101 protein-coding genes, 1 tRNA gene and 3 pseudogenes (2 of these 105 cut by a window edge) are annotated in these 115,343 nt (G+C 39.3%); 57 read left to right on the forward strand and 48 right to left on the reverse strand.

All coding sequences use genetic code 11. The features are described from left to right. Positions 1 to 235 carry the 5' portion of a shikimate kinase gene (locus NPX99_RS00875; RefSeq protein ID WP_269029877.1) on the reverse strand. 407 nt of this gene lie to the left of the window's left edge, so the window shows 235 of its 642 coding nt (coding positions 1–235); the start codon lies at positions 233 to 235; the stop codon falls past the left edge of the window. 259 nt (positions 236 to 494) lie between these two features. Between NPX99_RS00875 and NPX99_RS00880 the strand changes: the two genes are divergently transcribed. The 3 genes from NPX99_RS00880 (at position 495) to NPX99_RS00890 (ending at position 3,251) form a co-directional block, all read left to right on the forward strand. Further along, a complete protein-coding gene (locus tag NPX99_RS00880) occupies positions 495 to 1,430 on the forward strand; it encodes a site-specific tyrosine recombinase XerD (protein WP_269029878.1) in 936 nt (311 codons plus the stop codon). Between the two features lie 77 nt (positions 1,431 to 1,507). Next, positions 1,508 to 2,464 (forward strand): acetyl-CoA carboxylase carboxyltransferase subunit alpha, encoded by a 957-nt coding sequence (locus NPX99_RS00885; RefSeq protein WP_269029879.1) that lies wholly within the window; start codon positions 1,508 to 1,510, stop codon positions 2,462 to 2,464. Between the two features lie 37 nt (positions 2,465 to 2,501). After that, positions 2,502 to 3,251, forward strand: a complete 750-nt coding sequence (locus NPX99_RS00890) for a L,D-transpeptidase family protein (protein ID WP_269029880.1) — start codon at positions 2,502 to 2,504, stop codon at positions 3,249 to 3,251. A gap of 156 nt (positions 3,252 to 3,407) precedes the next feature. Here NPX99_RS00890 and NPX99_RS00895 read toward each other — a convergent pair whose 3' ends face one another. The 3 genes from NPX99_RS00895 to NPX99_RS00905 all read right to left on the reverse strand — a co-directional run bounded on the left by NPX99_RS00895 (position 3,408) and on the right by NPX99_RS00905 (position 6,489). Further along, positions 3,408 to 4,469 carry a CobW family GTP-binding protein gene (locus tag NPX99_RS00895; protein ID WP_269029881.1) on the reverse strand — a complete coding sequence of 354 codons (1,062 nt, stop codon included), beginning with the start codon at positions 4,467 to 4,469 and terminating at the stop codon, positions 3,408 to 3,410. A 9-nt stretch (positions 4,470 to 4,478) separates the two neighbouring features. Further along, positions 4,479 to 5,582, reverse strand: coding sequence for a D-alanyl-D-alanine carboxypeptidase family protein (locus NPX99_RS00900; RefSeq protein ID WP_269029882.1), 1,104 nt, complete (start codon positions 5,580 to 5,582; stop codon positions 4,479 to 4,481). Between the two features lie 97 nt (positions 5,583 to 5,679). Continuing rightward, entirely contained in the window at positions 5,680 to 6,489 is an 810-nt protein-coding gene (locus NPX99_RS00905) for a lysophospholipid acyltransferase family protein (protein WP_269029883.1), read from the reverse strand. Between the two features lie 130 nt (positions 6,490 to 6,619). Between NPX99_RS00905 and thiD the strand changes: the two genes are divergently transcribed. After that, on the forward strand, positions 6,620 to 7,483 hold the full coding sequence (gene thiD, locus NPX99_RS00910; RefSeq protein ID WP_269029884.1) for a bifunctional hydroxymethylpyrimidine kinase/phosphomethylpyrimidine kinase: 864 nt from the start codon (positions 6,620 to 6,622) through the stop codon (positions 7,481 to 7,483). Positions 7,484 to 7,975: 492 nt separating this feature from the next. On the opposite strand, the gene NPX99_RS00915 is transcribed toward thiD, so the two are convergent. Next, positions 7,976 to 8,050, reverse strand: a tRNA-Gly gene (locus NPX99_RS00915). A gap of 192 nt (positions 8,051 to 8,242) precedes the next feature. On the opposite strand from NPX99_RS00915, the gene NPX99_RS00920 reads away from it, so the two are divergent. From NPX99_RS00920 to NPX99_RS00950, 7 genes are all read left to right on the forward strand, one after another. Next, entirely contained in the window at positions 8,243 to 9,220 is a 978-nt protein-coding gene (locus NPX99_RS00920) for an ABC transporter substrate-binding protein (protein WP_269029885.1), read from the forward strand. A 63-nt stretch (positions 9,221 to 9,283) separates the two neighbouring features. Continuing rightward, on the forward strand, positions 9,284 to 10,180 hold the full coding sequence (locus NPX99_RS00925) for an ABC transporter permease (RefSeq protein WP_269029886.1): 897 nt from the start codon (positions 9,284 to 9,286) through the stop codon (positions 10,178 to 10,180). After that, positions 10,173 to 10,967: an ABC transporter ATP-binding protein gene (locus NPX99_RS00930; RefSeq protein ID WP_269029887.1), complete on the forward strand. Its 795-nt coding sequence runs from the start codon at positions 10,173 to 10,175 to the stop codon at positions 10,965 to 10,967. The genes NPX99_RS00925 and NPX99_RS00930 overlap by 8 nt, the downstream gene beginning before the upstream one ends. Positions 10,968 to 10,971: 4 nt before the next feature. After that, a complete protein-coding gene (gene holA, locus NPX99_RS00935; RefSeq protein WP_269029888.1) occupies positions 10,972 to 12,012 on the forward strand; it encodes a DNA polymerase III subunit delta in 1,041 nt (346 codons plus the stop codon). A gap of 342 nt (positions 12,013 to 12,354) precedes the next feature. Next, on the forward strand, positions 12,355 to 13,287 hold the full coding sequence (locus tag NPX99_RS00940) for a prephenate/arogenate dehydrogenase family protein (protein WP_269029889.1): 933 nt from the start codon (positions 12,355 to 12,357) through the stop codon (positions 13,285 to 13,287). A gap of 249 nt (positions 13,288 to 13,536) precedes the next feature. After that, a complete protein-coding gene (locus tag NPX99_RS00945) occupies positions 13,537 to 14,391 on the forward strand; it encodes a YihY/virulence factor BrkB family protein (protein ID WP_269029890.1) in 855 nt (284 codons plus the stop codon). A 13-nt stretch (positions 14,392 to 14,404) separates the two neighbouring features. After that, positions 14,405 to 14,899 carry a YaiI/YqxD family protein gene (locus tag NPX99_RS00950; RefSeq protein ID WP_269029891.1) on the forward strand — a complete coding sequence of 165 codons (495 nt, stop codon included), beginning with the start codon at positions 14,405 to 14,407 and terminating at the stop codon, positions 14,897 to 14,899. Position 14,900: 1 nt separating this feature from the next. Here NPX99_RS00950 and NPX99_RS00955 read toward each other — a convergent pair whose 3' ends face one another. Next, complete coding sequence (locus NPX99_RS00955) at positions 14,901 to 15,566, reverse strand: TlpA disulfide reductase family protein (protein ID WP_269029892.1); 666 nt, start codon at positions 15,564 to 15,566, stop codon at positions 14,901 to 14,903. Between the two features lie 33 nt (positions 15,567 to 15,599). Here NPX99_RS00955 and argH point away from each other — a divergent pair, with 33 nt between their 5' ends. The 5 genes from argH to NPX99_RS00980 all read left to right on the forward strand — a co-directional run bounded on the left by argH (position 15,600) and on the right by NPX99_RS00980 (position 22,234). Further along, a complete protein-coding gene (argH, locus tag NPX99_RS00960) occupies positions 15,600 to 17,000 on the forward strand; it encodes an argininosuccinate lyase (protein ID WP_269029893.1) in 1,401 nt (466 codons plus the stop codon). A 59-nt stretch (positions 17,001 to 17,059) separates the two neighbouring features. Continuing rightward, positions 17,060 to 17,239, forward strand: coding sequence for an LPS translocon maturation chaperone LptM (lptM, locus tag NPX99_RS00965; protein WP_269029894.1), 180 nt, complete (start codon positions 17,060 to 17,062; stop codon positions 17,237 to 17,239). A gap of 8 nt (positions 17,240 to 17,247) precedes the next feature. Next, positions 17,248 to 18,522, forward strand: a complete 1,275-nt coding sequence (gene lysA, locus NPX99_RS00970) for a diaminopimelate decarboxylase (protein WP_269029895.1) — start codon at positions 17,248 to 17,250, stop codon at positions 18,520 to 18,522. 390 nt (positions 18,523 to 18,912) lie between these two features. Next, a complete protein-coding gene (locus NPX99_RS00975) occupies positions 18,913 to 21,342 on the forward strand; it encodes a TIGR02302 family protein (protein ID WP_269029896.1) in 2,430 nt (809 codons plus the stop codon). Between the two features lie 97 nt (positions 21,343 to 21,439). Beyond that, on the forward strand, positions 21,440 to 22,234 hold the full coding sequence (locus tag NPX99_RS00980; protein WP_269029897.1) for a class I SAM-dependent methyltransferase: 795 nt from the start codon (positions 21,440 to 21,442) through the stop codon (positions 22,232 to 22,234). Between the two features lie 313 nt (positions 22,235 to 22,547). Here the strand turns inward: NPX99_RS00980 and NPX99_RS00985 are convergent, their stop codons facing one another. The 3 genes from NPX99_RS00985 to tsaD all read right to left on the reverse strand — a co-directional run bounded on the left by NPX99_RS00985 (position 22,548) and on the right by tsaD (position 25,342). Further along, positions 22,548 to 23,231 (reverse strand): response regulator transcription factor, encoded by a 684-nt coding sequence (locus tag NPX99_RS00985; protein WP_269029898.1) that lies wholly within the window; start codon positions 23,229 to 23,231, stop codon positions 22,548 to 22,550. 321 nt (positions 23,232 to 23,552) lie between these two features. Beyond that, positions 23,553 to 24,014, reverse strand: coding sequence for an EVE domain-containing protein (locus tag NPX99_RS00990; RefSeq protein ID WP_269029899.1), 462 nt, complete (start codon positions 24,012 to 24,014; stop codon positions 23,553 to 23,555). 233 nt (positions 24,015 to 24,247) lie between these two features. After that, a complete protein-coding gene (tsaD, locus tag NPX99_RS00995; protein WP_269029900.1) occupies positions 24,248 to 25,342 on the reverse strand; it encodes a tRNA (adenosine(37)-N6)-threonylcarbamoyltransferase complex transferase subunit TsaD in 1,095 nt (364 codons plus the stop codon). Positions 25,343 to 25,725: 383 nt separating this feature from the next. Here tsaD and NPX99_RS01000 point away from each other — a divergent pair, with 383 nt between their 5' ends. The 4 genes from NPX99_RS01000 (at position 25,726) to NPX99_RS01015 (ending at position 30,523) form a co-directional block, all read left to right on the forward strand. After that, positions 25,726 to 26,907 carry a COG4223 family protein gene (locus tag NPX99_RS01000; RefSeq protein ID WP_269029901.1) on the forward strand — a complete coding sequence of 394 codons (1,182 nt, stop codon included), beginning with the start codon at positions 25,726 to 25,728 and terminating at the stop codon, positions 26,905 to 26,907. An 11-nt stretch (positions 26,908 to 26,918) separates the two neighbouring features. Further along, the gene (locus NPX99_RS01005; RefSeq protein WP_269029902.1) at positions 26,919 to 28,478 is read left to right on the forward strand and encodes a heme biosynthesis protein HemY; all 1,560 of its coding nucleotides are present in this window, start codon (positions 26,919 to 26,921) and stop codon (positions 28,476 to 28,478) included. A gap of 95 nt (positions 28,479 to 28,573) precedes the next feature. Then, positions 28,574 to 29,314 carry a glutamine amidotransferase gene (locus NPX99_RS01010; RefSeq protein ID WP_269029903.1) on the forward strand — a complete coding sequence of 247 codons (741 nt, stop codon included), beginning with the start codon at positions 28,574 to 28,576 and terminating at the stop codon, positions 29,312 to 29,314. A 153-nt stretch (positions 29,315 to 29,467) separates the two neighbouring features. Then, positions 29,468 to 30,523: a DUF2125 domain-containing protein gene (locus tag NPX99_RS01015; RefSeq protein ID WP_269030024.1), complete on the forward strand. Its 1,056-nt coding sequence runs from the start codon at positions 29,468 to 29,470 to the stop codon at positions 30,521 to 30,523. Between the two features lie 181 nt (positions 30,524 to 30,704). Here the strand turns inward: NPX99_RS01015 and NPX99_RS01020 are convergent, their stop codons facing one another. After that, positions 30,705 to 35,393, reverse strand: a complete 4,689-nt coding sequence (locus NPX99_RS01020) for an NAD-glutamate dehydrogenase (RefSeq protein ID WP_269029904.1) — start codon at positions 35,391 to 35,393, stop codon at positions 30,705 to 30,707. 265 nt (positions 35,394 to 35,658) lie between these two features. Here NPX99_RS01020 and NPX99_RS01025 point away from each other — a divergent pair, with 265 nt between their 5' ends. From NPX99_RS01025 to rpsP, 4 genes are all read left to right on the forward strand, one after another. Continuing rightward, positions 35,659 to 36,303, forward strand: a complete 645-nt coding sequence (locus NPX99_RS01025; protein WP_269029905.1) for a carbonic anhydrase — start codon at positions 35,659 to 35,661, stop codon at positions 36,301 to 36,303. Between the two features lie 268 nt (positions 36,304 to 36,571). Continuing rightward, positions 36,572 to 38,140, forward strand: a complete 1,569-nt coding sequence (gene ffh / locus NPX99_RS01030) for a signal recognition particle protein (RefSeq protein ID WP_269029906.1) — start codon at positions 36,572 to 36,574, stop codon at positions 38,138 to 38,140. Between the two features lie 24 nt (positions 38,141 to 38,164). Further along, positions 38,165 to 38,473 carry a chorismate mutase gene (locus NPX99_RS01035; protein WP_269029907.1) on the forward strand — a complete coding sequence of 103 codons (309 nt, stop codon included), beginning with the start codon at positions 38,165 to 38,167 and terminating at the stop codon, positions 38,471 to 38,473. 33 nt (positions 38,474 to 38,506) lie between these two features. Continuing rightward, the gene (gene rpsP / locus NPX99_RS01040; RefSeq protein ID WP_269029908.1) at positions 38,507 to 38,872 is read left to right on the forward strand and encodes a 30S ribosomal protein S16; all 366 of its coding nucleotides are present in this window, start codon (positions 38,507 to 38,509) and stop codon (positions 38,870 to 38,872) included. Between the two features lie 110 nt (positions 38,873 to 38,982). Here the strand turns inward: rpsP and NPX99_RS01045 are convergent, their stop codons facing one another. Beyond that, on the reverse strand, positions 38,983 to 39,198 hold the full coding sequence (locus tag NPX99_RS01045) for a DUF1674 domain-containing protein (protein WP_269029909.1): 216 nt from the start codon (positions 39,196 to 39,198) through the stop codon (positions 38,983 to 38,985). An 81-nt stretch (positions 39,199 to 39,279) separates the two neighbouring features. Here NPX99_RS01045 and htpX point away from each other — a divergent pair, with 81 nt between their 5' ends. The 5 genes from htpX (at position 39,280) to NPX99_RS01070 (ending at position 45,566) form a co-directional block, all read left to right on the forward strand. Further along, on the forward strand, positions 39,280 to 40,320 hold the full coding sequence (gene htpX, locus NPX99_RS01050; protein ID WP_269029910.1) for a zinc metalloprotease HtpX: 1,041 nt from the start codon (positions 39,280 to 39,282) through the stop codon (positions 40,318 to 40,320). Positions 40,321 to 40,361: 41 nt separating this feature from the next. Continuing rightward, a complete protein-coding gene (locus tag NPX99_RS01055; RefSeq protein WP_269029911.1) occupies positions 40,362 to 41,729 on the forward strand; it encodes an RsmB/NOP family class I SAM-dependent RNA methyltransferase in 1,368 nt (455 codons plus the stop codon). 64 nt (positions 41,730 to 41,793) lie between these two features. Beyond that, positions 41,794 to 43,491 carry a heparinase II/III family protein gene (locus NPX99_RS01060; RefSeq protein ID WP_269029912.1) on the forward strand — a complete coding sequence of 566 codons (1,698 nt, stop codon included), beginning with the start codon at positions 41,794 to 41,796 and terminating at the stop codon, positions 43,489 to 43,491. A gap of 164 nt (positions 43,492 to 43,655) precedes the next feature. Next, positions 43,656 to 45,272 carry a bifunctional phosphoribosylaminoimidazolecarboxamide formyltransferase/IMP cyclohydrolase gene (purH, locus tag NPX99_RS01065; protein WP_269029913.1) on the forward strand — a complete coding sequence of 539 codons (1,617 nt, stop codon included), beginning with the start codon at positions 43,656 to 43,658 and terminating at the stop codon, positions 45,270 to 45,272. Between the two features lie 141 nt (positions 45,273 to 45,413). Continuing rightward, positions 45,414 to 45,566: a DUF1127 domain-containing protein gene (locus tag NPX99_RS01070; protein WP_269029914.1), complete on the forward strand. Its 153-nt coding sequence runs from the start codon at positions 45,414 to 45,416 to the stop codon at positions 45,564 to 45,566. An 809-nt stretch (positions 45,567 to 46,375) separates the two neighbouring features. Here NPX99_RS01070 and NPX99_RS01075 read toward each other — a convergent pair. Then, positions 46,376 to 47,161: an SURF1 family protein gene (locus tag NPX99_RS01075; protein ID WP_269029915.1), complete on the reverse strand. Its 786-nt coding sequence runs from the start codon at positions 47,159 to 47,161 to the stop codon at positions 46,376 to 46,378. A 269-nt stretch (positions 47,162 to 47,430) separates the two neighbouring features. Between NPX99_RS01075 and rpmB the strand changes: the two genes are divergently transcribed. Both rpmB and NPX99_RS01085 read left to right on the forward strand, forming a co-directional pair. Further along, positions 47,431 to 47,736, forward strand: coding sequence for a 50S ribosomal protein L28 (gene rpmB / locus NPX99_RS01080; RefSeq protein WP_269029916.1), 306 nt, complete (start codon positions 47,431 to 47,433; stop codon positions 47,734 to 47,736). A gap of 123 nt (positions 47,737 to 47,859) precedes the next feature. Further along, positions 47,860 to 48,522 carry a VUT family protein gene (locus NPX99_RS01085; RefSeq protein ID WP_269029917.1) on the forward strand — a complete coding sequence of 221 codons (663 nt, stop codon included), beginning with the start codon at positions 47,860 to 47,862 and terminating at the stop codon, positions 48,520 to 48,522. Between the two features lie 156 nt (positions 48,523 to 48,678). On the opposite strand, the gene cobT is transcribed toward NPX99_RS01085, so the two are convergent. From cobT to NPX99_RS01100, 3 genes are all read right to left on the reverse strand, one after another. Beyond that, positions 48,679 to 50,568: a cobaltochelatase subunit CobT gene (cobT, locus tag NPX99_RS01090; protein ID WP_269029918.1), complete on the reverse strand. Its 1,890-nt coding sequence runs from the start codon at positions 50,566 to 50,568 to the stop codon at positions 48,679 to 48,681. 14 nt (positions 50,569 to 50,582) lie between these two features. Then, positions 50,583 to 51,569, reverse strand: coding sequence for a cobaltochelatase subunit CobS (gene cobS, locus NPX99_RS01095; protein ID WP_269029919.1), 987 nt, complete (start codon positions 51,567 to 51,569; stop codon positions 50,583 to 50,585). Between the two features lie 437 nt (positions 51,570 to 52,006). After that, positions 52,007 to 52,627 carry a J domain-containing protein gene (locus NPX99_RS01100; protein ID WP_269029920.1) on the reverse strand — a complete coding sequence of 207 codons (621 nt, stop codon included), beginning with the start codon at positions 52,625 to 52,627 and terminating at the stop codon, positions 52,007 to 52,009. 122 nt (positions 52,628 to 52,749) lie between these two features. Between NPX99_RS01100 and NPX99_RS01105 the strand changes: the two genes are divergently transcribed. Then, on the forward strand, positions 52,750 to 53,028 hold the full coding sequence (locus tag NPX99_RS01105; protein ID WP_269029921.1) for a BolA family protein: 279 nt from the start codon (positions 52,750 to 52,752) through the stop codon (positions 53,026 to 53,028). 14 nt (positions 53,029 to 53,042) lie between these two features. Here NPX99_RS01105 and NPX99_RS01110 read toward each other — a convergent pair whose 3' ends face one another. Together NPX99_RS01110 and NPX99_RS01115 are read right to left on the reverse strand one after the other, a co-directional pair. Beyond that, the gene (locus NPX99_RS01110) at positions 53,043 to 54,020 is read right to left on the reverse strand and encodes a tyrosine recombinase XerC (protein ID WP_269029922.1); all 978 of its coding nucleotides are present in this window, start codon (positions 54,018 to 54,020) and stop codon (positions 53,043 to 53,045) included. Positions 54,021 to 54,022: 2 nt separating this feature from the next. Next, positions 54,023 to 54,844: a SapC family protein gene (locus NPX99_RS01115; RefSeq protein WP_269029923.1), complete on the reverse strand. Its 822-nt coding sequence runs from the start codon at positions 54,842 to 54,844 to the stop codon at positions 54,023 to 54,025. Between the two features lie 124 nt (positions 54,845 to 54,968). On the opposite strand from NPX99_RS01115, the gene rimM reads away from it, so the two are divergent. From rimM to NPX99_RS01150, 7 genes are all read left to right on the forward strand, one after another. Next, the gene (gene rimM, locus NPX99_RS01120; RefSeq protein ID WP_269029924.1) at positions 54,969 to 55,538 is read left to right on the forward strand and encodes a ribosome maturation factor RimM; all 570 of its coding nucleotides are present in this window, start codon (positions 54,969 to 54,971) and stop codon (positions 55,536 to 55,538) included. A 247-nt stretch (positions 55,539 to 55,785) separates the two neighbouring features. Then, positions 55,786 to 56,484 (forward strand): tRNA (guanosine(37)-N1)-methyltransferase TrmD, encoded by a 699-nt coding sequence (gene trmD / locus NPX99_RS01125; RefSeq protein WP_269029925.1) that lies wholly within the window; start codon positions 55,786 to 55,788, stop codon positions 56,482 to 56,484. A gap of 210 nt (positions 56,485 to 56,694) precedes the next feature. Then, entirely contained in the window at positions 56,695 to 57,135 is a 441-nt protein-coding gene (gene rplS, locus NPX99_RS01130; RefSeq protein WP_269029926.1) for a 50S ribosomal protein L19, read from the forward strand. Between the two features lie 510 nt (positions 57,136 to 57,645). Then, positions 57,646 to 58,047: a succinate dehydrogenase, cytochrome b556 subunit gene (sdhC, locus tag NPX99_RS01135; RefSeq protein ID WP_269029927.1), complete on the forward strand. Its 402-nt coding sequence runs from the start codon at positions 57,646 to 57,648 to the stop codon at positions 58,045 to 58,047. Between the two features lie 18 nt (positions 58,048 to 58,065). Continuing rightward, entirely contained in the window at positions 58,066 to 58,452 is a 387-nt protein-coding gene (gene sdhD / locus NPX99_RS01140) for a succinate dehydrogenase, hydrophobic membrane anchor protein (RefSeq protein WP_269029928.1), read from the forward strand. Positions 58,453 to 58,456: 4 nt separating this feature from the next. Continuing rightward, positions 58,457 to 60,301, forward strand: a complete 1,845-nt coding sequence (sdhA, locus tag NPX99_RS01145; RefSeq protein WP_269029929.1) for a succinate dehydrogenase flavoprotein subunit — start codon at positions 58,457 to 58,459, stop codon at positions 60,299 to 60,301. Between the two features lie 14 nt (positions 60,302 to 60,315). After that, positions 60,316 to 61,095: a succinate dehydrogenase iron-sulfur subunit gene (locus tag NPX99_RS01150; protein ID WP_269029930.1), complete on the forward strand. Its 780-nt coding sequence runs from the start codon at positions 60,316 to 60,318 to the stop codon at positions 61,093 to 61,095. Positions 61,096 to 61,824: 729 nt separating this feature from the next. On the opposite strand, the gene virB11 is transcribed toward NPX99_RS01150, so the two are convergent. The 21 genes and pseudogenes from virB11 to NPX99_RS01255 all read right to left on the reverse strand — a co-directional run bounded on the left by virB11 (position 61,825) and on the right by NPX99_RS01255 (position 77,061). Further along, positions 61,825 to 62,889, reverse strand: coding sequence for a P-type DNA transfer ATPase VirB11 (gene virB11, locus NPX99_RS01155; protein WP_269030025.1), 1,065 nt, complete (start codon positions 62,887 to 62,889; stop codon positions 61,825 to 61,827). Next, positions 62,861 to 64,021 (reverse strand): type IV secretion system protein VirB10, encoded by a 1,161-nt coding sequence (gene virB10, locus NPX99_RS01160; RefSeq protein ID WP_269030026.1) that lies wholly within the window; start codon positions 64,019 to 64,021, stop codon positions 62,861 to 62,863. Before virB10 ends, virB11 begins: the two co-directional genes overlap by 29 nt. After that, on the reverse strand, positions 64,021 to 64,827 hold the full coding sequence (virB9, locus tag NPX99_RS01165) for a P-type conjugative transfer protein VirB9 (RefSeq protein WP_269029931.1): 807 nt from the start codon (positions 64,825 to 64,827) through the stop codon (positions 64,021 to 64,023). The genes virB10 and virB9 overlap by 1 nt, the downstream gene beginning before the upstream one ends. Before the next feature lie 13 nt (positions 64,828 to 64,840). Next, positions 64,841 to 65,539 carry a virB8 family protein gene (locus NPX99_RS01170; protein ID WP_269029932.1) on the reverse strand — a complete coding sequence of 233 codons (699 nt, stop codon included), beginning with the start codon at positions 65,537 to 65,539 and terminating at the stop codon, positions 64,841 to 64,843. Continuing rightward, on the reverse strand, positions 65,536 to 65,679 hold the full coding sequence (locus tag NPX99_RS01175) for a TrwH protein (protein WP_269029933.1): 144 nt from the start codon (positions 65,677 to 65,679) through the stop codon (positions 65,536 to 65,538). Before NPX99_RS01175 ends, NPX99_RS01170 begins: the two co-directional genes overlap by 4 nt. A 213-nt stretch (positions 65,680 to 65,892) precedes the next feature. After that, positions 65,893 to 66,750 carry a type IV secretion system protein gene (locus tag NPX99_RS01180; RefSeq protein WP_269029934.1) on the reverse strand — a complete coding sequence of 286 codons (858 nt, stop codon included), beginning with the start codon at positions 66,748 to 66,750 and terminating at the stop codon, positions 65,893 to 65,895. A gap of 245 nt (positions 66,751 to 66,995) precedes the next feature. Continuing rightward, positions 66,996 to 67,718 carry a type IV secretion system protein gene (locus tag NPX99_RS01185; RefSeq protein ID WP_269029935.1) on the reverse strand — a complete coding sequence of 241 codons (723 nt, stop codon included), beginning with the start codon at positions 67,716 to 67,718 and terminating at the stop codon, positions 66,996 to 66,998. A gap of 45 nt (positions 67,719 to 67,763) precedes the next feature. After that, positions 67,764 to 67,883, reverse strand: a pseudogene (locus NPX99_RS01190) (TrwG protein); the annotation flags it as partial. Then, positions 67,880 to 68,023, reverse strand: coding sequence for a TrwH protein (locus NPX99_RS01195; protein ID WP_269029936.1), 144 nt, complete (start codon positions 68,021 to 68,023; stop codon positions 67,880 to 67,882). The gene NPX99_RS01195 and the pseudogene NPX99_RS01190, both read right to left, overlap by 4 nt. A 210-nt stretch (positions 68,024 to 68,233) precedes the next feature. Beyond that, positions 68,234 to 69,091 carry a type IV secretion system protein gene (locus tag NPX99_RS01200; RefSeq protein WP_269029934.1) on the reverse strand — a complete coding sequence of 286 codons (858 nt, stop codon included), beginning with the start codon at positions 69,089 to 69,091 and terminating at the stop codon, positions 68,234 to 68,236. Between the two features lie 245 nt (positions 69,092 to 69,336). Further along, positions 69,337 to 70,167 (reverse strand): type IV secretion system protein, encoded by an 831-nt coding sequence (locus NPX99_RS01205; RefSeq protein ID WP_269029937.1) that lies wholly within the window; start codon positions 70,165 to 70,167, stop codon positions 69,337 to 69,339. 468 nt (positions 70,168 to 70,635) lie between these two features. Continuing rightward, positions 70,636 to 71,397, reverse strand: a complete 762-nt coding sequence (locus NPX99_RS01210; protein WP_269029938.1) for a type IV secretion system protein — start codon at positions 71,395 to 71,397, stop codon at positions 70,636 to 70,638. Beyond that, a complete protein-coding gene (locus NPX99_RS01215) occupies positions 71,394 to 73,865 on the reverse strand; it encodes a VirB4 family type IV secretion/conjugal transfer ATPase (RefSeq protein WP_269029939.1) in 2,472 nt (823 codons plus the stop codon). The genes NPX99_RS01210 and NPX99_RS01215 overlap by 4 nt, the downstream gene beginning before the upstream one ends. A gap of 2 nt (positions 73,866 to 73,867) precedes the next feature. Further along, positions 73,868 to 74,176 carry a type IV secretion system protein VirB3 gene (locus NPX99_RS01220; RefSeq protein WP_269029940.1) on the reverse strand — a complete coding sequence of 103 codons (309 nt, stop codon included), beginning with the start codon at positions 74,174 to 74,176 and terminating at the stop codon, positions 73,868 to 73,870. A 12-nt stretch (positions 74,177 to 74,188) separates the two neighbouring features. Beyond that, positions 74,189 to 74,500, reverse strand: coding sequence for a conjugal transfer protein (locus NPX99_RS01225; RefSeq protein ID WP_269030027.1), 312 nt, complete (start codon positions 74,498 to 74,500; stop codon positions 74,189 to 74,191). Between the two features lie 129 nt (positions 74,501 to 74,629). Further along, complete coding sequence (trwL, locus tag NPX99_RS01230) at positions 74,630 to 74,938, reverse strand: VirB2 family type IV secretion system major pilin TrwL (protein WP_269029941.1); 309 nt, start codon at positions 74,936 to 74,938, stop codon at positions 74,630 to 74,632. Positions 74,939 to 75,051: 113 nt separating this feature from the next. After that, a complete protein-coding gene (gene trwL / locus NPX99_RS01235; protein ID WP_269029942.1) occupies positions 75,052 to 75,363 on the reverse strand; it encodes a VirB2 family type IV secretion system major pilin TrwL in 312 nt (103 codons plus the stop codon). A 102-nt stretch (positions 75,364 to 75,465) separates the two neighbouring features. Next, positions 75,466 to 75,774 carry a VirB2 family type IV secretion system major pilin TrwL gene (trwL, locus tag NPX99_RS01240; protein WP_269030028.1) on the reverse strand — a complete coding sequence of 103 codons (309 nt, stop codon included), beginning with the start codon at positions 75,772 to 75,774 and terminating at the stop codon, positions 75,466 to 75,468. Positions 75,775 to 75,885: 111 nt separating this feature from the next. Further along, positions 75,886 to 76,203 carry a VirB2 family type IV secretion system major pilin TrwL gene (trwL, locus tag NPX99_RS01245; protein ID WP_269029943.1) on the reverse strand — a complete coding sequence of 106 codons (318 nt, stop codon included), beginning with the start codon at positions 76,201 to 76,203 and terminating at the stop codon, positions 75,886 to 75,888. Next, positions 76,166 to 76,466 (reverse strand): annotated as a pseudogene (gene korA, locus NPX99_RS01250) (KorA family transcriptional regulator). Before korA ends, trwL (NPX99_RS01245) begins: the two are co-directional and overlap by 38 nt. Positions 76,467 to 76,593: 127 nt before the next feature. Then, positions 76,594 to 77,061 carry a TrwN protein gene (locus NPX99_RS01255; RefSeq protein ID WP_269029945.1) on the reverse strand — a complete coding sequence of 156 codons (468 nt, stop codon included), beginning with the start codon at positions 77,059 to 77,061 and terminating at the stop codon, positions 76,594 to 76,596. A gap of 754 nt (positions 77,062 to 77,815) precedes the next feature. On the opposite strand from NPX99_RS01255, the gene NPX99_RS01260 reads away from it, so the two are divergent. Further along, complete coding sequence (locus NPX99_RS01260) at positions 77,816 to 78,103, forward strand: H-NS histone family protein (protein WP_269029946.1); 288 nt, start codon at positions 77,816 to 77,818, stop codon at positions 78,101 to 78,103. 891 nt (positions 78,104 to 78,994) lie between these two features. Here NPX99_RS01260 and NPX99_RS01265 read toward each other — a convergent pair. Both NPX99_RS01265 and NPX99_RS01270 read right to left on the reverse strand, forming a co-directional pair. Next, positions 78,995 to 79,276 carry a hypothetical protein gene (locus NPX99_RS01265; RefSeq protein ID WP_269029947.1) on the reverse strand — a complete coding sequence of 94 codons (282 nt, stop codon included), beginning with the start codon at positions 79,274 to 79,276 and terminating at the stop codon, positions 78,995 to 78,997. 1,236 nt (positions 79,277 to 80,512) lie between these two features. Then, a complete protein-coding gene (locus tag NPX99_RS01270) occupies positions 80,513 to 81,808 on the reverse strand; it encodes a ubiquinone biosynthesis hydroxylase (RefSeq protein ID WP_442864042.1) in 1,296 nt (431 codons plus the stop codon). A gap of 455 nt (positions 81,809 to 82,263) precedes the next feature. On the opposite strand from NPX99_RS01270, the gene NPX99_RS01275 reads away from it, so the two are divergent. The 8 genes and pseudogenes from NPX99_RS01275 (at position 82,264) to NPX99_RS08790 (ending at position 93,866) form a co-directional block, all read left to right on the forward strand. After that, positions 82,264 to 84,702 carry an FtsK/SpoIIIE family DNA translocase gene (locus NPX99_RS01275; protein ID WP_269029948.1) on the forward strand — a complete coding sequence of 813 codons (2,439 nt, stop codon included), beginning with the start codon at positions 82,264 to 82,266 and terminating at the stop codon, positions 84,700 to 84,702. A 106-nt stretch (positions 84,703 to 84,808) separates the two neighbouring features. Continuing rightward, positions 84,809 to 85,438 carry a LolA family protein gene (locus tag NPX99_RS01280; protein WP_269029949.1) on the forward strand — a complete coding sequence of 210 codons (630 nt, stop codon included), beginning with the start codon at positions 84,809 to 84,811 and terminating at the stop codon, positions 85,436 to 85,438. A gap of 31 nt (positions 85,439 to 85,469) precedes the next feature. Continuing rightward, complete coding sequence (locus tag NPX99_RS01285) at positions 85,470 to 86,276, forward strand: exodeoxyribonuclease III (RefSeq protein WP_269030030.1); 807 nt, start codon at positions 85,470 to 85,472, stop codon at positions 86,274 to 86,276. 69 nt (positions 86,277 to 86,345) lie between these two features. Next, complete coding sequence (locus NPX99_RS01290; RefSeq protein ID WP_269029950.1) at positions 86,346 to 87,839, forward strand: efflux transporter outer membrane subunit; 1,494 nt, start codon at positions 86,346 to 86,348, stop codon at positions 87,837 to 87,839. Continuing rightward, on the forward strand, positions 87,839 to 89,059 hold the full coding sequence (locus NPX99_RS01295; RefSeq protein ID WP_269029951.1) for an efflux RND transporter periplasmic adaptor subunit: 1,221 nt from the start codon (positions 87,839 to 87,841) through the stop codon (positions 89,057 to 89,059). Before NPX99_RS01290 ends, NPX99_RS01295 begins: the two co-directional genes overlap by 1 nt. A 3-nt stretch (positions 89,060 to 89,062) precedes the next feature. After that, positions 89,063 to 91,066, forward strand: a complete 2,004-nt coding sequence (locus NPX99_RS01300; RefSeq protein ID WP_269029952.1) for a MacB family efflux pump subunit — start codon at positions 89,063 to 89,065, stop codon at positions 91,064 to 91,066. 1,046 nt (positions 91,067 to 92,112) lie between these two features. Continuing rightward, positions 92,113 to 92,976 carry a DNA adenine methylase gene (locus tag NPX99_RS01305; protein WP_269029953.1) on the forward strand — a complete coding sequence of 288 codons (864 nt, stop codon included), beginning with the start codon at positions 92,113 to 92,115 and terminating at the stop codon, positions 92,974 to 92,976. A 141-nt stretch (positions 92,977 to 93,117) separates the two neighbouring features. Further along, positions 93,118 to 93,866 (forward strand): annotated as a pseudogene (locus NPX99_RS08790) (HaeIII family restriction endonuclease). A 225-nt stretch (positions 93,867 to 94,091) separates the two neighbouring features. Here NPX99_RS08790 and NPX99_RS01315 read toward each other — a convergent pair. The 7 genes from NPX99_RS01315 to NPX99_RS01345 form a co-directional block, all read right to left on the reverse strand. Beyond that, positions 94,092 to 94,769, reverse strand: a complete 678-nt coding sequence (locus NPX99_RS01315) for a YdcF family protein (protein ID WP_269029955.1) — start codon at positions 94,767 to 94,769, stop codon at positions 94,092 to 94,094. Between the two features lie 3 nt (positions 94,770 to 94,772). Continuing rightward, entirely contained in the window at positions 94,773 to 95,726 is a 954-nt protein-coding gene (locus NPX99_RS01320; RefSeq protein ID WP_269029956.1) for a cell division protein FtsX, read from the reverse strand. After that, positions 95,719 to 96,378: a cell division ATP-binding protein FtsE gene (gene ftsE / locus NPX99_RS01325; RefSeq protein WP_010705829.1), complete on the reverse strand. Its 660-nt coding sequence runs from the start codon at positions 96,376 to 96,378 to the stop codon at positions 95,719 to 95,721. The genes NPX99_RS01320 and ftsE overlap by 8 nt, the downstream gene beginning before the upstream one ends. 493 nt (positions 96,379 to 96,871) lie before the next feature. Next, complete coding sequence (gene acs / locus NPX99_RS01330; protein WP_269029957.1) at positions 96,872 to 98,830, reverse strand: acetate--CoA ligase; 1,959 nt, start codon at positions 98,828 to 98,830, stop codon at positions 96,872 to 96,874. Continuing rightward, a complete protein-coding gene (locus NPX99_RS01335) occupies positions 98,823 to 99,026 on the reverse strand; it encodes a hypothetical protein (RefSeq protein WP_269029958.1) in 204 nt (67 codons plus the stop codon). The genes acs and NPX99_RS01335 overlap by 8 nt, the downstream gene beginning before the upstream one ends. 878 nt (positions 99,027 to 99,904) lie before the next feature. Further along, on the reverse strand, positions 99,905 to 100,168 hold the full coding sequence (locus tag NPX99_RS01340) for a hypothetical protein (protein WP_269029959.1): 264 nt from the start codon (positions 100,166 to 100,168) through the stop codon (positions 99,905 to 99,907). Between the two features lie 843 nt (positions 100,169 to 101,011). Further along, positions 101,012 to 101,716, reverse strand: coding sequence for a YggS family pyridoxal phosphate-dependent enzyme (locus tag NPX99_RS01345; RefSeq protein WP_269029960.1), 705 nt, complete (start codon positions 101,714 to 101,716; stop codon positions 101,012 to 101,014). A 184-nt stretch (positions 101,717 to 101,900) separates the two neighbouring features. Here NPX99_RS01345 and leuS point away from each other — a divergent pair, with 184 nt between their 5' ends. Both leuS and lptE read left to right on the forward strand, forming a co-directional pair. Beyond that, complete coding sequence (gene leuS / locus NPX99_RS01350) at positions 101,901 to 104,543, forward strand: leucine--tRNA ligase (RefSeq protein ID WP_269030031.1); 2,643 nt, start codon at positions 101,901 to 101,903, stop codon at positions 104,541 to 104,543. Further along, a complete protein-coding gene (lptE, locus tag NPX99_RS01355; RefSeq protein ID WP_269029961.1) occupies positions 104,530 to 105,120 on the forward strand; it encodes an LPS assembly lipoprotein LptE in 591 nt (196 codons plus the stop codon). Before leuS ends, lptE begins: the two co-directional genes overlap by 14 nt. Here the strand turns inward: lptE and fsa are convergent. Then, a complete protein-coding gene (fsa, locus tag NPX99_RS01360) occupies positions 105,117 to 105,770 on the reverse strand; it encodes a fructose-6-phosphate aldolase (RefSeq protein WP_269029962.1) in 654 nt (217 codons plus the stop codon). The two genes, lptE and fsa, sit on opposite strands and share 4 nt — an antisense overlap. 453 nt (positions 105,771 to 106,223) lie before the next feature. On the opposite strand from fsa, the gene NPX99_RS01365 reads away from it, so the two are divergent. From NPX99_RS01365 to NPX99_RS01395, 7 genes are all read left to right on the forward strand, one after another. Beyond that, positions 106,224 to 108,446 carry a primosomal protein N' gene (locus tag NPX99_RS01365; RefSeq protein ID WP_269029963.1) on the forward strand — a complete coding sequence of 741 codons (2,223 nt, stop codon included), beginning with the start codon at positions 106,224 to 106,226 and terminating at the stop codon, positions 108,444 to 108,446. A gap of 498 nt (positions 108,447 to 108,944) precedes the next feature. Further along, a complete protein-coding gene (atpH, locus tag NPX99_RS01370; protein WP_269029964.1) occupies positions 108,945 to 109,529 on the forward strand; it encodes an ATP synthase F1 subunit delta in 585 nt (194 codons plus the stop codon). Then, on the forward strand, positions 109,529 to 111,064 hold the full coding sequence (atpA, locus tag NPX99_RS01375) for a F0F1 ATP synthase subunit alpha (RefSeq protein ID WP_269029965.1): 1,536 nt from the start codon (positions 109,529 to 109,531) through the stop codon (positions 111,062 to 111,064). Before atpH ends, atpA begins: the two co-directional genes overlap by 1 nt. 20 nt (positions 111,065 to 111,084) lie before the next feature. Further along, positions 111,085 to 111,996: a F0F1 ATP synthase subunit gamma gene (locus NPX99_RS01380; RefSeq protein ID WP_269029966.1), complete on the forward strand. Its 912-nt coding sequence runs from the start codon at positions 111,085 to 111,087 to the stop codon at positions 111,994 to 111,996. Between the two features lie 19 nt (positions 111,997 to 112,015). Next, on the forward strand, positions 112,016 to 113,632 hold the full coding sequence (gene atpD / locus NPX99_RS01385; protein WP_269029967.1) for a F0F1 ATP synthase subunit beta: 1,617 nt from the start codon (positions 112,016 to 112,018) through the stop codon (positions 113,630 to 113,632). 72 nt (positions 113,633 to 113,704) lie between these two features. Continuing rightward, complete coding sequence (gene atpC / locus NPX99_RS01390; protein WP_269029968.1) at positions 113,705 to 114,118, forward strand: ATP synthase F1 subunit epsilon; 414 nt, start codon at positions 113,705 to 113,707, stop codon at positions 114,116 to 114,118. Between the two features lie 23 nt (positions 114,119 to 114,141). Continuing rightward, a protein-coding gene (locus tag NPX99_RS01395; RefSeq protein ID WP_269029969.1) for an MFS transporter crosses the window boundary here: on the forward strand, positions 114,142 to 115,343 show its 5' portion. The gene runs 427 nt beyond the window's last position; 1,202 of the gene's 1,629 nt are visible here — the first part of the coding sequence; its start codon is at positions 114,142 to 114,144; the stop codon falls past the right edge of the window.

Raw genomic sequence — 115,343 nt, forward strand, 5'->3', positions numbered from 1 at the left:
ATTCTGCTTCGCCATAAATTTGAAAAAGTTCTGTGATTGCCATTTGTGCGGCTTTTTCAATTTCCTGATCGGAATCATAAAAGGGCAAATGGAGCATAGTGGCTATGCGATGTCCGATTACAGACTTTCCTGCTCCCATAAGACCAACAAGGACAAGGGCTCGTTTATCAAGAACGGATAAGAGTTGCTTCTTTATTTGTGCTATAGGAATCGGCTTAGATCGATGACTGTTCATAACTTTATTTCGGCATTTATCTGCCTTAAAGTCAATTCCTGTTAATCTTTGTAAGGCATGATAGGGATAGAGTGTTTTTAGAGTATTTATTGTTTTATGCCAACATTGACCAGATTTTTGATGATTCTTTTCATTTTTCTTATTGTGCTTTTCAGTATAATGGTTTCTCTCGTGGTTTGGGTGGAACCAGTGACTGTGGATATGTATGTCGAAATTCCTTTAGATTCCCTGAATCTTTCTTCGAAAGCGAATCAATAAAATGAAAAATGGTGCTATAATAGATCATTTTCTTGAGATGATGAGTGCTGAGCGAGGAGCTTCTCCACATACGCTTGCGGCTTATCAGCATGATTTACAATGGGCACAAGATGAGCTATCTTCGCATTCTGTTTCGCTTTTTTCAGCGCAAAAAGAAGATTTAATTGGTCTTTTGTCACTTATGCACACTCTTGGCTTTACAGCATCTTCGCAAGCGCGTCGTTTGTCGACGTTGCGTCAGTTTTATCAATTTCTTTATGCAGAAGGGTTGAGAGCAGATGATCCCTCTTATGATATTGATGCGCCTCGTCAGGGACGCTCTTTGCCTAAAATTGTCAGTGAGGATGCGGTGACAAAATTGCTTGATTTAGCGCAGTTGGAAGTGGAACAAGCAGATTATGGGTCAAAGAATTATTTTCGCGCATTGCGTCTTCAGCTATTGATGGAAATGCTTTATGCAACAGGCTTACGTATTAGTGAATTGGTGAGTCTTCCGGTACAGGCTGTCCGAGGGGAGGGGTACAGTATTTTGGTGCGTGGCAAGGGCAAAAAAGAACGAATGGTGCTTTTATCAAAAAAAGCATATCAAGTTCTTTTGCAATGGTTAGATTTGCGTGATCAAGGAAAGGATGCGGAAAGTCTTTATCTTTTTCCTGCACACTCAGAAACGGGGTATATTGCTCGACAAGTTGTGGCACGCGAGTTGAAAGGTCTTGCAAGAAGAGCAGGAATAAGGAGTGGCTTTTCTCCCCATGTGTTACGCCATGCTTTTGCTAGCCATCTTTTGCAAAATGGTGCTGATTTACGTGCAGTTCAGCATTTGTTGGGCCATTCTGATATTGCTACTACTCAAATTTATACACATGTGTTGGAAGAAGGTCTTTATCGCTTGGTTAATGAGCATCATCCACTTGCAGATAAACAGAAGGCTGGGTAAAGAAAAGGTATTGTTTAAAAAAATACTTTATAAAGCGAATTATAAGTCTATAAGTCACATCAAATAAGTTGAGTACAATGTATAATTATCTTGATTTTGAAAAACCAGTTGCTGATCTTGATGGGAAAATTCTCGAATTAAAACAGATTTCTCAACAAGACGGGAGCCTTGATATGAGCGATGAGATCGCGCGTCTCGAAGCGCGTTCCAAAACGGCATTGCGTGATATCTATAAAAAATTATCGCCATGGCAAAAGACACAGGTAGCTCGCCATCCGGATCGTCCTCATTTTATGGATTATTCTGCACGCTTGTTAAGTGACATGACTCCTTTGGCAGGGGACCGTAAATTTGCTGAAGATGAGGCTATTCAAGCAGGGTTTGCACGTTTTAAAGGCGAAGCAGTTGCCTATATAGGTCAGGAAAAAGGTCATGATACGCAAACGCGTTTGCGCTATAATTTTGGTTCTGCTCGTCCAGAAGGATATCGCAAAGCCGTGCGTATTATGGAAATGGCTGACCGGTTTGGTTTGCCCCTCCTCACTTTTGTTGATACGGCAGGAGCTTATCCTGGTGTGAGTGCTGAAGAGCGTGGTCAAGCAGAGGCAATTGCCCAATCAACAGCGGCAACTTTGCGTTTGAAAGTTCCTGTGGTTTCCGTTGTTATTGGAGAAGGTGGTTCAGGAGGAGCGATAGCAATTGCTGCGGCCAACAAAGTTTATATGCTGGAACATGCAATTTATTCTGTTATTTCTCCAGAAGGCGCTGCTTCTATTTTATGGCGTGATCCAACTCGTGCGAAAGATGCCGCAATGAATATGCGTATTACCGCTCAAGATTTGTACCGATTAAAAATTATTGATGACATTATTCCGGAGCCTTTAGGAGGGGCACATCGTGGCAAAGAAGCTGCAATTGATGAAGCAGGTAATGTGATTTCTTCTGCTCTGGAGTCTATGGCTGGAAAAGCTGGTGAAGTTCTTAAACGAGAGCGTTGGGAAAAATATCTGCAAATTGGTAGATCTCTAGTGTAAGTGATTGTTGTGAGGGGATAAATGGGAGTTTTATTTAATGACGTTCAACAGATTCCTCACTGTATGTGTTGTGTTTGCGATGGAAATATTAACGGCATGCGGGACAAGATTGCCCGCATCTATTCGGGCTAAAGTTGAGCAGCCACTTCCACAAGAAATCCACAATAGAATGGCTCTCTATAATATCGACCCCTATGCACCAATTATGATGCGGTTTTTTAAGGAGGAGAATGTTGCTGAGATTTGGAAACAATCGCGTTCGGGGCCTTTTGTATTGGTGGCTCGCTATGGTATTTGCAAATGGTCCGGGCGGCTTGGACCAAAATATAAAGAGGGGGATTTACAGACACCAGAAGGGTTTTATACCATTACTGCAAACCAAATGAATCCTTACTCAAAATATTATCTTTCCTTTAATATAGGTTTTCCAAATCTTTACGATCAGGCACATGGTCGTACAGGAAGACATCTTATGGTGCATGGTTCTTGTTTCTCTGCTGGTTGTTATTCTATGAGTGATAAAAATATGGCACAAATTTATGCTTTTGCGCGAGACGCTTTTAGAGGAGGACAGAGAGAATTTCAGTTGCAAGCTTTTCCTTTTCGCATGACCGATGATAATATGAAACGCTATCGTACCGATCCACATTATCAATTTTGGGTAATGCTTAAAGAGGGCTATGATTTTTTTGAGGAAAATCGTAAGCCTCCAACAGTTCAAGTTTATGAAAAACGTTATGTTTTTAATCGTGACACTGATAAAATTTCTGCTTCTCTAATACCGTAAAGCATTTCTAATAATCGTAATTTTTCTGCTTTTTTGAGAATGCTTTGTTCTTGATTAATAGTGTGTGGGTGCTTGTAGTGAGATGTGGTAGAGCGTGTTTGAAAATCCACTCTCTTTGTTTGTTAGAAATTTTTTTATTGAAGATTAAAGGAGAAATTAAAATTTCATTCCTGGAATGGCTAGGGGGTTGTTTAGTATAGCCGTTTTGTCGGCAGTATCTATTGCTGGTTTGTTTAAAAATGCATCGAAGAGTTTTTGTACTGCTTCTTTTTCAATTCCATCTGCAATGATAACAAAGCGGGTTTGTATGATTCCCTGTGGCCAAGCTGCAAGCCTTATAGGTGGATGAAAAAATGTCTGTACACCATGCAACACAAGTGGGCGGTGTGGATCATCACGCAAGGCAATAATTGCTTTAAGACGTAATAATTTTGTGCCATAAAGGTCTCGTAGGAGATCTAAAAAAGCTTCAACAGTTGTGTAATCAAGAAGTTCCTCGCAGTCTAATAAAAAGGTGCGAATGGTCCAAGGGTGTGTATGATCATGTGGAGTACTGGTGAGCCATTGTTTAAATTGCCTATTTTCTTCTTTTTCATCCCATAATGTCTTACCTATTAAGGCACTTGAACAACAATGATCAGAATGGGCATCGATGATTTGTGCTGTGGGATTTATTGTTTTGAGTGTGTTAATAAGCGTATTTGAAAGCACTTTTTCATTCATAAGATCTGTTTTTGTAAGAATAATTTTATCCGCAAGTGCTAATTGTTTTTGTATTTCAGGGTAACGTTTGAGTATGGAAGGTGTGCTTAATATATCAAATGTTGCAAGAACAGCGTCGATAGAAAATGCTTGCGTTAAAAGTGGATGGCTGAGAAGAGCTTGTAAAATAGGGGCTGGATCAGCTAAGCCTGTTGTTTCGATGATAATGCGGTCGAGTTGTTTGAGATCTCCTCTATCAATGCGATTAATTAAATCAGTCAATGTATCGATAAGATCACTGCGTAAATTACAGCATAAGCAACCATTTGTTAGTTCGATGATTCCTTCTGTCGTTTTTTCAACTAGAAGATGGTCAATCCCCACTTCGCCAAATTCATTGATGATAACAGCACAATCAGCTAAAAGAGGATCGCGTAATATACGATTGAGAAAAGTTGTTTTTCCAGAGCCTAAAAAGCCAGTAATAAGCGTGAGAGGAATGCGCGTTGTTTTCATATTTCATCATCAACCATGACGTACTGATTTTTTTATAGGGTGGTTCTCTTGCTTTTTATAGGGAATGTGAAATTTTTTTAGGGGCTTTGTTTTTGCTTTATGTATTTGTGGTGTACTAATGAGTCGTACTGGTAAAGGAAGAGCAGAAGAAGGTGAAGGAGTGATAAAAGGTGAAGAGAGGATAACATTTCCTTGATCATCATAAGAGTTTGCAAGCATTTTCACAGCTTCAGGCGTGCATGTTTGTTGTTTCATATCACTTGCTTGTGTCATTTTAGTGCCATAGGGTTTTAGGGTTGCTAATGTTGTTTGGGGCAATCCTTGGTACAAAAAGCCTGTTTCAAGTAATTGTGCGGCTTTTTCTTCTCTTTCACTTACGTTTGTAGATCCTAAAATGACAGCAATAATCGTGCGTTTGTTGCGGGTTGCTGAGGCAACAAGATTGAAACCGGAGGCACAAATAAAGCCTGTTTTCATGCCGTCGATTCCGTTAAAACGACCAATAAGATTGTTTGAATTGGGTTGAATTTTTCGTTTTTTACCAAAATCAATAGCTGGAATAGAAAAATAATGGACATATTGAGGAAATTCTCGACGAATCTGAACTGCTAAAAGAGCAATGTCACGTGCTGTAGAATAATTATAGGGGTTTGGTAAGCCACTTGCATTCGCAAAATGTGTTCCAAACATGCCAAGACGTTGCGCTTCAGCATTCATTTTTCGCACAAAAGCTTCTTGTGAACCAGCAACTGCTTCACTCATAGCAATAGCCAAATCATTGGTGGAATTAACCAGAGTAATCGTTAAGGCTGTATCAAGTGTAAGAACGGAACCAGCTTTATAACCTGAACGGTGTGGAGGAGCTTTTGCCGCATATTCGCTGATGGTGATGTGTTGATTTGGCGAAATTTCTCCTCGGCTCATACCACGGAAAATAATATAAGCGGTCATTAATTTTGTTAAAGAGGCAGGATACCAGCGATCAAAGGCTTGATTGTGCTCTAAAATGAGTCCAGTTTTCACGTCAACAGAAATAAAAGGCTGAGCGAGAGCAAAGGGACTCATCAAACTCATAACCAAAGATAAAAATAAATTATAAAAAATCTGCCGCATTAAGTTTAAGTCCAATTTCTACTTATCAGTAACTTAGAACTCTTTTAATGTAGCACATAAAACTTGCGAATCCAGAACCGTGAGCGCAAATGGTTAATTACATTTCAATTTTTTTCAATGATTTCAGTTCTTGAAGCCTTTTTACAGCGGAAGGTGGCATAGGTGGTGGGCTTCGATCTTTCGTTGCTAGTAGAAGTAATTCATCGCAAGCTTTTTCTGTTTTTTGGACGAGTTGGTTTAGAAACTCATGTTTACTTAAACCAGCATCTATGGGAGGAAGAATACGAACACGAATAGTTCCAGGATAACGGCGAAAATTGTTGCGTGGCCAATATAAACCAGCATTGTGCGCAATGGGAACAACTTGAAGGTCCAATTCATTGTAAAGCGCAACAATCCCTGATTTATAATCGGGTTCTTGGCCTGGTTGTCGGCGTGTCCCTTCGGGAAAGATCAGAATTTGACGCCCTTGTTTTGCTTTTTCTTTTGCTTTTTGTATGATGGTTTTTAAAGCTTTAATGGGTGTGGTTCGGTTGATGGGGATAATCTGTGTTTTTGCCATATACCAGCCAAAAAGGGGAATCCATGTCAATTCACGTTTTAGGATAAGAGCAGGGTCATCAAGATAGGGGACAAGACCAAAAGTTTCCCATGCAGATTGGTGTTTGGGAGCGATGATATAGGATCCCTTTGGAAGATTTTCTAATCCTTCAATTTCATAGTTTGTGCCTGCAATGTATTTTTGTAAAAAAAGTGTAACACGCGCCCATGTTTTAGGTACAATCCACGCTTTTTTGCGTGGCATTAAAAAATAAACGGGGGCGTAAAGAATCATTTGTATGAAGGTCGTTGTATAAAAAGCGAATGTAAAAAGAAGAGAACGAAGAACAAGCACTGTATTTTCCATTTTATATCTGCAAAGAGACCATGTATATAACGTAATTTATGTGAGAAAACATCTCTCTTTATGTTTTTTCAAATATCTCTTTTTTCGATAACCTCTTTTCTGATATTTAAAAACATAAGGAAACAGGCTCATGAAACTACAGAGTAGCCAAGATACTCTTTTGATCCCCCGGATTTTATCTATTGCGGGTACTGATCCTTCTGGTGGCGCTGGAATGCAAGCGGATTTGAAGGTTTTTTCAGCTATGAAAACCTATGGTATGAGTGTGGTGACGGCTGTTGTTGCACAAAACACACAAGGTGTACGTGCTTTTCAGGCTTTAGATGCTTCTTTTGTCGCTGACCAAATTGATTCCGTTTTTGAAGATATTCATGTGGATGCCGTTAAGATTGGTATGGTGGCAAATGCCCAAATTGCTCAAATTATTGCAGAGCGTTTGGCTTATTATAAACCCCGTTTTATTGTTTTTGATCCCGTTATGGTGGCAAAAAGTGGTGATGTCCTTTTAGAGCCCGATACGATTGAAATCATGCGTGATGTTCTTGTTCCACTGTCAACTTTGATCACGCCAAATTTGCCTGAGGCAGCACTATTATTGGGATATGAAGTGCAATGGTCTTTAAACGCTATGTACCAATATGGTCCGCAGCTTTTGGCATTAGGTTGTCATGCAGCTCTGTTGAAGGGTGGGCATTTAAGCGCACTTACTAGAAAAAGTACAACGAATCACAATGATTCAAGTCCAGATCTTTATTGCGATTCTAAAGAATGTGTTATGCTGGAAGCTTCTCGTTTCATGACCACGCATGATCACGGTACAGGTTGTACTATTTCAGCTGCGATTGCAGCTTTATTGCCAACACAGCCTTTGGGGTGTGCTGTTAAACAAGCAAAAGACTATTTGAATGGCGCTTTATCTGCTTCAAGCGCTTTACAAATAGGAAAAGGACGAGGACCACTTCACCATTTTTATAAATTATGGAAGAGTGAATAAAGCAATTGCATATGAAACAATTCTATTTCAGGGCTGGTTGAGTGGCTGTTGTCGTTTGTTTGATAGGAGTTGCTTAGGAAGTGGGATAAGCAGAGGTATGTGATGATCATTTTTACCACTTCATACATTTTTCGCAAACTTGGATTTCGGAGGTGGAAAATGGAAAAAATCAAAATTTGATGGCAAACAGAAGAGAGATTTTTCAAAAATTTATAAATTCAAAGAACTATAAAAAAATGAATTGCTGCAAAACCTGGTGGCAAATTGTGCAAAACCTAGTGACAAGCTACAATGGTCCGACAAGAATCGTCCCCCTTGCATTTCAAGCCGACTTTACACGCTTTAGCGATCTGTAAAAATAGGAGAAGAAAAAAAGACTCATGAAAGGAGCTTTAAATGACCTTTGAAAAAAAATTGGTATAAAACCTACTGTCAAATTATACAAAAGCTGCCGGCAAGCTACAACGAATAGATATAAAAATACAAAATCCATGGAGCGGGCGATGGGATTCGAACCCACGACCCCAACCTTGGCAAGGTTGTGCTCTACCCCTGAGCTACACCCGCTCACCGATTCGAAACATATTTTGCTTCGGATGATGTTGTATGGCGTAGGCTTCTCTGAATTGCAACAAAAAAATAACATTTCAATTTGATTTATTTTGTAGGCATTACAGAAATAAAAATAAAGATTGATTTTAATAGTGTTTTTCAATAGATTGCCCCTCCTTAATTATTGCAAAAGAGGGGCGGAGCAGAATGTTGAAAAGAATAAATATATTGTGGATCGTGGTTGCGGCTATTTTTATCATAAATGGTTTTGCAAAAGCAGATGATCATATTAAACATGTTAAAGTGGCAATTACGCAAATTATGTCACATCCTGCTGCGGATGCTGTGCGTAAAGGGGTGGAAGATGCTCTGGCAGAAAGTGGCTATAAGCAGGGTGAAAATTTTGAAATCACTTTCTTGTCCGCACAGGGCAATATTTCTACAGCAACACAAATTGCACGTAAATTTGTTGGTGATAAACCTGATGTTATTGTAGCAATTACTACGCCTTCAGCGCAAACAATGTTTGCGGCAACAAAGACAATTCCTATTGTTTTTGCTGCAATTTCTGATCCTGTTGGAGCAAAAATAGTCCCTTCTCTTATAAAGCCTGGCGGTAATGTAACAGGGGCTTCTGATCGCATAGATATTGCGGGAAGTCTCAGTCTTTTGCGGGAGGTAAAACCAGATTTGAAAAAACTTGGTTATCTTTATAATGCTTCTGAAGCAAATTCAGTGTCAACGCTTAAGACGTTGAAAGAAGAAGCCAATAAAGTAGGAATTGAAGTTATTCCTTCATCTGCGCCTAAGCTTTCTGATGTTCAAGCGGCAACACGCGCTTTAATTGGTAAGGTGGATATGGTTTTTATTCCTGCTGATAATACAATTCTTTCTGCTTTAGAAGGAACAGTAAAAGTCGCTCAGGAAGCAAACATTCCTATATTCTCTGTCGATTTTAACTCTATAGGACGTGGACCTTTTATGACCAAAGGTGTCAATTTCTATGATGTAGGGGTTGATGCTGGGAAGTTGGCTGTGCGTATTTTAAAGGGCGAAAAGCCTGGCGATATTGATGTTGTGCTAGCGGCTAATAATGATATCCGTATTGATATGAAAGCAGCTAAAAAAGCAGGTATTGTTATTCCGCAAGCAGTTATTGAACGCGCAACAAAAATTCTTCAATAGATCTCCATTAATGTGATGTTGATACGGTAAACGTGTATTAAGTTTTTATGGGGAATATTTTGGATGAATATATTTGCGCTTTCTGGTGCTGTAGAATTAGGTCTTATTTATGCGTTTGTTGCAATTGGAGTTTATCTCTCATTCCGCGTCTTAGATTTTCCTGATTTAACTGTTGATGGTTCGTTTCTTCTCGGGTCGTGTGTCTGTGGTATTTTGATTCTTTTGGGCTTCAATCCATGGGCAGCTATGGCATGCGCTTTTTGCGCGGGTATGCTCGCTGGTTTGTTAACAGCGTTGCTGAATTTGCATTTTGGTATTTTAAATCTTTTGGCTTCAATTTTAACAATGTCGGCGCTTTATACGGTTAATCTTCGTATTATGGGGGTTATGGGAGGGGCTAATGTTAATTTGGCTCTTGCGGATACAGTTTTAACTCCTTTCTATAATCTGTTAGGATTGCCTGATATTTTTATACGGCCTCTTTTTATTGGTTCTGTATTACTGATTGTGGCATTTTTAATTTGGCGCTTTTTAGAAAGCGAAATAGGTCTTGCCATGAGAGCAATGGGTACCAATCCACGTATGGCTACTGCACAAGGGATTCACAGATCCGCGTTAATTTATTTTGGTATGGGGCTTTCAAATGCATGCGTTGCACTTGGAGGTTCCCTTTATATTCAAACCGCAATTGCTACTGATATTACCGGGGGCGCTGGTACGATTGTTTTCGGTTTAGCTGCGGTTATTATTGGTGAAACTCTTTTTCGTACGCGTAATATTTTGTGGATTATCATCAGTTGTGTTGTTGGATCTGTTCTTTACCGTGTCGCAGTGCAATTTGCTTTTGAAGCAAATGCAATTGGTATTGATACGTCAACAGATCTTCAGTTGATTACAGCGTTGCTAGTTGCTTCAGCTCTCATTATACCACGTTATTGGGGGAGACGTAAACATGATTGAGTTTTCTCATGTCGGAGTCACATTTAAACCAAAAACGCCTTTGGAAAAACAAGCCCTCATTGACATTAATCTCAAAATTGATCGGGGTAGTTTTGTTACAATTATTGGTTCGAATGGTGCTGGTAAATCAACTTTGCTTAGTGTGTTAGCGGGTGCGATTCCCCCTACAGAGGGGAAAGTGCTTATCAATGGGCAAAATGTTTCTAGGCAATCAGTCAGTGAGCGAGCCGACAGGATTGCTTGTGTTTTCCAAGATTCATTAATGGGTAGCTGCGGTTCTTTAACCATTGAAGAAAATTTAGCTCTTGCAGCTATGCGTGGGAAGCGCCGTGGTTTGCGTTCAGCGTTGAATTATAAAAAACGGCAAATTTTCCGTGATGAAATTGCTCAATTAGGTATTGGGCTTGAGACATATATTCATAATCCTATGGATAGTTTGTCAGGTGGACAACGTCAAGTTGTTTGTCTTGTGATGGCTACTTTAGCACATGCAGATGTTTTATTGCTTGATGAGCATACTTCAGCATTAGATCCTGGAATGGCTGATTTTGTCATGCAGTTGACCGAAAAAATTGTTGAAGAGAAAAAGTTAACCACTATTATGGTCACGCATTCTATGCGTCAGGCTCTTGATCATGGAGATCGGACATTGATGTTGCATGGCGGAAAAGTGATTTTAGATGTGCGTCAAGAAGAGCGTAAGGGATTGGATGTGAGCGATCTTATCGGTATGTTTCAAAGGGTTCGTGGAGAAGCCCTTGATGATGATGAACTTTTAATGGATTGATATTGTGGCCCAGAAAAAAGCGCATGAAGTTGACCCTTTCCTAGCGCGTTTTTCGCGTGCTTTTCCTATCGTTCTCATTTACGGACCAGATCGTGGTCTTGTTTGTGAACGTGCGCAGCGTTTTGCTAAGCTTACGCAGGTGGCAATAGAAGATCCTTTTTCAACGGTTCGTTTGGATGCTGCTGAAATCGATAAAGATCCTGCCCGTTTGGGAAATGAAGCGCGTACTTTATCACTCTTTGGGGGTGATCGTTTAATATGGGTCTCTAATGGAGCTAATCAAAAAGGTTTTCTTACAGCTTTGAAACTTTTAATTGAGGAACCACCAGAGAAAAGCTTTATTCTCATTGAAGCGGGGGATTTGAAAAAAGGAACGGGATTGCGCAATGTTGTTGAAACGGCATCAAAAGCAATGGCTTTGCCCTGTTTTGCAGATGATGCTCGTTCTCTTGATGGAGTGATTGATGAGGTTTTGGGACATTTTAAGAAAACCCTTTCTTTGGATGCACGAAAGTGGTTACACGAAAGTTTGGGAGGTGACCGTCTTGTATCACGTAGTGAATTGGAAAAGCTTTGTCTTTACGCTTCTGATATCTATATTACTCTTGAAGATGTGAAAGCTATTGTAAGCGATGTCAGTGCTCGTTCTCTTGATGAAGTGGTTGATGCACTTCTCTTGGGCGATATTGCGGGATTTGAAGCCCATTTTAGCCGATATACAGCAATGCATGGTACAGTTTTTTTTATTTTGAGTGCAGCACAAAGGCACTTTCAACAATTACAACTCTTGCGTTATCAAGTGGAGGTTGGAGGGGAATCCCCTTCTACAGTGATTTCTCAGGCGCGCCCCCCCATTTTTTTTCAACGCAAAAAAACAGTGGAGCAAGCTTTAAGATATTGGAAGTTAGAACATATTTCCTATGCAATGGAAAAAATCCAAAGTGCTGTTTTAGAAAGCCGTAAAAATTCGTCTTTAGGAGAAGCTATCATTCGTCAGGTTTTGTTAGGGCTTACAATTGCAGCGCGACGCCAAATGGCTGCTTAAGATCTTCAGTTGTATTTGTGAAGACTTATTTTGCAGATCTTAAAAATTTTATGAAATAAATATTGTTCTCTTGTAAGATTTATTTGTTATTTTGAAAAATAAAAGGGGTGCTCTAAAATGGTAAATGGGGCATAGATTTATGTTATCATTCATTTTTGGTGCATTTTTCAGGTAAAAATGATCTGTTAGTGGTTTGTACAGATGATTATTGGGGGGCATATGATTTTCATTATTTATTCTTTTGCCGGTTGTGGTTTTTAAAATGTTTGATACATAGATCTTGAATAAACAAAGAGGCAAATTGCAGTTTTGTTGCCATAAAAAGATCTTTAAAGGTAAGAGATGCTCCATATCCAATTTGAAAAAATAGCACTCATTGGGATTGGTCTTATTGGCTCTTCTTTGGCAAGAGTAATTAAAAAGAAAAATCTCGCAGTTCAAATTTCTATCTCAACGCGGCGACAAGAGACGTTGAAGAGAGCACGTGAATTGGAACTTGGGGATTTTTATACAACCGATAATGCAGAAGCTGTTGAAGGAGCAGATTTAGTGATTGTTTCTGTTCCTGTTGGGGCGAGTGCGGAAGTGGCAAAAAACATTTGTGATCATTTAAAGCCGGGGGCGATTGTGAGTGATGTTGGTTCTACGAAGGCGTTGGTCATTGCAGAAATGGCGCCCTTATTACCAAAATCCGTTCATTTTATTCCTGGCCATCCGATTGCAGGCACAGAATATTCAGGGCCGGATGCGGGTTTTGCTGATTTGTTTATGAATCGCTGGTGTATTCTAACGCCTTTTGCTGAAAGTGATGCTGCGGCTATAGCAAAATTGACAGCGTTTTGGGAAGCTTGTGGTGCGCGGGTCGAGAAGATGGATGCGAAACATCATGACCTTGTTTTGGCTATTGTTTCCCATTTGCCACATTTGATTGCTTATAATACTGTTGGGACGGCTAGTGATTTAGAAAAAGTAACAAATTCCGAAGTGATTGCTTATTCCGCTTCAGGTTTTCGTGATTTTACGCGTTTGGCTTCTTCTGATCCTGTTATGTGGCGAGATATTTGTTTACATAATAAAGATGCTATTTTAGAGATGTTGAGCCGTTTTAGTGCAGGGCTTGCTTCTGTGGAACAAGCCATCCGTTTGGGAGATGGTGAGACATTGTTTAACTTTTTTACGCGTACGCGCGCTGTGCGTCGTAATATTATTGAAGCTGGACAGGAAATTGATGCTCCTGATTTTGGGCGCCATAATGTTTCTAAAAAGGATGAGTAAAAAAGTGTTTTATTGAATTACACTGGTTTTTTTTAAGAGATGCGTTACCTATTTTATCGATATATTGGTCGTTGCATGTACTCTTCCTTGGCTTTTTATTTTGTTGTGTTGTTCTTCTCAGTTTCGGTATAAAGTGAAGCTTGACTGTATTGATCATTGCCCCTTATAGTGAAAACGTTTTTTAAGTTTTGATGATTTTTATAAAGCTTGGAGTGCTTAAGAAAGGGTTTTACCAGAAAGTATTAAGATTTGTTAAAAAATATCTTTTGGTATAGCTATCGTATTCTTGTTGATGCAGTAAGTCATTATTGGCGTGATAATGGTAGTGCTTTTGCTAGTCATATCGCCGTGTCAGGACTTTTAGCATTTTTCCCTTTTTTTATTTTTGGGACATCTCTTGCTAGTTTTATCGGCGCTTTTACATACACACCACAAAAAATCAAAGCTTTGCTACAGTTATTCCCAGATGTTATTGTAGAGCCTTTATCTAAGGAAATTGTCAATGTTTTAACCATTCAGCGTGGGGGAGTGTTAACGATTTCTGTCATTGGAGCAGCTTATTTTGCGTCTAATGGGATAGAAGCGTTACGAACAGCCTTAAATAAAGCTTATCGTGTTGTTGAACGGCGTAGTTTGTTGTTTTGTCGTTTTCAAAGCTTGTTTTTTGTAATTCTTGGAGCTGTTGGTCTTGTTGTGATCAGTTTTTTGTTGATTTTAACTCCTTTGCTGATCAAGATTATGCACAATCATCCTTTTTTTATGACTGAATATATTGGTGCTATTCGTTTATGGCGTTATATAATCGCAGCAGTTGTTCTCTTTGTAAGTCTCTTGATTGTTCATAAATGGCTACCAGCAGAGCGACGGAAATTTATAGAGATTTTACCAGGAATCATTGTCACAATGTTGGTGTGGTTTATAGCTTCCATTGCTTTTGCGCAATATTTGACAATGTTTGATTATATTTCTACCTATGCTGGGTTAGCATCTATTATGGTTGCCATAATATTTCTTTACATATTAAGCGCAATTTTTATTTTTGGCGCAGAGATAAACGCGGCGATAATGTTTTATCGCAAGCATTGGCAACATTCAAAGGAGTAAAAGAATTTAGTTATTGCGTGAAAGTCAAAGTACAAATATCCCAATAAAGCCTGCCATCACGTTGTTGATTGATGCTGATGCTTGTCCGGTAAAAGATGAGGTTTATCGTGTGATGAATCGTTATCAGCTTAGAACATTTGTTGTGGCGAATCGGTTTTTTCCTCTTCCAGATGAACCCCTCATTGAAAGGGTGGTTGTTTCTGGAAAATTCAATTGCGCTGATGATTGGATTGTAGAACATGTGCATGAGGCTAGTGTCGTTATTACCAGTGATATTCCTTTAGCTGCACGGGTAGTCAGGGCAGGAGGCTTTTGTCTTTCGCCAACGGGGCGTATTTTTGATGTAAACTCAATTGGTCAAGCTTTGGCAATGCGAAATTTGATGGAAGATTTGCGAGGACAGGGTAATATAACAGGTGGTCCGCGTCCTTTTTGTCGCAAAGATCGTTCGGCTTTTTTGTCTGCACTGGATCTCGTTATACAACGTTTAAAAAGGCGCGGTTATTAGGTTAGAGTGCTTCTTTCATGACGGCTTTTATAAGCGCTTTGGCATCGTCATTCGCCCATGGAGCAGCACCGTTGAAAGAAGCAATGAGATGTCCATTTTTATCGATAAGAAATGTAATGGGTAGTCCTAAAGCAAGCCCTTGTTTTCTAACATTGTTGAAAATATCCATTGTTTCATCACGATAGTAAAGCAAATTATCAGCATGAATATCTTGTAAAAATTTCTGAATTTTTTCAGGAGAAGCAGTTTTATCAATATTAATAGCTATGACATCAAAGTTTTCTCCACCAAGTTCACGTTTTAATTGCGCCAATTCGGGCATTTCTGTGCGGCAGGGTGCACACCAAATAGCCCACAGATTGACGAGCATCAGTTTTCCGGTAAAGTCTTTAAGTTTGTAGTCTTTTCCTTGAATATCTTTGAAAGAGAGTTCTTTCATGTCAGAGAGCGTATCTGCAAATCTCATGTGGGTAAAAAAGCCTTTTGTTGCTTTTTTGATCGCCATCATTTTTTCCGCTCGTGCTTTATCAGTATTTATTGCTTGTACTTTCTTATGAGAGTGGGTTATTGTTGCGTATATACTCAAGGCAATAATAAAAGAGGAAAAAACAATAGAAAATATAAGGAAACGCTGCCTTTTTTTGCTTATAAAAATTTGAGGAAACATAATTTTGTCCTTTTCACTGGGTGCTTTGAGAGTATGACGCATGAGAAATTAAAAAATCAAATGTGGGGTGGCCGCTTTATAGCAGGACCGGCTGCAATTATGGAAGAAATTAACGCTTCTATTGATTTTGATCAAAAACTTTATCGGCAGGATATTGAAGGTTCAATTGCTCATGCCGCGATGTTGGCACAAACAAAGATCATTTCACACTCAGATTATGAAAAAATTGTTCATGGTTTAAAACTTATTCAACAAGAAATTGAGAAAGGGATATTTATTTTTTCACGAAAGCTTGAAGATATTCATATGAATATTGAAGCCCGATTGAACGAATTGATTGGTCCTGTAGCAGGGCGTTTGCATACTGCGCGTTCCCGCAATGATCAAGTTGCTGTTGATTTTCGTTTGTGGGTGCGTGAAGTATCACAGAGAATCGCGCAAACTTTAAAAAGATTGATAGAGGAACTGCTTGTTCGAGCAGAACAACATGTTGAGACCTTTATGCCTGGTTTTACGCATTTACAATCGGCACAGCCTGTAACATTTGGTCATTATATGATGGCTTATGTTGAAATGTTTGGTCGAGATCTATCGCGTATGCGTGATGCAATCGAGCGAATGAATGAATCCCCTTTGGGAGCTGTTGCTTTGGCAGGAACAAGCTTTCCGATTGATCGTTTTATGACAGCAAAAGCATTAGGTTTTCGAGAACCAACACGCAATTCGATTGATAGTGTTTCTGATCGTGATTTTGCCTTGGAATTTTTAAGCGCTGGTGCTCTTTGTGCAACGCATCTTTCGCGTTTAGCTGAAGAAATTGTCTTATGGTCAAGTGAACAATTTCGTTTTGTTCGTTTATCGGATGCTTTTTCAACGGGTTCATCCATCATGCCACAAAAAAGAAATCCGGATGCTGCGGAACTTGTGCGTGCTAAAGTGGGACGACTCAATGGTGCATTGATGGGGCTGTTAACGGTGATGAAAGGACTGCCTCTTGCTTATTCGAAGGATATGCAAGAAGACAAGGAATATGTGTTTGATGGAGCTTTAAGTCTAGAATTATCACTGGAAGCAATGATAGGAATTCTTGGTGATTTGCAAGTCAATGAAGATGCCATGAAACAAGCGGCTGATTTTGGTTATGCTACTGCAACAGATTTTGCCGATTGGCTTGTACGTGAATTAGGAATTCCTTTTCGTGAAGCACATCATATTACTGGGAGAGCTGTTGCACTGGCAGAAAAAAAACAATGCGGTTTGAACGACTTATCATTGGTTGAACTTCAAATGATCTGTCCAGAGATTCATGCAACACTTTTTGATGTTTTGACGGTTGAAAAATCCGTTAAAAGCCGTAAAAGTTTTGGTGGTACAGCGCCTTCAGAAGTGCTTTATCAAATTGCTTATTGGAAAAAACGCCTTATAACCACCTGAATGGTTGATTGTAAATTCAAAAAATAAAAAGAAACTATCGATAGGAGGGAAAAGGGCGTATGAAAGTCATTTTGAAGAATTTAACAATTGTTCTTTTGGGGAGTATTATGATCATTGGGTGTGGGCGCAAAGGAGCATTAGAATTGCCTCCTGCAAAGGTGATGGATTCTTCGAAAGGAGCTACCGTTTCTCAAAGTAAAGCAGATAAACCTTTTATTCTCGATCGGTTGATACAATAGAGGTTTTTATGCATTTTTTTTCTTATCGTCAGAATGTACTCCACGTTGAAGATCTTTCGCTTTTGAAACTTGCGCGGGATGTTGGAACACCTTTTTATTGCTATTCAGCCAATGCACTCCTTACGCATCTTAAAGACTATCAGAATGCATTTCGAGATGTGCCTAGTTTGATTGCTTATGCGGTTAAAGCAAATTCCAATCAAGCGGTTTTACGACTTCTAGCCAATCATGGAGCGGGAGCGGATGTGGTTTCAGAAGGAGAACTACGGCGTGTTCTTGCTGTTGGTATTCCTGCTCATCGCATTGTTTATTCTGGTGTGGGTAAAAGAGTTGAAGAGATGGATTTTGCTCTTGCACAGGATATTTGTTGTTTTAACGTTGAATCAGAACCAGAACTTGAACAATTATCAGCGCGGGCTGTTGCTCTTTCAAAAACAGCACGTGTTTCTTTGCGCATTAATCCAAATGTGGATGCTAAAACCCATAAGAAGATTACAACGGGCAAGTCCGAGAATAAATTTGGTATTCCACTCTTGTTGGCTAGGGATGCTTATAAAAAAGCAGCCCAATTGCCAGGTCTTGATGTTTGTGGTGTTGATCTCCATATTGGTAGCCAAATTTGTGACTTAAAGCCCTTTGAAGATGCATTTATGATTGCCGCAGATTTTGTGCGCCAATTATGGAATGATGGGTATGCAATAACCCATGTCGACATTGGGGGAGGGCTTGGTATTCCTTATGGTCATGAGCAGCATCCAATACCTTCTCCTTTTGATTATGCCGAACTGGTAAAAAAACATATTATGCCCTTAGGGATCAATATTATCCTAGAGCCTGGACGCAGTATTGTTGGGGAAGCCGGTGTGTTGGTGACATCTGTTTTGTATTTAAAGAAAGGTGAAGGACGCAATTTTGTTATTGTTGATGCGGCAATGAATGATTTTATGCGTCCCACACTTTATGATGCGTGGCAGAATGTGATACCGGTGGAAAAAGCGCCGATGAATGCTCCATTGATCAATGCAGATGTTGTTGGTCCTGTTTGTGAAACAGGGGATTATTTGGCATTAAATCGCTCCATGCCGATTGTTGCGGCAGGTGATTTTCTAGCCATTACGGGAGCAGGTGCTTATGGTGCGGTGATGTCGAGTACCTACAATAGTCGACTTTTGGTACCAGAAGTTCTCGTTCAGGATATGCGTTATGCGGTTGTTCGTCCGCGTCTTGATTATGCTCAATTGATAGGTTGTGATCATATTCCAGATTGGATTGAACATTGTTAAGCATTCTTTGTCTTATTTTTACTAAACTTTGGTGAAACAGTTTCGTATTTGGAAATTATTTTATGTGTGATTTATCCGGGGTGCCATAAAATATTTTTCTTCAGTACAGTGATAAGGTGCATTCGTTCAGAGTAAAATACAAAGTTGTTTTTGTTTGATTTCAGTTTTTTTTGCCTCAACCAAGTGTAAAGCTATAAAATTGAACGTAATATTCAAGGAAAGATGTATTTAGAGGGACTATGAATCACATCAGAGATCAACAGGTGCGGTTGATCTCGAGAGAAACCAATCTGATTACAGAGGGATGCTGATTAAGAATCTTCATCCTTTAAAGTGAGAAGGAGATTAAGATCTCAGTTTACCGTTGTCAAAGGGGATATATGCTTGTCTATGAGAAATGAAAACATCAAAAGTTTTGCAAGGATAAAACTTTTGTATGCGCGCGTTTTGATGTGGTTTATCCTCTCATTTGAGCGGATATGGGTTCGGTTGTTGCCGTTTTTTCTCATTCTCAGTCTTTTTTGTTCGATTAGTTGGTTGGGTATTTTTGGCATTCTAGGTTATTGGCCACATTTGCTTTTACTCGGAATTATGCTTTTTTTTGCTGCAGGGAGTTTGTTTTTTCTCATTCATTTTCGCTTTCCTACAACGAAAGAAATTAATCAGCACCTTGAACGAGCAAACGGTCTTAAAAATCAACCTTTATGCGTTCAAACAGATCGTTTGTGTCTTGAGAATGATGAAGATTTTAGTGTGCTTGTTTGGCGTGAACATCAACGCCGTATGGCAAAGCAATTATACCCTTTAAAAACTGGATTTATCTATCCTAATAGTGCAGCTTGTGATCCTCTGGCTCTCAGAGCTTTATGTGCTCTCCTTTGTGTGTGTGCTTTTAGTTTTTCTTTTGGCTCGTTAGGTGGACGTTTGGCAGATGCGTTCGATTTACGCCCTTTGGTCGATGAAGCATCAATGCGGATTGATGTTTGGGTAACACCGCCTGCTTATACAGGCATTGCGCCTCTTTATTTAACACAAGGTGAGGCAACACAATTTGCAGTGCCTGAAGGGAGTGATTTGGTTGTCCGTGTTGTCAACGGTGCGGGAGTTACAGTGAAAGCAAATTCTGAAGAGGATGCACAGGAAATTCTGCTTTCTAAGAAAAATGAAAAGGTGAATGATCCCATCATTCATTTTGAAACGCGCTTAGAACGTTCAATGAATTTAGAAGTGTCATCACGGCATAAAAAACAGCAATGGCATTTGCAAATGATTAAAGATCAAGTCCCAACAATTCGTTGGTTAGAAAAACCAGGGCGGATTTTGACGGGTTCATTAGAACTGCAGTATGAGCTCGATGATGATTATGGAGTGACAAAGGCTTTTGTTGAAATAGAACCTTTTTTAAATCCGCATAAAAGTATTTCTTCTCTCTATAAGGCACCTGAAATAAAACTTCTTCTGCCCCGTGGAGGAAAAGGTAAAATGCGCACGGTACAAGATGTATCAGGGCATCCTTGGGCTGGTTTAGAAGTTAAGATCACTTTGGCGGCAGAAGATGGTGCGGGGCAAAAAGGACGGAGTAAAACTTTTGTTATGACGCTACCACAACGTGTTTTTTCAAATCCGGTTGCCCGCGCAGTAAGTGAATTGCGTCGAATGTTGGTTCTGGATGCTGCTAAAAAAGAACGTGTTCTTGATATGCTTGCTGCTTTGCTAGTGCGCCCAGAAGATGGGCTTAAAAATATCACACATTTTCTTGCTCTACAGAGTGCATGGACAAGACTTTCTATGGCAGAAACAGAGGATGATTTGCGAGATGTGGTTGATTATTTATGGCAAATTGCTTTGGGTATTGAAGATAATCAACTCGAATCCGTTCAGAAAAATTTAAAACAAGCGCAAGCGGCTTTACGTGATGCTCTTCGTTATGGTGCTCCAGCTACAGAAATTGAACGGCTTATGGCAGATTTGCGGCAAGCTATGGATGATTATATTCACGCTTTGGCTGAAAAAGCACAAGACAAGAAAAATCCCAGCAATCATAATCTTAGCCCTCCCAATCTTTCAGAGGATTCATTAGAAAAAAAGCTGGATTTAATTGAAGAAATGGCCAAAACGGGCTCTTCTGTAGCAGCTGAACAGTTGTTGGCTGAAATTGAACAGACTCTTGATCATTTACAAGTTCAAAAAGGCAATCAAGGTTCCAAACAAAATCAGAGCCAATCTGCACAAATGAAAGAGAAAATGGATAAGCTTGGAGATTTAATGCGTCGACAACAGGAAATCCTCAATGAAACACACCAATTAGAAATGGAACAACGACGGGGAGGAAATGTACCAGAAAAGCAAAAACAATCTTTACAAAAACGTCAAGCCGAATTGCAATCTGAATTATCAACGTTAGAAAAAGAATTATCAGTGCAAGGATTTGAACCAAGTGACGCATTCAAAAAAGCAGAAGAAAAAATGAACTCTGCAGAAGATGCTCTTGAACATGGAAACAATCAGAAATCCATACAGAATCAGTCAGATGCTTTAGAAGCTTTGCGGCAAGGCGCACAAAATGTTTTAGAAAAAATGCGTGAAATGCTTAAAGAAGCCGGCGATAGTCAAAATGCTATGCGCGATCCTAAAGATCCATTAGGGCGTTCACTTTCTTCAAAATCAGATCAAGAAGGGCAAGAAGGTGTAGCACTACCACAAGAAAGTGATCAAATGCGTGCGCGGCGGATTTTAGAAGAAATTCGCAAACGCCTTAGTAAGGAGCATATTTTGGAAGCAGAAAAAAACTATCTTGAAAGGTTGCTTCATTTTCATTAACCGTTTTTTTTCTTCGAGTTTAAAATATGAGAGCTTTTGTCATTGTGAAAAAAAGGGAGAAATCCATATAAATAGGAGATATGAAAGCTTGTGATGTTTGAAGTTTTTTTCTATACGGTATATTAAGTTGGATATAGTCACACTGAAAGATTTTTATGATTCTGCCCTTGGACAGCGCGTTCAGGTAACGTTATGTGAGCAGTTAAATTTATGGTGGCCCGACCTTGCTGATAAACGGGTTATGGGGTTAGGGTATGCGCTTCCTTATCTTTCTGTATTGCGTGCACGTGCACAACAATGTTTTGCTTTTATGCCAGCAGCTCAGGGTGCTTCACCTTGGCCTTGTGATGATAAGGTTGCTACGGCTCTTGTTTTTGAAGAAGATTTGCCGCTTCCTGATGCTTCGATTGATTGTATTTTATTGGTTCATGCACTTGAATATACAGAAAATTCCTTTGAAACACTGAATGAAATATGGCGCGTTTTAGCACCCAATGGAAACTTAATAGTTATTGTTCCTCATCGTCCTGGCTTTTGGGCGCGCAATGCTTGTACACCTTTTGGTTATGGTGAACCTTATAGTCGGCAACAAATCGCTCGTTTGTTTGAAAAAACAAATTTTATTTCTGAATCGGTGCAAGAAATTATACATTATATGCCTTCTTCAGGTTATGCATCACGATTATTCTCTTTTTTTTATGAGCCGTTTGCACGTTATCTTTTTCCTTATTTTGGTGGGCTCTTAATGTGTCAGGCACAAAAACGTGTTTATCAAGGCTTGCTTGTGCAGCGCCGTCAATCACGGCGTGTTTTTATTCCTGCATTATCGCCACAAGCTTATGAAAACACTTCTCATTTTGTTTCTACTCCCTTTTCACAACGTTGCTCGTGAAGAATCTCAAAATCCATCAGGAACAACTTTTTCTTATGTAATGGTCCAGTGGCATTATCATTTTCTTTGGCTCGTTTTCCATTTTTCCATGTTGTTTCTTTTTTTGTGGCGTGCAGGCAACTTTTTAATCCATGACAAGATGCGTATACAATGAGAAATATAACTTTCTTTAGAATGCTTATTCAAAACACACCGTGATGAATGATCTTTATAAGTCAAAACTATTCTATTTTTTGGTTTCATTGTATTTCAGAGTAAGAATTGAGGATATCAAAATCGTTTTTGAACCAGCCCAGCTCATGTGAGAGAAATTTTAAAGGTTTAAGCGATAGCCATTTTGATCGGTAATGAGGATTTGTGCGTTGGAAGGGTCTTTTTCGATTTTTTGTCGCAAACGATAGATATGGGTTTCTAAGGTATGGGTGACGACATTTTCATTGTAGCCCCAAATTTGTTCTAGTAGTGTTTCACGGTTCACAATTTTGTCATGGGTGGAAGAGAGGTATTTAAGAATCGCGGCTTCCTTTTCTGTGAGATGCGTTTTGTTATTATGTTGATCAATGAGGAGCCTTTGTTTTGGTTTAAAACTATAGGGACCAATGTGAAGAACTGTATCGTTGTTTTGCTCGTATTGGCGCAATTGAGCGCGAATCCGTGCCAATAACACAGCAAAGCGAAAAGGTTTTGTCACATAATCATTGGCGCCTGTTTCAAGATCTAAAAGAGTATCGCAATTTGTATCATGATTGGTAATCATTATAATGGGAGCACGAAATTCTTGGGAGCGTAATTTTTTAACAGCAGTACGACCATCAAGATCAGAAAATTCAATACCAAAAATAGCAAGATCAATATGTTTCTCTTGGGCTATTATTATTCCTGCTTCAGCTGTTTTTGCTTGTAAGACTTCAAATTCCTTATGTATTTGTAGTTGTTCTACCAAAATAGGGCGCAGATCATCATTTTCTTCAACAATTAAAAGGGTATAGCAGTTCATTTTTTTCCTTATAAAATATATTGATGCACCAATTGGAGGAGAGTAGTTTCATGAAAAATGGGATTTCATGCAAGAGAAATTAAAAAAGAAAGCTTTTTAAAAACGAATTTTGTTGTTTCTCTGGTTATTCGCTGACAGGTAGAGAATTGCGGATGAAGTATTTTGTACGTTGATGAGAACTATTTTTGTGTTTTAGGGCGAGGCGTCTTTCTGCTTTTAAGGGTGAAGGAGATGGTACAACGTTTCTAGCATAGATGCGTTTTTAGAAGGATTTCTCTGTAATTTCTACTGTTTTTTCTGTGTTCGGTTTTGTTATGTCTTTCAAGAGCGCTTTTGTAAAATGGAATTAGGAGCAACGAGAGATATTTCTTTAAAGTTGCCCATCAAACAGATTTCTTTCCATTCATCTTCTGATACGGGTTGTACTGATAAGCGAGAGGCATTAACCAGTACCATATTTTTCAGTTTTGGATTTGCTTTAATCTGTTTTAATGAAACAGGTGTTGGCATATCGCAGAGTGCACGGATATCTACACATTCCCAGCGTGGATCAGAAGTCGTGGAATCAGGATGTGCTTCAGCACATATTTCTACAATGCCTACGATTTCTAATCCTTTATTTGAATGATAAAAAAAACCTTTATCGCCATATTTCATAGCGCGCATATTATTACGGGCTTGATAATTGCGCACACCGTCCCATTGTTCACCAACAGCACCTTTTTGCTTTTGCATGTCCCATGACCATTTATGGGGTTCAGATTTAAAAAGCCAATAGGCCATGAGACCTCCTTTTTATGAACTTTGATATTTTTTACAAGTCATATATATCTTTTTATAAGTCTCTGTATAACACACTATCAAGAGTGATTTTTAAAATGGGGTAAAGAATTGTATTATCAATTTGTTTCCTTTTTTAGAGTTACATTTTGTGACAGAAAAATGGGCAATCTTTTTTACCTCATAGGGTGCGTGAAAGCGCCGTGTGAATAATACAAGTAGCCAATTTGTTTTTCTTATGCTTTTGTTCCGCGGCGTCCCATTCCAATTAAGGGGGGGGATTTTTCATCTAATGGCCAGCGTGAACGAGGAGCAATATCAAGAGAACTTGTTTCCCCTCGTGCGAGTTTTTGTGCACCAGCAAAAGCAATCATTGCAGCGTTATCGGTACATAAGGAAAGAGGTGGAGCTATAAATTCAAAACCATGTTGATGTGCAAGTTCTTGTAATGTCGATCGTATAGCTTGGTTGGCAGCAACTCCGCCTGCAACAACTAAAGCAGGAGGACGACGCCCTTGGTAATGAGAGAGCGGATACAAGTCAGTAAAGCGTTGTAGAGCTAAATGAACGCGATCATGCACGGTATCAGTAACTGCTGCTTGAAAACTTGCAGCAATGTCGGCAACGTCGCTTTCTGTAAGAGGAGCCATAGCTGTTGCGGCTTGTCGGACAGCGGTTTTGAGGCCGGAAAAAGAAAAGTCTAATCGTTTTTCCCCTTTTAAAGGGCGTGGAAGAGGAATACGATTTTTATCGCCCAAGAGAGCTATTTTTTCAAGTGCTGGGCCACCAGGATAAGGAAGCCCTAAAAGTTTAGCTGTTTTATCAAAAGCTTCTCCCAATGCATCATCAATAGTGGTTCCTAACCGCTGGTAATTGCCTATCCCGTGAACGAGGATTGTTTGCGTATGACCGCCTGAAACCAATAGCAATAAATAGGGAAAATGGACATTATGTGTTAGTACAGCTGTTAAAGCATGTCCCTCTAGGTGGTTTACGGCAATAAAAGGTTTTCCCATGGCAAGAGAAAGTGCTTTTGCACTCATAACGCCTACTAAAAGTCCTCCTATCAAACCAGGACCACTTGTAGCAGCAATGGCATCAATATCTTCTAATGGTGTGTTTGCTTCTGTGAGTGCTTTTAGAATTAAACTATCAAGAATTTCAACATGAGCACGGGCGGCAATTTCAGGAACAACACCGCCATAAGGTGCATGATGATCAATTTGACTCCAAACAATATTCGAAAGAATTCGGCTGTTTTCTTCATTGTTGTATTCAACAACAGCAGCAGCAGTTTCATCACAACTTGTTTCTATTCCCAACAAACGCATTTCAAACAAAACCTTATGTTAAAGTTCCTTTCTTGTCTGCGTATCATGGATAGGAAAAGATGCAAAGAAATTCTCTTGGAATTGATACCTCTATAAAGAGATTCATTATAATGCTTTCTCTATACGAAAAGCACTGTTTACCAAAAAAGAATGCTGTGTTTTTTAGTATAAAATGTTGAGGATTTTCTAAAACTTTGTTGGTTAAAGTATATATTTATAAATGTTGCGGATAAAAATGTGGCGTTGAAAATTTATGTAAAGTTATACTCTTTGTAAAAAGATTATAAAACAAGCTATCATGTTTGAGAAAAGCTTCATTTTTAAAACTTTTTTCATTTTATTATTTTATCCTTATATAAAAATGTGCACAAAAAGTGACTAAAATGGTAGATTCTTCAAAACCAAAAGTTAAACCACATTATGTCGGTACGCGCCGTAAAAAGCCTGTGATTGAGCATGAAACTGTGCATCCTGATTCAGAACACATAAAAAATTCAGCAGAATTGGATGCAATAGACAAACAAAACAAGAATATGCGGTTTCAATCCATATCGCACATGACTTGGCTGTATTTGTTTCTTTCAGGAATTTTAGGTGGTCTTATTGCTTTAGGTCTTTTCATGGGGTTGCAATGGGCGCGTGTGCTTCCTTCTTATTTCGTGGAAAATCGTGTTGGAGAAGAAAAAGCTTTGCAGATTGCTGAAATTGCAAAAAGTCAGGGTGAACAAACAATAAAGCAATTGGCATATGTGCTTCAAGAAATTGATACATTGAAAACAAAATTTTCTTCTTTTTCATCACAACAAGTTGAAACAATTCAAACTGATGAAATATCGCAAGAAGAAAGCAAAAAAGCTTTGACTGCTTTGGAAGAAAAAGTGAAAAGTCTTGAAGAATCTATACAATCTTTCGTTGAAGTATCAAAAGATATGGAAACGGCTTTGTCCGTTGGACAAAACAATGCAAGTACTCTTGCTCTCTTAAAGCAACGGTTAGAAACTGTACAGAAAGAAATTGCTGCTAAGGGTAGTGAGAAAAAAGAAATCAGCACTGCGCAGTTTATTGCGATCAGTTCTTTAAAAAATGCTGTAGAGCGTGGCGGATCTTATAGTGGTGAATTGAAAACATTACAGCAATTATCTCCTTCATTTGATGGACTTGATTTATTACAAGAAACAGCCACTATAGGTCTTCCAAGTTCTGCGCAACTTGCTATGCGTTTTGCTAGTGTTGCGGATGAAATTGTTCGTGTGCAAAATACTGTTGCTGCAGATGCCGGTTTTTCTGAAAGGATTTTGGCATGGATAAAGAGTTTAGTTGTGTCACGTCCTGTTGGAAATGTTAAAGGCATGACGTTAGGAGCAATTGTAGCACGAATGGAAGTTGCTATTCAAGCAGGTGATTACGAAAAAGCTTTGAGTGAATGGCAAACATTACCCCAAAATGCAAAAGATATTTCGGTGGACTTTGTTCATCAACTTGAAAGACATATTGCTGTTCATCAGCTGCTTCAGAAGTTGCTATTCTCTGCACAGCAGGGATCTGTTAAGGCTCTGAAGAGGTAAATAGGCGCAAGATGATACGTGTTTTTATTTACAGTTTTGTTGTATGTTTGATCGGTTTAGCTTTTGGATGGGTTGCTAATCATAATGGTACTTTTGTTATAACATTTTTGCATTTTCGGTTTTCTGTCTCATTGTTAACGCTTTTGTGCGCATTTATTTTATTGCTCGGAGTGTTAGCGCTTTCATGGTGGCTTTTATCTGTTCTTTTTTCTGTACCTAGTGCTCTCTCTCATTATTTTTATCAACGTCGTAAAAAGCGCGGTTATCAAGCTCTTTCACAGGGTATTCTTGCCGTTTTTGCTGGCGATGGTGTTTTGGCACAACAAATGGAGGCACGTGTTGGAAAATATTTTGCAGATAAACAGGAACCGTTGGTAAAACTCTTACAAGCTCAAATCCTCTCTTTGCAAAATGACTCTGTTTCTGCCATCAATCTTTATGAGGAGATGAGAAAAGAAGCACCAACACAATTAGCGGGGCTCTATGGTTTGTTTCGTGAAGCTATAAAAAGCAAAGCCTATGAAGCAGCACAACACTATGCAGAAGAAGCATTGGCTTTATCACCAGCACTTTTGTGGGCAAATCAAGCTGTGCTTGATCGATTGAGTGTTGAGGGTGAATGGGATAAGGCACTTACTGTTTTTGAACGTGCACAAAAAGTTTTGCCACGTACAATCCGTTTAACTGCGGAACGTCAACATACGCAAGCTTTGTTGTTGTGTGGAAAAGCGCTTCATTTGTTTGAAACACATCCTGCGCAAGCACGGGCAGCCATTTTGAAAGCACATAAATTGGCACCTGATTTTGTTCCAATTGTAGTCATTGCTGCTGATATTCTTTATAAACTCAATGAAATGCGTAAAGCTGATAAAATGATTATTGCCACTTGGCAAAAGGAACCTCATCCTGATTTGGGAGCGCTTTATCTTGAAAGAGAAGAAGGAGCTGTTGGACGGTTGAAAAGAGCCAAAACACTCGCTTCTTATAATAAAGATACATTTGAAGCAGCTTTCCTTATTGCCAAAGCTGCTTTGGATGCTGGTGAAACAGCATTGGCAAAGGAACAGGCTGAAAAAGCCCTTCAGTATCATCCGCGGGAAAGTGTTTATTTATTGTTGGCAGATATTGAAGAGGCACAAGGAAACAATCAAGGAGCAGTACGTCAATGGCTTTCTTTGGCACTTCGTGCTGAACGCGATCCGGTGTGGATGTGTGATGGGGCTGTCTTTCCTTCTTGGTCAGTGGTTTCTCCAATAACTGGTCGTTTGGGCTGTTTTGAATGGAAAGCGCCACCCCGTTTACCTCCTTTTACATTGGAGGCTACGAATATTGTATCAAAACAAGATAAAAAAGATATTGTGGAAAAAAGTGCTGATGTTGAAGCTAAGATGCTTGAAGAATTACCTCCTGTAGAGGATGCTCTTTTGCATCATGCACAAGTAAAAAAACAAGATACAGAAAATCAGGATATCAAGATATTCAATAAAACCCACTTAAATGTTGATGATCCTGGGGTTAAAGCAGAAGAAGAAGGTGCATTTTTGTCAAAAAAGAAATTTCGTTTCTTTTAAATAAAGAAAGGTGTAGTGAATATTGTTCGCTAAAATTATTTTCTTATATTTGAAAAATGAAATTTGATTTTGTTGCAGAAGTGATTGGTTAAAAAATGTTTCTACATCAAAGATGTCTTGATAAAAAGCAAAGAAAGTGCAAACCAAGAATTGCGGTGGTTATGCATCGTCACTCTACATATACTGGTCGTTTGGGAAAATTTTTGCAACAAAGTGGTTTTGTGCTTGATATTTATCGCCCTCTTTTAGGACAAAAACTCCCCGATACATTGAAGCATTATGCTGGTGTTGTTATTTTAGGGGGACCGATGAGTGTGAATGACAAGGACGCCTATATTGGTGAAGAAATCGATTGGATTTCCCTATCGCTGAAAGAAAATAAACCTTTTTTGGGTATTTGTCTTGGCGCACAAATGCTAGCGCGGAATCTTGGGGGGCGTGTTGGTACAAGAAGTGATGGAACTGTTGAAGTTGGTTGGTATCCGCTAGAAGCAACCTCACAAGGAAAGGCATTAATGGATTGGCCAGAAATGGTTTATCATTTTCATGATGAAGGTATTTATGATTTACCTAAAGAGGTGGTGCTTTTGGCAACAGGACATACATATCCTACACAAGCATTCCGTTATGGAAAAAATGCATGGGGTTTGCAATTTCATGCCGAATTTACGCGTGCTATGATGCGGCGTTTAGTGGCTCGTTCGGCACACAAATTGACCGAAAAAGGTGCTCAGCCTGCTTCTGCACATTTGAAAGGTCGTTTGATCTATGATCACGCTTTGAGCCAATGGTTTGAAAATGCATTGCAACAGATTTTTTGTGTATCTGTTACATAGGCGTAAAAATTAAGAAATTTGTTCATCTAAGATAAGGAAAGTTTTAATTTTGTCTATGTTTTCTTACTTGGCATCACTGCGAAAAAGCCTTTCTTTGAGCACTTTGCTTGGTGGGCTCTTGTGTCTTATTCTGATACTTATTTATAGTTCACTCTGGTTTTTTTTTCACGTAAAATAGAGGACCATATTTCCAATCTATTCTCTAGGGCGTCCACTCATGATATGACGCTTGTGTGTGAGCATCTTAGCAAAAATGGTTATCCCTTACGTATTGGTGTTGTTTGTGATCAATTTCAGTTTGCTTGGCCTTTGCACGGGATTTCCTTATCAACGGAGCGTTTAACGGTTGGTGCACCAATTTATGCCCCTCATTTTGTAGAGTTTAATGTTCATTCCCCTACATCAATTGTTTTTGCTGGAAAAGCGCCTATCGCATCACATTGGCGCAATCTGGTGATTGAAACGGAGCCTTATTGGAGGACAGGCAAGATATTTAAGCTTATGGTTGAAGGGATTGAAATTTCTACTATCGCTTCATCTCTTGAAGAACAAAAATTTCAAAGAAAATTAGAACCACAAACGAAAAACAAAAAGGCAACACAAGAAAAGGCTGGAGAACAAGAAGCTTTGAAAGATGTTCCGGATGTGATTTTTCCTCCGTTAGATCAAAAAAATGTACCCCAAAAAATAACAGCAGAATTTTTGCGACTTGATCTTAAACATGAAAAAAATCATTTATCGGGGCATATTACTTTCGATGATTTTGATGCTTCTCTGTTTTTTGCACCTTATTTTATTGATTTTCCAAAAATTGATGGCAATTTGAAATGGATTTTCAATGATGTGGGTTATCTGTTTGAAAATGGAAAAGACATTTGGAAAAAGCGCTTATATAGGAAAAATGGACTTTTAGAGCACGGTGAATTGATTTTTCATACAGGGGGTGTATTGCGTGTTAGTGGACCTTTTTCCTTCGATAATGAAGGATATTTGACAGCAAATTTTGAGCTTGTCTTTGTTCGGCATATGGAGCTTCTTACGACTATGCAACGTTTGTTTCCCGAGCAAGCCAATAATCTGCAGACTTTATTTTTTGTTTTAGGTGTGATGCCTAAAAATGCAGATGGCAACCCTGTTCTCTCTTTGGTTATTAATCATGGATGGGCAAAATTAGGATTTTTAAAACTAGGACGTCTTGCACCGCTTTAAATCTAAGGTGAGTTTTAAAATTATGCCATCAATTCTGCTACTAAGATAAAGTACTTTTAAGTGCTATGTCTCGCAGTGCAGATGGAAAGCTTCATTCTTACTTTGGTGATTATCCTTGACTAGGAAAATGATGGCTTTTAAAACTTGATTATCTTGCTCTCTTTTCAATCTGAGGTATATTTTAAAGTTGTGCAATCATACCTGCTGCGAAGGTAAAGCGGGAAATATTGAGATCATTTTCAATAAGAGCACCAATGCGATTTGTTACATTATGAATTTGATCTTCTTTTGTCTTACTCCAAGCTGCGAAGGAATTCTCTTTCGCGCCATAATTTTTTAGGATTTTCAGAACAATTTTGCGTAAACTTTCAGCAATATTTTCTTTAGCTTGGCTTAAGGCCATACTATCATAATAATCAAGGACAGGAATTGTGCGACTTGCTTCATTAATGCGATTTATACGAATAATTTGCGCAAGTGAGAAATAGATCTCTGCTGTTTTAATAAGGTCGCTGTTGCTTTGTTTTGCAATCAAAGAAATGTCACAAATTATGGGAGCTGCATCCAAGAGAGCTAATTGCTTTGCTAAAGTCTTTGGTGCACCTTCTTCACTATAATGATTTGTTTTTTCTTTAATTTTTTGATTGATATCTTTATCATTGGAATGTGTCAGCAGTTCTTCAAGAACAGTACGGGCTTGCTTTATTGTTTTTACAAGTTCTTCTAATGGAATCGAGAGATCCATATTACGCAAGCCCCAATTTGTTGTTTCAAAAAGCATTGACGTAATGGCTGCGTAAAATTTGTTTTGAACAAGACCTGGTATTTTATTATCAAGTTTATCAATTTGATCAGACAATTGGGGTATTTCAAAGCCATCACACAATGTGATGAAAACACGAATGATATTTTCAACCTTTTGTTCAGTGGCATCTTGGAGTCGACTCACAAAAGTAGTCCCTCCACGATTCACAATATCGTTGGCAATGAGGGTGGCAATAATATGACGACGCAATTGGTGGTTAATGATTTCTTTTTCAAAACTTGTCTGAATTTGCGTGGGGAAATAGTGTAATAAGATTTTGTCAAAATAACTTTCATCAACAATGGCACTATGGGCGATTTCTTCTTTGAGGGTTAGCTTTGCATATGCCAAAATGACAGCGAGTTCTGGACGTATCAGTCCTTGACCTTGTGTTATTCTTTGCCGCAAAATTTGTTCATCAGGGAGAATTTCAACTCGGCGATCGAGAAGTTTCTTCTGTTCCAAATCATGCATAAAACGTATTTGATAAGGTAAATCTGCAACGCTTTGGCTTTCAGCTAGAGAAAGAGCAAGGGGTTGTAGATAATTGTTGCGTAGGACTAATTGTTCAACTTGGGGAGTCATTTTTTTTAAGAGTTCATTACGTGCTTCGCGGGTGAGTGTTTTTGTACGAAGCGCTGACGCTAAAACAATTTTGATATTGACTTCAACATCTGAACAATTAACACCTGCAGAGTTATCAATAGCGTCTGTATTGCATCGCCCACCATTTAAGACATATTCAATACGACCGCGTTGTGTGACACCAAGATTGGCTCCTTCACCAATAACTTTTGCACGAACTTGATCACCCGTAATGCGGAGTGCATCATTTGCACGATCCCCTACTTGTGCATCCGTTTCTGTTGTTGCACGGATGTAAGTACCAATGCCGCCAAACCATAAAAGATCAACAGGTGCTTTGAGAAGAGCAGAGATAATTTCAAAGGGGGTTCCTGTTTGTTTTTCAAAACCAATCGCTTGCGCGGCTTCGGGTGAGAGAGTAATGGTTTTCATTGTCCGTGAGAAAATACCACCACCCTTTGATAATTTTGTTTGATCGTAATCCTGCCAACTTGAACGAGGAAGTTGAAAGAGACGCATACGTTCTGCATAGCTTTCACTTATGTTTGGATTTGGGTCGATAAAGATATCGCGGTGATCAAAGGCAGCAATAAGTTTTGTTTGTTTGGAAAGAAGCATTCCATTGCCAAAAACATCACCAGACATATCACCAACACCAATACAGGTGAAGGGGGTTGTTTGAATATCGTGATTAAAGGATTCTCGAAAATGTCTTTTAACGGCTTCCCACGCACCTTTCGCTGTAATCCCAATGGCTTTGTGGTCATAACCTGCTGAACCTCCAGATGCAAAAGCATCATCAAGCCAAAAGTGATTTGCTTGGCTAATGGTGTTAGCTGTATCAGAAAATGTTGCTGTGCCTTTGTCGGCAGCAACAACAAAATAAGGATCATGATCATCATGACAAATGATATTGTGAGGAGCGCTTATTTCGCCGTTAACCAGATTGTCGGTGATAGAAAGCAAAGCTGTGATAAAGTCAATATAAGCTTGTCGTGCAGCTTCTATTATGACAGCACGATCATTCGTTTGAGGAAGGTGATGAGGATAAAATCCACCTTTTGCTCCAACAGGGACGATGACAGCATTTTTAACTTGTTGGGCTTTGACTAAGCTCAAAACTTCAGTGCGATAATCGAGTGCACGATCAGACCAACGGATTCCGCCGCGGGCAATAGGACCAAAACGCAAATGAACCCCTTCAACTTCTGGTCCATAAACAAAAATCTCTCTATAGGGGCGCGGTTCAGGTAAGCCTTCAATTTGGCGAGGATCTAGCTTGGTTGCTAAAATACGTCGTGGATCACCATTTTCTAGAGGAGTAAAGGCATTGCTTCGTAAACTCGCATCGATAAGATTACGATAACGACGTAAGATGAGATCATCATCTAAACCGGATACTTTCTGTAATTTTTCTTCAATGCGTTGTTGAATAATCTGTTGATTCTTTTCTCGCTCTTTTTCTGTATGGCTTTGATGAAATTTCAAATGAAACAAAGCATAAAGATCTTGTGTAATATCAGGGTAAGCGTTTAAAGTTTGAGCAACGCGGTCTTGGGAATAAGGAATTCCAGCTTGTTGGAGATAACGTCCATAATGGCGCAAAATGACAATTTCTCGCCAATTAAGCTCAGCTGTCTGAGTTAAAGCATTAAAGGCATCATTATCCGCATTTTGCGACCAAATGGCTTCGAATGTTTCGGCATGCTTTTGACTGTTTTTATCAAAATCGATACAAAGTTGGAAAGCGCTTTCCAGTTGCATATCATGAAGATACACAGAGTGTCCGTTGCCATCTGGTAATTCAAGCGTTTGTTCAGTAATGACCCGAAAACCCATATTTTCAAGAAGGGGTACACGTTTAGAAAGGGCAAGAGCTTCGTGGCGGTGAAAAAGCCGGAGAGAAATATTTCGTTTGTCTTTGTTGTGTGCATGATAAAAAGTAACAAAAAGAGGTTTTTTATCATTAAGGCTTAAAATATGTCCCGCGTCTTCAATGGCGTCTTCAGTTGAAAATAAATCACGATAGCTATTGGGAAATTGGCTCGCCAAACGCGTTTGCTGATCTGTCGCTTTGCGGGTTTGAGCTATGGTTTGAACACTGTCTTCCCAACTTTGTGCTATGGAACGAACGTTTTTTTCAAGTGTCATGCGTTCGATGACAGGCGCGCTTTCGCTTCCTTTGCGATGGATGATATAATGAACACGGATAAGTGTGCTTTCTAAAAAGAGTGGATAGGATTCAAAAAAATCACCTTGGTAGGTTTCGACAAAATATTCGCCAATTTTTTCGCGAATGTTGCTGCTGTATTGATCACGGGGCACATAGACAAGTATAGAAACAAAGCGTCCAAAAGAATCCGTATGGGCAAGCACCCGTAAACGGGGGCGTTCATCTAATTGCAGAATAAGTTTGGCATTTTCTGTTAATGTATCAACGTCGGAACGAAACATTTCATCTCTGGGATAGGTTTCTAAAACACTAATGAGTGCTTTTCCAGAATAGTCAGTGCGACTGTGTCCAAGGCGTTGAATGATGATTTTGGCTTTTTCTTTTAAGAAAGGGATTTGCAAAATAGAGTGTGTATAAGCTGAGGAGGTGAACAATCCTACAATGCGCAATTCTCCACATAGCTTGTCTTCTTTATCAAAGATTTTAAGACCAATATAATCGAGCCAAACAGGGCGGTGAATTCTTGAACGACTGTTTGCTTTTGTGACAATAAGCAAATTATCACTTTCCATAAAGGATAAAATTTCTTGGGGAGGTTCTTCTACACGTGCATCACCGATAATACGGATAGAGGCATCTGTAAGAATACCAAGTTCAACATCGCTGGCTATAAAGGCTTTTGTAGGTTCTTGGTTTTTGATGAAGTGATAAGTGCGCATACCAAGGAAGATGAAATTATTGTCCATCAACCAGTGAAGAAACTCTATGGCTTTTTCACCCTCTTGTTTATAATGTTGTGGGAGGTTTGTTTGATAAATATGAATATGCTTTTCAACCTCTTTAAGCATAGGCTTCCAGTCTTGTACCGCTGCATTAACCTGTTCAAGAACGAGGGTAAGTTCTTCTTTGAGTGTTTGTCTTTGTTGTTCGTTTAAGAACTCGATATGAATTTGCATCAGGCTGATGCGTTGTCCAGAGGCGCAATCAAGTACGGGATGTGCAATCAAATAAATGTGGTTTTTGTTCTGATTAAAGACATTTAAAATAGAATCGAGCAAGAAAGGCTTGTTATCGTTTACAAGGGTAATAACAGTTATAGGTTTATTGTTACGTGTTAAGTTTTGTTCAAAGCAGATGATCGTTTTTCCTGCTTGATGGCGATTGAAAGCTTCAACAGCAGTGGTGGCGGCTTTTTGAAGTTCTTCGTCTACATAACAGACGATATCTTCTTTATCGGTATGAGCAAAAAGGATTTGTTCTATTTCATTTTGATTGTTTTTTGTTTCTGCTGCTTTTTGTTGTAACACGATAATCTTCCCTTTTTGCTTTTAGGGTCTTTTCTTCATGGAAATAGACCATTATATCATCTTTTCCACTGTAACATCTTCTGCCCAAAGAGAATAGTTATTTATTCTGAGAAAGTCTGAAAAAGGGTAAACTTGTTTCTTCTATTGTACAGTAATAATCTTTTATCTTAAGGGAATAATTATGCATAGATGAAAGGATATTTTTAGTATTTTTCTATGTTAAGAATTTGTTTTGCACAATAGATATAATGAAAGTAAGTAAAGAATGACGCGTTTACCAGAAAGACTTTTAAGCGGTTACCAAACTTTTATAAAAAATCACTTTTCATATAAAAGGACGCATTATCAACAATTGGCGCTTGAAGGGCAGAAACCTGAAGTTTTGGTCATTGCGTGTTGTGATTCGCGGGCAGTACCAGAAACGATTTTTGATGCCAAACCTGGTGAAATTTTTACACTGCGCAATGTAGCAAATTTGGTCCCCCCTTTTTCTCCTGATAACCAATATCATGCAACATCTGCAGCTCTTGAATATGCTGTAAAATTGCTTGAAGTTAAGCATATTGTTGTTTTTGGTCATGCTCATTGTGGAGGGGTGAGTACTGCTCTTAAAGAGACGTACAAGTCTTTATCATCAAAAGACTTTATTGGTCAGTGGATCGATCTTTTGGCACCAGCTGCACAAACGGTTGTAAGTAATAAATCTCTAACTATGTTAGAACAGCAGATCGCATTAGAGCAGCTTTCTATTCATCATTCGTTAAAAAATTTAGAGACATTTCCGTGGATAAAGACGCGCAAAGATCAGGGTGTTTTGACATTACACGGGGTTTGGTTCGATATTTCAAGCGGTGAATTGTGGAGTATAGAACAAGAAACAGGTTGTTTTGTGCGTGTTGAGGTTGGGTAATTTTGAAGTGTAACATTCTCTTTCTTTCATAAAATAACTTTAAAAGTGAAGCTATTATATGATAAATCTTGACAAAGGTAGGGTTTTATTGTTTGAAAGAACAAGCTTTCAGTGACCAAATTAATTTTGGAGCAACCGACTGAGACCCCAATTCTGAGGGTATAAAGAGATCTCAGAGGTCAACATCCGACGGCGCGGTGCGTTCTCGGATGTCATTTTGGTTCGTTTGTTATGCAGTCCTGTTTGTTATGCAGCAATGAGGTAGAGAATGTTTGAATCCTTACAAGAGCGGCTTGGTTCCATACTGTCTCATTTGACAGGGCGTGGAGCTTTGTCGGATCAGGATGTAGTAGAAGCGTTGCGCGAAATTCGTCGTGCTTTGTTAGAAGCCGATGTTGCACTTGATGTCGCACGTTCTTTTACCGATAGGGTTCGTGAAAAAGCTGTTGGGGCCGAAATTGTTAAATCAATTAAACCGGGCCAAATGGTTGTTAAAATTGTTCATGACGAATTGGTTAATGTCCTTGGAAATGAAGGCGTTCTGAGTGATTTAAATGCGCCGGCACCTGTTGTTATCATGATGATTGGTTTGCAAGGTTCCGGAAAAACAACAACGACAGCAAAACTCGCAAAGCGGTTAACTGACAAAAATAATAAAAAAGTTCTCATGGCGTCATTAGATACACGCCGTCCTGCAGCGCAAGAGCAACTGCGCCAGTTAGGAGAGCAGGCAGAACTTGCAAGTTTGCCTATTATTACGGGGCAGTCTCCTGTTGATATTACGTCACGTGCTGTACAGGCAGCAAAATTGGGTGGTTATGATGTGCTGATTCTTGATACAGCGGGACGTAACCATATTGATGAAGCTTTAATGCTCGAATTGGCTGAAATTAAAGCGTGTTCCCTGCCTCATGAAATTATGTTGGTTGCTGATAGTCTTACGGGTCAAGATGCTGTTCATCTTGCACGCTCTTTTGATGAGCGGGTGGGAATTACAGGTATTATTTTAACACGTATGGATAGTGATGGTCGCGGTGGTGCTGCTCTTTCAATGCGTGCCGTGACTGGAAAACCGATTAAAGCAATTGGAATCGGTGAAAAAATAGAGGCTTTAGAGGAGTTTCATCCTCGTCGTATTGCCGATCGTATTCTTGGAATGGGCGATATTGTTTCTTTGGTTGAAAAAGCTGCGGAAACAATGGATCATGAAAAGGCGGCTGCTTTTGCAAAAAAAATGCAGGCAGGAAAATTTGATCTTAATGACCTTGCAGAACAATTGCAGAAAATGAAAAAACTGGGTGGAATGGGCGGTATTATGGGAATGCTACCGGGTTTAGGGAAGGTAAAAGATCAAATTGCTGCGGCGGGACTTGATGACCGTTTGTTTAATCGTCAATTGGCTATTATTTCGTCCATGACACCTTTAGAGCGCGCTAATCCTGAAATTTTGAAACATAGCCGTAAACAACGAATTGCTAAAGGATCTGGTACAAGTGCTGCGGATATTAATAAGCTTTTGAAAATGCATCGCCAAATGGCTGATATGGTCAAAGCTATAGGGGGTAAAGGCAAGGGTGGTTTGATGGGGAAAATGTTTGGGGCACTTGGTTCTAAAATGGGATTTGGTGGTATGGGAGCTGTTGGTGGGGATTCTGCAGCACTACCTGATTTATCGGGATTCGATTCAAAGCAATTTTCAGTACTTCAAAAACAAATTGAAGGTGGTAATGGGGGCAAGGTCTTACCTGGTCTTCCAGGGCGTGGACTTACATTTCCTGGTCTTTCCAATGGTAGTGCCGATAGGGGAAATTTTCCTCAGCATCCCAAGAAAAAATAAGATGCAAAGAGGGAAGGAAATATAATGCAGGAAAAAATGTTGGATGAATTAGCGCATTTGCGGGCATCCATTGATAATTTTGATGCAGCGTTGATTCATATTTTGGCGGAGCGGTTTCGCTGTACAAAAGCCGTTGGGTACTTAAAAGCCCGTTATGATTTGCCTGCAGTGGATCCCCAGCGTGAGCAGAGCCAAGTTGCGCGGTTGCGACAATTGGCGAAAGAGAGTCATTTCGATCCCGATTTTGCTGAAAGATTTTTGAAGTTTGTTATTAAAGAGGTTGTACGTCAGCATGAAATTATTGCTGAAGGACAAAGAAGTGAATCAATTTAAACGAAAGCCAGGACTGACAATAGGAGATAAAATATGGCATTAAAAATTCGTTTGTCCCGTGGAGGTTCAAAAAAACGTCCTTACTATCATATTGTTGTTGCGGATGTTCGTAGTCCGCGCGATGGGCGTTTTCTTGAACGTGTTGGTGCATGGGATCCAATGTTGCCTAAAGATGGACCGCGTGTAAAACTTGATGAAGAACGTATCCAATATTGGCTTGGCCAAGGGGCGCAGCCAACAGATCGCGTTTTACGGTTTTTAGATGCAGCTGGCTTAAAAAAGCGTCCAGCGCGCAATAATCCACGCAAAGGTGAGCCTGGTAAAAAAGCACAAGAACGTATAGCTGCTGCAAAGCAAGCTGCTGAAGAAGCTGCTGCTGCAGGAGCAGAAGAAGCGTGATAATTGAAAATATATCAATTGTAGCCTTTAAAAGCTTTTATAAAGAAGAACGATTATTATCCGTTTTTGTTTATCAAAAACGGAACTTCTTTAAGGGGCGATTGATTTTTTTAAAAATCAATCGTGCGGCCTTTAATTTCCCAGTCTCCATAACGTGAAGGGTCTTTGCCGCCGCGTCCACCAGTTTCTAAAGGTTTTTTTTCATGGATTTCATTTTTGCGTCTTTCTTCAGCTTCGTTTAAGGCGCGTTGTGCTGCGGCACAAAGGGATTGCTGTTTATCAACTATTGCGTTTTGTTTGTTTTTTTGCTCGTCTTTTTTAGCCATTTTATCCCTATTCCTTGAAGAAGCAGAAAGAAAACCCCATCATATAATATAAATTGATTTTTATCATGGAGTTTTTGAGTAATGAACATAATGCGTACAGCTATGCTTTTGGCTTTTATGACCGCTCTTTTTATGGGAGTTGGTTATCTTGTTGGGGGGGGCGGGGGTATGATCATTGCGCTCTTGATGGCAAGCGGTTTAAATTTTTTTTCTTATTGGAATTCGGATAAAATTGTTTTACGCATGTATGGTGCGCGTGAAGTTGATCAGAATTCATCACCGATTTATTATAAAATTGTAAGCGATTTGGCTAGGAGAGCTTCTCTTCCTCAACCAAAAGTTTATGTTATTGAGAGTGCACAGCCAAATGCTTTTGCGACAGGACGCAATCCTCAAAATGCGGCCGTTGCTGCAAGTACTGGATTGTTGGAGAAGTTGAGTGCAGAGGAAATTGCCGGTGTTATGGCACACGAGCTAGCACATATTGAACATCGTGATACCTTAACAATGACCTTGACTGCAACGATTGCCGGAGCGATTTCGATGCTTGGTAATTTTGCTTTTTTTATGGGCGGGCAGCGTCATTCTTCAGAACATTCTCATGGTGGAGGGCTTGGCAGTATTATAGCTCTGCTTGTGGCGCCTTTTGCAGCAATGCTGGTGCAAATGGCGATTAGTCGCACGCGTGAATATGCTGCTGATCGTCGCGGGGCTGAAATATGTGGAAATCCATTATGGTTAGCTTCGGCATTGCGTAAAATTGCCGATAGTGGACGAGGAATCTATAATGAAGAAGCGGAGCATAATCCAGCAACAGCGCATATGTTTATTATTAATCCCTTGAGTGGTGAAGGAGCTGATAGCCTTTTTTCTACCCATCCGGCAACGGCAAATCGCATTGCTGCTCTTTATAGGCAAGCGGAAGAAATGAAGGAAAAAATAGTTAAAGATATGGGATGGAATGGAGAAGGTGATTTGCAGGAAAAAAGCACGGGATTAGATTATGGGTATCTGAATCGTGGTGCTGAAACCCATCTATCAAGTGATCGTGAAAATAATGGCTTTCAACGCGTTACAAAGCGTCCTTCTTGGCTTCGTTATAAAGATACAAAGAAATTTTGATCATAGAGTTCTGGGGGAAACAAAGGTGTAAGGGTATTGATTTGAAACACAAGAAAGCGGGGTATGTGTCCGAAAGAAATGTTCCTGGATTAGCTGTTCGGCAGGTATGTGTTCGTCTCTTGGGAGCGGTGCTTGATAAGAAGGCGTCTCTTGCTGGTTTAACAGATAATGAACATGGGCATCCACAATATTTAGGGCTTTCACAACGAGATCGCTCGTTGTGTCGTGCTATTTTGACAGTGGCTTTGCGTCATCGAGGGCAGATTACAGCTGCTTTATCACGTTTTTTGATGCGGACTTTGCCTGCGCAAGCACTTGCACTTCAGCATCTTTTGCATGTTAGTGTGGCGCAAATTCTCTACCTTGATATCCCTGATCACGCTACTCTTGATTTAGCTGTACGTGTAGCCAAAATTGATCCGCGTATGCGCCGTTTTTCAGGAATGGTAAATGCTCTTTTGCACAATGTCGCGCGTGAGGCGGTGTTGTTGCGCCAACAAGTTTCTACCATGAAAGGGATTCCTGCGTGGTTTTCGCAGCTTTTGGTTTCAACTTACGGAAAAGAAAAAGCGAATCAAATTTTGGCTGTTCAAAGTACGCCGCCGCCCTTCGATTTGACCGTTAAATCCGATAGTGTTGGGTGGGCTAAACGGCTTGATGGTGTTGTTTTGCCTAATGGTTCCGTTCGGTTAAACCGTTTGGATTGTTCTGTTACTGATTTACCAGGTTATACAGAGGGGGCTTGGTGGGTGCAGGATTTTGCTGCGGCGTTGCCTGCTTATTTACTTGGGGATATTCAAGGGAAAAATGTTGCGGATCTTTGTGCAAGTCCTGGTGGAAAAACAGCACAATTGGCTTTGCAAGGGGCTAAGGTGACAGCAGTCGATCTGTCTGCTAATCGGGTAGCGCGTTTAAAAGCAAATATGGAGCGGCTTCATTTTACAGTTCGCACGTGGTTGGGGGATATGAGAGATTTTCATCCCCAACAGCTTTTTGATGCTGTTCTTCTTGATGCCCCCTGTTCTTCTACTGGAACAATACGCCGTCATCCAGATATTTTATGGACGAAATCAATGAACGATATCGCCAAATTGGCGGCATTGCAATATGATTTGCTTGTCGCGGCAATTGCTTTGGTGAAAAAGGGAGGACTTATTGTTTTTTCCAATTGTTCCCTAGCAAAAGAAGAAGGTGAAGATCTCATTGAGAAAATTTTATCGGAACGGGATGATGTTGTTTTAGAACCTATTTGCGCAGAGGAAATGGGCGCAATGGCGCATTTGCTCTCTGTTAAAGGGACTTTGCGAACAACACCTGCTGATTCTTGTCAGCAAAATTTTGACGCTGAAAAAAACCTATTTTTAGGAATGGATGGTTTTTTTGCGGCACGCCTGCGGAAAGTGGCTTAATTAATGGTTCATTTACTAAAATGGCCGAAATTGTACGCGATTCGGTACGTACGGAGTTGAAATTGTGGCGGTCGCAGTAAAAGGTTATCAGGTAAAGGCGTCGGACTTTGGGTATAGGGTACACCAATTGATACGGCGTTTATCCGTTGGTCCTCTGTTTCGTTGGCGGTTTTCGGGGTTTCGTCCCCATAAAATTTTAGCGCATCCCATTGATTTGCATCTAGCTGATCCGGTGATGGCGCATGAATTTTATCACGGTCGTTTTGCTTTTGCTGGTCATGTTGTTCATGCTGGCGCTGTTTCACCTTTTGCGTTGGTTCCACCAACGCCTGAATGGGAGGAAGCGCTTCATGACTTTCATTGGTTGCGACATATGGCGGCAGCGGAGAGTGATTTGGCTGTAGCACATGCGCGTTCTCTCTTAGAAGATTGGCTTGATCATGGTGGAAAAAAAGTCAAGGGGCTTGCTTGGAGTAGACCGGTTGTGGCACGGCGTTTAATTTCGTGGATTTGCCATTCAAAAATGTTGTTGCAAGGGGCAAGTGAACGGTTTGAAAAACGCTTTTTGCGTGCACTTGGTTTTCAGTTTCGTTATTTGCGCACAACGATTTATAGTATGGAAAGCGATGATCAACGTTTACAAGCCGCTGCCGCTTTGACATTTGCCTCTCTTGCTTTGCCTGTTTCTGCGGCAATAAAAAAGAAGGTGCAGACTTTTCTTATAAAGGAGCTTTCACACCAGATTTTGATTGATGGTGGTCATATATCACGTAGTCCTGCTATTTTGCTCGACTTGTTATCGGATTTATTGTCGTTACGTCATCTGTTTGTGAAGATTCATGAAACAGCACCGCGTATTCTCATTGATTCTGTTGAGCGTATGTTGCCGGCATTACGGTTTTTTATCCACGAAGACCAAACATTGGCGCATTTTAATGGAGTTGGACCACTTGTTTCTGAACGCTTATCAACTGTTTTAGAACTTGATGAAACAGCCGGGTATCCTTTTAGCTATGCACGTTATTCAGGGTTTCAACGTTTACAAGCGCATCAGACGACAGTGCTTGCAGATACAGGAAAATTTCCCCCACGTTCTGTTGCGCAACATGCTAGTTCGGGATGTTTGTCGTTTGAAATGTCTTCACGAGGAAGCCGCTTTATTATTAATACAGGCGTTAATCCTTATGGGCGTGAAGAATATCGACATTTAGGACGTGTGACTGCAGCACATTCAACGGCAACAGTTAATGATTGTTCGGTAGGTGTTTTTCATAAAAAAGGGAAACGAGATGCTTCACTTTTGCTTAACGGACCAACGGATGTCAAAGTCCGTCGTCTAGAGGATGCAGAGAAAACGGGTTTTATTGCAAGCCATGATGGCTATGTAAAACCTTTTAATCTCATTCATGAGCGTGGTCTTATTTTAGCAACAAATGGAACAATGATCGAGGGTTTTGATCGCTTTTTTACACCACCCAAGGGGCTTTCAAAAAGACATCAAGTAGATCAAAATGAGCAGAATAATGTTGCTGTAAGATTTCATCTTCATCCACACATTGAAGTAAACTATGATGGTAGTGGTGTGCGTTTAGCTGCTAAAGACGGACAGGAGTGGTATTTTATGTCACCTGACGCTGATATTTTTCTTGAGGACTCGATTGATTTTGCTGAATCTACAGGTCCGCAACGCACACAACAGATCGTTTTGTATTTCCGTCCTGCACTTCAAGAAAAAGTTCGTTGGCGTTTTACATGTTGTTAATGAAAGCAATGATGGGATTCTTTACACGAATAAAAATAAAATCATTCTTTGTGCGTTAAAAAATATATTCTTTTCTTTTAGTGTATTTTGATAAAGGCATGTGCTATAAAGATTAAGGGCGTTTTTCTCGAATTATCACCGTTTTTATTTTTAGGATTCCTCTTATGGGTATTGTTGCAAAAAGTTTTCCCATACCTGATCTTCATCGGGTTCGTCGTGCTCTTCTTTCCGTATCAGATAAAACAGGTTTGGTTACATTTGCACAAGCTCTTCATTCTTATGGTGTTGAATTGATTTCAACAGGAGGAACAGCGAAAGCTTTAATGGCTGCGGGGTTAGCTGTCAAAGATGTTGCAGAAATTACAGGATTTCCAGAAATAATGGATGGGCGTGTTAAAACTCTTCATCCTTTGGTTCATGGCGCTCTGTTAGGTGTAAGACAGGACCCTAGCCATAGGGAAGCTATGGAAAAGCATGGTATCCATGAAATCGATCTTCTGGTGGTTAATCTTTATCCTTTTGAAGAAACTTCTCAATCTGGAGTTGATAGACAAACAATCATTGAAAATATTGATATTGGTGGACCGGCAATGATTCGTGCGGCAGCAAAAAATCATGCCTATACTGGTGTTATTACAGCAGTGAGTGATTATGATGCTGTCCTTGCGGAATTAAAGACGCATGATGGATGTTTAAGCTTGTCTATGCGACGTCAGTTAGCAATGCGCGCTTATGCACATACAGCTGCTTATGATGCAGCGGTAGCGGCGTGGTTTGCACAGGATTTAAAAGTTGAAACGCCATCATGGCAAAGTTTTTCGGGTCATCTTGAAAGTGTCATGCGTTATGGAGAAAATCCACATCAACAGGCGGCATTTTATCGCAGTCGTGAGAAACGTTTTGGTGTTGCAACAGCTAAACTTTTGCAAGGCAAAGAACTCTCTTATAACAATATGAATGATACAGATGCGGCATTCGAACTGGTAGCAGAATTTGATCCTCAAAAAACTGCTGCTGTTGCTCTTATTAAACATGCAAATCCTTGTGGTGTTGCAGAAGGACAGAGTTTGAAAGAGGCTTATTTGAAAGCTCTTCTGTGTGATAATGTCTCGGCGTTTGGTGGAATTGTTGCGTTAAATCAAACCCTTGATGAAGAATGTGCAGAAGAGATTGTCAAAATTTTCACGGAAGTGATTATTGCTCCTGATGCGACAATGGCGGCACGTGAAATTATTGCTAGGAAGAAAAACCTTCGTTTGTTGGTAACTGGGGGTGTGCCTGATCCACGTTGTAAAGGTCTTATTGCTAAAACGCTTGCCGGTGGCATGTTAGTACAGTCGCGTGATAATATGGTGGTTGATGATCTCAAACTGCAAGTGGTGACAAAGCGAGAACCAATTCCAGAGGAAATGCGTGATCTTCAATTTGCTTTTCGGGTGGTGAAACACGTGAAGTCAAATGCTATTGTTTATGCAAAAAATAGCGCAACTGTTGGGATTGGGGCCGGCCAAATGAGCCGTGTTGATTCTGCGAGAATTGCTGCGCGTAAAGCTGAAGAAAGTGCTCAAAGAGCAGGCTTAACAGAATCTTCTGCAAAAGGGTCTGTGGTTGCATCAGATGCATTTTTTCCTTTTGCAGATGGTCTCTTGGCAGCTGTTGAAGCTGGTGCAACAGCGGTTATTCAACCGGGTGGATCAATGCGTGATGAAGAAGTTATTGCAGCAGCTGATGCACATGGTTTAGCCATGGTTTTTACAGGTGTGCGGCATTTTCGCCATTAATATTTTGCATCTTGCCTTTTTGAATAAGAAAAGTTTCTCATGTGATAAACGCATATCTGTTATGTCGTTATAGCACAACTCTTTTTTGTAATTTGCTCTACCTTATCGCTTAGGGGAGAACTATATTAAAGGTTGAGTAATATGAGTATTCTACGTTCTTATAGTAATTGGCGTCGTTATCGGCGGACAGTTAATGCGTTGAGTCATCTTTCAGCAGATGAGCTGAATGACCTTGGTATTTACCGTGGCAATATTAATTCAGTTGCGCGGTATTATTCACGCAAGTCTTTTTAAAATTTGCTTTCTCAAATTTTTTTGTGAGAGCATTTAAGAGGCTACTTTGTGAGAGGAGGGAGAAGAATTTGTAATTGAGCATTTTTTCTTCATTTTAGGTATATTAAGAAAGAGCATCTGTAAGAGGGGCATTTGTCTGTTTACAGTTCGCGGTTTTTTTAAGAAATATTTCTCAATGCTTTCAAGTTCTTTATTTTACGAAAAGCCCGTGAATGGTGTAAGGCGAGAGCTATGCGGTGCCATCATCTTTACGTTTATGATGCATGCAAGTCGGTAGCGTCATTCTATATTCTGTTTTTTAGCTCCAATATTACAATAATCCTTGCATTAAGGCGGGATTCAGGTAGTTCAGAGGATGCATTTTCCTCCTTATCTCAAAACTTTTTTATCTCATGCTAACTTTGCTTGTGATGTGCAAGCAAGGGATTTATCTTGACGCAATATGAGAGCATTTGAGGTGAAGAAATCTTACAATATTCAGGGCTATGACAGAAGTTTAAAACGATGATTTATCTTTATAAAATAAATTAATGCGTTGACAATAATTTCTATCATACGCTGTTTTTGAGAAAGAAAGTACAGTGGCGTATGAAATTCTCGATAAATAGAGTGAAGATATGCTCTGGTATGAAACGTATGCTTTTTTGAAGACTGAATATCAGCCGTTCTCATCAACGTGTATATTTGCCTCCTATAAAAGCACTCACTCAAAAATCAATAGTAAGATGTTGCTTTTGAAAAAGATGCGCATCGAAAAGTCATTTAACTACACATGCTTCATGAGGTGGAGATTTTGTTTTGTATCTTTTTTAGCTTTTTTGTCGTAGCAGAAAAAGAAAGCCCCCTAAGACACCAGCAGCTAAGGTAAACCACGTAAGAGCATAGACAAGGTGATTATTTCGGAAGTGTACAACAGTTAAGCCCGCAATGGGTAAGCTTTTTTGCGGAGCTGTTTTTTTTCCGGCGTCAATAAAATAAGGGGCAACGCTGGATAAACCAAGTTTTTGTGCCATAGCCGGAAGATCGCGTGTATACCACAAATTAGTATCCGGATTGTTTTTGCGTGGAAAGAATCCATTTTTTTCGCTCATCCGTAACAAACCTATAACCGTGGTTTGTTCGGTGTTTTTCGCAGAATATTGTTGAGGAGAGGCATCTGTATGTGATTGCTCTGCGTTTTGAAAGTTTTGGCGCGCATCCATGGGGATAAAACCGCGATTCACAAAGGTTAGGGTATTGTCGGCTGTTTGTAGAGGGGTTAAAACCCAGTAGCCCGTGGTATTTTGAGCAACAGCAGTGACAAAAATATTTTTATCTGTCAGAAACTTTCCTGTAATGACGACAGGGCGATACTCATCTTTCTCAAAAGTAACGTCTCTCCATTGATTTTGCGGTGGTGCTTTGATGGGAGGCAAGTGAACGCGTTGATTGGCACTGGTGATAAGATTTGTTTTCCAGTTTAATCGTTGTATTTGCCATACACCTAGTGCGCTAAAGAGAAGGAAAAAGCACGTCAATAAAAAGCCAAAGAGAAATGAAGAAAAGCGGATATGCTTTTCTTGAAGCTCTGTCATGGATGAAACTGTTTTATTCATGATTAACACTTCCCCTTTTAGAATGATAAGCATCCTTTTAGCACTATTGGGCGTTAAAAAAAATATTTTGTACGTTTTTTATGGAAAATCATGCAAAAATTCGCTTACAAGAGACGCAAAAGGTTCTATAAAAGACTTGACCTTTTGTTGTCGACACCCTATTAGAAACATACTTTCTCAATAATGTCCGTTTAAGGGAGCTCTTTGCGTTGTTCTGTTTTTTCGGCTGTTGAGATTGAAGAGTTTCTTAGAGTTTAAAGGTGAAGTTTATGTCTCGTGCCTGCGAATTGACAGGGAAAACAGTTCTTTATGGTAATAATGTGAGCCATGCGAACAATAAAACCCGTCGTCGTTTTTTACCAAATCTTTGTAATGTGACACTGATTTCTGAGGTGTTACAGCAAAGTTATCGCTTGCGCGTTTCGGCAAGTGCTTTGCGTTCTGTTGAGCATCGCGGTGGCCTTGATAGCTTTTTGATCAAAGCCAATGATAAAGAATTGTCGCAACGTGCGCGTTTGTTAAAACGCCAAATTATTAAGAAAAAAGCTGAACATGCGGCTGAGAAAGCAGCCTAATTCTCTTTGGTTTATTAACAGAGTTGGATCAACTCCTCCTTATGCTAAGGATGCGTTGTTCTTTTGGCTTTTTACTTATTTGATCGCTGTATTTTATTGGTTCCATATCCCAGGTTAAAAAAAATGTCTTCAGCGTCCGATCTTTTATTCCCACAGAAAGAGAGAAACTTTATTGCTTTCTCTATCTTTGCCATGTGCCTTACTGTGGCTGCTTCTAATATTTTGGTTCAGTACCCTGTCTATTGGTTTGATTTGAATGAATTGTTGACCTATGGTGCTTTTACGTATCCGATCGCTTTTCTGATCAATGATTTGACCAATCGTTTTTATGGTCCAGCAGCCGCACGGCGTGTGGTTTATGCTGGTTTTTGTTCTGGTGTTTGTGTTTCTTGGATTTTGGCAGCACCGCGCCTTGCAATTGCTTCTAGTTTAGCATTCTTATTTGGACAGCTTCTCGATATTGTTGTTTTTACTCCTTTGCGGCGTAAAGCATGGTGGAAAGCGCCTTTAGCAGCGGCATTGGTTGGTTCAGCTCTGGATACGGTTTTATTTTTTTCTCTTGCTTTTTGTAGCCTTTTTACCTTTATCGATCAGATGACGGGTTATGCGAATAGTTCGCTCTTTGGGAGTGTGTTTTTCTTCGAGCTTGAAGTTCCAGTTTGGCTCTCACTTGCTTTTGGTGATTTTTCAATAAAAATTATTATGAGTTTTTTGATGCTCATCCCTTATGGAACAATTCTTAAAGCTATGAGACGTCCGCTTTATAAAAGTCATGCAAAAGATTAATACTTCTTCGTTGAGGGCGAGTAAAAACCTTTATCTTTTTATTTTTGCAGATGAAAAGATTGCATGTTGTGTCTTTTGTGAAAACAGCATTTTAGGGTCATATTCGAAGATATTTTCGATAGCTGTCTTCAGTGTCTAAACATGATTTTAGGCACTTCATTGAGAAGATTTTTTATTGCTAAAGAGCATTTCTAATTGTTTTGTTATAGCATTGCCAAGCTCTTCGGCATTCATAATTGTGACAGCGCGCTGATAATAGCGTGTGACATCATGACCAATGCCAATAGCAATGAGTTCTATAGGAGAATGGGTCTGGATTTCTCGAATCACCGCGCGTAAATGTTTTTCCAGATAATTGCTGGAATTGACCGATAGTGTTGAATCATCAACAGGGGCTCCATCAGAAATGACCATGAGAATACGGCGTTGTGCATGCTGTGATAAAAGGCGTTGATGCGCCCAGATCAACGCTTCACCATCAATATTTTCTTTCAGCAATCCTTCCTGCATCATTAAACCTAAATTGCGCCGTGCTCGACGCCATAGGGTATCTGCACTTTTATAGATGATATGGCACAAATCATTGAGGCGCCCTGGATTATGGGGTTTGTTTTGACTAAGCCACTGTTCGCGTGATTTTCCGCCTTTCCAAGTTTTTGTGGTAAAGCCTAAAATTTCAACTTTGACACCACAACGCTCAAGAGTTTGTGCTAAAATATCTGCACAACTTGCTGCAACAGTAATGGGTCGTCCACGCATTGATCCCGAATTGTCTATCAGCAGTGAAACAACCGTGTCACGAAATTGGGTGTTGCTTTCCATTTTAAAAGAAAGTGGTTGCAGGGGATCAATGATAAGGCGGGGGAGCCGCGCGGTATCGAGATATCCTTCCTCAAGATCAAAATTCCAATTGCGGTTTTGTTGTGCTATAAGGCGGCGCTGTAGGCGATTTGCTAAGCGCCCAACAATGTTTTGGAGATGATTGATTTGCTTATCAAGATAATGGCGTAGGTGATCCAATTCGCTTTCAGAACAAAAATCTGTCGCTTCCAAAACTTCATCAAACTGTCGGGTAAAAACTTTATAATCGTTGAGCTTTTCCATTTGTTCTGAAATGGCAAAAAGACGTTTGGATTGGCTCGATTTTTCTTGCCAAGGACTTCTGTCTTGTTCTTCGTCAGTTTTATCATTGTCATTTGATTGTGTTGCTTGCGTTTTTCCTTCGTCTTGCGCATCGCTTTCATGTTCTGTTGTTGTTTGTTCGTCACTTTGTGTTTTTTTTTCGTTATTGCTTTCTTCTTCTGATTGATTTTGAGGTTCTCCCTCGTTTTTTAATGTTTTATTGTTTTCGCTGTCAGAGGTTTCTTCTCGTTGGACTGACATTTTTAAGGCAAAAAGCATTTGACGAACAATGCGTGCAAAAGCGTGTTGGTTGTGAATATGATGTGTCAATTCGTTCAGTTCTGCTGCGGCTTTTTGTTCGATTTCTTGACGCCATAACTCTAAGACAGGGCCAGATTCTTTTGGGGGAGGGCGTTTTGTTATTTTTTCGCGCAATAAAAGCGCCATGGCTTCTTGAATGGGGGCTTCACTTTGGCTACTGATTTTTTGATAGTGCGCTCTTTTATATTTATCAGCAAGCATTCCATCAAGATTTTGTGCAATTCCTTCCATGGCTAAAGTGCCAATTGCTTCAACCCGTGTTTGCTCCAGAGCATCAAAGACAGCACGAGCTTCTGATTCTTGTGGAGCAAATTGTGCATGAATGCGATGATCATGCCATGCTGTGCGCAGAGCCATGGAATCGCCTAATCCACGTGTAATCGCTATATCTTTGCCAGTTGCTTGTTGGGGCAATTCCGGTAAACGCGCATCATTTTTGCTTAAAGATGGTCTGTTATGACTGAAGGAAACTTCAAGGTTGGGCGTAGCAGCAATAGCACGCATACAGCTGGAAAGTGCTTTTTTAAAAGCGGCAGCATTAAGAGTATTACTAGAAGAATTATTTACGAGATTTTTGCTATTGTTGCCAGATTCGGTCGTCATGATTGACATATTCCTTAAGGCAAAACACCATGAATGAGTGATTCAGGAAGCTCTTCTCCAAAGGCACGTTGATAAAATTCTGCGACAGTAGCACGTTCGAGTTCATCACATTTATTGAGAAAGGTTAACCGAAAGGCAAAGCCCACATTTTGAAAAATGACCGCATTTTCTGCCCAAGTGATGACTGTACGTGGGCTCATGACGGTTGAAAGATCTCCATTAATAAAAGATTTCCGTACCATATCAGCAACATGAACCATTTGTGAAATTGTCTTTTTCCCCTCTGTTGTTTGAAAAGATTTAACCTTTGAACAAACAATATCAACCTCTTTATCATGGGGTAAATAATTAAGTATTGTCACAAGTGACCAGCGGTCCATTTGGGCTTGATTAATTTGTTGTGTACCGTGATAGAGGCCTGTTGTGTCACCAAGACCAATGGTATTTGCAGTTGCAAAAAGACGAAATGCGGGATGAGGCGTGATGACACGACTTTGGTCAAGCAAGCTTAGTCGCCCACAAGCTTCAAGGACGCGTTGGATGACAAACATAACATCGGGACGGCCGGCATCATATTCATCGAAAACGAGAGCAATATTGTTTTGATAAGCCCATGGCAATATGCCTTCTTTAAATTCAGTGATTTGTAAGCCATCTTTTAAAACAATGGCATCTTTTCCTACCAGATCAATGCGGCTAACATGACTGTCGAGATTAATGCGGATACAAGGCCAATTAAGACGTGCAGCAACTTGCTCGATATGTGTTGATTTCCCTGTACCATGATAACCAGAAATCATAACACGGCGATTAAAGGCAAAACCTGCTAAAATTGCTAAAGTTGTTTGTTGATCAAAAAGATAATCAGGATCTATATCGGGAACGTGAGGGCTTTTTGTGCTAAAAGCAGGAATTTTCATATTCGCATCAACATTGAACATATCACGAGCACAAACTGTGATATCGGGCGTATTTTCAACTGTAAGTTTTTTTTCTGTCATTGTTTTTCCGGAAGGGAAAGGACGCTTTTTTCATTGGTTAGAAAACGATACAAGAGTTAGAGCATTTATGCAATGCTCTATCATGAGATCTTAGATATCAAAGACGCCTTTTATCAGATATTCTCTCTATCTTGCAACAAGCCGGCACCGTCACACTATTTTCCAGCTTAAAATATTGCAATAACCCTTGCATTTAGACGATTCATTAAAGGCATTTTACTCCTTTCTTTCTCGTTTTTATCTATACGGATAGTCTTACTTGTGATGCGCAAGGGGTGGTTTTGATTGATTCAACATTAGCAGGATTAAAATGAGAGAATCTGAGGATATTCAAGTCTCTCATTCAACAGAAAAAATGATAAATTATCTTTATAAATCAATGCGTTGGTTGAAAATATGCTTCGTAAAAGCATGGGTTCGCACGGGGATGCGTTCTTTTAGCACAAACCAGATTTTTTGAGCAGATTATAAGCGTGCAAAACATCACGAAAGCGTTCTTCTGAAGAACGGTTGCCACCATTGGAATCAGGATGGTGTTTTTTTACCAGCTCTTTATATTTTGCTTTGATATCTTCAGATGAAGCATTTGCTGCTAATCCCAAGGTATCAAACGCTTTGGCTTCTAAAGGTTTTAATTTCCGTGAGGAATTTTTGGTTGCATGACGTTGAGTAAAGAGCGTGAATGGATCACGCATACGGTTTTGGTAAGCTGCTGTGCCAGAGCGAATTTGTGCGTAATGCGCAGCTGTTTTTTTTGATGTGCCATTGCTAAAATCCGTAGTCCATGTTGGACGATGTCCTGTGAGCGCATCTTTTTGGAACTTGGCAATATCTTTATCACTAAGACCAGAAAAGTAATTAAAATTTTTATTATAAGCACGTACATGTTCGATACAAAAATACAGATATTGACCTTCGTGATTTCGACCTGCTGGTGCTTTATGGGCGCCTGCTTTTTCACAGCCTTCCCATTGACATTGTTGGGCTTGTGATTCAGCCTGCCCCTTTTTTTGAGAGCTAATTCGAATTGAGTCAAATAATTTAGATGTTGTTACCATGTCTTTAGGTTTATGCAAAATCAATTGATTTGACAAGAATTGACTTTTGAAAAATTTATTCCACACTTCTTTTACAGATCTAAAGAGACTCATTCCAGAATTTATTTTGTTAAGGAACAAAAATGTCTACCCCGATTCAAACAATAATTAAGATGAAACTCCAAGATGCTTTTCATCCGCAAAAACTTGAAGTCATTAACGAGAGTCACCTTCATGAAGGGCATCTTCATAAAGAGCATGCTTTTGATGGGAAAGGGGAAACACATTTTCGGGTGAAAATTTTTTCTTCTTCTTTTGTCGGCATGACGCGTGTGGAAATCCATCGAGCAATTTATCAAGTTTTACAAAAAGAGCTAGCTACCTGTGTTCATGCTTTGGCGCTTGAAGTTTCTTCTGTTTAATTTCCTTTTTCCATTCAAGTTTTTTCAGAGCGAGGATGTGCTTTTTGATAAATTTCTAATAAGTGGTCTGTATCAACATGGGTATAGGCTTGAGTGGTGGAAAGACATGTATGACCAAGAAGTTCTTGAATAGTGCGTAAATCTCCCCCGCGGGATAAAAGATGGGTGGCAAAAGAATGGCGTAAGGTATGAGGTGTCGCTGTCTCTGGTAAACCAAGGCTTGCACGTAGATTTCGAACGGCTTGTTGAATAATAGCTGGCTGCAAAGGGCCTCCTCGCGCACCGCGAAACATGGGTTGGTTGTTCACTAAAGGATAGGGGCAGCATTTGAGGTAATTCTGTACTGTTTCGTAAACAATTTTTATGAGGGGAACAAGGCGTGTTTTTTGACCTTTTCCCGTGATAAACAAGCTTTTTTTTTCAGGATCAGCAAATTGCTCTGGTGTGAGTGCTAAAGCTTCTGATATTCGCATGCCACAGCCATAAAGGAGCATCAAAACAGCAACATTGCGGGCAGTAATCCATGCTTCATCTTCCTGTTGATTTTCTTGTTTAACAATATGAAGAGCAGATTTTATCGCCAAAGGTTTTGGCAGCGATTTTGGCTGTTTTGGGGTTCGGATAAGCTTAGCAGCTGGCACATTGACAATGCCTTCTTGCGATAAATATCTGAAAAAAGAGCGTAAACCCGCCATCCCTCGACTTAAAGAGCGGGCGCTTATGTTATTTGCTCTGCGATAAGCCAAATAAGCGCGTAAATCGAGAACGCGCAAATTGGCAAGATCATCAAAAGTTGGCTCATACCCTAAATGTTGACAGAGAAAAAACAAAAACTGTCTCGTGTCACATTCATAAGCTTGTGCTGTTTTTGTTGCCATGCGCCGTGTTCGGACAAGATCTTCTAACCAATTTTTCCTTGCCGTCAAAATGGCATGGTTGGCTGGAATCAGGAAGACATTTTCGTCTTTTCTACCGTCTTTTTTTATAGGCATTTTTAGTTGAGAGTCTCTTTCTTTTTCACTGTGTTATTTTCAGAGCTGCTATTTTTCTTTTGCTGTGCTTCTTCGTGATTCATGATGCGCTTTTCACCTTTTAAAGAGAGTATTTTTAAAAGATTATGCGTTGACATCAGATGCGCAAAGATTAGCCCTAAAAAGCCGTTTTTATGGAGTTTAGCAAGTTGACTTGCAGAAAGTTTATTTAATTTTTCTTCATCAACAACCCAAAAATGTTCCAATTGCGCCGAAAGACCTTGGTCATTTTTTACATTAATGGATTTTTGACTGAGAAGATCCATCTCTACAAGGGCGTCAATAAATACAGTGGTTTTTTCCATAGCGATTTTAAAGCTTTCTAGGAAATGAATACGCTCTTCCATAAAAGGCGAAATAGAACCATCCGAATTAAAAAGTTCTGTTCCGGCAACTTCATTAAACATTCCTGATTGCGGATCAAAGCAAACAGAAAGCTCTTTTTCATTTTGAAGTTGTGCAAGTACAAAAGGATAACGACGAACAAAGGCGGGGACATAAGTATTGCGTTCCCAATTTTTATCAGAGGTGATGTAATCATTTTCATCGTTAGATAGACCTACAAGAGCAGCGGATGTATAGTGTTTTTTCTTTTGTTCATCTTCTGCGCACATAAACAAAATAGGGTAGTGTAGAGCAGCTTGAAAATATTCACTGCTTGCTAAAGGAACCCAATGCGTATCTTTCGCAAAGGACATGTCACTTGGAGGAGAAAATTTGAGATTTTTATGAGTAACTTTATTAATTGGGGTAATATCTTTGTAAAACAGCATAATATTTGCCATAAGACTTCTCCTTTTATTCATTTGTTTTTGTTACCAAGAAAGGTCTTTTTGTGAAGATTTTGATGTGGCAACAAGGTTTAATAGCCAAAATTTAAGGAATCATTTTGAAGAGATGATATTTCATATGGAACATAATAAAAAAAAGCCTAAAAATAAAGTCTATCTTGCCATTATTGGTTTGCCTCATGGCATAAAAGGAGACATTTTTGTTAAAGTTTTAAATGGTGAACCACAGAGTTTAAAAACTTATGCTACTCTTTATGATGATATGGGGCGTACTTATGAAATTATAAGACTTCGTGTGCAAAAAAAGAATGCAATTGTGCGTTTTAAAGGGATTGACAACCGCAGTGTTGCTGAAAGTTTAAAAGGGATTCGCCTGTATGTTGCTCGTGAGCAATTGGTAAATGATTTGGACGAGGATGAATTTTATCAGTTTGATCTCATTGGACTTGGTGTTCAAGATTGTGTCGGTCGAATCTTGGGGGAGGTACATGGTTTTTTTAATTTTGGAGCTGGTGATTTGCTTGAAATGCGTTTGAATACGGGTAAAACGGTGCTTATTCCTTTTAGTAAGGCAGCTGTTCCAAAAATTTGCATTGCTTCTGGTTTTCTTGTTGTTGATCCAGTGGCTGCTGGTTTAAGCGATAAGGAAGAGAATGCGGTGGAGAGTAGTGATTTGAAGCAAAAATGAAGCTGTAGGAAAATGACAAAAGTGGAAAGTGAAAAAAGGCAAGACTAAATTTCCCAACAAATTTATTAGCACTTTATCCTAAAATATTTTAGGACTTCTGAAGTAGAGCAATTTTAAAAGCAGGGATATGGTGAGACAGTGTAAATGAGGAATTATATGTTGGATAAAAACATAAGGTTGAGAATACACCTGTTGGTGTTGCCTGTTAATGTTGATTGAGTATGCTTGGGATATAAGGCGAGGATGAATGAAGTTTCAAGCACGCATTTTAACACTTTATCCTGAAATGTTTCCTGGTTTTTTAGGGCATTCGTTAGCAGGGCAAGCTTTAAAGCGAGGGATATGGTCACTGGAGACAGTGCAAATTAGGGATTTTGCGTTAGATAAACACCATAGCGTTGATGATACACCGGCTGGTGGTGGGGCGGGTATGGTGATGCGCGCAGATGTATTAGCGGCTGCACTTGATAGTTGTCCAGATGATTCGCCAAGATTGTTGATGAGTCCACGAGGGCGGATTTTTAACCAAACCATTGCGCGCTCTTTGGCGTGTGAATCAGGGGTGACACTGGTTTGTGGGCGCTTTGAAGGTGTTGATGAGCGCGTTATAGAAGCGCGGGAATTAGAAGAGATCTCTCTTGGAGATTATATTCTTTCAGGGGGGGAAACGGCAGCACTGGTTCTTTTGGATGCCATTATCCGTCTTCTTCCTGGCGTTATGGGAAATGCACTTTCTGGGAAATGTGAAAGTTTTGAGAATGGTTTGTTGGAGCACCCACATTACACGCGTCCTGCTCTTTTCGAAGGACGCAGTATTCCTCCTGTATTGACATCAGGTCATCACAAGGCTATCGCTGATTGGCGTCAAAGCCAAGCCGAATTGTTAACACGCCAACGTCGCCCCGATCTTTATGCGCGTTATCATAAAAATCATCAGAAAACTTGATTCACATTGTAAGGTGGTGTATTGCATGACTCTCTTTATATAAGAGTTTTTCTGTGAAGGGTTTTCTATCGTTCCAAGATAATGAAGAAATGGTGTATTCGCTCCTGCATAAAGCATAGCCTAAAGAACTCTTTATCTTTGTAGAAAAAGTTTTTTAGGTAAGAGTTGAGCGCTCTGACTGTTCGATAAAGAATATGAAGGATAAAGGAAATGAATATTATCGCACAGCTTGAAGCTGAACAATGTGCAAAAATTGAAGCAAAACGCCAATTACCGGCCTTTCAACCAGGGGATACGGTTCGTGTCATGGTTCGTGTAACTGAAGGAACACGTACACGTGTTCAAGCTTATGAAGGAATTTGTATTGCACGTTCAGGTGGTGGGTTGAATGAGACCTTTACAGTGCGTAAGATTTCTTATGGTGAGGGTGTTGAACGTGTCTTTCCAATTTATTCTCCTTTAATTGAAGCTGTTGAACTTGTGCGTCGAGGTAGAGTGCGTCGCGCAAAACTTTATTATCTTCGCGGTTTGAGAGGTAAAGCTGCGCGTATCGCTGAAAAAAGAGAGTATCGGAAAAAAGGTGAAAAGCTTGCTAACAGTGTAGAAGTAACAGCTGTTGTTTCAGATGCAGAAGCGCAGGTTACTGAATAATCGAGTCGGTGGCTGCATCTACTAGAATTTATGTAAAATCGGCTTTTCTGTTGTTCTTTGTGCTTTCCGTGATTCGTGTTTGCACTTAGATTAAGGGGCGTTGAGGGATCTGCGTGTGCATGAGAATGTTGTATCTCTCAAAATTTCTGTGTTCTATTTCTCTTGTAACTATAACTGTAATCTGAAACTTAAAACCTCAGAAAACATATTGTTGATATTGAAAAACGAAAATGCCTATACTTGAAAAAATATATGTTTCTCTTTGAGAAAAGATGTTAGACCTTTGACGTGAAGATAAAATTGTATTAAATTAAAGTGCGTTTTACAGATTGTATCTGTGAAAAAATCGGTTTTTTTAAGCGTGACCTTTAATCCGTTATTTGAGATAACCGACCTGTAATATTGGTGTGTTTGAGACGCCAAATTAAATGGAAATGATAATGCATTTAGTCGTTTTATGCGATTTTATCGCGCATGATGCGGTTGCAGTAAAACCAGGTCAGGATGTTTATGACAGAGACAATTAGGATGAAAGAGCGCCCTCGTTCTCCCCATGTGAGCATTTATCGCTGGACCATCACGATGGCGATGTCTATCGCACATCGTATCACCGGTATGGCTCTTTATTTCGGTATCGTCTTTCTTGCGCTTTGGTTGGTTTCAATTGCTTGTGGAGCTGAGGTGTTTAGAGCCGTGAATGAGATTTATGGATCTGTACCCGGGCTTTGTATCTTATTCTTTTATACCCTTGCTGGAGTTCATCATATGGTGGGTGGTATTCGTCATATTGTTTGGGATCTAAAACCTTGCCTTTTGGCTAAAAAAAAGGCAACAGTGATTGCATGGGCAACAGTGTTTATTTCTCTTATTGTAACCTTCGCCATTTGGATTATTGGGTATAGCATCGTTTAGCTGGGGGTAGAGAGGGCTATGAAAAAAGATTTTCGAACAGAACTTGCAAAAGTACGCGGACGTGGAAGTGCCCATGAAGGAACAGAGCATTTTTGGTTACAGCGTTTGACAGGTTTTATCAATCTACCGCTTTTGGTATTTTTTATTGTTCTTATTCTCTCACTTGTTGGAAAGGACTATAGCATTGTGCGTGCGCGGTTTGCCCATCCTGTTGTTGCTGTTTTAATGGGGTTGATGACACTTTCGGTCCTTTATCATATGAAACTTGGAATGCAGGTGGTTATTGAAGATTATATTCCACGTGAAGGTTTCCGTATATTCTTTTTGACATTAAATATTTTGTTTTGTTTTGTTTGTGGCGGTGTCACCATTTTTGCTCTTTTGAAAATTGCATTAGGGGGTTAAACGTATGGTGAATACAGGATCATCTCTGGGTGCTAAAGCAGGTAATGCCCCGTATCATTTTGTGGATCATAAATTTGATGTTGTGGTTGTAGGGGCAGGTGGTGCTGGTTTGCGTGCTACGCTTGGTATGGCCGAACAAGGATTAAAAACAGCTTGTATTACGAAGGTTTTTCCAACCAGATCACACACGGTTGCAGCACAAGGGGGTATTGCTGCTTCACTTTCCAATATGGGACCTGATAATTGGCAATGGCATTTGTATGATACCGTCAAAGGGTCTGATTGGTTGGGCGATACCGATGCAATGGAATATTTGGTGCGTAATGCACCTGCTGCTGTATACGAATTAGAGCATTATGGCGTGCCTTTTTCACGGACGGAAGAAGGAAAAATTTATCAACGTCCCTTTGGGGGGCATACAACACAGTTTGGTGAAGGTCCACCTGTCCAACGTACTTGTGCCGCAGCCGATCGTACGGGGCATGCTATTTTGCATACACTTTATGGACAGAGTTTAAAACATAATGCGCAGTTCTTTATTGAATATTTTGCACTTGATTTGATTATGACGGATGGTGTGTGTACCGGTGTTGTGGCGTGGAATCTTGATGATGGTACAATACATCGTTTTTCGGCAAAGATGGTTGTTCTCGCAACAGGTGGTTATGGGCGTGCTTATTTTTCAGCAACATCGGCACATACCTGTACCGGTGATGGCGGGGGAATGATTGCACGTGCAGGGTTGCCTCTTCAGGATATGGAGTTCGTTCAATTTCATCCTACAGGGATTTATGGTTCCGGCTGCCTCATTACAGAAGGAGCGCGTGGTGAAGGCGGTTATTTGGTGAATTCTGAGGGAGAGCGTTTTATGGAGCGATATGCGCCTTCCTTTAAAGATTTGGCTTCACGAGATCTCGTTTCACGCTGTATCACGCTTGAAATTCGTGAAGGACGTGGTGTTGGTCCGAAGAAAGATCATATCCATTTGGTCCTTAACCATATTGATCCCGCTATATTGCATGAGAGGTTGCCGGGAATTTCTGAATCAGCACGGATTTTTGCTGGTGTTGACGTGACAAAGGAACCTATCCCCATCCTACCAACGGTTCATTACAATATGGGTGGTATTCCTACCAATTATTATGGAGAAGTACTCAATCCAACAGTTGATTCGCCTGATCGTGTTCAACCAGGTTTGATGGCTGTTGGAGAGGCTGGATGTGCCTCTGTCCATGGGGCTAATCGTTTGGGGTCAAATTCATTGATTGATCTTGTGGTGTTTGGACGTGCTGCTGCAATTCGTGCTGGTGAAGTCATTGATCGTGATGCAGAAATTCCACCAATTAATGAGGGAGCTGTTGACAAAATTATGGCACGTTTTGATCGTTTGCGTTTTGCCAAAGGAGGAACACCAACTGCTGTGTTGCGTGAAAAAATGCAACGGACTATGCAAGAAGATGCTGCGGTGTTCCGTACCGAAGAGTCTCTGCAACAAGGATGTCAGCGGATAAGCCAAATTTGGGATGAATTGTCTGATCTTAAAGTGACAGATCGTTCATTAATATGGAATTCCGATTTGGTTGAAACATTAGAGCTTGAAAATTTGATGGCTAACGCAATTACAACCGTTTATTCCGCAGAAGCACGTTTAGAAAGTCGTGGTGCGCATGCACGTGAAGATTATCCAGAGCGTGACGACAAAAATTGGCGGAAACATACCCTTTCACATTTGTCAAAAGAAGGTAAGGTAACTTTGTCCTATCGGCCTGTTCATGTCAATCCATTAACATCTGAAGCAGATGGTGGTATCGATTTAAAGCGTATCGCACCTAAAAAACGTGTTTATTAAGGGGAGAATGAATTATGGTGCAAATTAAGCTTCCCAAAAATTCTCAAGTCAAACCAGGAAAAATTTGGCCTAAGCCTGAAGGTGCTACTCAACTAACAGAATTTCATGTTTATCGTTGGTCTCCTGATGATGAGAAAAACCCTCATCTCGATACTTATTATGTAGATCGTTCAGCTTGCGGACCGATGATTCTCGATGGGCTTTTGTTTATCAAGAATCATATTGATCCAACTTTGACACTTCGTCGTTCATGCCGTGAAGGAATTTGTGGTTCATGCGCCATGAATATTGATGGAACCAATACCTTGGCTTGTACCAAAGGGATGGATGATGTGAGGCATCCCATTAAAGTATATCCTTTGCCTTCCATGCCCGTTGTCAAAGATTTGGTTCCTGATTTGAAGCGCTTTTATGCGCAACACCGTGTGATTGAACCTTGGTTGCAAACTGTTTCACCAGAACCTGCAAAAGAATGGTTACAAAGTCATTCTGATCGCCAAAAAATCGATGGTCTTTATGAGTGTATTTTGTGTGCTTGTTGTCAAACATCCTGCCCGAGTTATTGGTGGAATGGTGATCGTTATTTAGGCCCAGCGATTTTGCTCCAAGCTTATCGTTGGATTGCTGATTCACGTGATGAGATGTGTGGTGAACGTCTTGATAATTTAGAAGATCCTTTCCGGCTTTATCGCTGTCATACAATTATGAATTGTACACAAACTTGTCCAAAGGGATTAAATCCAGCTAAAGCAATTGCTGAGATTAAAAAACTCATGGTTGAACGTCGCCTTTAAAAACTTAACAATTAATAAGAGACATGGGAAAAACCAAAAGGGATGCATATTTTTTGGCATGATGCACAAGATTCAGGCTGAAAAATTGGCTTTGTATGAAAAAAAACACTTATCACTTCTTAAAAAGAAGCTTTTATTTCTTAAAATAAAAGAGATCCTTTCATTGAAAAATACATGTTGAATCTGCATAGGCTATAACTGATTGGTATTCTAGACGAATTCAACGGTCATAGAAATTATATCTCATTTTATGGATTTTCATGGGCACTCATTTTACATTCTTTTTTATCCATGAAAAATAGATGTTTGCGGTAGTTTTGGTTTTTGCTTTATCATTGAATTTTCTTATATGTTTCTTGCGGGTAAGTGCAAGAAATTTTTTTGAGCAACACAAAATGCCTCATTTCTTTCCAATGTGAAGAGGAGGCCCTATAGCAACTGTAGAGAGTATGATTAAGTATTGTTTGTATTGTTCAAGTTCATGTTGCTTAAAAATAAATAACAAAATTATTAAAAGAAATAAAATTGTGTGCACTAAAAAGCTTGTGCGTGATTTTGTTTTTCCATTGCAGAGATAGTTATCAATGATTCCTTTGCTGTAAAAGGCTGAAAGATTCAACAAAGTGGCAGAAAAGGGAGGGAATGTTTTAAAAAGATCAAATAAAAAGCCGCAACAAATTGTTGCGACTGTTATTATTTTATCTGATTCTTCTCAGAAAAGAGCCTTATTTACACTATCTTCGATTTAGAAAAAATGGGATCATAAAAGACTTCAGAGAGCTTTCTATCCTTGAAAAATAATACCACATCCACTGTAGTGTAAAGCACTATCTTTATCATTTCTATATCAAGTTGACGTCCAATCTCTGATCGTTTGATCAATGTTGCACATCGTTCAAATGTTTGCAACGCATTGTTGGCATGGGTTGTTGTAATTGATCCAGGATGCCCAGTATTCAACGAATTGAGATATTCCCATGCTTCATTGCCACGTAGCTCAGCAAGAAAAATACGATCAGGCGATTGACGCATACAGGCATCAAGACATTCCTCAGCCGAAACACGCCCCACTCCATCACCATAAAGCATATGCACATGATTAGGATGGTTGGGAAGAAAAAGCTCATGGACATCTTCAATGGTAATAATACGTTCTTCTACAGGCACCTTTTCAATTAAAGAACGGGCAAATGTTGTTTTCCCTGATCCCGTTTTGCCGGCAATGATGATGTTGCGTTTATTTAGAACGCATTTTTCTAAAAATTCAAGAATTTTACCTTCACGCTTTAATTGCAGGAGTTGTGCTTCAAACGGTTCTAATCGTGTGAAATCCTGTTTTGAAAGTAAGTCATTTGCTTCCTTCTCTGAAGGTTTATTAAAGCTTACATCGGCAAAATCACTAAATGCTCCTTCACTATTGAGTTCGTCTAGTGTTTTAACCGTGAGAGAATGCTTACGAATCATAAAAGAGAGCGAACCATCGATGACAGCTGGCGTTTGTATAATCGTGCCTCGTTGTCCTCCAGGTAATTGCACGTAATTGATGCTTTTGGGAGCCATACCGTTATAGACGATAATAGCTGTGATAAGCGTCTGTAAAAAAGCAGATGTTAACTCCGGTACGCTATGTACTTGCCATCCCCCCAAGCTTTTTGTCCATACTTCACAGGGACGGCAGATTGATAATTCCGTAATTTTGGGATCTTCTAAGAAATGATCAAGTGGTTGCAGAAGTTGTGCAACTGCTTGATCTTTCTGTATTGGGTTAGCGTGTAACGAGGCTGTAGACATCACTGAAATCCAGATCACGAGCAACAAAAATATTCACTCTTTCCCCTTGGTTTTTGTAGAGTGTTGGTGGGATGTTAATGGAGTTTTGAATAAGGTCGTTCACAACGGATTCAGCACCTTGCACATTTTGAGATTGTGCCTTTTCCTTATTTCCTTGGCCGACTTTTTCTTTTATCCACTCTCCTAAATCACCGATTATGCTCACCATGACGGCTCCACCAAATCGTTGCCAAAAATGTGTATCGACCCAACCACCAATACCCGATTCACCAAGTGGGCCTGTGCCAGGTGAGTCAAGATTGACGATAACACCAGAAGGTGTTTCAATACGTGACCATTGTACAAAAACACGCGTTTGTCCTTGTTGTATGCCGCTTTGGTAAAAACCAACGACTTTAGAACCACGATCTAACAGGACAACACGGCCACTCGTAGAATAAACATCACGTGTTAAATGACATGTCGTCATCCCCGGTTGTGTTGTGATAATTTTTGTTTCCAATGTGCAGTCAATTTGCGTACCCTGCGTAATCAAGAGATCACGGTTATGAAGTTGAACGGCGTGTGATTGACCTAAACGCACAGGCTGCAGCTGGTCGAATAATTCACCACTGCTTCTATCACTTTCAGATGTCTTATTTTTTGAATGTTCTGTCGAGCCTTCGCTACCACTACCATTGTTAAGACCTGAACTGAACATACGTTTGCGCGCTAATTCTTCAGAATCTTTGAGCAAATGTGGCGGAATGGTTGTTTGAAGAAGCTTTGCTAAGGCCGGTGGAATTTCAAGTGCTGAGTCCTCTGTTTGTGTTGGTTTGTCTACTTCTTCTACAACTTTAGGCTCTTCTATAACTCGAGGAGTGTAGCTAGGAATAATTTGTTGCACTGTTTGTTGTGGCTTCTCTTCATCAACGTCTACGGCATTGCGCATTTTTAAAGCCTTCCAAGTCAGAGCAATTGGCACTGCCACTATGACAACGAGGCCTACCATTAATAATGCGCGTGCACCTGGAACTGTTGGACGACGTTCTGCACTTAATTCAGAGCTACCATAGGCACCTTCAATGTGTTTTTGTTCGATGTCGTCAAGTTTTCCGCTTTTTTTATTCTCATCTCCTTTCTTATTGTTGAACATCATTTTCCTCCTTTATTGATACGGTGAACCACCGAAGATATTGTTCCAGTTGTGTTTGGTATACCATTGGGGTCATAGGCTTCATTGAAAATAGCTAAAGCACTTTTGCCAAGCCGTATGAGCCACTTGGGGTTGACCTTATGAACAGCGATGATATCATTAGAACTACCTACAACAGTACGTGGTATTAGGCTTTCATTGCCTTCAGCATCCACTACGTAAATTGATGGCATATCCATGTTGGTAGGAAATTTGAAATAGGTAATACGTCCATTATCCCAGGCGTTTATCGGGGCAATATTTTGGTTGCCGCTCATGGTGTAGCTCAGATTATATCCATTCACGACTTTGTGGAAACCACGTTCAAGGGCAAGGCGTTGCTTGTTTTCCTCTAATTTTTGAGAATCGCTACTGGGATAATGGAAAGCTAATTCGTAAGTAGCTCCAGCACGGTCATTGCGAAATTGTAGCCGAAATTTGTAGCTCCGTTTATCAGTAATAACGATAAGGTTTGTATTGGCGAGTTCCGCTTTGGGTTTAATAAAAATATGCCGTCCTTTATGGGCAAAAGCATAGGCATCCGAATCACCAAAAGCGTGGGTGATATATTGTTCACCTTCTTCAAGGATAATATGTGTTGCTACACCAAGAACCGTCTCAATTTGCACTACATCAGCTACGTTATATGTTACATAGCGTATACGATGATCATATTGCGAGTTAGATGGGGTTTTGAGCGCCTGCACGGGTAGCGTATAAAGAGAAGAAAATGAGTACAGTAAGACAACGAATGCAAGTTTTTTCATAATAATCAATTCCTTAATTATTCAACAGTATTTCCGGGTCAGCGCGGTAACTTGTCACTTGGAAACCAAGGGGGTTAAGCAATCGATCAGATGATTTCATTGGTGCACCGACATAGGTGTAGCCAATTGTTGCGATCTGGTGTTGTTTCTGTCCAACGGCACCGGTAGCGTCGTGTTGTTGCGTCGTAAAGCGCACTGTTGCTTGCCCACGTCCATTCGGTTGGATTGAACGCACTTTCACTGTAATGCGCGCTTTGTTAGAAAGCACTTTGTCACGTGCATCCTCACCTTCATAGATCTTATAAAATTCCTGTTGAACAGTTGGTGCGCTCAAAAGCGCTGTAGTGTCATAATTTAGCTGAATGGTATCGTAGTCATAAGTTTCACGGTTAAGAATATATTGATTGAGCCAATATCTGTCCACAACTTCGCCATAGCTGGTTTCATGCTCGCGCATCACAGAAATCACATCAACCGCACCCGTTGTGTTATCGACACGTAGCACCAAAGGTGTTGGAGCTGGTTGGGAAAAGCCGACAACTCCACATATCATTCCAAACAACCCAAAGACCCCAACAACACCTGCTACACGCCACGCTGTTTTCCGTGATTTTATAAATTCGCCAATAAGATCACGCTCTAATCCTCGGCTTTCTTCGTAATAACTTTTAAGTTGTTCGGCTTTTACTGGTTTAGCTTGATTTTTTCTCATATTGTTTCTCGCTGAATTTCGGCAGGGATTGTTTTATTCACAGGCACACGGTTCCAATTATTTGGTTTTTTCAGCTGTGGTGCGGATATACAAGCTGGTAAAAGGCTTGTGATCAAAATTGTCAAAATGATGTGTTTCATTTTTTAATTTCCTCTTTTTGCCGCAATATAAAATTCTAATATTTATGTCATTATTTCAATTTTGATTAAAAAGTAAAGAGCATAGTTTGTAATTGCTTCTCTTTTCTTAATTTCATTTTTATTTACAGAAATATTTAACTACAGCATAAATATATTTTTTACTGGATTGTTGGATATTTTTGTTAGTTCATTATGTCGATTGCTACCGAGAAATTACTTTCTACTTGCTGTATCTAATTTCCAGAGATGCCCAAATGTAATGCCTTTAGCCAAAGCATTGGCAATGCTTGACAGTTTGAGCAATAGCACGATGGATATAATGGATAAGATGAGGGCACCGCCAAGCGCGTAACTCACATTTTGCTGTCCATCGAATTTTAGATCTGTCATATAATTTGCAAAGATGTTCATCATCAAACTAAATACGGTAGCTAGAAGTACAATGAGAATCGTATAGCTTAAAATTTGAGCTATCCATTGTTCAAAAAAGCGATAGGTTGGTTGCCAGAGCAAGGCAATGATAAAGAGTGGTCCGAGTCCTACGAGGAGTACAAGTGCGACTTTAGCAAGCAGAATGAATGCCCCACCAATTGCTGTTAGGAAGCTTGTAGCAAGCAAGATAAGGATGCCGAAGAGGCCATAAAGTAGTCCGTCAGCATTCAAAAAAGCCGCTTCTTCGAAAGCTTCACTTGCACGTGTGAATCCATTTGCAGCTACTTTGTCAATCAAACTGATTAATTGGCTTTCTTTTGATGGATTTGGCATCAACGCATTTGATAGGTCCTGTGGCATTTTTATTATCACATTTGCGATGTCTTGCTGATATAGTCCTGCGGACAATGCTATTGAAGTAATAATGCTTATTCGCAAGCAACGGCTTAAGAAGCTAGAGACTGGCATATCGACGACACTGCGAATAACGAGCCATCCATATACGATGAAAGCGATACTGAGTCCGATTGATATGAAGGGTGTAATTGTAACAATTGTTTTTGAGGAAATATCCGTGACATATGTATTTGTTACTTGATCAATTTGATTGAAAAGTTGTGTGAACATATTGAAGCTCATGGCATTCCTCTTTAGCGAATTTTTAATTTTTCATTTTTTTAGAATATTGGTGCATGCTGCAATTTTCTTTGTGTTTACACGATTTGCCAAAAATATTTTTTGGGTATTAATTGGGCATTAAGATAATTAATTTTACACGTTCTTTCAGTCTGTTGGGACTGCACTAGGCATTTCTTTTTTCAAAGAACAGAGAACGTTGATGATATAAGCTGTGTTATTATAAAACTTTATTGTATAGCCATCACTCACCGTATCTTTACAGTAGGCATTTGTGTATTTTTATGGTTTAAAATTTGTATATTGCGTTTATATTTTTGCTGGCGGATTAATGCTTGTTCTGCATTGCGTAAATGTGCAACCATTTGCAATTTTGTCGCTTCATTTTGAATCATGGCGAATGTACTTTTTATGTGGACTTGTAATTCAGCAATGCTTTTCAGATCTTGTGTATCTCTGACCTCCATTAAATATTGTGCGATTTGCATAAAACGACTGTCGGCCTCTTCAAAAACTTGCAAACTTACAACCTTATCTAAAATAGCTGCATATTGGGTACGTAGATCAATAAGTTCACGTGTTTCATGGACCGTATTTTTTTGAGAATACTCTTCTTCTCGTGCTTGAATATCCTTAATGAATTTAGGAAATTTTGAGGAAATCTCTGCTTCTTTATTCTCATTATAGATGTGTTGTGGCGCCTCAAGTAGAAGATCACCCTCATCTTTTTTCATGGTGCTTTGTATTCGTACGCCTGTTATAGAATCATGTATTTGTTGAATGCGAAAAAGCTGTTTATTTGATATATTAACTTGATTTTCCATAGCTTCGAGTAATTGAGTTCGAAATGCTTCTTCACTCTCTTCTACTGCCTTTTCTGCTACCTTTTTTGTTATCTCTTCTGCTCTTAATGTTGGGTTTGATGTTATCAATGACGCACTTATTGCTGTTGCAATAACCAGCTTTTTCATATTTTTCTTCTCTTAATTTTATGTATTACAGGAATATTAAAAGTTGTATTGCGTTCTCCGTGATTTTATAAATTCACTAATGAGATCACGCTCTAAACCTCGGCTTTCTTCATAGTAACTGTTAAGCTGTTCCGCTTTTACTGGTTTAGCTTGATTTTTTCTCATATTGTTTCTCGCTGAATTTCGGCAGGGACAGTTTTATTCACAGGCACGCGGTTCCAATTATTTGGTTTTTTGAGTTTTGGAGCTGATGCACAAGCTGATAAAAGACTGGCGATCAAAATTGCAAAAATGACTGATTTCATTTTAACACTCCTCTTTTTCGCATAATATAAAATTTTGATATTTTTGTCATTATTTCAATTTTGATTAAAAAGTAAAGAGCATAGTTTGTGATTTTTTCTTTTTTCTTAATTTCGTCTTTTATTTATGAAAATATTCATCTGCAGTGGAGATGTTTTTACTGGACTGTTGAGTATTTTTGTCAATTAATTATGTCGATTGCTACCGAGAAATTACTTTCTACTTGCTGTATCTAATTTCCAGAGATGCCCAAATGTAATGCCTTTAGCCAAAGCATTGGCAATGCTTGACAGTTTGAGCAATAGCACGATGGATATAATGGATAAGATGAGGGCACCGCCAAGCGCGTAACTCACATTTTGCTGTCCATCGAATTTTAGATCTGTCATATAATTTGCAAAGATGTTCATCATCAAACTAAATACGGTAGCTAGAAGTACAATGAGAATCGTATAGCTTAAAATTTGAGCTATCCATTGTTCAAAAAAGCGATAGGTTGGTTGCCAGAGCAAGGCAATGATAAAGAGTGGTCCGAGTCCTACGAGGAGTACAAGTGCGACTTTAGCAAGCAGAATGAATGCCCCACCAATTGCTGTTAGGAAGCTTGTAGCAAGCAAGATAAGGATGCCGAAGAGGCCATAAAGTAGTCCGTCAGCATTCAAAAAAGCCGCTTCTTCGAAAGCTTCACTTGCACGTGTGAATCCATTTGCAGCTACTTTGTCAATCAAACTGATTAATTGGCTTTCTTTTGATGGATTTGGCATCAACGCATTTGATAGGTCCTGTGGCATTTTTATTATCACATTTGCGATGTCTTGCTGATATAGTCCTGCGGACAATGCTATTGAAGTAATAATGCTTATTCGCAAGCAACGGCTTAAGAAGCTAGAGACTGGCATATCGACGACACTGCGAATAACGAGCCATCCATATACGATGAAAGCGATACTGAGTCCGATTGATATGAAGGGTGTAATTGTAACAATTGTTTTTGAGGAAATATCCGTGACATATGTATTTGTTACTTGATCAATTTGATTGAAAAGTTGTGTGAACATATTGAAGCTCATGGCATTCCTCTTTAGCGAATTTTTAATTTTTCATTTTTTTAGAATATTGGTGCATGCTGCAATTTTCTTTGTGTTTACACGATTTGCCAAAAATATTTTTTGGGTATTAATTGGGCATTAAGATAATTAATTTTACACGTTCTTTCAGTCTGTTGGGACTGCACTAGGCATTTCTTTTTTCAAAGAACAGAGAACGTTGATGATATAAGCTGTGTTATTATAAAACTTTATTGTATAGCCATCACTCACCGTATCTTTACAGTAGGCATTTGTGTATTTTTATGGTTTAAAATTTGTATATTGCGTTTATATTTTTGCTGGCGGATTAATGCTTGTTCTGCATTGCGTAAATGTGCAACCATTTGCAATTTTGTCGCTTCATTTTGGAACACGGCGTTTGTACCTTCAACGTATGCTTGTAATTCAGCTATCCCTTTCAGATCTTGTATATTTTTAATATCAACTAAAGGTTTTTTGACTTCCCTAGAGCGATTTTCTACTTCATCAAAAACTTGCAAACTGATGGCTTTATCAACAATCGCTGCATATTGGCTGCGTTTTTCGATAAATGCACGTGCTTCAGGAATTGAAAGAAAGTTAATATTTTGCTCTATTATTTGGTCTATTATACTTTCTTGCATTTTAGCAGAATCTGGAATATCTGTTTTAGCATGCATCGGAAGGTTTTTCTTATCAAACCTATTTTTATTGTAGATAGAGTGAGGATTTTTAAAATATTGAGCATCTATGTTAACTGCTTTCAAAATATAAAAATCACGATTGCCCGTTATATTTCGGTGTATTTCATCATGTTTTTGAAATTGTTCTTTTATGGTTTGAAGCTGTTTTTTTGCTAAAACAACAATCCTCTCTTTTTGCGATAGTTTTGTCTGTTCTTCTTCGGAAACTTCCAATGTTTGCTTGGAGTTATGACTTGTTTCTGCCTCTTGTTGTATATCTTTTACAGAAGTAGGAGGGGAGCTGTCTTGTAGCAAAGAACTTTCATCAGCTCTCAGATTTGTGCTCTGTATTCCAAAAACTGTTGCTATTACTACTGAAATAATAGTTTTTTTCATGTTATTTTTCTCTTTGTAATTATTTTACAATTTTAGCATATATCCATTATAATTTCAATTTTGATTGTAAATTATATATTTTAATCATTTGTACTTTTATTCATTGAAATATCCACGTGCAATGTTGATATTATCTTTTAAGTTGTTGAATGTTGGTTATCTGAATTACTAAAGAGAATATTTCCTACTAGATCTAATTTACAAATTTCCAAATGTAATATCTATCTTTTCCCAACGAATATGTTTGCGGTGTAGCTTTAGTAATAATATGATGAAAGCGTTGAAAGGGCGAGATCCTCTCTTCAAGCAATAGTTTGCGTTTTTGCATGTAGCTTGATTTCTGTTAACTATTTGTAGATTACATAGGTATAAAAATACTTCATTATAAAATTGGATATGGTCACTAAAAGAAATACAGTTAAATACAAATAGAAAAAGCTTATAATATAAGCAAATTATCATGAGTTTTTAACGTATAGAGCGTATTGTTGGCATTCCTTTATTTTCACTATTAAGAATTATCATATTGCGTTTTTGCTTTTGTTGGTTAATAAGTGCTTGTTCTGCTTTGCGTGAATATGCAACCATTTGCAATTTCGTTGCCTCATTCTGAATCATAGCCAACATACCTTTTATGCGTGCCTGTAGTTCAGCAATGCTTTTTAGATCGGTTGTTGTGTTTATTTGTTCTACTAGCTCTGAGATTTGTTTAAAGCGATTTTCTGTTTCTTGAAAAGTTTGTAAACCTATAGCCTTATCAATGGCGGTTGCATATTGGATGCGTTGACCGATAGAATTACGAGATTGACGAATAGAAGTAGAAATCTCCTCTTCTTGCAAAATACCTGCAAGCAATGCGGATATATTTGGTTGGCCATTTTTATAAATTAATTCTGGATTTTTTAGAAAAAAGCTGGTGTGATCTGTTTTTATAGCCTTGGATTTTGAACCACTCATAATAGAGCTCTGTATTTTTTGTTCTTGCTCAAACTGTTTTTTGTTTATCTCAAGTTGTTGTTTTATTAAATTAATGAGCTCTACATAATGCTGCGGTGGAGGGTTTTTTTGGGGTGATGTCTTTTTCTTGGACGAACTCCAAGAAAACAACTTAGGTAAAGATGGAACTGATCGCCCTAAATCCACTGCCCCAGCTCCAAACGTAAAAGCGTTTGCAGCATTTGCTGTCGCTAAAACTGCTGCTATTGCTATTGATATGACTTGCTTTCTCATGTTACCCTCCTATCATTTTTTACTTTTTGTAAAAAAACTGGTAACCATACTGCTGGATCATCGCCTACTTCAGCGATAGTATTTTCTGCTATCTCTGCATTGTCGGGTGTACCCGATAACACGAGGAGCTCGTCACTAAAGTCGCGTTCAATAGTTTTCCCATCGATTGTTACATGGAACTTGCCGAGATTAAGCTCTGCAAGTGCAGATTGATCACCCTGTTTTATGAGAAATTGACGACTAAATTCACCAAGTCCTTTGATCAATTCAAACTCAGCATCTGTGAGTTTAAAACCTTCTGTATAATCTTCATAATTTGCCTTGGGATTGGCTAGAAAAATATAGGTTGCGCACTGTTGAATAAGCGTTTTAGCGATATTGCTTTCTAGGGCATCACCGGGTTCTTGTGTAGCGTAAACAAAAATACCATTTTGTTTACGGATGGTTTTTTGTTTATTTTTTGCCAAATCCTCAAAGTACGGATCTTGTAAAGGTTTCCAAAATTCATCGAAGATATACATAAACCGTTGACCGCTAATCATTCCTTCCGTGCGGTAAAGTAAATACATCATTACCGGAGTACGAGTCTCTGGATTGTCTAAGAATTCTGTAATATCAAAACCGTAAATTTGATGTGTTGAAAGATCAAGTGCATCGTGCGGATTATCAAATAACCATCCATAATCACCACCTTCACACCACTTTATTAAACGAGCATGGACAGATGGATGCGCGTTATATTCATTCAAATGTGGATTTGGTAAGAATTGCACCAGAAAAGATAAACGACGTAGTGATCTATCAATGTTTTTGCTCATAATAGATGTAACAGCTTGGTTAATTTCCTCCTCGTCATGGTGTGTGACTTCACCACCAGCTTCCGCCAATTTCTTAACAAATTGTTTTAGAAAAATTAGGTTCTCTTGTGTCGGTGGGAGTTGGAACGGATTAAAACCACTCGGTTTTCCAGCTTTAAATGACAAATAGCGACCTCCCATCGCCCGAATGGCAATTTCCATACCACGATCTTTATCAAAAACAACGGTTGTTGGCTTGAATTTTTGCGCTTGCGCTAATAAAAACCCGAGAAGAACAGTTTTACCGGAACCAGATTGTCCGATGAGTGCGGTATTACCAAGTAATCGTTTGTCCGTTGAATCCTCTTCAATTTTTGAAGCGTGAAAATTGAAATAAAGAGGTGTTTTACTAGTTGTTTTAAGAATTGTGACTGCTGGCCCCCATGGGTTTCCAGTTGGTTTACCTGACATAAAATTATGAAAGGATGAAAATGACAAAAAGTTCAGCGATGTAATTGGTGCAGGACGTGGTCGCCATTTCCAATTTGCAGGAAGTTGTGCCCAATAACCAGCCTCTATGGCTAAATCTACAGGTTTTGGCAATACTGCAACGTCTAGCAGTGCAGCACTCGCTTTTGCCATATGGTCGCGAACTTGTTGAGCTGTATTGCCGTAAAGTGTTAGTGTGCAATGATGTTCACCCATGACAAAATGCCCACTTATAAGCTGGTTAAGTGCTTCGTCAATTTGTTCAATTTGACTTGTTGCAACATCGCGAGCATCGATAAGATTACGTTGATGCCGCTGTAAATAATCCTTGGCAGCATGCCTCGAGAGTACTGAAAAGCTCTGTGTTAGCACAAATTCGAAATCACTTTCCAATAAGACATTCAATTGGCCTGGTTTTGTTGTCGTGTCGTACTCCTTAATTTCCAACATGCCAAATCGACGCATTCCACTGGTTGTACGCAGTTCACCAAGAGCACCCCATTTTGAAAAAAAAGGACGATTGATAGACATATAATCAGCAAAACGGTCATGACATATCGGCATAGGACGATATTCACCATTGACCAACATTCCAAGAAATTCGAGTGCAGAAGAATAAGCATGGCCATTTTTTTCATAAGCACCAAGAAGCTCAGCACCGTAACGTTTTAGCGATTGACTTAAGGTATTGTTAATATCATTGAGAGCCTTTATAGATGATTCCTGCCGCATCTTTTTTTGATCAAGCGTTTCACGTTCATGCTGGGAAAAGAATGACATAATTTTATCAGCTATAGGTTGGTAAACGACAGTCAGATACAAGTCATTGACCATTAGATTATAACCAGTAAAGCTTTGCTGGTATTTTTCATCAAGCTGATAGCAAAACATTTGATCAAATGTTGAATCAGGATATTCATAAACACGCCGGCGTACAATATGAGTCCATAGTGATAAGTTAGCTGATGCAATACCGCGTAGGGTATTGTTTAGCTCTTTTGTCCATTGAAAAATATCCTCTTCCGAAGCGCTTTGATGCGAACGTCCATCAATTTTCCAGATCGACAAATACTCTGCATTTTTTGTAGAGATGATGGTATCTGTAACGTGGTGTGAATAGGGGATGAACAAGCTTACTGGTGTCTCTGATGCAAGTCTTTTGCTACTTTCGACAGCTGTCATGTTTATCTCCTTTTGCAATAATTAGAAGGACTGTAACTTGATGCGCCCCAAAAGCCTTTATTACGATTGCGGAATTTGGTATCAATCCACAACCACCAGATACGGAATGCTTTATCATCGTTCTTGGTAATTTGCACCATAACGAACCATAATGGCGGTGCGATTACCCACAAAAAGATATTTACCGTCATAGCAATAGTAGCAACACCTACAACCATAACAATAAGTGGCATCATAGGCACACCCCAAATTGTTGGAACACGGGTTGCTCCTTTAAATAAAGGAAATGCTTCATGTTTTTGTATTTTCATGAACTGCTCCTGTTAGGTGATATAAAACAATAGAGCGCTAATATAGAATGCTGCGCCTGCGACGATAACACTGAATGACCATCGTATAAACGTAGCCTTTGAAATGATGCGAAATAGATAAATAAGCAGTAGAAATAAAAAAATAACAGCACCAGCAATGGGAATAACCATACTTAACCCATATTGCATACCTATAAAAATATCTATAAATTTGGTTGTCGTTTGAGCATATGCCTGTTGAGTCAGTAAAAACATAATCAATGTTATGAAAAAATCGCGAATCCTTTTGCAAGTTTCTGCTTGAAGAGTATTTAATTGTTTCATATTTTTACCTTCATTATGATTGAAATCACTATAAATAAAATCTCTTTTTACAGCATCATTACCGTCACATCTACAACCAATTGATATGGCTATTAAGAACATTTCATGCATTTAATTTCATATTTGGCTTTATTTAGGTGTAAATAACATCGTGGTAAGTTGAACTGCCGACCCAGCAATAACAACCCCAACAGCCCACCGTACAAAGGTATCTTTTTCAATATAACGCCCTGCATAACCAATTGCTAAGCATAAAAGTATAACAGCAGCTGCGGTAGGGATGATGTTATCAATCAGGTCGGTTTTCAGTTTTTCTAAAGCGTCTTTAACTTTCAATTGAGCATATGCAGGGTGAGACATAAAAAATGCAGTTACAGCCGCAGATATTGTGATGATTTTGTTATCATTTTTTAATTTGATATTATTAAATCGTTTCATTTTTTCCTCTAAGGTTTTTATTATTCTCAATAATTAAGTGAGACTATTTAAATTGATAAATAATCGCCATATTAAAAAACATTTTGCATTTTAACTACCTTTTACAGTCAGCTTCAAACAGGTGTGAACAACATCGTAGTAAGTTGAACTGCTGACCCAGCAATAACAACCCCAACAGCCCACCGTACAAAGGTATCTTTTTCAATATAACGCCCTGCATAACCAATTGCTAAGCATAAAAGTATAACAGCAGCTGCTACAGGGATAATGTTTTTAATAAGATCTTCCTGCAGCTTTTCTAAAGCCTTTTTAGCAGGTTCTAGCGTTGCATGTGCAGGATGAGTCATAAAGAATGCAGTTACAGCTGCGGATATTGTGATGATTTTGTTATTATATTTTGATTGGGAATTATTTAATCGTTTCATGTTTTTCTCTAAGGATTTTATTTTCTCAATAATTAAGTGAGACTGTCATTAGTTTATTTATAAGTTATACATATCATGTTAGTGATATGAAAATTAACTACATTATGATGTTAGTAACATCGTAACAAATTGGCTTGCCGATCCAGCGATGATAACCCCGACTGCCCATCGCACAAATGTATCCTTTCCGATATAGCGCCCTGCATAACCAATCGCTAAGCATAAAAGGATAACAGCAGCCGCGGCAGGGATGATATTTTTAATAAGATCGTTCTCTAGAGCTTTTAAAGCTTTTTTAGCATTTTGCAGCTCTGCATATGCAGGATGAGTTATAAAAAATGCAGTTATAACTGCAGACATTGCAATAATTTTATTATTATATTTTGATTGGAAATTATTTAATTGCTTTATATTCTTCTTTAACATTTTTGTGTTCTCAATATTAAGTGACGTTATTTAAGTTGATAGATAATCATCCCTTTGAAAAATATTTTATCTTCTATTGCTTTTTTATAATCATCTTCAATTTGGTGAAAATAACATCGTGGTAAGTTGAACTGCTGAGCCAGCAACGACAACCCCAACAGACCACCGTACAAATGTATCTTTTTCAATGTAGCGCCCTGCGTAACCAATTGCTAAGCACAAAAGTATGATGCCAGCGGCTATAGGAATAATTATATCCAATTCCTTTTTCAATTCGTCTAAGGCCTTTTTTGCATTACCTAATGTTTGTGTTTGAGCATATACAGGACAAGCCATAAGAAATACGGTAATAGCTGCAGTAGTCGCAATGATTTTATTATGAACTTTTGTTTGAAGAATATTTGATCGTTTCATGTTCTTTCATCCTGGTTAAGTTTAAAATTTCCATAAATAACTCCTCTTTCATGAAGAAATTTAAAGAGATATTTTGGATCAGCCCAAGTTCTTAGTTTTCCTCTTTGCGTAAGAAGTGTGTATTTATTTGGTTTTCCAGTTACCGGATCATCGGCAACAAATGTAAAATACCATTCTCTCTCTGAGAGCATCACAATTGTAATTTCGCGTGCTGCCTTTTGATTGAATGCTATATCAACACTGTTTTGCTCTATCATTTTCATTGTTTTTGCCCTCAATTAGAAGATATTTTATTAATCTTACTAATTTAGAGCTTTAACATTTCTTTATCTACTGTTCATTACTATACTCTATCAAAATTGTAGTTTTCATTTATAAATAGCGTAATCCTCATTCCTGTTGCTTTTGGAAAGAGGTATCTTCTGCTGTAAAAATATCATGAGCACCACTTATCTTATGCGCAAATGCATCCACTCGTTCTTCTGAAGAGGAAGGAAGAGCTTCTGTTTCTCCTATTTGATCTGACCTTTCCGCATGAGATTGTATAGTTTCTTGCGTTTTGTCATCTGAGAGTGTATGAGTTTCCACTTCGATAGAGGAAACAACTTTCTTTACAGAAGATTCAATGAAACCGTTTTTCAAAGATACGTCAGGATTATGTCTATTTTCTGTAAGATGTTTAGTTGTTACGATTGCTTTTGTAGTTGTGAATGATTGACGTGATAATTTATAATGATCATTTATATTTATTGCATAGATATCATCCAGTGATTTTTGCATAACAACAGTTGAAATCGTTGCAGGATGTACAGCGGATGCGCATACAGCAGAAAGCGTTATAAAGTTTGGAATACTCATAAGCAACATACCTGATGATAAAAAATTCTATTGAGGTAAACATAAACTCTGCAAAGCACTCCTGATTGCTGCCATGCTAAATTTCTATAAATCGGTGAAATGAAATCGTTCAGTTTAAAACGTTTCTTACAATCACAAATTTGATTTTTTCCGAGAACATTTTTAATATATGCCAATATCTGACCAACTATATAAATATGTAGAGAAAAACCGAACATATTATACCAATCAATATTATTATAGTTATTACGTTTATAAAAAGAGACATTGTTCTCAACGGATAACTGTTTTTGGAAGTTTATAGAGGTTGATTGTGTAGTATAATTTCTTGATTGTTCGAATTCTTCTAGAGAATATTGATATGAAGGAGAAGACCGCTGTATATGAATGTATTTTTTATTGTTAAAACGAACTGCACTCTCATTATATTTAGAGGGCTTGTTCTTTAACATAGATTGCCATAATTTATAAAATGGTGATTTATATTCACTTTTGACCACTGGTTCACAGGTGTCAGAGAGGTATGATAAAATTTGTATGCTCCGCTTACCAATCTCAGTGAGCGAACTGAAAAAGGATGTAGCTGTGAAAGCTAAGATACAAATCAATAACTCTTCGTGGTCCAAAGTATATCTCCGTCAAAGTGATATATTCATCATAATTTTAATTTTGATAACAAATAGACAGAAATCGTCTATAATTGTGTTTAAAATATGGCAAAGCACAATTCTTTTTTGCAAGGGGAGTAATTAAGGTGAATGATCTCAAAAATATGAACTTCGATGAGTTACAAGAGATGCGTGCCAAAATTGATGTGGAATTGAAAAAACGGCAAGCAAAAGAGAAGCAAAATGCGCGGCGAAAAATTCTTGAAATTGCTAGTGCACATGGAATTGATATCGCTGATCTTGTAAGTAAAGAACGTCATTATAGAAATCCCAACAACCAATGGGAATTGTGGAATGGACGTGGGCGTAGACCTAAGTGGATTAAAGAATGGTTGGAGAATGGTTATGCACTTGAAGAACTAGAAATAACATAGTGCATATGCAATATTTGCAAAGCTATAAAAATATCAAGAAACAAGAATTCAAGCAGTGTATTCTTTTGGGAATTTGATATATCAAAATGTTGCACTGATATCTTAAGAAGTGAGCGATTATAAAACTATAGGAAGCGCAAATGCGTTTATATGAAGGGTGCGCGGTTATATCGAGATTATACACTATGTTGGTGAAGCAGTCTTTACGTATAAATAAGCATTACATTTGTAATTTTTATTGCGATAGATTGCCAATTCTCATAGTTTTAATCAGTTGGTAACTGTAACTGCGTTGAGGAAAACCGATTCTTGCAAACGAAGGTTTGTTCTTAATATTTAGGGCTTATGTAGAACCTCAGTGAGGTTCTACAGCAGGTTAGACAGCATAATTAATAGGTTTCCACATCATCGGCGTTCAAATGTTTAGAAATTGTATCTGCTGCTAGAGAATTTTGATAGGACTTCAGTATATCAATTTGGTCCGTTAATGCTGAGTAAGCCAAATGCCGAACTATACCTACATTGTAGCTATATTGGGGGATGAGTGTTTTTCTGTTTATTGTTTTTTTGTAAATCTTAAGCCCATGATTATTTGTTTAGAGATTTTGATGAGCTTTCGCTCATTGTTATGTGTTTCGACATAAGTATTAATCCTTTATCAAGACAAATCAATCCTTTCTCTAATCGTGTTTAAAGACAGATAACTATCCGTAGGAAATTATATTTCTTATGAGAGAGAATATATTTGCAAGCTATAAAATTTTATTGAAAATCTCTACTTCACTACCGACTTTAACTTATCATGGAGACGTATAAAATCAAAATTGAATCAAACGGTTCGATAAAGAGAAACATATTTTTTTAGGTTTCTTTACAAACCACTCTTGAGTTTTAAGAATGCAATTTACTGCGATAAGACTCATCGAGTATTGTTTGTTTTTTTACACACCAGAATATTATCCAATTTTCCGTTTTAAAGGACTCTGCAAAAAGAATAAGATGCTCAATACGCTCTGTTATTTTACAATCAAAAAATTCTGACACATTCCCTTCTAGAATAGATCTATCACTTTTAAAAGTTTCCATATTACCAAGTAGAATTTTTGCAAGGGCAGAATGATTGGTAGTTTCTTCACGTAATTTTTGTTCAGTATCCTGTGTGCATTCATGCAATCACTCTATTTAAGGTTGCTTCGATCTGATTTTTCGTAAGTACTCGTGTGTAACCGCGAAATTTTCTTCCGCAAAAAGCAACATATCATCATATTCATAATGTGATTGTTCATCATTATTGTACTCTTTGAAAAGGCAATAGACCGCGGTGGTGAGAACAACTTATAACCGAAAATCCTTGCCATGCCATTCTCTCCATAATCTACAAAATTCAAAATCATGGAGAATAGGCCCAATACGATGGGGGAGATGATAATCAATAATCCTCTACTTCATAATGATATGTTTTTCAGCTAAACCTTTTCAGAATTTCTATCGCGTTTTTAGTTTGCATCATGATTTACTTTTTGAATAATTTGTAAAATTAGAGAGAGTATAAGTTTTCATGTATTATTCTCTGCATAATCCTTAATTCTTTTGCATAAAAGTTACTTGCGTAACAATGTGAAGATCAAGATGAGACCCTAAGATAAAGTGGATATTCATCATTCCAAAGTTGAGAATAATCAAAATACAATGTCTCACAAAAAACCGTTCTGCTATGGTTTTGCTAAACCGTTTTTTGTGTAGTTTAAGTTTTTGTATTTTAACAATTATGAGGAAATAAGGATATAAACCAACACTCTATGGTCTTATAGATCATTTGTCTGTCAGAAACCGATTTTTATCTTGTCGGTATGGATGTAAGGCTAAAAAATTGCCGCTTCATTTCCTGGCAAGGAGATGTCTTTATTGTTTGTGCATCATAATCGTAATAAAAATACTGTGCTTATTTGAAAAAAGTTAGCAATGTGTTCTGTTTTTTAATCTGTACAGAGCAGATTTCTGCGAGAATTTTGTTGTTTTAATGAAATTGCCTTTAAAAAAAGCAGGAAATAAAAGGCTTATTGATTAAAAACGATGAAAACTTACATAAGCTTGAGAAAATACAAGTTGAAGACCAAAAAGATGTGATTATTTTCTAGCTTTTGTTTGTTTTCTGTGTATTGCGCAGGGAGAGGGGACTGCAGTATTCATCAAAATAGAATAGAGTGTAGATCGTTTTGTTGTATATTTCCATGGATTTCTCCAGAAATTTTGGTATGTCAGAATAAGCAAGAGAATTCTCTTGTTCAAAACGTCTCCAGCTTTGATAGCGCTCTAAAGCAATGAGGGATTCAATATCAAGGACTCATCGTACTGTTTGAAAGAAAGGCTTATTCATAGGCTATAAAAGCGGAATGGTGTGATTTTTATTCAAAGTGGGAGCCCGTGAAGGAGACGAGGTGCATTGGGAGTGAGACCGGAAGCTTCTTGAATGAAATATTTCTTTATTTTAGGTGCCTGATTGATAATTCCAAGACCAGCATCTCGGAGCAAGCGTAAGGGAAGATTATCATTGGAAAAAAGGCGATTAAGCCAATCATTACTCAAAGCCATACGTACAATTTCAAAACGTCTCCAGCTTTGATAGCGCTCTAAAGCAATGAGGGAGCCAATATCAAGGCCTAATCGTGCTGTTTCAATAACAACTTCAGCAAGTGCGGCGCTATCGCGTAATCCTAAGTTCAGTCCTTGTCCTGCAATCGGGTGAATTGTGTGGGCTGCATCACCAACGAGAGCAAAACGAGATTGAATGCATTGTCGTGTTAAAGAAAGGCTTAAGGGAAAAATTTGTCGCTCTCCATTCCAAGAGAGTTTTCCAAGTCGATGACCAATACGTTTTTCGAGTTCTGTTTCAAAAATAACAGCATCAGCCTTGAGGTAATATTGTGCAGTTTTATGATGTTCATTCCATACAATAGCAGAGCGATTGCCTTTAAGAGGGAGAAGAGCAAAAGGTCCAGCAGGTAAAAAATGTTGAATTGCTTGACCATGATGGGGTTTTTCATGGTCAATTGTGCAGATGATTGCTGTTTGTTTATAGGAATGAGAAAAATTTTTAAGACCTGCTTTTTCGCGTAATTTCGAATGGGCTCCGTTGGCGGCAATAAGCAACTTCGTTTGCCAAATTTCTTCATTGCTTAAAGTGACAGCTGTATGTTGATCTTCTTGATAAAAATCAACGACATGCATATTTGCAATAAAAGTGATATCCAGATCTTTGACCCGTTTTTTTAAAGCTTTGATCAGTTCTCTATGTTCCACCATAGCAGCAAAGGGTTCGTTAGGAGTAACATCACCTTCAAAGGTTAAAAGCGTTGGTTTGACAGGATCATTGGCACATGCATCGGTGATGATCATTGAATGAATGGGTTGTGCAGAGGGGTTTATATGCTCCCAACATTGTAGCTGTTTTAACATACGAATAGAAGCAGCAGAAAGGGCGATGGTTCGTATATGAGAAGTGGGAAGTTCTTCTTGAGGAGAAGCATCAACAATATTAATATTCAGATTAGGGGCTGCTTGCTTGAGCGCTATTGCTAAGGTAAGACCAACAGCTGCTCCCCCTGCAATAAGAAGATCGCATTGTTTGATAGTTTTATGGGATCTTGTTTTTTGATTGTATTTTACATTTTCATTGGGATGAGGATACACAACGCTTCGTTCCATTGTTGGCAATTTATTTTGTTTATAAACAGAATATCTTTTTCATATTATCTTTTCTACACTCTTTCTATTCCTTCTTTGCTTTAAAAAACACACTTTTTCCGCGTATTGGTTTATAAACAGGTTGGCTTTTTAAAATTTATTCTTTACTGCTGATTATTGATGAATTCATTCCATGACTTTACTTGATAACTTTACGGGAAAAATTTGTCCTGAATATTGCATATCAATTTTACACTTTATCAATGCAAAAGAAAACTGAAATAAGACAGAAACGATGTGATCTTTTTAAGATGCAATGAAAGTCTCTTACGTTATTGTCTTGAAAGATTATGTTTTACAAGCATGGTAGGAAGATTTTTATGATTACGATGGTTAAAACTGTGTTAATATTTTGTGGTCATAATTCTATAACTCTTTAATGCTTAATGCGAGAATTTTATATTTGGAATTGATGGATGCACCCAAATTCTTTTTCCTATGATTCATTAGAAGCGCAAAAATCTTACAGTTCAAGGCTCGTTGAAATGTTTTTGCGCCAGATTGGTGTTTTTATTGGGCTTGGGCTTTTGGGCTTCCTTGTTTTTTGTGTTTGTGCTTTGGCAACTTGGAATGCAGCCGACCCATCATTAACTCATGCAAGTACAAATAAAGTTACAAATTTTATGGGGTGGACAGGTGCAATTTTTTCAGATTTTGTTATGCAATTTTTTGGTTTAGCAAGTCTTGGTGTTTTGTTGCCGCCATTATTTTGGTCGTTTCTTTTGTTGGCACAAAAGGATATCCATCATTTGATTTTTCGCCTTTTTTTGTGGGTCGCATCAACAATTTGTTTTTTAATTTCTTTTGCCCTTATGACACCTATCGCTTCTTTTACATATTGGCCATTGCCGATGGGGCTGGGAGGTCTTTTGGGGGATAAAATTCTCAGTGCTCTTTATTCATTTTTTCCAGTCTTTTTTTCTACATTTCAAAATGTGCTTTTGGGGATAGCTTTTAGCCTTTTAGGTTTTTTAATAGCTGCTTTTGCGGGCAATGTGGTATGGAGACGTCGGACAAGTAAAAGGAAAATAAAAAAGGTCCAGAACAATGAAAGAGTTGCTCCTCTCTTCGATATGTCAGAAGATCCAGAAGAAGATATAGAACATGTTGAAGAGAGGGGACGATATGGTTTTTTTGCTACAACTTTGGGAGCTATTTTACATCTTTTTTATTTTTTACAAGCGCGTTTTTTTCGTTTCTTCTCTCTCAAATGCTCTCAGAAACAAGGAAAGGCATTTGAGCGAATTGAACCAATTTTCGTGGATGAAAAAACGAAATGTCAGGAAAATCAAGAGAAGAGATCTCCTGTTAAAAACCGTGTTTCCAAGTCTATAACGGCTTCTTCAAACGGTCGTTTTCTTCTTCCACTTTTGGATTATCTTTCAGTTTCTCCACCAGCGGCGAAGGATGCAAAACTTTCTCCTGCTGCTTTGAAAGCCAATTCTCATGAACTTGAAGGTGTTTTGTTAGATTTCGGGGTCAAAGGAAAAATTATTGATGCACGACCTGGTCCGGTGGTGACTTTATATGAATTTGAACCGGCTGCTGGTATTAAATCTTCTCGTATTATTGGGTTGTCAGATGATATTGCACGCTCTATGCGTGCGATTTCAGCCCGTGTTGCTGTGGTTCCAGGGCGCAATGTGATTGGAATAGAATTGCCCAATGCAAAACGTGAGATGGTTTATTTGCGGGATATTTTGCAAGCGCAAGAATTTGTGGAAAGCAAAGCAAAATTAGGGCTTGCTTTGGGTAAGACAATTGGTGGGGAAACGGTGATTGCGGATTTAGCAAAAATGCCGCATCTTTTGGTGGCAGGGACTACAGGCTCGGGAAAATCTGTTGCCATTAATACCATGATTTTATCTTTGCTTTATCGGATGACGCCTGAACAATGTCGCCTCATTATGGTAGATCCCAAAATGCTTGAACTTTCCGTTTATGATGGCATTCCCCATTTGTTAACACCCGTGGTAACGGATCCTAAAAAAGCTGTCATTGCACTGAAATGGGCTGTGCGTGAAATGGAAGAGCGCTACAGTAAAATGTCAAAAGTGGGTGTCCGCAATATTGATGGCTTTAATGCGCGTCTTAGGGAAGCAGAAGGGCAGGGTGAGACAATGACGCGCACAATTCAAGTGGGGTTTGATCATGAAACCGGTGAGCCTCTTTATGAGACAGAAACACTTGATTTTAGTCCGATGCCTTATATCGTTGTCATTATTGATGAAATGGCCGATTTGATGATGGTTGCTGGTAAAGACATTGAAGGAGCCGTTCAACGCCTTGCGCAAATGGCACGTGCTGCTGGTATCCATGTGATTATGGCGACCCAGCGCCCTTCAGTGGACGTCATTACTGGAACCATTAAAGCCAATTTCCCTACACGCATCTCTTTTTCTGTCAGTTCAAAAATTGATAGCCGGACAATTCTTGGCGAACAGGGGGCTGAACAATTGTTAGGGCAAGGAGATATGCTCTTTATGATGGGAGGAGGGCGTATCCAGCGGGTTCATGGGCCTTTTGTGGCGGATGATGAAGTGGAGCAGGTGGTGGCGCATCTCAAAGCACAAGCGCTGCCTGATTATCTGGAAACCATTACAGAAGAGATTGCAGAAAATAGTGCGGATGTTTCTTTGGCTTCTCCTGCAGCAGATGATCCCTATAGTCAAGCTGTTGCTATTGTTCTTCGAGATCGTAAGGCTTCAACTTCTTATATTCAACGCCGTTTAGGCATCGGCTATAACCGTGCTGCTACATTAATTGAGCGGATGGAAGAAGAAGGCATCATTAGTGCGGCAAATCATACCGGTAAACGAGAAGTCTTGATACCTTCTGAAGAAGAACGCTTTTGAAATAAAAATCTTTTGATAGTCTTGTTAAACAATATCTTTATCCTTTAAAGAAAGATATTCTCTTTATTATTATAAGATAAATGAATATTCTTTGGGAGCATTTTCTATGGAAACGTTTTTTCCATCACAAAAAAAAACCATTGGTTTTTTGGGTATTCTTGTCTTTTGGTGCTTAACTTGCCCTGCTTTTTCGCAATCATCCAATAAAATGGTAATGGCATCTAGTAAAGTGACAAGGGCACAAAATATAGCTAATCACTTTGCCGCAATTAAAACAATGACAGGTGATTTTATTCAGTTTAGTCCAAAGGGCAAAATGTCGCAGGGCACATTTTATTTAGAGCGTCCAGGGAAAATTCGTTTTATTTACAAAAAAATACCCTTACAAATCATTGCAGATGGTCAATTCCTAGGAGTTAACAATCGTGCTTTGAATACTTGGAATTTTTCACAACTTTTTCAAACACCAATGAAATTTCTGTTAGATAATAAAATTGATGTATCCTCAGGGCGTTTGTTAGCATTTCGCGAAGATCCTGGGGCTGTGACGATTGTTCTGCGTGATAAAAGCATTGGGGCAGGGCAAATAAGAATGGTTTTTGATTCTAAAAATTATGCTTTACGCCAATGGACAATTGTTGATCAACAGAATTTAGAAACAACTGTTCAAATTATGAATGTAAGGACAGGCGTTCGGTTTGCTGATGGGATGTTCACACTTCCTGCTAAAAAATAATGTAGTGCCTCCAACACCGGAATTAAAACAGATGTCCTTTCGTCTTGCTACTTGGAATATTAATTCTATTCGTCTACGTCTTGCACAGATTTTTCAGTATTTAGATCTCTTTCCCGCAGATATTTTATGTCTTCAAGAAACAAAATGCCCAGATGCTCTCTTTCCAAGGGAGGCTTTTGAAGCAGCAGGTTATAAGCATATCGCATTGAGTGGACAAAAGTCTTACAACGGTGTTGCAATTGTTTCACGCTTGCCTTTTAAGAGCGTTGAAAAGCGTTTCTTTTGTCAAAAACAAGATTGTCGTTACATTTCGGTCATTGTTGAATCCTATGGCAGAGACATACAAATACACAATTTTTATGTTCCTGCTGGTGGGGATGTGCCTGACGCAGAGGTGAATGAAAAATTCCGTCATAAACTTAATTTTTTAGAAGAAATGTCTTCTATCAGAGCAGATCAGGGAAATGGTCTTTCTTCTCTTTTGGTAGGAGATTTGAATATTGCTCCTTTGGCAGAGGATGTTTGGTCTCATAAACAATTATTGAAGGTTGTAAGCCATACACCCATTGAAACTGAGCGCTTACAAGCTTTATGTTGCCAAGGGGGGTGGGTTGATCTGATGCGGCTGCATATTCCCGTTCCTACCAAGCTTTATACATGGTGGAGTTACCGTGCACGCGATTGGGCTCTTGCTGATCGTGGGCGGCGGCTTGATCATATTTGGTCTTCTCCAGATCTGGCACCTTTTGTCACGGATCTTACGATTTTTCGGAGCTCACGGGGATGGAAACAACCTTCAGATCATGTTCCTGTGCAAACAGTATTTGATTTTTCATAATAAATTTGAAATAAGAACATAGTAAATGAAGTATTAATGGATTGATTCTGAAAACATATGGGAGCATGGATGCGGATCAAAAGTCTGGAATGGGTTACTTCTAATAGATTGCTTTGTAGTGTTTTGTTGTGTTTTTTTATCTTATCAGGATGTATGGTTGGTCCTAATTACAAGAAAACATTTTTTCGTGTTCCAACAAGTTGGGGAGAACAAACTGCGCAGACTACAGGACATCCAGTTGTGCTTGCTGGGTGGTGGAGGCGTTTGAATGATCCTGTTTTGAATGCGTTAGTAGAGATTGCAATTTCTGGTAATAATAATGTTGCTGTTGCCAAAGCACGGATTCGCGAAGCACGTGCTACTTTAGGGCAAGTTCGGGGAGCTCTTTTGCCGAATATAACAGGTTCAGTTTCAACAGATCGTTCTGGTTATCTGGAACCTCATGCTATTATGAGCCAATATATGAATCGCTTTAATAGTGGTTTTGATGCGAGTTGGGAGCTTGATTTTTTTGGTGGACATAAAAGAGCAATTGAAGCCGCGCGTTATGGTTTTGAAGCTGCTATAGAAGATATGCGCGCTACCATGGTGACATTGTTGGGAGATGTTGCAACAAATTATGTTCAAATGCGTGGTTGGCAGCAAAAGTTGCTCATTGTGCGACAAATTGCTGTATCACAGCGCAAAACATATGCATTGATGCGTGCCAAATTAAAGGCTGGCGATGTTTCAGAACTCGATGTTTCCAATGCGCAAGCACAAACCGCTAATACAGAAGCCGATATAGCCCAGATGGAAGCAAATTTGGCAATGAGTATTCATCGTCTTTCCGTCTTGACGGGTCGTGTCCCTATGGCTTTGAAGGATCTTCTGCAAAAAAATGCAAAACAAGCAAAAATTCCGCAACCAAAATGGCCAATACCAGCAGGAATTCCGGCTGATATTTTGTTGACACGTCCAGATCTACGGCGAGCAGAGCGCCAATATGCACAAGCAACAGCACGGATTGGTCAACGTGAGGCAGAACGCTATCCATCACTCACTTTAACAGGAAATATTTCAACAGCACCGGAGGCAATTAGTGAATTATGGAAGACGTCAACAATTTCTTGGTTGTTGGCATCTGGTCTTCGTTTTCCTTTTTTTAATGGAGGACAGATTGAGGCTTCTATTGCCATAGCGCGGGCACAGCGTGATCAAGCTTTTATTACTTATCGGGCTGCTGTGTTGGAAGCATTAGAAGATGTGGAAAATGCACTTGTGAGATTAACCAAAGAACATCAGCGTCTAGAGAAGCTTATTGTTGCAAATAAAGCTTCGCTGCATTCTTTAAAACTTTCTCGAAGCCTTTTTGAAAATGGAAATACCAGCTTCCTTGAATTGTTAAATGCTAATCGCTCCTATTATTCTGCGCAAATGGCTCTTAAAGATAGCCGAGTTTCTTTGGTGACTCAATATATTGCACTTATGAAAGCGTTGGGTGGTGGCTGGGATGGCGTTGTGGATGTGTATCGTCCAGAGGTTATTGATGGTACATCCCGTTCGCGTGCAAAGGTAGGATAATGAAAAAAAACTTTATCAAAAATTTCATTACAAAACGCAAAAAACTTTCCTTATTTTTAACCGTTATATTTGTGATTGTCTTGTTATGGTTGCGTTCTGTTTTTTTGGGAACATCAACACCAGCTTATATGACTGCGGTGGTAAAACGTGGTGATATCGAGGTAAGTGTTTTGGCTTCTGGTCTTGTCCGCCCTTATCGGTTGGTTGCTGTTGGTGCACGTGCAACAGGGCGGGTGGTGTCAATGCATGTTGCCCCAGGAAGTATTGTGAAGGAAGGAGATCTCTTAGCAGAAATTGATCCTATAGATCAAGAAAATGATCTAAAAAGAAAAAAAGCGGCATTATCTCATTATGAGGCGAGTTTAGTAGAACAAGAAGCTTACCTTTCTCTTGCACAGAAAAACTTAGAACGTCAGAAAAAAATGATCGAATCACATGCGATTTCAAGGGCTAATCTCGATGATGCCGCAACGCAGGTGAAAATACGCGAGGCACAAATTGCGCAACTTCGTCAGCAAATTGTACAAGCGCAAATTGATGTGGACAGTGCAGAGGTTAATTTGGGTTATACGCGGGTAACCGCTCCTTCAGCGGGGACAGTTTTAGCAACAATTGTAGAAGAAGGGCAAAATGTCAATGCGGTTCAGTCCGCACCGACAATTGTAATTTTAGGTGATTTGTCAAAGATGACTATTAAAGCACAAATCTCCGAAGCTGATATTCTTAAAGTTCAGGCTGGACAACCTCTCTATTTTACAGTTTTAGGCAATTCACAGCGTCATTATGAGGGAACTTTAGAAAGGGTAGAGCCAGCTCCTGAATCCGTGCGTGCGGATGTGAGTATTAATCCTGGTGTGATAGATTCTAGCGCTTTATCATCATCGGCTATCTATTATAATGGGATTGTCCATGTTGATAATGAGGACAATTTTCTGCGGACTTATATGACGGCGCAAATTCATATTATTTTAGGTCGTGCTCAGAATGTTTTGTTGGTTCCAAGTGATGCTTTACGGGATGAAACAAAAGACCGTAAAGCATGGGTTTCTGTTTTGGAGGGGCGAAGCAAAGTGGTGACTAAACAGGTGACGATTGGACTTAATAATAAGGTGGTGGCAGAGGTTGTTTCAGGGCTAAAAGAAGGTGATGTGGTTATTACGGGTGCGCATGATGGTGTGATGCCAGATATCCTTGATGTCCACAGCAAAGATGAAAGCTAAAGCATGAAAGCAGATAAAGCAGATGCTGTCCTCGTTTTGGAAAATATCGTGCGCAAATTTCCCGCTGGGGAAACATTTGTCACTGTTTTGAAGGACATTAATCTCACCATTAAAAGCGGTGAAATGGTAGCGATTGTGGGCGCTTCCGGTTCAGGAAAATCCACATTGATGAATATTCTAGGCTGCCTTGATCGACCAAGTTCTGGTCGTTATTGGATTTCAGGAAAAGAAACAGCCTCTCTTTGTGCCGATGAATTGTCAGCTTTGCGGCGTAATCATTTTGGATTTATTTTCCAGCGTTATCATTTATTGAATGAATTGACAGCTTTGGGCAATGTTGAAATTCCAGCTATTTATGCAGGCTGCCCTGTGGCAACAAGAAAACAACGCGCGCAAGATCTTTTAACACGTTTAGGGATGGGTGATCGGATAAATCATCGTCCAAATCAGCTTTCGGGTGGTCAGCAACAACGGGTTTCTATTGCGCGTGCTCTCATGAATAATGCAGAGGTTATTCTTGCCGATGAACCAACGGGTGCATTAGATAAACAAAGTGGACAAGAAGTGTTGCGTATTTTGGATGAGCTTCATCAAGAAGGACGCACCATTATTATTGTAACCCATGACATGCAGGTGGCTGAAAGAGCAGATCGTATTATTGAAATCAGTGATGGGGAAATTATTGCCGATCATGTGACAAAGAGTGCAAAAACAAAAGCGGTGGATGCAAAAACAAAAACGGGTAATCAGTATGGAGAAAAAAATCTCGAAGATAAACAACAGCTAGGTTTTTTGCGTTCTTTTTTCGAGCGTTTTCGTGAGGCATTTGTTATGGCTTTGTTAGCTATGAATTCCCATAGGATGCGGACTTTTTTAACAATGCTTGGGGTGATTATTGGTATTGCTGCCATTATTGCGATGGTGGCTTTAGGAAATGGGACACGAGAAAAAATTCTAGAAAATTTTAAAAGTTTAGGATCTAATACACTAACAATTTTGCCGGGAAAAAGCTTTTCTGATCCACAAGCAGAGAAAATAACAAGCCTTGTTGAAGCGGATGCAGAAGCGCTTTCTGGTTTGCCCTATGTTTCTGGTGTAACTCCTCAGATTTCAACAAGTGCAAAGGTGCATTTTGGTGCTGTTGAAGTCAATGCTGTCATTATGGGAGTGGGAGAACAGTTCTTTCAGACACAGGGACTCAAGGCTATTAAAGGGCAGTTGTTTGATCAGAAAAGTGTGCAAGATCGAGCGGTGGATCTGGTGATTGAAAAAGAAGCATTGTCTGTTCTTTTTCCTCATAGCCATGAGAACCCCCTTGGGAAAGTGGTGCATGTGGGAAGAGTTCCGGCGCGTATTATTGGTGTTGTGGATCCGCAAAATCAAGCAAATGGTGGTGTATCAAATACCATACAGGTTTATTTGCCCTATACAACTGTACAAACGCGTTTTCTTGGAACAACGCAGGTTCGTGCCATTACAGTTAAGATTGATGATAATGTGGATGCACATTTGGCAGAGACCATGGTAAAGCGCTTTCTCACAATGCGGCATGGTGAAGAAGATTTTTTCATTAGAAATTCGGAATTCTTTCGTGAGCGCATCATGGAGAGTACACATATTTTAACACTGTTGGTTTCTTCCATTGCAGCGATTTCACTGATTGTGGGGGGGATTGGGGTGATGAATATTATGCTGGTCACAGTTTCAGAGCGGATTAATGAAATTGGTGTGCGTATGGCTGTTGGGGCACGTCAGAGTGATATTTTACAGCAATTTTTAATTGAAGCGATTTTGGTTTGTGTCATTGGTGGTGGTTTAGGGATCTTGTTTGGATTCTCCATCGGTGGTTTGTTTTTGCTCTTTAAGGCGCCTATCCACCTGATTTATACGATTGATTCCATCATCCTCTCTCTTACTTTTTCAACCCTCATAGGGATATGTTTTGGCTTTTCACCAGCAAGGCAAGCTTCACGACTTGACCCTGTTGTTGCCCTCTCACGCGATTAAGTTGTATAAATGTGGGGATTATGTTTTTTTCACGCGTTTATACTGGGTCAATATGTTTGTGAAAAGCGATATTGATAAGGAAAATAATGTTCGCACAAAATACCTAAACAGGATAGCGAGTGGTTGGGTGAAGTGTATAGTTTTTTGTTTCTTTTTGAGTGTGGTGATAAGAAGTACGCGGTTTGATTTTCACAAGGTTTCTAAGATTTTTGTTCTTTTTAACGGTGAATGCTTGTTATAGATTTTTTTAATGAAAAAATTTTTGTTATGATATATTCGCTCAATAACTTTAGTAATTGAAATAACTCTATAAAAATTTCATTTGGCAAATCCTTTTAAGCATTGGTAACATATTTCTTCAATCCTTTGTTCTATTGTCTAAAGTTATGTATTTACGGGAAATGTATCATGGAGAGTACACATAACTTAATGCTTTCAGCGTTTTCAATTGTGCTGCTTACAGATTGTAGGTACTGTAAAGCGATAAGTTCCACTAGAAATTTATCATTTTTGAAAAATTTATATATTTTAAAATGATAGCTTATGTAAAATGGTCTGGATGTACAAACAATACTATAGTTTTTTCATCGATGTTCAATAAATTTGATATGTGTGATAAGGAATCGAGTAGATTAACTCGTTGGATAAATATCCCTCTTTTCAGCAACTGAACGTGGAACGACCGTATCTTAATGTGGCGAGATGTCGTAAAAAAATTTATGCAAGAAACAATATTTGTGTTTCATGCAGTAGTTTTTTAATTTTTGAGAATCATATCTGTAATCAGATAATTGTGATTAATTGTTTTTTGGTTTTTCTCTGAGAAACTTTCACTTTGTCATTGTAAGCCGGTCATATCCTTCTTGGCACTTTTCAAAGTGTGAGTGTGACTGGATTTATCACTATTTTAGCAGCAAACATTTGCGAAGAGATGTTAATGAATTTATAATCCACCATGATGTGGTCTCTGTGAATCCTGATGCACTCTTCGGGTATCTACTTAAAATAACTGTAGGTGAAAGAATATAATACTCGGAGCTGGTGGGATGAGAAAAATAACAATTCAGAGAGATCTAATAGACGATTCTTCTGAAGATCTAGTGTTAACGTTTTTAGAAAAACAGAGAAAATTTATTGACAAGCCTATCATAAGATCTCCTCTTCGTTATCCAGGTGGGAAAAGCCGTGCTGTTCCTATGATTATTAATAACTACATAAGGGAACAAAAGACTTTATGTTCTCCTTTTGTAGGGGGTGGTTCGATTGAACTCACTCTGGCAAAAAGAGGCACAAAAGTTTATGCTTATGATGCTTTTAAGCCGCTTGTTATCTTTTGGCAAATGCTCTTGAAAGATGCTTCAGTTCTTGCAGAAAAAGTTAGAGAATATGAAGATATGACTCCTACAATGTTCTATAATCTTCAAAAAACTTTTGGAAATATTAAAAATCAATTAGAAATTGCTGCTGTTTTTTTCGCTCTCAATCGCTCCTCTTTTTCTGGAACAACACTTTCCGGTGGTATGTCTCCAGGGCATCCTAGATTCAATCAGCGTTCCATTGAACGACTTAGAGATTTTAAAATTGAAAACTTTACAGTGGAACACGTAGATTTTAAAGAAAGTATTCCTAAACACTTTAACGATTTTCTTTATTGTGATCCTCCGTATCTGATTAATCAAAAGCTTTATGGTGAAAAAGGTGATAAACATAATTCTTTTGATCATCAAGCTCTTGCCGAACTTTTAAAAAATCGTCAAGGATGGGTCTTATCCTATAATGATTGTGTAGAAGTGAGAGAACTTTATAAGGGACATACGATACTTAATCCTGAGTGGACATACGGTATGGGAAACAATAAAAAGTCAAATGAGCTTTTAATTTTGAGTCGGGATTTTTTGGGAATTGTATGAATCAGGTAGAAAATGGGAAAGCTTTTGAATATGCTTTAGCTATGGGTTTTAAAAAGGTAACAAAGCTCCTATAAAGTTTAATTCGTCCTTTCAGATAGCAGAATCTTTTTATAATTTACTTCATGATAGTAAAAAAGGCTTTTGAATCTTGCTTCTATAGAAGCTGCTGTTTTCTTACAGTTACATGATAAGAATATTAAAAATACTAAAGCTATTATCCTTCAAGAAGATTCTGTTGGTATTAAAGGAGATGTCCGTGATATTATTTTGGAAATTCCTGAAAATCTTGTTGGTATTTCTGCAAAACATAATCATAGTGCTATAAAGCATCCTCGCCTTTCCAATAAAATAGATTTTGGTAAAGAATGGACAGGATATCCTTGTAATAGTCTTTATTTCAATGAAATAAAACCCATTTTGATTATTTAGTAGAGCTTAGAAATAAGAAAATGCTTTTTAGAGATATAAATAATAAAGAGAATAGGATTTACCTTCCAATCTTAGAAGCTTTTTCTAAAGAACTTCAAAGACTTTGTTTCAATTATCAAGATAAATTTGTGAAATCATTGTTTCAGTATATTATAGGTTATTATGATTTTTATAAAGTTATAATAGATACAAAATTTAAACAAAAACAAGTTATTATTTAGTCTTTTAATTTGAATGGTACTTTAGGATATGGTCGTAAATGAGGAATCCCAAGCAAAATTTTATCTGTAGCAATAAAACAGGAAAGTAAAAACAAACTTATTATAATTTTTGCAGATGGGTGGAGCATTTCTTTTAGAATTCATAGCGCATCCAATAAGGTGGAGGCTTCATTAAAATTTGACATTCAATTTGTAGGATTGTCTTCTCAGGTAATGAGTCACCAAATTCCAGTTGTCTAGTTACTTCTATAATTTCTAATTTTTACATAAAACCAGGTTTCGGGAAGGAATTTTATCTCAAAAAGGTGTTATCGATAGTCAAAGTAGAGTGGATTTCAAAAATCGAAATGTTAAGCGGTTAGTGTTATATAAATGTTCATCATGTTTATCATCTAATACTATATGAATATATTTTACGAAATGAAGAGCTGGTTGAAAAATTTTAAGAAAATCAGTGCACAAAGTTTAGAATACGGTTCTTATGTATACTTGAATTGTTTTGATGTATTGAAATATAAGAATGCGTATTTGATTGATCTGTTGTATTGTGCTTTCATTGCTGTTCTTTTTAACGGGATAAGCAATGAAATTGACCTCAGGCATTAAATATTGAAGTTCACGCAAAGAGCGCCACATGTGGTAGTCATGGGTGACAATATAAAGTGTTTGATAGTGGTGTTTTTTAATCCAAGCTGCGCTTTCTTTGGCGTTTCCTGTTGTGTTCGTTGCTTTATGTCCAAGGTCAACGCAACAGGAAAAAAGTTGGGGAGTCATATGTGTGCTGTGTATCAAACTCTTGAGGTTGGTTGTTGTGTTTACTCCACTGATCAAAAGCCGTGAACCAAGCCCTTTTTTGAGGAGGTTTAGTCCTGCTTCTATTCGGTTTTCTCCTCCTGTCAGAACGATAATTGCATCTGCTTTCGGCAAAGGATTTGGGGGTTGAAGCCGTTCGGTTTGCTCAGAAAAAATTATAAAACCAATACAAAAGAGGAGAACGGTTATTAAAAGAGAAAGTGCTGTTGGTGGAAAATAACGAAACAAGCAGCGTAGAGACCATAGATTGCTTCTTCTACTATGTTTTTGAACAGAATGCTCTGGATTGCATTGTATGAGTGATTTGGAATCGTACAGGTTTTGGGTCATAAATTAAAATAAGCCGTTTTCGCATTGATCAATTTTTTTCAGTTGTGCTAAAATAGTTATACGGTTTGTAAGCATGGTGAGAAGAGAAACAAAAAAAATAAGACCAATGATTTTTCCATAAGGGATGGAATTTATGGAAAGATGTCCAAACATAGCGGTGATTTGGCTGATTTCTACTCTCCCTAGGTTATAGTTTGTCCAAACGATAAAAGCAGCAAACAGAAATATGCTTGTGACACCACCATAGAACGCACCACGCAGTGCAGTTTTAAAAAAATGCCAATCAAATTGTCGTGCAATAAAAAACGTTTCAGTGCCAAGAAAGTATAAGACATTGATAATATGCGCGTTCTCTGCCAATGCATTGCGTGTGGAAAAAATAACTGTGAGTATCAGTGAGCTTAAAACCAACATTAAAATTGAAAAACCAATGAAAACAGTCGTGTGTGCCATTGTTGTAAAACGGTCTACCCAAATGCGATGATCATCAAATTGTCCTCCTGGAATTTGTGTTTTGATGGCGTGACTTATGGCACGAAAGTCAATTTCTTCTTTTTCGTTTAATGTTACGATGATAAGGCGGGGAAGAGGCAGTTCATTTAAACTTAAACCTGTCCCAAGCCATGGCTCAAGAAGTTTTTCAGTCGCTGTTTGATCAACAATTTTGGCGTCTTGTACACCATGAAATGTTTTAACAAGTTTCACTGCGTCATAAAGAGCTTTTTCGATATCAACATTTTCAATAGGGCGTATTTGAATCGTTGCTTCATAGCTAATTTGGTTGCTCCAACTTTTAGCAGCACGTTGTACTAGATCAACTCCGATTAATGTAAGGCTCGAGAGAAAGGTCATAATAGCAATCACTGCGACCAGTGCTCGACCAGAAATGTTGCCGCTTGGAATAATTGGAGTTGTATTTTTTTTATTGCTTGTAAAAATGGAAAAAGACTTATTCATGAATTGTCATCCGTCCATTATGGAGCAGCATACGCCGTGCTGCGACCTGTTCCATCAGTGCGATATCATGAGTGGCAATGATGACAGCTGTTCCAAAACGATTTAATTCAATAAACAAGCGGAGCAGACGTTTTGCTAAAGGGGGATCAACATTTCCTGTTGGTTCATCCGCTAAAAGAATTTCAGGTTGGTCAATGAGCGCGCGGGCAATTGCCACCCTTTGTTTTTCTCCACCAGAAAGAACGGGGGGTAAAACATGAATATGATCTCCAAGACCTACCCAACAAAGAAGGTCTTCTACTTCACTGCGATAGGTTGCTTCTTCTTGTCCCTTAATGCGTAAAGGTAAAGAGACATTTTCATAAGTTGTCATGTGATCAAGCAGACGAAAGTCTTGAAAAACGACGCCGATACGTTGTCGCAGTGCTGGGAGCTCTTGTCGTTTGAGTAATGCAGTATCGTTGCCAAACAGATCAATATGGCCGCGAGTTGGTTTGAGTGCTAAAAACATCAGGCGCATCAATGATGTTTTCCCCGCTCCAGAGGCACCAGTGAGAAATTGAAATGATCCAGCAGGAATATGAAAGCTAATATCACGAAGGACCTCAGGTCCCATTCCGTAGCGCAGACCAACATTTTCAAAATGAATCACTTTTCGTTACCACTTCGTTGTTATAGTGCATCATTCTAAGAATTTTTTCGTTCATTGTTTTAGGTTCTTGATCGTTCTTATATGATATTGTTTTTAATATTTTCTTCTACCTTTTTTCATTTTTTATTGAAAACATTGTTTGTAAGAATATAATTCCTTAATATCTTTTCTTGAATTTCCTCTTTGTTTACGATTTTAACAGGAATTCCAAGGTGTTGCTAGCAGAAACATAAAAGAAAACAGGCTCGTCTTTATTCAGAAGTCGTCTTTTCTGTTTGATAGTTGCATGGTTGCTTTGTTTCTCTCTTCTAGATTTTCTTAAAATTGATACTCTTTAGAATGTTTTTTCAATCTGTTTGCGTTGGCATTGAGAAAGAATGTTTGTTTTTAGAGCGTTTGAATGGTTCCATTGGATGTTTTTTCTTGATTGGTGACTTTAGAATGTCGAGCGCATTTTAGCAGGAAAGCTAAAGTCACCATTCTTGATTTGATGTTAAATTGCGGACTCTCTATTTTGCCGGTTGGCAATCAGATCTTCAACCACTTGTGGTTCAGCAAGGGTTGAAATATCTCCTAAATTATCAAGATTGTTTTCGGCAATTTTTCGCAAAATACGTCTCATAATTTTCCCCGAACGTGTTTTTGGCAATTGAGGAGCAAATTGAACTTTATCCAAAATGGCAATGGAGCCAATTTCCTTTCTGACATGCCGAATAAGGTCTTTTTGCAACTCTTCACTTGGGGTTTTGCCTTCCATTAAGGTGACAAAACTGTAAATGCCTTGTCCTTTAATGGGATGAGGATAACCAACAATCGCAGCTTCTGAAACCGCCGGGTGAGAAACAAGCGCTGATTCAATTTCGGCTGTTCCTAGCCTATGTCCAGAGATATTGAGAATATCATCAACACGTCCTGTAATCCAATAATAGTCATCGCTATCGCGCCTACAGCCATCGCCTGTAAAATATTTGCCTTTGTATGTGGAAAAATAGGTTGCAATGAAACGTTCATGATCATTGTAGAGAGTACGCATTTGACCTGGCCATGAGTCAATAATACAGAGATTGCCTTCTTCTTCACCTTCCAAAACATTTCCTTGCTCGTCGACAATTTGAAGTTGAACACCAAAGAACGGTCGTGTTGCCGAGCCCGCTTTGAGTGGTATTGCACCAGGTAAGGGGGTGATCATATGCCCTCCTGTTTCCGTTTGCCACCATGTATCGAGAATGGGACAGCGGTCATCTCCGACTGTATGGTAAAACCATTCCCATGCTTCTGGATTAATCGGTTCACCTACCGTTCCTAAAAGGCGCAAAGATGTCCTTTTCGAGCGTTCAACGAAGGAATTTCCTGCCCCCATTAGTGCACGAATAGCTGTTGGTGCGGTGTAGAGTGTGTTTACTTTATGTTTATCGACAATTTCCCAAAATCTGCCTTTGTCTGGAAAGGTCGGTGTTCCTTCAAACATTAAAGTTGTTGCACCATTGCACAAAGGTCCATAAATTAAATAAGAATGTCCTGTAATCCAGCCAATATCGGCAGTGCTCCAGTAAATTTCATCAGGATGATAATCAAAAACATATTGATGTGTCATCGAGACATAAACAAGATAGCCTGCAGTTGTATGCAACACACCTTTTGGTTTTCCTGTTGAACCGGAGGTGTAAAGAATGAAAAGTGGGTCTTCAGCGTTCATGTGTTCGGCTGGACAATCTGTCTTGGCATGGGAGACTTCTTCATGATACCAGAAATCACGCCCTTCTACCCAATGAATGGGTTTGCTGGTGCGCCGGATAACCATCACTTGATTGACATGCACATGATCGCGTGCTGCAATCTCAATGGCATGATCAACATTGTCTTTTAAGTTAATCTGTTTTCCTCCACGCAAGCCTTGATCCGCGGTAATGATGAAAGTCGATTCACAGTCAACAAGACGCCCTGCTATTGCTTCAGCAGAAAAACCAGCAAAAATAACCGAATGAATAGCACCAATGCGGGCGCAAGCAAGCATGGCGTAAGCTGCTTCGGGAATCATCGGTAAGTAAATAGTCACCTTGTCGCCTTTTTTAACACCATGATCTTTCAAAATATTGGCAAAGCGACAGACATGTTGATAAAGTTCGTTATAGGTTATTTTTTTATCATGATAAGGGTTATCTCCTTCCCAAATCAGTGCGATTTTTTCACCATGTTTTTTTAAATGGCGGTCAATGCAGTTATAGGCAACATTTGTTATCCCATCTTCGTACCAGCGAATGGTGACATCATCGTTAAAAGAAGTATTTTTTACTTTTGTATAAGGTTTAAACCATTCAATACGTTGACCATGTTTTGCCCAGAAGCTTTCTGGATCATTGATACTTTCTCGATACCATTGTTGATAGGTCTCTTCATCAATCAGAGCATTTTTTTTAATACTCTCTTGTATTGGATAAATTGTTTCAGTCATAAGTCCCCTCTTTAATCATTTTTTGTTTGGAAAAATAAGCTATTGTCTTTTTGTATTTTAGCAGAATTTTCCCAAAAATTTTTCTTATATGAAAATTTTCATTTTGAGAGTAGACTAAATGACTAAGATTTGCATTGTCAATTTTTAAAATCTGCTGCAATTCTATTAAAAAGAGCATATTTTTATGCTGTACCATTTGTAAAGCCATTCCCGAAGCGCGAATATTGCCATGCTACAGGTTTATGACTTCTGTGCTTTGTAATATACTATTGACGGATGATGTCGGTGGAGGGAATTAAGAGCAAGGAGAGATGTTTCTTGAAAAAATACATAAGCTAGAAATAAATTGAAAAGCTAAAATGAATTTTTTGCTTGTTTTTTAGGGAAAGGAAGAAATGAAGTGAATATCCGATTATGCACGCCCTAAAAACACCTTCTTTTAAAGCATTGCTATAGCATACTGGATAATTTATTGCGTTGAATATTTTCGTGTTGCTCTCTTTTGTTCAAAAAGAGGAAATCCCCTAAGAATTAATATAAACCAAAATATCTACATAAACTGTCAGAAATAAAGAATACAATAACTGACAATAATGATGTTGTTATAGATAATTTCCAACTCCAGCCACCGAATACTTTAGCAGAAGTAGCAAGTATAGGGACCATTATAATTATCATGCAAAACAACCTTATAATTTTATAAAGAATGTCCATTATAAAAAATTATCTAAAAATTTATATAAACCAATATAGTTCAATAAAATACTAACAATAAAAAATATAAAGCTTATTAATAATGAGTTTTTTAGAGAATCTTTCCAACTGTAAGAAATAAATTTATAATAAAAAAGATATATTAAACCAAAAAAAACTGTTACCATGAACGTTTCAATAATTTTATGAGTAAAATCTGACATTACTAAATCCAAATTATAATATATGTGATTATAAATTATAAATATCTCTGAAGATTATCTCAGCTTATGATTGTAGAAAATATAACTTAGATATTTTTTTGAAAACAATTATAAAATCACTAACTTCAGAGATATCTTTGTAGTTATTTTCTCTAAATTAGAACCAACACTCATGAGCTTTCTGTACAAAACCCAAACCAAAACCTCCTAAGAAACCAGTCGTGGCGCCCGTAAGACCACCCATAAGTGCACCTGGACCAGTTATAGAACCCACTGCTGTTCCGGTTATCCCTCCTGCAATTCCATACTCAAAACCCTGTCTATTCATGTGAGACATGAAATCATTAAAGCTACATGCTCTTGCATAAACAGGTGTTGAATCATTTAAATTATAAATTAAGCCTGAACCAAAATTACGCATATAAATCCTCCTTTAATTTTGGATAAACGTATCATCATGATACATGTAGGGGCTTATCATTTCTCTTTTGAAGATATCAAATATAATTTTGAATTATATCGAATAAAAATTATTTATAAATAATAACTACATTATGTATATATGAAATTTTATTCTTAATAATATAAAGTATTACTTATAATTTTTTTAAAATATAAGTAATAACACCATATTTTTTCTTAATTAAAGTTTAAAATTAGAAAAATTCCGCGTATAAAAAGTTGAAGTTTTTCTTTTAGTTTATGAGAACGATAATGGAATATCGTTATTGAAATTAGTCTCATTGCTATTGTTTTGTCTGCATGTATTATGTGCATATGCACGGGATTCGTTTTTTTATTTTCTAGGCGAATATTGACCGTATGTTACGCTTTGTAGAGCACAGAAAGCCTTTATGCTATCGTTGATCTTATAGATTGCTATCCATGTTGTTTAGCGTGGCTCTTGGCACTTACTTTTATGGGCGCTTTAGGGGTTTATTTGGTTTATCAGCTTAGATGCGAATTTGGGTGCCGTATTTACGCCCATATTAAGTCTGTTTTTATCTATCTTACGCCATTGGCAAGGAGAAAGCTGTTTCTGTGGATTGGAGCGGTTGATGGCATTAGTGGTTTTTTAAATAAGAATCTTCGAAATGACTGTATGTAATGGTTTTTTCATGATTTATCACGTTTTTGCTATTGTTGTATTGTGCGATCCTTTTTCGCTTTGTATGTAGGTGCATTTGTATTATGTTATCATAACAAATGGGTTCTTTATTGATTGCAGAATTTTTTATTTTACAGCACTTTTGGTGAAGATGCGTTAAACAGGGCGTTGTCCAAATATAGCAGAGCCAATGCGAATGACATTAGAGCCAAATTGAAGCGCTGTTTTAAAGTCATTGGACATGCCCATTGAAAGCTTTGGGAGACCCGCTTTTTTTGCTAGTTTTGCTAACAGTGCAAAATAGGGGCCGGGGTTTTCTTGCACGGGGGGAATTGCCATAAGACCGATAATATCAAGTCCGTAGTGGTTTTTGCACTGGGTAACAAAGGGGACAACTTCTTGCGGTGCAACTCCACTTTTTTGCGGCTCTAAGCCAATATTGACTTGAACATAGCAGGGGAGGTGTTTGTTCTGTTTTTGCATTTCTTCTGCTAGGCTCTTGGCTATTTTTTCGCGGTCAACGGTTTGAATGACATCAAAAATTTTAACGGCTTCTGCTGTTTTATTAGATTGCAAAGGACCGATGAGGTGGAGTTCAATTTTTTCAAATTGTTGACGCAGATGGGGCCATTTTTCAGCAGCTTCTTGCACACGATTTTCTGCGAAAAGGCGCTGTCCTGCTTGCAAAATGGGGCGTATGTTCTCTGCTTGGACAGTTTTTGAAACAGCAAGAAGTTGGACTTCTTCTGGGGAGCGGTTATAGCTTTGACATGTTGCTGCAATGTCCTTTTGAAGATTTTTCCACGCTTCAATGGAGGAATTGGGGGAGGAATTGGGGGAGGAATTGTTTTCTGTGTGCATAAATGTACTCTTTTTCTTTTTATTAAAGGATTGAACAATTATTTATAGCAATTGCTTATAAGCGTTTTGTAAGATACTTAAAAAATAATGATTGAAAATGATTGAAAATGTTGACGATGAAGTTAATCCATGATCAAGCATAAAAACAAGTTTTGAGTTCAATTTTATAAAGAGTATCATGACAATGGCAATTGAACATTCTCATTTAGGTGAACGCTATAATCCACGTGCCCGCGAACAAAAATGGCAAGCAATTTGGGATGAAAAGAAAATTTTTCAGACCGTTCAAGAGGACCGCCGTGAAAAATATTATGTTTTGGAGATGTTTCCTTACCCTTCTGGGCGCATTCACATGGGGCATGTGCGCAATTATGCCATGGGAGATGTTGTTGCGCGCTATAAACGTGCAAAGGGATTTAATGTGCTTCACCCTATGGGGTGGGATGCTTTTGGTATGCCAGCGGAAAATGCTGCTATGCAAAATAAAGTGCATCCAAAGGCGTGGACCTATCAAAATATCGCGGTAATGCGGGGACAATTAAAGCAATTAGGGCTTTCAGTGGATTGGTCACGCGAGTTTGCTACTTGTGATGTGGATTATTACCATCGCCAACAAATGCTGTTTCTTGATCTTTATCAAAAAGGTTTGGTTGCACGCAAAGTGGCTAAGGTGAATTGGGATCCGGTTGATCACACTGTGTTGGCAAATGAACAGGTCATTGATGGGAGAGGATGGCGTTCTGGCGCATTGGTTGAACAGCGTGAATTGACGCAATGGTTTTTCAAAATTAGTGATTTTAGTGAAGATCTTTTGGCTGGTCTTGAAAAGCTTGAACAGTGGCCGGAAAAAGTTCGCACTATGCAAAAAAATTGGATTGGTAAATCACAAGGCTTACTCATTCGTTGGGCTTTAAAATCAACAGAGCCTGCTGATGAGACTTGTCAGGCATTTAATGAAGTTGTTTGTTATTCAACACGGCCTGATACGCTTTTTGGCGCTTCTTTTTTGGCGTTGGCTGTTGATCACCCTCTTGCAAAGGCACTTGCGCAAAAAGATAAGGCGCTGGAGGCTTTTATTGAAGAATGTCGTTGTGGGGGAACAACAACTGTAGCTCTTGAAACTGCTGAAAAAAAAGGGTTTCGTACATCACTTTTGGCTGTTCATCCTTTTGATTCAACAGTGCATATTCCCGTTTATATCGCCAATTTTGTGCTGATGGATTATGGAACAGGGGTTGTTTTTGGTTGTCCTGCCCATGATCAGAGAGATTTTGATTTTGCACGTAAATATAACCTTCCCATACAGCCGGTGGTTTTACCAAAAGGAGTTGAGAGAGAAAATTTTGTGATTGGAGAAACGCCTTATACCGGTGATGGTGTGATGATCAATTCAGGTTTTTTGAATGGCTTGACACCACAACAAGCTTTTGAAGAAGCTGCAAAAAGGCTTGAGGGGCAAATGCTTCATGGTCAACCTCAGGGGCAAAAAACCGTGCAATTTCGATTGCGTGATTGGGGGATTTCACGTCAACGTTATTGGGGATGCCCGATTCCAATGATCCATTGTGATGCTTGTGGGGTGGTGCCGGTGCCTCGCGCTAATTTGCCCGTGGTGTTGCCTGATGATGTGACTTTTGATCAGCCGGGCAATCCTCTTGATCGCCATAAAACATGGCAGAGTGTTGCTTGTCCCAACTGTGGTCAGCAGGCGCGACGTGAAACCGATACTATGGATACATTTGTTGATTCTTCTTGGTATTATGCACGATTTACCGCGCCCTTTGCACAAGAACCCGTCGACAAAAAAGCAGCAACGGAATGGTTGCCTGTGCAACAATATATTGGTGGAATTGAACATGCCATTTTACACCTCCTTTATGCACGCTTTTTTATGCGGGCTATGAAAAATATGGGTTATGTGAGTGTCGATGAGCCGTTTAAGGGGCTTTTTACCCAAGGAATGGTCGTGCATGAAACCTATCGGGATAATCAAGGGTGGGTTTCACCAGAAGAGATTTCCATTGTTGAAAAGGATGGAAAACGTAAAGCTTACAAATTGTCTGATAAAAGTGAAGTGACAATTGGTTTGATTGAAAAAATGTCAAAATCAAAAAGGAATGTTGTTGATCCTGATGATATTATCGCATCCTATGGAGCCGATACTGTACGCTGGTTTGTGTTGTCAGATTCTCCTCCTGAACGCGATGTTATCTGGACGGAATCTGGTGTTGAGGGAGCACACCGCTTTGTACAACGTGTTTGGCGTTGTGTGGCTATGAGTGCTCCAGTGTTAAAGGACGTTGCACCATGCGCAGGGCGTCAAGGAGCAGCTTTGGAACTCTCAAAGGCTGCACATCGCACGCTTTGTGCTGTGGAAGATGATTTGGAAAAATTCGCCTTTAATCGTGCCATTGCACGCCTTTATGAATTCTTGAATATTATGGCTCCGTTATTAAATAAAGTAGAGAATATTGAAGTTGACATGAAGGCTGCTTTGCGTCAAGCGATGGATTTTTTTCTTGTATTGATCGCGCCTATTATGCCTCATTTGGCAGAAGAATGTCATGCTGCTTTAGGTGAGGAATCTTTGGTTTCTGAGCTTCCTTGGCCTGTTTATGATCCCGCATTAATCGTTGAAGAATGCTATACTTTACCGGTACAGATTAATGGTAGGAAACGTGGTGAGGTAAGAGTGGCTGCAACAGCGAATGAAGCAATGATTGAAGAAGCTGTATTAGATCTTGATTTTGTAAAAGCGCAGCTTGTTGAAAAATCGGTCAAGAAAATGATTATTGTTCCAAAAAGGATTGTCAATGTTGTTGTTTAGGAAATTGCTTTTTGTCGGATTAACTGGTTTTCTTATGCTGTTGTGTGGGTGCCTAGTGGAGCCGCTTTATCATGAGGAAACACAGATTTCGACGACAATAAGTTCTGTGGATTCCGTTTTCGAGGCTTCGTCTGCAAAATCAAAAGCTTTGAATCTTTCCCAAAAGCTTGCTTCCATTGTTGTTGCAGAACCTTCAGATCGTTTTGGTCAAATGGTGCGCAATCATCTGCTGTTTCTTCTTTATGGAAATGGGCGTAAACCTTCTGCTCCAGCTTATCAATTGGCATTGCAAACATCCACATTTACACGAAATTCTGTACAAATAGAGATGGATTACGATAGGAAAAGAGAGGGACGCCCTTCTGTTGGAACCGTGATGGGGAAAGTTTCCTATGTTTTGCAAGATATGAAAAATATTGTGATTGCTGAAAGCACGGTCAGTATGAGTGCATCTTTTGAACGGCTTCGCCAAGAATATGCAACTTTGCAAGCAGAAGAAGATGCACAAAAACGTGTGGCCGAAGAATTAGCTGAAGAGATTCTCCTCCTACTTTCAAAAGATCTTTCACATTATTAAGCGATATTTTGTCCGGTTTTTTTCCAATCTTCTAGAAAGATTTGCAAACCTTTATCGGTTAGGGGATGTTTGACCAGTGCTTTTAAGATTGTTGGTGGAACAGTTGCAATATCCGCGCCGCTTAATGCCGCTTCTTTGACATGGTTAACGGTGCGAATTGAGGCTGCTAAAATTTGTGTGGCAAAGCCATAGTTGTTGTAGATTGTGCGAATTTCATGAAGCAGTTCAGTGCCATCTATGGAACAATCATCGAGCCTGCCAATAAAAGGTGAGACAAATGTGGCACCTGCTTTGGCGGCCAAGAGGGCTTGATTGGCTGAAAAACAAAGGGTGAGATTTGTTTTTAATCCCTGTGTGGTAAGGGCTTTACAGGCTTTCAATCCATCAAGCGTTAGGGGAAGCTTGATGCAAATATTATCGGCAATTTTTGCTAAAATAGCGGCTTCTTTCATCATGTTTTCAAATTGTGTTGCTGTCACTTCAGCCGAAACAGGCCCATCGACAAGTGCACAAATTTCTTTTGTAACTTCAAGAATATTGCGTCCCGATTTGAGGATAAGAGAAGGATTGGTGGTGACACCATCAACGAGGCTTAAATTTTGTAATTCTCGGATTTCTTCAATATCCGCACTATCCACAAAAAATTTCATATTTAGCCTCCTTGTTTTTGCGCTTTGTACTTCAAAGCCTCTGATGTTTTCCCCTATTCTTAGTTATGCGCTCTTGTTTATCACAAAAGCAAGAGGGAGGATGTGTGTTATCCTATGATAAGTTGAAATATAAAGAGGGCAAAAATGGGGGAATGGAGAAAGCACACAATGTGTGAGGCATTTTGTTTGGCTGTTAGCACTTACGGTGTTCTTATGAAATGCTTATAATGAGAGAGTTCTATCTGTTATGGGGGAAAGGCGCGCTTTTTTGTTTGAGGGGCTATTGTTGAGGGGCATGCAATGATAAAGCACGCAAAGGTTTTTTCATAATGACTTTAGAAGAAACGGGGCTTTAAAGAAACGGGCTTTAAAAGAGATGCAGTTAAAATAGACTGTAGAGGTATTGTTTGTATAATGGGTCTGTCGTTAGTACAAAAGGTGTTGGACTAAAAGATGAGATCAAAGGTGACAGAGGACGTGACAGAGAAAAAGATTGTTTCGGTTTTGGTGCCTCTTCCTGTTTCTCAAGCCTATAGTTATGAAGTTCCCCCTTCATTGGAATGTGGAGTTGGCTGTTTTGTTCGTGTTCCAGTGATGGGGCGCCAAGTTTGTGGGTTTGTGGTGGATGTTGAAGAGCAGACCACACAAGATGGAGAAAAGGCAACAGCTGTGGGGCGTAAAAAACTACGCTCTGTCCTTCATGTTTTTGATTGCCCGCCTTTAAAGGCGGAGATGATGACATTTTTGCATTTTGTAAGCCGCTATACAATGACACCTTTTGGTCTTGTGGCACGATTGGTTTTATGTGTGCCGGCTGCTTTAGAACCCGAAGCACCAATGCTGGGCTTGCGGTATTGTGGAGGAGATGTGGAGCGTCTCACACCAGCACGGTTACGGGTTTTGGAGTTGGTGCGTGATGGTGGGATTTGGACACGTTCTGGTTTGGCGCATGCGGCGGGAACTTCTGTTTCGGTTGTCGAGGGGTTGAAAGCGCTTGGGGTATTTGAAGATGTTATGGTGCCAGCTCCTGCTCTTGTGGCGTTGCCCAATCCTGATTTTTGTCCCCCTCAGTTGGAAGGAGCGCAGAGTGAGGCAGCACGACTTTTGCGGGAGGGGTTTTTGTCTTCTCAGTTTCAAGTTTTTCTGCTTGAGGGTGTTACTGGATCGGGAAAGACAGAAGTTTATTTTGAGGCGGTTGCGCAGGCACTCACAAAGGGCAAGCAGGTTTTGATTTTGTTGCCGGAAATTGCTTTAACTCAACAATTTTTAGATCGGTTTCATGCGCGTTTTGGAGCATCGGCAGCGGAGTGGCATTCGGATTTGGCGCCACGGCGTCGGGAACGTGTGTGGCGGCAAGTTGCAGAAGGGAGGGTGCGGGTGGTGGCTGGAGCGCGTTCGGCGCTTTTTCTCCCCTTTGCAGAGCTTGGCTTAATTGTGGTGGATGAAGAACATGATAGTGCTTATAAACAAGAAGAGCGCGTTTTTTATCATGCACGCGATATGGCGGTTGCACGGGGCTCTTTCGAGAATTTTCCTGTTATTTTATCTTCAGCAACACCATCGATTGAAAGCCAAGCAAATGTTTTGTGGGGACGTTATCAACGGGTCCATTTACCATCACGTTTTAACGCGGCGGCACTTCCACAGTTGCGGGTGGTTGATATGCGTAAAGGAGGAGTGCAAAAGGGACGCTTTATTTCCTCTGTTCTTGAAGAGGCTCTGACAAAAACCATCGAGAAGGGTGAACAGGCGCTGCTTTTTCTCAATCGACGGGGTTATGCGCCTTTAACTTTGTGTCGGATTTGTGGACATCGCTTTCAGTGTACAGATTGTTCGAGTTGGTTGGTGGAGCATCGCTTACAAGGGCAGCTTAAGTGTCATCATTGTGGGTATCATCAGCCAATTCCAGAAGCGTGTCCTGAATGTGGGACTTTAGATCATCTCGTGGCTTGTGGACCGGGAGTGGAAAGAATTGCTGAGGAAACACAAAAACTTTTTCCACAAGCGCGATTATTGATTCTTTCAACCGATCTTAAAGGTGGAATTGGTCAGTTACGGCGTGAATTGCAAGCGATTGCAAATGGTGAGGTGGACATTATTATTGGCACACAGCTTGTTGCTAAGGGGCATCATTTTCCTGGGTTGTCGCTGGTTGGAGTGATTGATGCTGATCTTGGTCTTGCCAATGGTGACTTACGGGCAGCGGAGCGCACCTTTCAACTCTTATCTCAGGTGACAGGAAGAGCAGGGCGTATAGGGTTAGAAAGTGTAGGATTATTGCAAACCTATCAACCGGATCATCCCGTAATAAAAGCTTTGCTTTCTCAACAATGTGAGGATTTTTATAGACATGAAATTGCTACGCGGCAGCATTATCATCTTCCACCTTATGGGCGGCTTGCTTCTTTGATTGTCTCTTCAGAAAAACGCCAAGCGGCGGAACATTATGCACGTGCGTTGCGCCAAGTGGCTCCACGGGAAAAAAATATCTCTGTCATGGGACCAGCAGAAGCACCATTGGCTCTGATTCGAGGACGTTATCGTTTTCGGCTTTTGCTACAGGGACAGCGTTCTTTTGATGTACAAGGATTTATTCGTACAATGCTTGCAAATGCTCCTAAAATGCCTTCTTCTGTTCGGGTTCAGATTGATATTGATCCGCAAAGTTTTCTCTGAAAACACTGCAAATATAACAAGGCTAGAGAATGGGGGATTTGTAAGATGCTTGATAGAGAGAATGAAAAGATCTCTTTTCTGCTTTATTAAGGAGAATAGAGATTCATTATTACTTGCTTATATGTTTGAAGTCATGAGGTTTTTCGGCAGATGGAACTCTTTTGATAAGCAGCATTTTGCTTCTGTTGTCAGATCACTTGTAAAGCACAGATAAAGAGACTTGAAAAATCTATCAGGAAATGTCAAAAAGAGAGGTAAGAAAAACTGTGGTGATCACTTGCATATCTAAAAAACTGTTTTTAAAAATATTTTGAATATTTTATAGGAAATTTTCAGAAAGCATCGATTTGAAGTGTTGCGAGTCGGTTATGTCTATGCTAGAAACCAAAAAGTTTTTTGTTCCGAATTTTAAGAGGCAGATTCTTAAAATTCGGGGTGTCTGATTTATTTCATCTGATAATTATCAGAGAGTCGCTCAAGGGAAAGAGGCGGTATTTCGTGTCGGATTCATTTTCTCTTATACCGCTGCCATTGGTAGATCAACGCTATGCGCAAGCGCTTTTTGATTGTGTTCAAGAAGCGGAAGTCATTGAAAAGGTTGAAAAGGCAGTGGCATCTTTTTTACTTGTCTTGGATCAAAATGAAGACTTAAAACGCTTCGTGCAAAGTCCGTTCTTTTCAGTAAAAGAGCAGGTTAAAGTGATGCGTTCTGTCTTTGAGTGCATGAAGTTTGATGATAAGAGTGCCGGTCAGATTTTTGGTGATTTTTTGCGCGTTGTCGTAGTAAACCGTCGGCTTGGTGCTTTGTCTGGTATTTTACATGCTTTTCAACGTCGTGTTGCTCTTTCTCGTAGAGAAAATTCGGCGCAGATTGTTTCTGCTCATCCGTTGAGTTCTCAACAAGAACAAGAATTGCGCGTGGCTTTGGAAGGTGTTGTTGGGGGGAAAATTTTGCTATACACCCTTGTGGATCCAACAATTCTTGGTGGATTGGTCATTCGTGTGGGGTCGTCTCAGATTGATACGTCTCTTGCAACAAAATTGTCTTCACTTAAGCTTGCATTGAAAAAAGAGGTCAGTTGATGGATATTAGACCATCTGAAATTTCAAAAATTCTCAAAGAGCAAATCAGAAACTTTGACCAAAAGGCTGAAGTTTCAGAGATTGGTTGGGTTTTGTCTGTGGGAGATGGTATCGCCCGCGTTTACGGTTTGGATAATGTCCAAGCAGGGGAAATGGTTTCCTTTTCAAATGGCGTGCGCGGAATGGCACTGAATTTGGAAATCGATAATGTCGGGGTGGTGATTTTCGGATCAGATCGTGATATTCGCGAAGGTGATACCGTTAAACGGTTAGGCACTATTGTTGATGTTCCTGTTGGTCCTGCACTCCTTGGCCGTGTTGTTGATGCATTGGGAAATCCTATAGACGGTAAGGGACCTCTTAAAGAAACAGAACGTCGTCGTGTGGATGTTAAGGCTCCGGGAATTATTCCACGTCAGTCAGTACATGAGCCAATGTCTACCGGATTGAAAGCTATTGATGCACTCATTCCTATCGGACGGGGACAGCGTGAATTGGTGATTGGAGATCGGCAAACGGGAAAAACCGCGATTTTGCTCGATACATTTTTAAATCAAAAGCCATTCCACGAAAAAGGTGCTGGAAAAGACCAAGATAAAGTCTATTGTATCTATGTTGCCATTGGTCAAAAACGTTCAACCGTGGCGCAATTTGTTAAAGTTTTGGAAGAGCGTGGTGCGCTTGAATATTCAATCATTGTTGCGGCTACCGCTTCTGATCCTGCTCCATTGCAATTTATCGCACCTCTTGCGGGATGTGCAATGGGCGAATATTTCCGTGACAATGGTCAACATGCTTTGATTGGATATGATGATCTTTCCAAACAAGCGGTTGCTTATCGCCAAATGTCCCTTTTGCTCCGTCGTCCGCCTGGTCGTGAAGCTTATCCTGGGGATGTTTTCTATCTCCATTCGCGCCTTTTGGAACGGGCTGCAAAGCTCAATGCTGAAAATGGTTCTGGATCTTTGACAGCGTTGCCTGTTATTGAAACACAGGCAAATGATGTTTCTGCTTATATTCCTACTAATGTGATTTCAATCACCGATGGGCAGATTTTTCTGGAAACCAATTTATTCTATCAGGGAATTCGTCCTGCTGTAAATGTTGGTCTTTCTGTCTCGCGTGTTGGTTCTGCTGCACAGATTAAGGCGATGAAGCAGGTTGCTGGTTCCATCAAAGGTGAATTGGCACAATATCGCGAAATGGCAGCTTTTGCGCAATTTGGTTCCGATTTGGATGCCTCAACGCAGCGTCTTTTAAATCGTGGAGCGCGTTTGACAGAATTGTTAAAGCAGCCGCAATTTTCTCCGCTCAAAACGGAGGAACAGGTGGTTGTGATTTTTGCCGGTGTGAATGGTTATCTTGATTCCTTGGCGGTTTCTGATGTTTCTCGATTTGAGCAGGGGCTGTTGACTCTCTTCCGGAGTGATCACCAAGATCTCTTGAAGTCCATTGCAGATCAAAAACAGATAACCGATGAACTTAAGGAAAAGTTGACTACTGTTCTTAAAAGTTATGCGAAGAATTTTTCATAATGAATTGATGGAATGCTTGAATGGCGTCGTTGAAGGATCTGAGAGACCGTATCGCCTCGGTTAAGGCAACCCAGAAGATTACAAAAGCTATGCAAATGGTTGCAGCAGCAAGGTTGCACCGTGCGCAAGAGGCAGCTGAATCTGCACGCCCTTATGCTACGCGGCTGGCTGCTATTTTGGCCAATGTTGCTGCTGATGTTGATGGGATTGATGCGCCCCCTCTTATGCGTGGGACTGGTCGAGATGATGTGCATCTTTTGGTGGTCTGTACCGCTGAGCGCGGATTATGTGGTGCTTTTAATGTGCAAATTGCCCGTTGTGCGCGCGAAAAGATTAAGACACTCCTTGCGGCCGGTAAAATCGTCAAAATTTTGACCGTGGGTAAAAAGGGAGCAGATATTTTATCACGCGATTACAAAGCGTTGATGATTGGTCACATTGATTTGCATTCTGTAAAACGTATTGGTTTTGCCGAAGCAGTGATGATTAGCCAGCGGGTTGTTGATTTATTCAATGAGGGCGCATTCGATGTGTGTACGCTGTTTTACTCTGAGTTTGTTTCGGTGATCAATCAACGTCCAACCGTTTTTGGTTTGATCCCCATGATTCCTCCAAAAGAACCTCTTGAGACAAAAGAGACTGTTGGGAAGAATGATAAAAACGCAGATCTACAATCCATTGTTTATGAATATGAGCCTGATGCTGCTTCTCTTTTGGATACGCTTGTGCCGCGCAATCTTTCCGTGCAAATCTTTCGGGCTTTGCTGGAAAATGTCGCGGGTGAAATGGGCGCAAAGATGACAGCTATGGACAATGCGTCCCGTAATGCGGGTGAAATGATTAATAAATTGACGGTGGCTTATAATCGTCAGCGTCAAGCACAAATCACGACAGAGTTGATCGAAATTATTGCGGGCGCAGAAGCGCTTTAAACGGAAAAGGTAGGAATTGATGGTAAAAGCAGTGACGTCAAGCAAGGGAGCAGAAAAAGTTACAGAAAAAAAATCATCTGCTCGTTCAGGCGTAAAAAAAGCCGCCTCAAAATCTCAAACGAGCGTGAAGGATACTTCTGGTTCTGCGCCTGCTTCTTCTCAAAAAGCTACGCGTGCAAGTTCTAAAGATGTGCGTGAAAAAGGTGCCGTTGGTGAGATTAAACAGGTGATTGGTGCTGTTGTTGATGTGCAGTTCGAAGGTGCATTGCCAAATATTCTCAACGCATTGGAAACAGACAATTTAGGGAATCGGTTGGTTTTAGAAGTTGCGCAGCATTTGGGTGAAAATACGGTGCGCACAATTGCTATGGATACTACAGATGGGTTAACGCGTGGACAAAAGGTCTTTGATACGGGAACGCAGATTTGTGTGCCTGTTGGAGAAGCAACGCTTGGTCGTATTATGAATGTCATTGGAGAGCCCGTTGATAATATTGGACCAATTGCAACAACAAAAATGCGCTCTATTCACCAAGATGCTCCTGAATATGTGGAGCAGTCAACTGTATCAGAAATTCTTGTCACGGGTATTAAGGTCGTTGATTTGCTAGCGCCTTATTCTAAGGGTGGAAAGATTGGTTTGTTTGGGGGGGCTGGGGTTGGCAAAACCGTGCTCATTATGGAGCTTATCAACAATATTGCTAAAGCCCATGGAGGTTATTCTGTCTTTGCTGGTGTGGGAGAACGCACCCGTGAAGGAAATGACCTTTATTATGAAATGATCGAAAGCCGCGTGAATGTGAATCCAAGAGAGAATAATGGTTCAACGGAAGGGTCAAAATGTGCGCTGGTTTATGGGCAAATGAATGAACCACCAGGAGCGCGTGCACGTGTTGCTCTTTCTGGATTGACTATTGCAGAAAGTTTTCGTGATGAAGGGCAAGATGTTCTTTTCTTCGTGGATAATATTTTCCGTTTTACGCAAGCCGGTGCTGAAGTGTCCGCTCTGTTGGGACGTATACCTTCTGCTGTTGGATATCAGCCAACTTTGGCAACAGATATGGGTGCTTTGCAAGAGCGTATTACTAGTACCAAAACAGGCTCCATTACCTCTGTTCAGGCTATTTATGTGCCCGCGGATGATTTGACAGATCCAGCCCCTGCAACATCTTTTGCCCATTTGGATGCAACAACAGTTCTTTCGCGCTCTATTGCTGAAAAAGGAATCTATCCAGCGGTTGATCCACTCGATTCTTTCTCACGTATGTTAGATCCATTGGTTGTCGGTGAAGAGCATTATACGGTGGCTTGCCAAGTTCAAACCATTTTACAACGTTATAGAGCGCTCCAAGATATTATTGCTATTCTTGGAATGGATGAACTTTCTGAAGATGATAAGTTGCTGGTAGGGCGGGCACGTAAAATTGAACGTTTCCTTTCGCAACCTTTCCATGTCGCTGAAGCCTTTACTGGGTCACCCGGAAAACTCGTTTCTTTAGAAGAGACAATCAAAGGCTTTAAAGGGCTTTGTGCTGGTGATTATGACGATTTGCCAGAAGCTGCTTTTTATATGGTGGGTGCGATTGATGAAGCTATTGAAAAAGGAAAGCGTCTCATTGCAGAAGCTTCTTCTTAAAAAGAAGTCTGTAACGAGTGCTTGTTGTAGGAAGGACAAGAGGTCTTTGTATCGAGCTTCGTGGAGGATAGTGTGGAAAACAATGGGGTAGAGTGTTTTTTATTTGAGCTTGTATCACCTGAAAAGCTCGTGTTTTCAGAACAGGTGGTCTCTGTTGTTCTTCCTTCAGCATCAGGAACTCTAACAGTGATGGCACATCATGCGCCTTTGGTAGCAAGCATTGTTTTGGGGAGTGTTCGTGTTCTTACTTCTTCAGGAGAAAAGCTGTTTGCTGTTTGTGGGGGCGTTGCAAATATTACCTTTTCGGGTTGTTCACTTTTGGTAGAAAAAGTGGTGGCAGTTGAACATCTTTCTTTTGATGCTTTGGAACAGCAGATTTTGCAGGTTCGAGCAACATTAGAAGGCGTTTCAAGTGATGAGGAAAATCGTAAAGTAGAAGAGTTTTTTCATCAACTGGCAGCTGGTGCTGGGGTGATAGAGGCGTAAAGGATTATACAGGAAAAGGCGACATGAGCGGAAAAAAAAGTACGGTTGTGTCTGCTAAAAAAGGAGGGAAGCCTTTTCCTCATCCAGGTCGTGTTTTTGCAGGGCCGTTGCCAAAATGTTTTGTTTATATTTTTGCCTCTCTTATTCTGCAATGGGCTTATGGTTTGGGGGCTAATGTTGTTCAGTCTAACATTGTTCACCTTACCGGTGATTTCCACGCAACTCTGACTGAGACCACATGGTTGGTTGCTGCTTATATGGCACCAAATGTCAGTGTTGCGATCATGTTGATCAAAATCCGCTACCAATTTGGGCTTCGTGCTTTTGCCGAATTATCAATTCTTGGTTTCGTTTTGGTTTGTGTGTTGCAGCTTTTTGTGACGGATTTGCGTTCCGCGCTGATTATTCGTTTTTTTGCTGGTATTGCTGCTGCACCTTTGGCTTCACTCGCGCTTCTTTATATGATGGAGGCTTTTGCACCAGCAAAAAAGTTTACTATTGCTCTGAGTTTGAATTATATGAATGCGGCTTTAGCTGTTCCTCTCTCGCGTTTGATTTCACCGGATTTACTGGAAAATGGTGGGTTTTCTAGTCTTTCTGCACTGGAAATGGGATTGGTTCTTATCAGTTTGGGTTGTATTTTTTCTCTTCCCCTGACCCCTGTTGTTCGTAATAAGGTTATTCAGAAATTAGATTGGCTAAGCTACAGTTTGATTGCATTTGGTCTGGGGCTTAATGCAGTGATTATGTCTGTTGGTATATTATATTGGTGGTATGAAGCACCATGGATTGGTTGGGGACTTGCGCTTGCTGTTTCCTCTTTGGTGATTGCAATTATTATTGAACTGAATAGAGAAAAACCGTTGATTGATTTACGCTGGCTGTTCAGTAAAGAAATGCTCCAATCTGTGCTCATTTTATTTGTTTTTCATGTGTTCTTATTAGAGCGATCAAATTTACCAGCAGGTTTTTTTAGCCTTTTTGGTTTATTGAATCGTGAGATGGCACCTATGTATCTTGCGGTTATAGGTGGTGTTCTTTTAGGGGGAGCCGTTTGTGTTCTTTTTTTACGTGAGGGACGTGAGGATTATTTTTATCTGTTATCTTTGGGGTGTTTGGCGCTCGGCGCTTATTTAGATAGTTACGTCAATCATTTAACGCGCCCACAAGATATGATGCTCAGTCAAGGGTTGGTGAGTTTTAGTTACGCGCTTTTTTTACCTCC

It is taken from the genome of Bartonella sp. 220B (assembly GCF_026930205.1).
GTDB lineage: Bacteria > Pseudomonadota > Alphaproteobacteria > Rhizobiales > Rhizobiaceae > Bartonella.

Bases quoted from the DNA above. Each gene is read 5' to 3' on its own strand.
- NPX99_RS01210 (WP_269029938.1), bottom strand. From the start codon at position 71,397: ATGAGAAAGCAAGTCATATCAATAGCAATAGCAGCAGTTTTAGCGACA.
- NPX99_RS01075 (WP_269029915.1), bottom strand. From the start codon at position 47,161: ATGAATAAAACAGTTTCATCCATGACAGAGCTTCAAGAAAAGCATATC.
- NPX99_RS01085 (WP_269029917.1), top strand. From the start codon at position 47,860: ATGTCTTCAGCGTCCGATCTTTTATTCCCACAGAAAGAGAGAAACTTT.
- NPX99_RS01100 (WP_269029920.1), bottom strand. From the start codon at position 52,627: ATGGTAACAACATCTAAATTATTTGACTCAATTCGAATTAGCTCTCAA.
- NPX99_RS01215 (WP_269029939.1), bottom strand. From the start codon at position 73,865: ATGACAGCTGTCGAAAGTAGCAAAAGACTTGCATCAGAGACACCAGTA.
- NPX99_RS00975 (WP_269029896.1), top strand. From the start codon at position 18,913: ATGAGAAATGAAAACATCAAAAGTTTTGCAAGGATAAAACTTTTGTAT.
- NPX99_RS00880 (WP_269029878.1), top strand. From the start codon at position 495: ATGAAAAATGGTGCTATAATAGATCATTTTCTTGAGATGATGAGTGCT.
- NPX99_RS01300 (WP_269029952.1), top strand. From the start codon at position 89,063: ATGAAAGCAGATAAAGCAGATGCTGTCCTCGTTTTGGAAAATATCGTG.
- NPX99_RS01290 (WP_269029950.1), top strand. From the start codon at position 86,346: ATGCGGATCAAAAGTCTGGAATGGGTTACTTCTAATAGATTGCTTTGT.
- lptM (WP_269029894.1), top strand. From the start codon at position 17,060: ATGAAAGTCATTTTGAAGAATTTAACAATTGTTCTTTTGGGGAGTATT.
- purH (WP_269029913.1), top strand. From the start codon at position 43,656: ATGGGTATTGTTGCAAAAAGTTTTCCCATACCTGATCTTCATCGGGTT.
- NPX99_RS01305 (WP_269029953.1), top strand. From the start codon at position 92,113: ATGAGAAAAATAACAATTCAGAGAGATCTAATAGACGATTCTTCTGAA.
- lptE (WP_269029961.1), top strand. From the start codon at position 104,530: ATGTTGTTGTTTAGGAAATTGCTTTTTGTCGGATTAACTGGTTTTCTT.
- NPX99_RS01380 (WP_269029966.1), top strand. From the start codon at position 111,085: ATGGCGTCGTTGAAGGATCTGAGAGACCGTATCGCCTCGGTTAAGGCA.
- NPX99_RS00940 (WP_269029889.1), top strand. From the start codon at position 12,355: ATGCTCCATATCCAATTTGAAAAAATAGCACTCATTGGGATTGGTCTT.
- NPX99_RS00900 (WP_269029882.1), bottom strand. From the start codon at position 5,582: ATGCGGCAGATTTTTTATAATTTATTTTTATCTTTGGTTATGAGTTTG.
- NPX99_RS01295 (WP_269029951.1), top strand. From the start codon at position 87,839: ATGAAAAAAAACTTTATCAAAAATTTCATTACAAAACGCAAAAAACTT.
- NPX99_RS00985 (WP_269029898.1), bottom strand. From the start codon at position 23,231: ATGAACTGCTATACCCTTTTAATTGTTGAAGAAAATGATGATCTGCGC.
- rpsP (WP_269029908.1), top strand. From the start codon at position 38,507: ATGGCATTAAAAATTCGTTTGTCCCGTGGAGGTTCAAAAAAACGTCCT.
- sdhC (WP_269029927.1), top strand. From the start codon at position 57,646: ATGACAGAGACAATTAGGATGAAAGAGCGCCCTCGTTCTCCCCATGTG.
- NPX99_RS01115 (WP_269029923.1), bottom strand. From the start codon at position 54,844: ATGGCAAATATTATGCTGTTTTACAAAGATATTACCCCAATTAATAAA.
- trwL (WP_269029941.1), bottom strand. From the start codon at position 74,938: ATGAAACGATTTAATAATATCAAATTAAAAAATGATAACAAAATCATC.
- trwL (WP_269029943.1), bottom strand. From the start codon at position 76,203: ATGAAACGATCAAATATTCTTCAAACAAAAGTTCATAATAAAATCATT.
- trmD (WP_269029925.1), top strand. From the start codon at position 55,786: ATGAAGTTTCAAGCACGCATTTTAACACTTTATCCTGAAATGTTTCCT.
- NPX99_RS01035 (WP_269029907.1), top strand. From the start codon at position 38,165: ATGCAGGAAAAAATGTTGGATGAATTAGCGCATTTGCGGGCATCCATT.
- cobS (WP_269029919.1), bottom strand. From the start codon at position 51,569: ATGACAGAAAAAAAACTTACAGTTGAAAATACGCCCGATATCACAGTT.
- NPX99_RS00930 (WP_269029887.1), top strand. From the start codon at position 10,173: ATGATTGAGTTTTCTCATGTCGGAGTCACATTTAAACCAAAAACGCCT.
- virB9 (WP_269029931.1), bottom strand. From the start codon at position 64,827: ATGAAAAAACTTGCATTCGTTGTCTTACTGTACTCATTTTCTTCTCTT.
- NPX99_RS01280 (WP_269029949.1), top strand. From the start codon at position 84,809: ATGGAAACGTTTTTTCCATCACAAAAAAAAACCATTGGTTTTTTGGGT.
- lysA (WP_269029895.1), top strand. From the start codon at position 17,248: ATGCATTTTTTTTCTTATCGTCAGAATGTACTCCACGTTGAAGATCTT.
- NPX99_RS01365 (WP_269029963.1), top strand. From the start codon at position 106,224: ATGAGATCAAAGGTGACAGAGGACGTGACAGAGAAAAAGATTGTTTCG.
- NPX99_RS00955 (WP_269029892.1), bottom strand. From the start codon at position 15,566: ATGTTTCCTCAAATTTTTATAAGCAAAAAAAGGCAGCGTTTCCTTATA.
- NPX99_RS01025 (WP_269029905.1), top strand. From the start codon at position 35,659: ATGACGCGTTTACCAGAAAGACTTTTAAGCGGTTACCAAACTTTTATA.
- NPX99_RS01255 (WP_269029945.1), bottom strand. From the start codon at position 77,061: ATGAGTATTCCAAACTTTATAACGCTTTCTGCTGTATGCGCATCCGCT.
- NPX99_RS00905 (WP_269029883.1), bottom strand. From the start codon at position 6,489: ATGGAAAATACAGTGCTTGTTCTTCGTTCTCTTCTTTTTACATTCGCT.
- NPX99_RS00890 (WP_269029880.1), top strand. From the start codon at position 2,502: ATGACGTTCAACAGATTCCTCACTGTATGTGTTGTGTTTGCGATGGAA.
- NPX99_RS01345 (WP_269029960.1), bottom strand. From the start codon at position 101,716: ATGCACACAGAAAACAATTCCTCCCCCAATTCCTCCCCCAATTCCTCC.
- rimM (WP_269029924.1), top strand. From the start codon at position 54,969: ATGGAACATAATAAAAAAAAGCCTAAAAATAAAGTCTATCTTGCCATT.
- NPX99_RS01275 (WP_269029948.1), top strand. From the start codon at position 82,264: ATGCACCCAAATTCTTTTTCCTATGATTCATTAGAAGCGCAAAAATCT.
- NPX99_RS01335 (WP_269029958.1), bottom strand. From the start codon at position 99,026: ATGGTACAGCATAAAAATATGCTCTTTTTAATAGAATTGCAGCAGATT.
- NPX99_RS01195 (WP_269029936.1), bottom strand. From the start codon at position 68,023: ATGAAATCAGTCATTTTTGCAATTTTGATCGCCAGTCTTTTATCAGCT.
- NPX99_RS01270 (WP_442864042.1), bottom strand. From the start codon at position 81,808: ATGGAACGAAGCGTTGTGTATCCTCATCCCAATGAAAATGTAAAATAC.
- NPX99_RS00925 (WP_269029886.1), top strand. From the start codon at position 9,284: ATGAATATATTTGCGCTTTCTGGTGCTGTAGAATTAGGTCTTATTTAT.
- tsaD (WP_269029900.1), bottom strand. From the start codon at position 25,342: ATGCGTTTGTTGGGAATAGAAACAAGTTGTGATGAAACTGCTGCTGCT.
- NPX99_RS00885 (WP_269029879.1), top strand. From the start codon at position 1,508: ATGTATAATTATCTTGATTTTGAAAAACCAGTTGCTGATCTTGATGGG.
- leuS (WP_269030031.1), top strand. From the start codon at position 101,901: ATGGCAATTGAACATTCTCATTTAGGTGAACGCTATAATCCACGTGCC.
- ffh (WP_269029906.1), top strand. From the start codon at position 36,572: ATGTTTGAATCCTTACAAGAGCGGCTTGGTTCCATACTGTCTCATTTG.
- NPX99_RS01170 (WP_269029932.1), bottom strand. From the start codon at position 65,539: ATGAGAAAAAATCAAGCTAAACCAGTAAAAGCCGAACAACTTAAAAGT.
- NPX99_RS00920 (WP_269029885.1), top strand. From the start codon at position 8,243: ATGTTGAAAAGAATAAATATATTGTGGATCGTGGTTGCGGCTATTTTT.
- virB10 (WP_269030026.1), bottom strand. From the start codon at position 64,021: ATGTTCAACAATAAGAAAGGAGATGAGAATAAAAAAAGCGGAAAACTT.
- argH (WP_269029893.1), top strand. From the start codon at position 15,600: ATGACGCATGAGAAATTAAAAAATCAAATGTGGGGTGGCCGCTTTATA.
- NPX99_RS01285 (WP_269030030.1), top strand. From the start codon at position 85,470: ATGTCCTTTCGTCTTGCTACTTGGAATATTAATTCTATTCGTCTACGT.
- NPX99_RS01070 (WP_269029914.1), top strand. From the start codon at position 45,414: ATGAGTATTCTACGTTCTTATAGTAATTGGCGTCGTTATCGGCGGACA.
- atpA (WP_269029965.1), top strand. From the start codon at position 109,529: ATGGATATTAGACCATCTGAAATTTCAAAAATTCTCAAAGAGCAAATC.
- NPX99_RS01320 (WP_269029956.1), bottom strand. From the start codon at position 95,726: ATGAATAAGTCTTTTTCCATTTTTACAAGCAATAAAAAAAATACAACT.
- NPX99_RS00990 (WP_269029899.1), bottom strand. From the start codon at position 24,014: ATGGCCTATTGGCTTTTTAAATCTGAACCCCATAAATGGTCATGGGAC.
- NPX99_RS01340 (WP_269029959.1), bottom strand. From the start codon at position 100,168: ATGCGTAATTTTGGTTCAGGCTTAATTTATAATTTAAATGATTCAACA.
- thiD (WP_269029884.1), top strand. From the start codon at position 6,620: ATGAAACTACAGAGTAGCCAAGATACTCTTTTGATCCCCCGGATTTTA.
- NPX99_RS01045 (WP_269029909.1), bottom strand. From the start codon at position 39,198: ATGGCTAAAAAAGACGAGCAAAAAAACAAACAAAACGCAATAGTTGAT.
- sdhA (WP_269029929.1), top strand. From the start codon at position 58,457: ATGGTGAATACAGGATCATCTCTGGGTGCTAAAGCAGGTAATGCCCCG.
- acs (WP_269029957.1), bottom strand. From the start codon at position 98,830: ATGACTGAAACAATTTATCCAATACAAGAGAGTATTAAAAAAAATGCT.
- NPX99_RS01175 (WP_269029933.1), bottom strand. From the start codon at position 65,679: ATGAAACACATCATTTTGACAATTTTGATCACAAGCCTTTTACCAGCT.
- rplS (WP_269029926.1), top strand. From the start codon at position 56,695: ATGAATATTATCGCACAGCTTGAAGCTGAACAATGTGCAAAAATTGAA.
- NPX99_RS01010 (WP_269029903.1), top strand. From the start codon at position 28,574: ATGTTTCTACATCAAAGATGTCTTGATAAAAAGCAAAGAAAGTGCAAA.
- sdhD (WP_269029928.1), top strand. From the start codon at position 58,066: ATGAAAAAAGATTTTCGAACAGAACTTGCAAAAGTACGCGGACGTGGA.
- NPX99_RS01205 (WP_269029937.1), bottom strand. From the start codon at position 70,167: ATGAAAAAAACTATTATTTCAGTAGTAATAGCAACAGTTTTTGGAATA.
- trwL (WP_269029942.1), bottom strand. From the start codon at position 75,363: ATGAAACGATTAAATAATTCCCAATCAAAATATAATAACAAAATCATC.
- atpD (WP_269029967.1), top strand. From the start codon at position 112,016: ATGGTAAAAGCAGTGACGTCAAGCAAGGGAGCAGAAAAAGTTACAGAA.
- NPX99_RS01110 (WP_269029922.1), bottom strand. From the start codon at position 54,020: ATGCCTATAAAAAAAGACGGTAGAAAAGACGAAAATGTCTTCCTGATT.
- cobT (WP_269029918.1), bottom strand. From the start codon at position 50,568: ATGACGACCGAATCTGGCAACAATAGCAAAAATCTCGTAAATAATTCT.
- NPX99_RS01200 (WP_269029934.1), bottom strand. From the start codon at position 69,091: ATGAGCTTCAATATGTTCACACAACTTTTCAATCAAATTGATCAAGTA.
- NPX99_RS01000 (WP_269029901.1), top strand. From the start codon at position 25,726: ATGGTAGATTCTTCAAAACCAAAAGTTAAACCACATTATGTCGGTACG.
- NPX99_RS01220 (WP_269029940.1), bottom strand. From the start codon at position 74,176: ATGAAAATACAAAAACATGAAGCATTTCCTTTATTTAAAGGAGCAACC.
- NPX99_RS01315 (WP_269029955.1), bottom strand. From the start codon at position 94,769: ATGACCCAAAACCTGTACGATTCCAAATCACTCATACAATGCAATCCA.
- NPX99_RS01185 (WP_269029935.1), bottom strand. From the start codon at position 67,718: ATGAAAAAGCTGGTTATTGCAACAGCAATAAGTGCGTCATTGATAACA.
- NPX99_RS00895 (WP_269029881.1), bottom strand. From the start codon at position 4,469: ATGAAAACAACGCGCATTCCTCTCACGCTTATTACTGGCTTTTTAGGC.
- rpmB (WP_269029916.1), top strand. From the start codon at position 47,431: ATGTCTCGTGCCTGCGAATTGACAGGGAAAACAGTTCTTTATGGTAAT.
- NPX99_RS01225 (WP_269030027.1), bottom strand. From the start codon at position 74,500: ATGAAACAATTAAATACTCTTCAAGCAGAAACTTGCAAAAGGATTCGC.
- NPX99_RS01150 (WP_269029930.1), top strand. From the start codon at position 60,316: ATGGTGCAAATTAAGCTTCCCAAAAATTCTCAAGTCAAACCAGGAAAA.
- NPX99_RS01105 (WP_269029921.1), top strand. From the start codon at position 52,750: ATGTCTACCCCGATTCAAACAATAATTAAGATGAAACTCCAAGATGCT.
- htpX (WP_269029910.1), top strand. From the start codon at position 39,280: ATGAACATAATGCGTACAGCTATGCTTTTGGCTTTTATGACCGCTCTT.
- fsa (WP_269029962.1), bottom strand. From the start codon at position 105,770: ATGAAATTTTTTGTGGATAGTGCGGATATTGAAGAAATCCGAGAATTA.
- NPX99_RS01180 (WP_269029934.1), bottom strand. From the start codon at position 66,750: ATGAGCTTCAATATGTTCACACAACTTTTCAATCAAATTGATCAAGTA.
- NPX99_RS01005 (WP_269029902.1), top strand. From the start codon at position 26,919: ATGATACGTGTTTTTATTTACAGTTTTGTTGTATGTTTGATCGGTTTA.